Source organism: Brachyspira intermedia PWS/A, assembly GCF_000223215.1.
Lineage (GTDB): Bacteria > Spirochaetota > Brachyspiria > Brachyspirales > Brachyspiraceae > Brachyspira > Brachyspira intermedia.
This window is the reverse complement of record NC_017243.1, coordinates 1,268,770-1,384,112: the sequence shown is the minus strand read 5'-3', so window position 1 is coordinate 1,384,112 and position 115,343 is coordinate 1,268,770. Positions and strand designations below refer to the sequence as shown.

The 115,343-nt window shown below is 26.7% G+C and carries 100 protein-coding genes and 3 pseudogenes (2 of these 103 only partly in view); 42 read left to right on the top strand and 61 right to left on the bottom strand.

Going from position 1 to position 115,343, the window contains the following annotated elements; genetic code table 11:
* Positions 1-813: the 3' portion of an ATP-dependent chaperone ClpB gene (gene clpB, locus BINT_RS06110; protein ID WP_014487679.1), read on the top strand. 1,767 nt of this gene lie to the left of the window's left edge; 813 of the gene's 2,580 nt are visible here — the last part of the coding sequence; its start codon lies off the left edge, out of view; the stop codon is at positions 811-813.
* 95 nt (positions 814-908) lie between these two features.
* Here the strand turns inward: clpB and dnaE are convergent, their stop codons facing one another.
* Positions 909-4,619: a DNA polymerase III subunit alpha gene (gene dnaE, locus BINT_RS06105; protein WP_014487678.1), complete on the bottom strand. Its 3,711-nt coding sequence runs from the start codon at positions 4,617-4,619 to the stop codon at positions 909-911.
* 282 nt (positions 4,620-4,901) lie between these two features.
* Here dnaE and BINT_RS06100 point away from each other — a divergent pair, with 282 nt between their 5' ends.
* The 9 genes and pseudogenes from BINT_RS06100 to BINT_RS06060 all read left to right on the top strand — a co-directional run bounded on the left by BINT_RS06100 (position 4,902) and on the right by BINT_RS06060 (position 16,700).
* Positions 4,902-5,402: a chemotaxis protein CheX gene (locus tag BINT_RS06100; protein ID WP_008726787.1), complete on the top strand. Its 501-nt coding sequence runs from the start codon at positions 4,902-4,904 to the stop codon at positions 5,400-5,402.
* 9 nt (positions 5,403-5,411) lie between these two features.
* Entirely contained in the window at positions 5,412-6,086 is a 675-nt protein-coding gene (locus tag BINT_RS06095) for a peptidoglycan recognition protein family protein (protein WP_014487677.1), read from the top strand.
* A 25-nt stretch (positions 6,087-6,111) separates the two neighbouring features.
* Positions 6,112-7,500 (top strand): hemolysin family protein, encoded by a 1,389-nt coding sequence (locus tag BINT_RS06090; RefSeq protein ID WP_041177299.1) that lies wholly within the window; start codon positions 6,112-6,114, stop codon positions 7,498-7,500.
* A gap of 166 nt (positions 7,501-7,666) precedes the next feature.
* Entirely contained in the window at positions 7,667-8,710 is a 1,044-nt protein-coding gene (locus BINT_RS06085; RefSeq protein WP_014487675.1) for a CapA family protein, read from the top strand.
* Positions 8,711-9,218: 508 nt separating this feature from the next.
* On the top strand, positions 9,219-11,786 hold the full coding sequence (locus BINT_RS06080; RefSeq protein ID WP_014487674.1) for a helicase C-terminal domain-containing protein: 2,568 nt from the start codon (positions 9,219-9,221) through the stop codon (positions 11,784-11,786).
* Between the two features lie 86 nt (positions 11,787-11,872).
* Positions 11,873-13,075, top strand: coding sequence for a hypothetical protein (locus BINT_RS06075; protein ID WP_041177297.1), 1,203 nt, complete (start codon positions 11,873-11,875; stop codon positions 13,073-13,075).
* Positions 13,076-13,106: 31 nt separating this feature from the next.
* A complete protein-coding gene (locus BINT_RS06070; RefSeq protein ID WP_014487672.1) occupies positions 13,107-14,195 on the top strand; it encodes an ankyrin repeat domain-containing protein in 1,089 nt (362 codons plus the stop codon).
* A gap of 120 nt (positions 14,196-14,315) precedes the next feature.
* A pseudogene (locus BINT_RS06065) lies at positions 14,316-15,565 on the top strand (hypothetical protein).
* Positions 15,566-15,596: 31 nt separating this feature from the next.
* Entirely contained in the window at positions 15,597-16,700 is a 1,104-nt protein-coding gene (locus tag BINT_RS06060; protein ID WP_014487670.1) for an ankyrin repeat domain-containing protein, read from the top strand.
* A gap of 14 nt (positions 16,701-16,714) precedes the next feature.
* Here the strand turns inward: BINT_RS06060 and BINT_RS06055 are convergent, their stop codons facing one another.
* Positions 16,715-17,488 carry an NADAR family protein gene (locus BINT_RS06055; RefSeq protein WP_014487669.1) on the bottom strand — a complete coding sequence of 258 codons (774 nt, stop codon included), beginning with the start codon at positions 17,486-17,488 and terminating at the stop codon, positions 16,715-16,717.
* A gap of 79 nt (positions 17,489-17,567) precedes the next feature.
* On the opposite strand from BINT_RS06055, the gene BINT_RS06050 reads away from it, so the two are divergent.
* From BINT_RS06050 to BINT_RS06015, 8 genes are all read left to right on the top strand, one after another.
* Positions 17,568-18,608 (top strand): alcohol dehydrogenase, encoded by a 1,041-nt coding sequence (locus tag BINT_RS06050; protein ID WP_014487668.1) that lies wholly within the window; start codon positions 17,568-17,570, stop codon positions 18,606-18,608.
* Positions 18,609-18,692: 84 nt separating this feature from the next.
* Positions 18,693-19,877: a cyclic nucleotide-binding domain-containing protein gene (locus tag BINT_RS06045; protein ID WP_014487667.1), complete on the top strand. Its 1,185-nt coding sequence runs from the start codon at positions 18,693-18,695 to the stop codon at positions 19,875-19,877.
* Between the two features lie 109 nt (positions 19,878-19,986).
* Entirely contained in the window at positions 19,987-21,153 is a 1,167-nt protein-coding gene (locus BINT_RS06040) for a cyclic nucleotide-binding domain-containing protein (protein WP_014487666.1), read from the top strand.
* A gap of 71 nt (positions 21,154-21,224) precedes the next feature.
* The gene (locus tag BINT_RS06035; RefSeq protein WP_014487665.1) at positions 21,225-22,379 is read left to right on the top strand and encodes a cyclic nucleotide-binding domain-containing protein; all 1,155 of its coding nucleotides are present in this window, start codon (positions 21,225-21,227) and stop codon (positions 22,377-22,379) included.
* 45 nt (positions 22,380-22,424) lie between these two features.
* Entirely contained in the window at positions 22,425-23,582 is a 1,158-nt protein-coding gene (locus tag BINT_RS06030; RefSeq protein WP_014487664.1) for a cyclic nucleotide-binding domain-containing protein, read from the top strand.
* Between the two features lie 67 nt (positions 23,583-23,649).
* The gene (locus BINT_RS06025) at positions 23,650-24,804 is read left to right on the top strand and encodes a cyclic nucleotide-binding domain-containing protein (RefSeq protein ID WP_014487663.1); all 1,155 of its coding nucleotides are present in this window, start codon (positions 23,650-23,652) and stop codon (positions 24,802-24,804) included.
* A 37-nt stretch (positions 24,805-24,841) separates the two neighbouring features.
* Positions 24,842-25,999 (top strand): cyclic nucleotide-binding domain-containing protein, encoded by a 1,158-nt coding sequence (locus BINT_RS06020; RefSeq protein WP_014487662.1) that lies wholly within the window; start codon positions 24,842-24,844, stop codon positions 25,997-25,999.
* 50 nt (positions 26,000-26,049) lie between these two features.
* Positions 26,050-27,252, top strand: coding sequence for a cyclic nucleotide-binding domain-containing protein (locus BINT_RS06015; protein ID WP_014487661.1), 1,203 nt, complete (start codon positions 26,050-26,052; stop codon positions 27,250-27,252).
* Here the strand turns inward: BINT_RS06015 and BINT_RS06010 are convergent.
* Both BINT_RS06010 and BINT_RS06005 read right to left on the bottom strand, forming a co-directional pair.
* A complete protein-coding gene (locus tag BINT_RS06010) occupies positions 27,249-27,971 on the bottom strand; it encodes a TlyA family RNA methyltransferase (protein ID WP_014487660.1) in 723 nt (240 codons plus the stop codon). The two genes, BINT_RS06015 and BINT_RS06010, sit on opposite strands and share 4 nt — an antisense overlap.
* A gap of 11 nt (positions 27,972-27,982) precedes the next feature.
* The gene (locus BINT_RS06005) at positions 27,983-29,494 is read right to left on the bottom strand and encodes a hypothetical protein (protein WP_041177296.1); all 1,512 of its coding nucleotides are present in this window, start codon (positions 29,492-29,494) and stop codon (positions 27,983-27,985) included.
* Positions 29,495-29,691: 197 nt separating this feature from the next.
* On the opposite strand from BINT_RS06005, the gene BINT_RS06000 reads away from it, so the two are divergent.
* Positions 29,692-31,989, top strand: coding sequence for a DUF3536 domain-containing protein (locus tag BINT_RS06000; RefSeq protein WP_014487658.1), 2,298 nt, complete (start codon positions 29,692-29,694; stop codon positions 31,987-31,989).
* Positions 31,990-32,060: 71 nt separating this feature from the next.
* Here the strand turns inward: BINT_RS06000 and BINT_RS05995 are convergent, their stop codons facing one another.
* The 5 genes and pseudogenes from BINT_RS05995 to BINT_RS05975 all read right to left on the bottom strand — a co-directional run bounded on the left by BINT_RS05995 (position 32,061) and on the right by BINT_RS05975 (position 37,891).
* Positions 32,061-32,564: a hypothetical protein gene (locus BINT_RS05995; protein ID WP_014487657.1), complete on the bottom strand. Its 504-nt coding sequence runs from the start codon at positions 32,562-32,564 to the stop codon at positions 32,061-32,063.
* Positions 32,565-32,572: 8 nt separating this feature from the next.
* Positions 32,573-32,998: a SoxR reducing system RseC family protein gene (locus tag BINT_RS05990; protein ID WP_041177592.1), complete on the bottom strand. Its 426-nt coding sequence runs from the start codon at positions 32,996-32,998 to the stop codon at positions 32,573-32,575.
* Between the two features lie 16 nt (positions 32,999-33,014).
* A pseudogene (locus BINT_RS05985) lies at positions 33,015-33,595 on the bottom strand (SAM-dependent methyltransferase).
* Positions 33,596-33,752: 157 nt separating this feature from the next.
* A complete protein-coding gene (locus tag BINT_RS05980) occupies positions 33,753-35,156 on the bottom strand; it encodes a tetratricopeptide repeat protein (protein WP_014487654.1) in 1,404 nt (467 codons plus the stop codon).
* Positions 35,157-35,254: 98 nt separating this feature from the next.
* A complete protein-coding gene (locus tag BINT_RS05975; RefSeq protein ID WP_014487653.1) occupies positions 35,255-37,891 on the bottom strand; it encodes a calcium-translocating P-type ATPase, PMCA-type in 2,637 nt (878 codons plus the stop codon).
* A gap of 589 nt (positions 37,892-38,480) precedes the next feature.
* On the opposite strand from BINT_RS05975, the gene BINT_RS05970 reads away from it, so the two are divergent.
* The 4 genes from BINT_RS05970 (at position 38,481) to BINT_RS05955 (ending at position 41,940) form a co-directional block, all read left to right on the top strand.
* Positions 38,481-39,548 carry a hypothetical protein gene (locus BINT_RS05970; RefSeq protein ID WP_014487652.1) on the top strand — a complete coding sequence of 356 codons (1,068 nt, stop codon included), beginning with the start codon at positions 38,481-38,483 and terminating at the stop codon, positions 39,546-39,548.
* 76 nt (positions 39,549-39,624) lie between these two features.
* Positions 39,625-40,617, top strand: a complete 993-nt coding sequence (locus BINT_RS05965) for a hypothetical protein (protein ID WP_041177295.1) — start codon at positions 39,625-39,627, stop codon at positions 40,615-40,617.
* Between the two features lie 286 nt (positions 40,618-40,903).
* Positions 40,904-41,128 carry a hypothetical protein gene (locus BINT_RS05960; RefSeq protein ID WP_014487650.1) on the top strand — a complete coding sequence of 75 codons (225 nt, stop codon included), beginning with the start codon at positions 40,904-40,906 and terminating at the stop codon, positions 41,126-41,128.
* Between the two features lie 2 nt (positions 41,129-41,130).
* Positions 41,131-41,940, top strand: a complete 810-nt coding sequence (locus BINT_RS05955; protein ID WP_041177294.1) for a pyridoxamine kinase — start codon at positions 41,131-41,133, stop codon at positions 41,938-41,940.
* Positions 41,941-42,326: 386 nt separating this feature from the next.
* Here BINT_RS05955 and BINT_RS05950 read toward each other — a convergent pair whose 3' ends face one another.
* Positions 42,327-44,996 (bottom strand): tetratricopeptide repeat protein, encoded by a 2,670-nt coding sequence (locus BINT_RS05950; RefSeq protein WP_014487648.1) that lies wholly within the window; start codon positions 44,994-44,996, stop codon positions 42,327-42,329.
* 153 nt (positions 44,997-45,149) lie between these two features.
* On the opposite strand from BINT_RS05950, the gene BINT_RS05945 reads away from it, so the two are divergent.
* Positions 45,150-46,232: a glycosyltransferase gene (locus BINT_RS05945; RefSeq protein ID WP_014487647.1), complete on the top strand. Its 1,083-nt coding sequence runs from the start codon at positions 45,150-45,152 to the stop codon at positions 46,230-46,232.
* 53 nt (positions 46,233-46,285) lie between these two features.
* Here BINT_RS05945 and dnaJ read toward each other — a convergent pair whose 3' ends face one another.
* From dnaJ to BINT_RS05870, 16 genes and pseudogenes are all read right to left on the bottom strand, one after another.
* Positions 46,286-47,416 (bottom strand): molecular chaperone DnaJ, encoded by a 1,131-nt coding sequence (gene dnaJ, locus BINT_RS05940; protein ID WP_014487646.1) that lies wholly within the window; start codon positions 47,414-47,416, stop codon positions 46,286-46,288.
* Between the two features lie 89 nt (positions 47,417-47,505).
* Positions 47,506-47,796 carry a DnaJ domain-containing protein gene (locus BINT_RS05935; protein WP_014487645.1) on the bottom strand — a complete coding sequence of 97 codons (291 nt, stop codon included), beginning with the start codon at positions 47,794-47,796 and terminating at the stop codon, positions 47,506-47,508.
* 42 nt (positions 47,797-47,838) lie between these two features.
* The gene (locus BINT_RS05930) at positions 47,839-48,531 is read right to left on the bottom strand and encodes a YoaK family protein (protein WP_014487644.1); all 693 of its coding nucleotides are present in this window, start codon (positions 48,529-48,531) and stop codon (positions 47,839-47,841) included.
* 135 nt (positions 48,532-48,666) lie between these two features.
* Entirely contained in the window at positions 48,667-49,419 is a 753-nt protein-coding gene (locus BINT_RS05925; RefSeq protein ID WP_014487643.1) for an ankyrin repeat domain-containing protein, read from the bottom strand.
* Positions 49,416-49,520 carry an ankyrin repeat domain-containing protein gene (locus BINT_RS15400; RefSeq protein ID WP_367184494.1) on the bottom strand — a complete coding sequence of 35 codons (105 nt, stop codon included), beginning with the start codon at positions 49,518-49,520 and terminating at the stop codon, positions 49,416-49,418. Before BINT_RS15400 ends, BINT_RS05925 begins: the two co-directional genes overlap by 4 nt.
* A gap of 180 nt (positions 49,521-49,700) precedes the next feature.
* Entirely contained in the window at positions 49,701-51,626 is a 1,926-nt protein-coding gene (gene dnaK, locus BINT_RS05920; protein WP_041177293.1) for a molecular chaperone DnaK, read from the bottom strand.
* Positions 51,627-51,718: 92 nt separating this feature from the next.
* The gene (locus BINT_RS05915; RefSeq protein ID WP_014487641.1) at positions 51,719-51,928 is read right to left on the bottom strand and encodes a hypothetical protein; all 210 of its coding nucleotides are present in this window, start codon (positions 51,926-51,928) and stop codon (positions 51,719-51,721) included.
* Between the two features lie 21 nt (positions 51,929-51,949).
* A complete protein-coding gene (locus tag BINT_RS05910; protein ID WP_014487640.1) occupies positions 51,950-52,555 on the bottom strand; it encodes a nucleotide exchange factor GrpE in 606 nt (201 codons plus the stop codon).
* Between the two features lie 568 nt (positions 52,556-53,123).
* Positions 53,124-54,515: a chromosomal replication initiator protein DnaA gene (gene dnaA, locus BINT_RS05905; protein ID WP_014487639.1), complete on the bottom strand. Its 1,392-nt coding sequence runs from the start codon at positions 54,513-54,515 to the stop codon at positions 53,124-53,126.
* Positions 54,516-54,603: 88 nt separating this feature from the next.
* A complete protein-coding gene (locus BINT_RS05900; protein ID WP_014487638.1) occupies positions 54,604-54,981 on the bottom strand; it encodes a YkvA family protein in 378 nt (125 codons plus the stop codon).
* A 58-nt stretch (positions 54,982-55,039) separates the two neighbouring features.
* Entirely contained in the window at positions 55,040-55,357 is a 318-nt protein-coding gene (locus BINT_RS05895) for a hypothetical protein (protein ID WP_014487637.1), read from the bottom strand.
* Positions 55,354-55,644 carry a hypothetical protein gene (locus tag BINT_RS05890; RefSeq protein ID WP_014487636.1) on the bottom strand — a complete coding sequence of 97 codons (291 nt, stop codon included), beginning with the start codon at positions 55,642-55,644 and terminating at the stop codon, positions 55,354-55,356. The genes BINT_RS05895 and BINT_RS05890 overlap by 4 nt, the downstream gene beginning before the upstream one ends.
* 164 nt (positions 55,645-55,808) lie before the next feature.
* Positions 55,809-56,354 (bottom strand): annotated as a pseudogene (locus BINT_RS05885) (GNAT family N-acetyltransferase); the annotation flags it as partial.
* Positions 56,355-56,372: 18 nt separating this feature from the next.
* Positions 56,373-56,909: a methylated-DNA--[protein]-cysteine S-methyltransferase gene (locus BINT_RS05880; RefSeq protein ID WP_014487634.1), complete on the bottom strand. Its 537-nt coding sequence runs from the start codon at positions 56,907-56,909 to the stop codon at positions 56,373-56,375.
* Positions 56,906-57,547, bottom strand: coding sequence for an isochorismatase family protein (locus BINT_RS05875; protein WP_014487633.1), 642 nt, complete (start codon positions 57,545-57,547; stop codon positions 56,906-56,908). The genes BINT_RS05880 and BINT_RS05875 overlap by 4 nt, the downstream gene beginning before the upstream one ends.
* 15 nt (positions 57,548-57,562) lie before the next feature.
* Positions 57,563-58,135, bottom strand: a complete 573-nt coding sequence (locus BINT_RS05870; RefSeq protein ID WP_014487632.1) for an HD domain-containing protein — start codon at positions 58,133-58,135, stop codon at positions 57,563-57,565.
* Between the two features lie 179 nt (positions 58,136-58,314).
* On the opposite strand from BINT_RS05870, the gene BINT_RS05865 reads away from it, so the two are divergent.
* Complete coding sequence (locus tag BINT_RS05865) at positions 58,315-59,595, top strand: ankyrin repeat domain-containing protein (protein WP_014487631.1); 1,281 nt, start codon at positions 58,315-58,317, stop codon at positions 59,593-59,595.
* 10 nt (positions 59,596-59,605) lie between these two features.
* Here the strand turns inward: BINT_RS05865 and BINT_RS14945 are convergent, their stop codons facing one another.
* From BINT_RS14945 to BINT_RS05835, 7 genes are all read right to left on the bottom strand, one after another.
* A complete protein-coding gene (locus BINT_RS14945) occupies positions 59,606-59,980 on the bottom strand; it encodes a DUF3226 domain-containing protein (RefSeq protein ID WP_014487630.1) in 375 nt (124 codons plus the stop codon).
* Positions 59,962-60,243, bottom strand: coding sequence for a DUF3226 domain-containing protein (locus BINT_RS14940; RefSeq protein ID WP_014487629.1), 282 nt, complete (start codon positions 60,241-60,243; stop codon positions 59,962-59,964). The genes BINT_RS14945 and BINT_RS14940 overlap by 19 nt, the downstream gene beginning before the upstream one ends.
* Positions 60,236-61,213, bottom strand: a complete 978-nt coding sequence (locus tag BINT_RS05855; protein WP_014487628.1) for an AAA family ATPase — start codon at positions 61,211-61,213, stop codon at positions 60,236-60,238. Before BINT_RS05855 ends, BINT_RS14940 begins: the two co-directional genes overlap by 8 nt.
* Positions 61,214-61,323: 110 nt before the next feature.
* Entirely contained in the window at positions 61,324-61,836 is a 513-nt protein-coding gene (locus BINT_RS05850; protein WP_014487627.1) for a BspA family leucine-rich repeat surface protein, read from the bottom strand.
* A gap of 6 nt (positions 61,837-61,842) precedes the next feature.
* Positions 61,843-63,069, bottom strand: a complete 1,227-nt coding sequence (locus tag BINT_RS05845) for an HsdM family class I SAM-dependent methyltransferase (protein WP_014487626.1) — start codon at positions 63,067-63,069, stop codon at positions 61,843-61,845.
* 15 nt (positions 63,070-63,084) lie between these two features.
* Positions 63,085-63,795, bottom strand: coding sequence for a hypothetical protein (locus BINT_RS05840; protein ID WP_014487625.1), 711 nt, complete (start codon positions 63,793-63,795; stop codon positions 63,085-63,087).
* A gap of 45 nt (positions 63,796-63,840) precedes the next feature.
* Complete coding sequence (locus tag BINT_RS05835; RefSeq protein WP_014487624.1) at positions 63,841-64,359, bottom strand: GNAT family N-acetyltransferase; 519 nt, start codon at positions 64,357-64,359, stop codon at positions 63,841-63,843.
* Positions 64,360-64,445: 86 nt separating this feature from the next.
* Between BINT_RS05835 and BINT_RS05830 the strand changes: the two genes are divergently transcribed.
* Together BINT_RS05830 and BINT_RS05825 are read left to right on the top strand one after the other, a co-directional pair.
* A complete protein-coding gene (locus BINT_RS05830) occupies positions 64,446-66,263 on the top strand; it encodes a glycoside hydrolase family 10 protein (protein WP_014487622.1) in 1,818 nt (605 codons plus the stop codon).
* A 262-nt stretch (positions 66,264-66,525) separates the two neighbouring features.
* Complete coding sequence (locus tag BINT_RS05825) at positions 66,526-67,197, top strand: hypothetical protein (RefSeq protein WP_014487621.1); 672 nt, start codon at positions 66,526-66,528, stop codon at positions 67,195-67,197.
* 1 nt (position 67,198) lies between these two features.
* Here BINT_RS05825 and BINT_RS05820 read toward each other — a convergent pair whose 3' ends face one another.
* The 8 genes from BINT_RS05820 to BINT_RS05785 all read right to left on the bottom strand — a co-directional run bounded on the left by BINT_RS05820 (position 67,199) and on the right by BINT_RS05785 (position 74,999).
* Entirely contained in the window at positions 67,199-67,666 is a 468-nt protein-coding gene (locus BINT_RS05820) for a hypothetical protein (protein ID WP_014487620.1), read from the bottom strand.
* Between the two features lie 18 nt (positions 67,667-67,684).
* Positions 67,685-69,103, bottom strand: a complete 1,419-nt coding sequence (locus BINT_RS05815) for an ABC transporter permease (protein WP_014487619.1) — start codon at positions 69,101-69,103, stop codon at positions 67,685-67,687.
* Entirely contained in the window at positions 69,103-70,143 is a 1,041-nt protein-coding gene (locus tag BINT_RS05810; protein ID WP_041177292.1) for an ABC transporter permease, read from the bottom strand. The genes BINT_RS05815 and BINT_RS05810 overlap by 1 nt, the downstream gene beginning before the upstream one ends.
* 469 nt (positions 70,144-70,612) lie before the next feature.
* The gene (gene rnhA, locus BINT_RS05805; protein WP_014487617.1) at positions 70,613-71,104 is read right to left on the bottom strand and encodes a ribonuclease HI; all 492 of its coding nucleotides are present in this window, start codon (positions 71,102-71,104) and stop codon (positions 70,613-70,615) included.
* A gap of 35 nt (positions 71,105-71,139) precedes the next feature.
* The gene (locus tag BINT_RS05800) at positions 71,140-72,135 is read right to left on the bottom strand and encodes a DHH family phosphoesterase (RefSeq protein WP_014487616.1); all 996 of its coding nucleotides are present in this window, start codon (positions 72,133-72,135) and stop codon (positions 71,140-71,142) included.
* 34 nt (positions 72,136-72,169) lie between these two features.
* A complete protein-coding gene (gene rbfA / locus BINT_RS05795; protein WP_014487615.1) occupies positions 72,170-72,538 on the bottom strand; it encodes a 30S ribosome-binding factor RbfA in 369 nt (122 codons plus the stop codon).
* Between the two features lie 20 nt (positions 72,539-72,558).
* Positions 72,559-73,038, bottom strand: a complete 480-nt coding sequence (locus BINT_RS05790; protein WP_012670259.1) for a chemotaxis protein CheW — start codon at positions 73,036-73,038, stop codon at positions 72,559-72,561.
* A gap of 125 nt (positions 73,039-73,163) precedes the next feature.
* A complete protein-coding gene (locus BINT_RS05785; RefSeq protein ID WP_049783494.1) occupies positions 73,164-74,999 on the bottom strand; it encodes a hypothetical protein in 1,836 nt (611 codons plus the stop codon).
* A gap of 429 nt (positions 75,000-75,428) precedes the next feature.
* On the opposite strand from BINT_RS05785, the gene lexA reads away from it, so the two are divergent.
* On the top strand, positions 75,429-76,055 hold the full coding sequence (gene lexA, locus BINT_RS05780; RefSeq protein ID WP_014487613.1) for a transcriptional repressor LexA: 627 nt from the start codon (positions 75,429-75,431) through the stop codon (positions 76,053-76,055).
* Between the two features lie 60 nt (positions 76,056-76,115).
* Here the strand turns inward: lexA and BINT_RS05775 are convergent, their stop codons facing one another.
* From BINT_RS05775 to BINT_RS05765, 3 genes are all read right to left on the bottom strand, one after another.
* Positions 76,116-76,613, bottom strand: coding sequence for a YajQ family cyclic di-GMP-binding protein (locus BINT_RS05775; RefSeq protein ID WP_012670174.1), 498 nt, complete (start codon positions 76,611-76,613; stop codon positions 76,116-76,118).
* An 86-nt stretch (positions 76,614-76,699) separates the two neighbouring features.
* Entirely contained in the window at positions 76,700-78,196 is a 1,497-nt protein-coding gene (locus BINT_RS05770; RefSeq protein WP_014487612.1) for a glycogen synthase, read from the bottom strand.
* A gap of 54 nt (positions 78,197-78,250) precedes the next feature.
* On the bottom strand, positions 78,251-78,598 hold the full coding sequence (locus tag BINT_RS05765; RefSeq protein ID WP_014487611.1) for a hypothetical protein: 348 nt from the start codon (positions 78,596-78,598) through the stop codon (positions 78,251-78,253).
* Between the two features lie 130 nt (positions 78,599-78,728).
* Here BINT_RS05765 and BINT_RS05760 point away from each other — a divergent pair, with 130 nt between their 5' ends.
* Entirely contained in the window at positions 78,729-80,114 is a 1,386-nt protein-coding gene (locus BINT_RS05760; protein WP_014487610.1) for a UDP-N-acetylmuramoyl-L-alanyl-D-glutamate--2,6-diaminopimelate ligase, read from the top strand.
* Positions 80,115-80,319: 205 nt separating this feature from the next.
* Here BINT_RS05760 and BINT_RS05755 read toward each other — a convergent pair whose 3' ends face one another.
* From BINT_RS05755 to rplI, 3 genes are read right to left on the bottom strand one after another with little or no spacing between them, the layout of a single operon-like run.
* Positions 80,320-81,126 carry an MlaE family ABC transporter permease gene (locus BINT_RS05755; protein ID WP_014487609.1) on the bottom strand — a complete coding sequence of 269 codons (807 nt, stop codon included), beginning with the start codon at positions 81,124-81,126 and terminating at the stop codon, positions 80,320-80,322.
* Between the two features lie 20 nt (positions 81,127-81,146).
* Entirely contained in the window at positions 81,147-82,547 is a 1,401-nt protein-coding gene (gene dnaB / locus BINT_RS05750) for a replicative DNA helicase (RefSeq protein ID WP_014487608.1), read from the bottom strand.
* 38 nt (positions 82,548-82,585) lie between these two features.
* Positions 82,586-83,101: a 50S ribosomal protein L9 gene (gene rplI, locus BINT_RS05745; RefSeq protein WP_014487607.1), complete on the bottom strand. Its 516-nt coding sequence runs from the start codon at positions 83,099-83,101 to the stop codon at positions 82,586-82,588.
* Positions 83,102-83,308: 207 nt separating this feature from the next.
* Between rplI and BINT_RS05740 the strand changes: the two genes are divergently transcribed.
* On the top strand, positions 83,309-83,827 hold the full coding sequence (locus BINT_RS05740; protein WP_014487606.1) for a flavodoxin family protein: 519 nt from the start codon (positions 83,309-83,311) through the stop codon (positions 83,825-83,827).
* A gap of 68 nt (positions 83,828-83,895) precedes the next feature.
* Here the strand turns inward: BINT_RS05740 and BINT_RS05735 are convergent, their stop codons facing one another.
* Both BINT_RS05735 and BINT_RS05730 read right to left on the bottom strand, forming a co-directional pair.
* Positions 83,896-84,708 (bottom strand): TatD family hydrolase, encoded by an 813-nt coding sequence (locus BINT_RS05735; RefSeq protein WP_014487605.1) that lies wholly within the window; start codon positions 84,706-84,708, stop codon positions 83,896-83,898.
* Positions 84,709-84,739: 31 nt separating this feature from the next.
* Positions 84,740-85,090, bottom strand: coding sequence for a histidine triad nucleotide-binding protein (locus tag BINT_RS05730; protein ID WP_014487604.1), 351 nt, complete (start codon positions 85,088-85,090; stop codon positions 84,740-84,742).
* Between the two features lie 202 nt (positions 85,091-85,292).
* Between BINT_RS05730 and BINT_RS05725 the strand changes: the two genes are divergently transcribed.
* Both BINT_RS05725 and BINT_RS05720 read left to right on the top strand, forming a co-directional pair.
* Positions 85,293-86,099, top strand: coding sequence for a ZIP family metal transporter (locus BINT_RS05725; RefSeq protein ID WP_014487603.1), 807 nt, complete (start codon positions 85,293-85,295; stop codon positions 86,097-86,099).
* 72 nt (positions 86,100-86,171) lie between these two features.
* Positions 86,172-87,104, top strand: a complete 933-nt coding sequence (locus tag BINT_RS05720; RefSeq protein ID WP_014487602.1) for an alpha/beta hydrolase — start codon at positions 86,172-86,174, stop codon at positions 87,102-87,104.
* A gap of 53 nt (positions 87,105-87,157) precedes the next feature.
* Here BINT_RS05720 and BINT_RS05715 read toward each other — a convergent pair whose 3' ends face one another.
* From BINT_RS05715 to BINT_RS05690, 6 genes are all read right to left on the bottom strand, one after another.
* A complete protein-coding gene (locus BINT_RS05715) occupies positions 87,158-87,886 on the bottom strand; it encodes a hypothetical protein (protein ID WP_041177291.1) in 729 nt (242 codons plus the stop codon).
* A 114-nt stretch (positions 87,887-88,000) separates the two neighbouring features.
* Positions 88,001-94,987, bottom strand: coding sequence for a PD40 domain-containing protein (locus tag BINT_RS05710; protein ID WP_200859225.1), 6,987 nt, complete (start codon positions 94,985-94,987; stop codon positions 88,001-88,003).
* 86 nt (positions 94,988-95,073) lie between these two features.
* Positions 95,074-95,406 (bottom strand): STAS domain-containing protein, encoded by a 333-nt coding sequence (locus BINT_RS05705; protein ID WP_014487599.1) that lies wholly within the window; start codon positions 95,404-95,406, stop codon positions 95,074-95,076.
* A gap of 162 nt (positions 95,407-95,568) precedes the next feature.
* Positions 95,569-96,075, bottom strand: a complete 507-nt coding sequence (locus BINT_RS05700) for a hypothetical protein (RefSeq protein ID WP_014487598.1) — start codon at positions 96,073-96,075, stop codon at positions 95,569-95,571.
* Positions 96,056-96,586 (bottom strand): hypothetical protein, encoded by a 531-nt coding sequence (locus BINT_RS05695; protein ID WP_014487597.1) that lies wholly within the window; start codon positions 96,584-96,586, stop codon positions 96,056-96,058. The genes BINT_RS05700 and BINT_RS05695 overlap by 20 nt, the downstream gene beginning before the upstream one ends.
* A gap of 132 nt (positions 96,587-96,718) precedes the next feature.
* On the bottom strand, positions 96,719-97,306 hold the full coding sequence (locus tag BINT_RS05690) for a TetR/AcrR family transcriptional regulator C-terminal domain-containing protein (protein ID WP_014487596.1): 588 nt from the start codon (positions 97,304-97,306) through the stop codon (positions 96,719-96,721).
* Between the two features lie 311 nt (positions 97,307-97,617).
* Here BINT_RS05690 and BINT_RS05685 point away from each other — a divergent pair, with 311 nt between their 5' ends.
* Positions 97,618-100,797, top strand: a complete 3,180-nt coding sequence (locus BINT_RS05685) for an efflux RND transporter permease subunit (protein ID WP_014487595.1) — start codon at positions 97,618-97,620, stop codon at positions 100,795-100,797.
* A gap of 106 nt (positions 100,798-100,903) precedes the next feature.
* Positions 100,904-101,458: a sugar O-acetyltransferase gene (locus BINT_RS05680; RefSeq protein ID WP_014487594.1), complete on the top strand. Its 555-nt coding sequence runs from the start codon at positions 100,904-100,906 to the stop codon at positions 101,456-101,458.
* A gap of 330 nt (positions 101,459-101,788) precedes the next feature.
* On the opposite strand, the gene BINT_RS05675 is transcribed toward BINT_RS05680, so the two are convergent.
* From BINT_RS05675 to BINT_RS05665, 3 genes are all read right to left on the bottom strand, one after another.
* Entirely contained in the window at positions 101,789-103,162 is a 1,374-nt protein-coding gene (locus BINT_RS05675) for an MATE family efflux transporter (protein ID WP_041177290.1), read from the bottom strand.
* A gap of 46 nt (positions 103,163-103,208) precedes the next feature.
* Positions 103,209-103,748, bottom strand: coding sequence for a flavodoxin family protein (locus tag BINT_RS05670; RefSeq protein ID WP_014487592.1), 540 nt, complete (start codon positions 103,746-103,748; stop codon positions 103,209-103,211).
* Positions 103,749-104,549: 801 nt separating this feature from the next.
* Positions 104,550-105,437, bottom strand: coding sequence for a LysR family transcriptional regulator (locus tag BINT_RS05665; protein ID WP_014487591.1), 888 nt, complete (start codon positions 105,435-105,437; stop codon positions 104,550-104,552).
* 152 nt (positions 105,438-105,589) lie between these two features.
* Here BINT_RS05665 and BINT_RS05660 point away from each other — a divergent pair, with 152 nt between their 5' ends.
* The 8 genes from BINT_RS05660 to BINT_RS05625 all read left to right on the top strand — a co-directional run bounded on the left by BINT_RS05660 (position 105,590) and on the right by BINT_RS05625 (position 111,287).
* The gene (locus BINT_RS05660) at positions 105,590-105,916 is read left to right on the top strand and encodes a MerR family transcriptional regulator (RefSeq protein WP_014487590.1); all 327 of its coding nucleotides are present in this window, start codon (positions 105,590-105,592) and stop codon (positions 105,914-105,916) included.
* 108 nt (positions 105,917-106,024) lie between these two features.
* Entirely contained in the window at positions 106,025-106,537 is a 513-nt protein-coding gene (locus BINT_RS05655) for a (R)-mandelonitrile lyase (protein WP_014487589.1), read from the top strand.
* 64 nt (positions 106,538-106,601) lie between these two features.
* Positions 106,602-106,982 (top strand): cyclophilin-like fold protein, encoded by a 381-nt coding sequence (locus tag BINT_RS05650; RefSeq protein ID WP_014487588.1) that lies wholly within the window; start codon positions 106,602-106,604, stop codon positions 106,980-106,982.
* Positions 106,983-107,009: 27 nt separating this feature from the next.
* Complete coding sequence (locus tag BINT_RS05645) at positions 107,010-107,855, top strand: aldo/keto reductase (protein ID WP_014487587.1); 846 nt, start codon at positions 107,010-107,012, stop codon at positions 107,853-107,855.
* 70 nt (positions 107,856-107,925) lie between these two features.
* Positions 107,926-108,720: a carboxymuconolactone decarboxylase family protein gene (locus BINT_RS05640; protein ID WP_014487586.1), complete on the top strand. Its 795-nt coding sequence runs from the start codon at positions 107,926-107,928 to the stop codon at positions 108,718-108,720.
* 141 nt (positions 108,721-108,861) lie between these two features.
* Positions 108,862-109,392, top strand: a complete 531-nt coding sequence (locus tag BINT_RS05635) for a flavodoxin (protein ID WP_014487585.1) — start codon at positions 108,862-108,864, stop codon at positions 109,390-109,392.
* 104 nt (positions 109,393-109,496) lie between these two features.
* Positions 109,497-110,210: a flavodoxin gene (locus tag BINT_RS05630; protein ID WP_014487584.1), complete on the top strand. Its 714-nt coding sequence runs from the start codon at positions 109,497-109,499 to the stop codon at positions 110,208-110,210.
* 408 nt (positions 110,211-110,618) lie between these two features.
* On the top strand, positions 110,619-111,287 hold the full coding sequence (locus tag BINT_RS05625) for a DUF4405 domain-containing protein (RefSeq protein WP_014487583.1): 669 nt from the start codon (positions 110,619-110,621) through the stop codon (positions 111,285-111,287).
* Between the two features lie 396 nt (positions 111,288-111,683).
* Here the strand turns inward: BINT_RS05625 and BINT_RS05620 are convergent, their stop codons facing one another.
* The 3 genes from BINT_RS05620 to BINT_RS05610 form a co-directional block, all read right to left on the bottom strand.
* Positions 111,684-112,760 carry a M24 family metallopeptidase gene (locus BINT_RS05620; protein WP_014487582.1) on the bottom strand — a complete coding sequence of 359 codons (1,077 nt, stop codon included), beginning with the start codon at positions 112,758-112,760 and terminating at the stop codon, positions 111,684-111,686.
* Positions 112,761-113,149: 389 nt separating this feature from the next.
* Positions 113,150-114,040: a DMT family transporter gene (locus tag BINT_RS05615; protein WP_014487581.1), complete on the bottom strand. Its 891-nt coding sequence runs from the start codon at positions 114,038-114,040 to the stop codon at positions 113,150-113,152.
* A gap of 84 nt (positions 114,041-114,124) precedes the next feature.
* A protein-coding gene (locus tag BINT_RS05610) for a hypothetical protein (RefSeq protein WP_014487580.1) crosses the window boundary here: on the bottom strand, positions 114,125-115,343 show its 3' portion. 611 nt of this gene lie beyond the right edge of the window; only the last 1,219 of its 1,830 coding nucleotides appear in the window; the start codon falls outside the window, past its right edge — the gene reads right to left on this strand; the stop codon is at positions 114,125-114,127.

The window sequence follows — 115,343 nt, the reverse complement described above, 5'->3', positions numbered from 1 at the left end:
AGAAGAAACAGAGCAGGACTTTCCGATGAAAATAAACCTCTTGGAAGTTTCTTGTTCATAGGACCTACTGGAGTTGGTAAAACAGAACTTGCTAAAACACTTGCTGATTTCTTATTTAGTGATGAGCATGCTTTAACAAGAATAGATATGAGTGAGTACATGGAGAAATTCTCTGTTACTAGACTTATAGGAGCCCCTCCGGGATATGTAGGTTATGATGAGGGAGGACAATTAACAGAAGCAGTTAGAAGGAGACCTTATTCTGTTATACTATTTGATGAGATAGAAAAAGCTCACCCTGATGTATTTAATGTTTTACTTCAGGTATTAGATGATGGAAGACTTACTGACGGACAAGGAAGAATAGTAGATTTCAAAAATGCTATTATCATAATGACAAGTAATTTAGGTTCTGATCTTATTCTTGAAGCTAATGATACTAATGATATCAAAGAAAAGATTCAGGAACTATTAAAGATGTCATTTAGACCAGAGTTCTTAAACAGAATAGATGAGATAATAACATTTACTAGACTTGACAAAAAATACATTGCTGAGATAGTAAGAAATCAAATAGCAAGAGTTGCTAACAGACTTAAAGACAGAAGAATAACTTTAGATGTAAGCGATGAAGCTATAGACTATATTGCTGATATTGGTTATGATCCTCAGTTTGGAGCAAGACCATTGAAAAGAGCTATACAAAACTTTATAGAAAATCCTCTAGCTAAAGAAATGCTAGCAGGCAAATATTTAGAAGGAGATACTATAAAGGTGAAAAAATCAGGAGATGGTTTAGTATTTGAAAAATAATATTTAATAGACTCAATAATTAATTCAATAAAATAAAGGGCTTACTGAAATTAACAGTAAGCCTTTTGTTATTTTAAATAATTAAATTATTTTTATTAAGCATATTCAATTTCTATTAATGATCTCAATGCACTCTTAGCTTCATTTAAGAATCTAGGATTAGGATCAACTTTATAATCCTCACCTATTTTAAATATTTCCATGCCGCTTTCAGATTTCAATTTTAAGAATATTGTATAATCTCCGGGGTTTGAAGATATAGCATTTTGAAGACATAATAAATCCATATCATCAAATATATTTTTATTCATATATAATGCTAATTGCTTCTTACCGCTGTTAGTATGTTTTACAGCTATACTGTTATTAGGCCTGCTTGTAAATGGTGCATTGGAAACAACATTATCAGATCTTTTAATATCATTCTCTTTATTAGAAGTATTTTTAAATGGAGCATCATTCTTATTTACATGCACCTGTCTATTTTCAGGTGTTGATTCTGAATTATTCTCTCTTTTTATATTATCTCTTTTTACTTCTTTGAGTTTAAGATTCTTATCTTTTAAGAAAGAATCTAATAATTTGATATCAACAATATTATTATATATTTTATCTGAGAATCTATTTTTATCTCTGCGTCCTTTTATTAATATTCCTGTTTGTTCTTCAAGCATATCTTTGTATTTCTCTATCTGACTATTAGCTGTAATATAAAATACATATTCAGTAAATATATCCATAACTTTTAATGTAATCATAGGAGTATTTTTCTTTGTAGTTGTTTCAATAGCTGACATAACAACACAAGGAAGTAAAAACTCATCTTTATCTTTAAGATTATCAATATCCAAAGTATTATGGAAATATTTATAATCAATTTTAGTAATATATCTTGCAAAAGGATGATATCTTAATGAAAAACCTAAAACTTCTCTTTCATTTTCCATTAAAATATTAGAAGCATATTCCACTTGTTTTTCTATTACCAAAGAAGCACTTCCGCTGTCATCTTCAGACATAGAATCAAACAGCATAGTTTGACCGGATAAAGTTTCCTTTTGATAATTAGAAGCATGAGCAAGTATAGCATCAAGTGAACTAAGCAATGCACTTTCAGTATGTCCGAATTCAGAGAAAGCCCCACATTTTATGAGAGTTTCATAAACTTTTCTATTAACTAAATGAACATCAACACGTTTTACAAAATCTTCTAAATTCTTGAATTGTCCATTTTTTTCTCTCTCTTCCTGAATAGCCAAAGCAGCATGAAGACCAACACCTTTAACTGCATGTAAAGCATAAACTATTTTACCATCTTTTTGAGAGAATAAAGCATCACTTTCAAATACGCTTGCTGTAACTATCTCTATATTTTTCTGTTTAATTTCATTAAGATATAAAGCTATTTTATCAGTATCGGCTATAACAGTATTAAGCAAAGCCACATAATATTCCATATGATAATGAGCTTTAATATAAGCTTCCTGATAGGCTATTAATGCATAGCAAACAGAGTGAGATTTATTGAAACCATATTCAGCAAAACCTTTCATTGTATCAAAAAGATAATTTAATAATTCTTCATCATAACCTCTTTCAAGTCCGCCAGTAATAAATTTCTCTCTCATAGAGTTCATTTTCTCTACGATTTTTTTACCCATAGCCTTTCTTAAATCATCAGCTTCTGCAGCAGTAAATCCGCCTATAACTCGGCTTATAGCCATAATCTGCTCTTGATATATTAATACTCCCTGACTTTCTTTAAGTATAGGCTCTAAATCTGGGTGTTTATATACTATTTCTTTTCTTTTATTCTTTCTGTCTGCATAGTCTTTATCCATACCTGAGTTTAAAGGACCAGGACGATACAATGCTACGCTTGATACTAAGTCATCAAAACCTGTAGGCTGAATATTTATAAGCATCTGACGCATACCAGGACTTTCAAACTGGAAAACTCCGCCTGTATCAGCCTTCCTAAATATATCATAAACAGCTTCATCATCTAGCGGAATCTTATCTATATCTATTTCAACACCATATCTATCTTTTATATCTTTTATGGCATCTTTTATGAGTCTTAAGTTCTTAATACCCAAAAAGTCCATTTTTATAAGTCCGGCACTTTCAACATAAGTCATTTCATACTGACAAGCTCTAGTACCTGTCTTAGAATCCTGATAAACCGGTGCTAAATCAGCTATAGGATGAGATGATATAATAACACCAGCAGCATGCAAACCTACATTCCTAACCAAACCGTCAAGTCTTGTAGATATCTCATACATATTTTTTAATTCTCTGTTGCCTTCTATTTCTTTAACTAAAGCAGCACAATCAGGATGATCATATATATCTACAACTCTTTTAACATCATCAGGTATGCTTTTAGCAAGTCTGTCAGCAGTAGCTAAATCTATACCCATAACACGGCAAACATCTCTTATAACAGAACGTCCTCCCAAAGCTCCGAAAGTAGCTATTTGAGAAACATTATCTTTACCGTATTTTTCTTTTACATAATCTATTATAACTTCCCTCTTATCATCTTGGAAGTCAACGTCAATATCAGGCATGCTTTTTCTTTCAGGATTTAAAAATCTTTCAAAAAGCAAATCATAATCAAGAGGATTAACTTTTGTAATTCCAGTAGCAAATGCAACTATTGAACCGGCAGCACTTCCCCTTCCAGGTCCTACTGCAACATCATGATTTCTTGCATAGTTAATGAAGTCCTGAACTACAAGGAAGTATCCTTCAAATCCCATCTTTCCTATAACACCCAATTCCATATCAAGCCTTTCCATAGCTTCTTTTGGTATATCATTATTATAGTATTTATTAAGACCATCTAAGCACATCTTCCTTAATGCTGTGGTTTCTGTTTCACCATTAGGAAGCTCATAATTAGGCATATAATAAGTCTTAGTCATTATATTTAAATCTTTGCATTGCTCTGCTATTTTCACAGTATTTTCAAATGCTTTAGGAAGTTTAGCAAATGACTTCATCATCTCTTCTTCTGTTTTTAGATGGAATTCATTGCTTGGGAATTTATATCTTCTTGGTGAATCTAAAGTGGCTTTAGTTTGTATTGCTAAAAGTATTTCATGAGCTTTAGCATCTTCTTTGGATACATAATGCACATCATTTGTAACTACCAACTCTATATTATGATGATTAGCAAGTTTATATAATGCACTATTTAAAGATTTCTCCTCAGGTATATTATGATCCTGAAGTTCTATATAAAAATCATTTCCAAAAATAGATTTATAATATTCAGCTAATTTTGATGCTTGTTTATAATCTTTTTTTCTTATAGCAATAGGAATCTCTCCGCCCATACATGCTGATAAACAAATAAGACCTTTATTATATTTTTCTATTAATTCATGGTCTACTCTAGGTCTATAATAGAAACCTTCAGTATATCCAAAAGTAACTAATTTACATAGATTATTATAACCTTCTTTATCTTTAGCAAGAAGAATTAAATGCATAGCACTTTTTTCTTCAGAGTTTTCTATCTTTTTATCGAATCTTGTTTTAGGGGCAACATATACTTCACATCCTATAATAGGTATAATACCTTTATCCTTTGCTTCAGAGAAAAATTCCATAGCACCAAACATATTACCATGATCTGTCATAGCTATGCCTGGCATTCCTAATTCTTTAGCTCTGTCTATTAATCCCGGTATAAGTCTTTTAGTTTTATCCTTCTTAGAATATAATGACTTAATACGGGCAGCTCCGTCAAGTATTGAATATTGTGTATGTACATGCAAATGAACAAATGACATAATAAACCCCTATTTGATTCTATTATTCTATATTATTTAAGTTAAATAGCAAGTTAAATTTAAAAAATATATAAATAGTTCTTATTTATTCACTATAAATATTTACGGTACTTAATTTATAAAATTTATATAGACTATGTAAAATATAAACAATTTTTTATTTTTAAATTTGACAATTTCTCTTTTAGTACTATAATTTTAATTAGATTTATTTTTTAATTGAAATAATACTCAATTATGTTATAATTAAAATATAAAAATAAAACTCAAAAGGAAATAAACATGGCTACAACACCTATAAAATTTATGGACGTTAGATTCATCAATCCATTTATTGTATCTCTAGTATCAATATTCAAAGAGATGGCTGGTCTTACAATGGAAAAAGGTACTTTAGTTAAAGGACAAGGCCGTAAACTTTTCTCCGGATATGGTGTTGCTATAGGAATTGTCGGCGATGTTAATGGACAAGTGCTTTATGAATTTCCTGAAAATTTCTCTCAGCTTCTTACTGAAAATCTTACAGATAAAAAACGCGGAGAATATGATTCTGAAGATGATTTTGAAGATATGATGAGAAGTGTTATAAATGAAATGGGAAATACTATAAGCGGTCTTGCAATTACTAAATTAGCTGAAGAAGGTATAAGCTGCGATATCACTCCTCCTATACTTTATTTTGGAAAAGAAATACAAATAATTCCTAAAAATTTACAAACTATAATTATTCCTTTCCAATCATCACTTGGATTTGTCAGCGTTAATATTGCTATGGATGCATAATAATATTAAATGATAAAAAACATTATTTATATATCAATTATAATATCTTTATTATTATCATGTACTAATACTGTAAGCAGCAATGTTATACAAACTAATGATGTGGCAATAAAACCAGATATAAGTGATAAATACAAAATCACTCCTAACGCTCTTAGATTACAATTATTATCTGAATACACACAAACGCATTATGGAAGCAAATTAATATATTTAGATAATCCTCAAATAATAGTTGTTCATTCTACAGAAACTCCTAATCTTAGTATAGCCGTAAATATATTTAAAAACGACACTTTAATAGGAAGACCTGATATAGAAGCAGGCGGGGAAGTAAATGTTGGAACTCATTTCTTAGTTGATTTCGATGGTACTATATATGCTAATACTCCTATTGAATATATAGCAAGACATACTGTAGGATTTAATTATACATCTATAAGTATAGAAAATATAGGATATGCTGATAAATTAACAAAAGAACAGTTAGAAGCCAATGTTAAATTGATAAAATATATAAAAAGTAAATATAAAAGCATAAAATACATAATAGCACATTATGAATATAAAGATAAAACTCTGCCTCATTATTCTCTATATAAAGAACTAAATACAAAATATATAAATCCTGGTAAAAGAGATCCAGGCACTAATTTCATGCAGGAATTAAGAAAAAGAATTTAAATAAAAAATATAAGGCTCATTATTTATGGAAGTACTACTAGTTTATTTATTTGAAATATTTATAATAATTATTCTTATTATGCTCTCAGCATTATTCTCAGGAAGCGAAACTGCATATACTTCTATAGATGATGTTACCTTAATGCGTTTAGTAAGAGAGAAAAAAATAAAAGAGGAAGATAAAAAGTACTGGGAAAAATCAAGTTCTATGATACCTACTCTATTAGTTGGTAATAACATAGTTAATATATCAGCAAGTTCCATTATAACAGTATTTGCTGTGAGGCTTGCTGACATTCTACCCCATGTATCAACAAATGTGATGGTTACAATATCAACTGCTACAATAACAATACTTATTATAATATTTGGAGAGATACTGCCTAAAGTACTTATGAGAGTTAATGCTGAAAAGATGATGCCTTATCTTCTATACTTTATGAAGTTTTGTCATTTTATATTTAAGCCTATAACTTTTTTAATGGACAAAATAACTACTTTTATAATGAATTATTTTGTACCTAAAAGATTAAGAGATGCTGAAAAAAGAAGCGCATTATCTAGTATGGACGATATAACAACAATAATACATCTAGGGCATAAAGAAGGAATAATTAAAGAATATACTCATGAGATGTTAACAGGTGTAATAGATTTCAGAAATAAAACTGTAGAAGAAATTATGACTCCTCGTGTTGATATGGTATGCATAGAAGCTGAAACAGATGTAAATGAAATTATAAAACTTACTGTAGAATCAGGACTTTCAAGATTCCCTGTTTATGAGGAAACAGTTGACCATATAATAGGAATTTTTCATACTAGAGCTTTATTTAAAGAGTATGTTAAAGGCGGCGGAAAAATGAACAAAATAAAAAAGAAAGCTATTGATTATATAATGCTGCCATACTTTGTACCTGAAACTAAGACTATAAGTAGTTTATTTAATGATATGCAGAAGAAAAAACTTCAGATGGTAATTACTATTGATGAATATGGGGGAACTGCCGGACTTGTTACTATGGAAGATATAATAGAAGAGATAATGGGCGACATAGAAGATGAAAGCGATAAAAAAGAAGCTGATGTAATAAGATTCAAAGGAAAAAGAATCATAATAAATGGAAATGCTCCTATAGAAGATGTTAATAAAACTTTAAAATTAGAATTAGAACATGAAGAATATCAAACTATAGCAGGATATGTAATTGATATGCTTGATCATATACCTGAAACAAATGAACGTTTTATACTTAAAGGCTACAGAGTAAGGATAATGAAAGTTGAAGACAGAAGAATAGTTGAAATGGAATTCACGCCTTTAAAATATTCAAGAACAAATGAAAGTGATAATATTGATTTACAAGATACAACTGACTCAGAAAAAAATGATTCAGAAATTTTAAATGAATAAGATAATTAAAATAAATAATTACTAATTAGGAAAATAATTATGATAAAAAAAATAAATCATTGCTTTATCTTTAATATTACTATATTCATGTGCTGATAATAAGCAGGAACAAGAAAAAAAGCCTCAACCACCTCAGAGTCTTAAATTAGTATTCACAGGCGATATAATGACACATCCAACTATTGTAAAGGCTTTTGAAAGCAATGATGTTTTAATAGATTTGAAAGATTATTTTAAAGGAGATATTGTATTTGCAAATTTAGAATTTGTTGTTAATACAAATAAACCGCCAATGCCTTATCCTGAATTTAATGGCTCATTAGATTATTTGCAATACTTCTTTAATTACTTCAATACTTTTTCAATAGCCAATAATCATGCTTATGATCAGGGGGCTCAGGCTGAATCTGAAACTGTAGCAGAACTTCATAGAAATAATAAATTAACTTTAGGAGGTTCAACTAATTCTCCTAGCATAGCACCTATAATAACAAATATTAATAATGTGCCTCTTTTTATATCTGCATATACTATGCTTGATAATGGTCTAAGTCATAAAACAAATAAAAATGATCATTTCTATTTTATGAATTTCTTCCCTAAACAAGAAGATTTAGTAGAAAAAGTAAAATCTGATTTGGCACTTGCCACAAACAATGAAATAAAAATAATATCTCTTCATTTCGGATTAGAATATACAACTGCTCCTGAAGAAAAAACAAAGGAAACTGCAAGAGCTTTGATAGAAAATGGAGTTGACATAATAGTAGGTCATCATCCACATGTACCAAGGCCAGTAGAAATTTATGAAGGAACTAATCATAGCGGAATCATTATATATTCATTAGGAAATTTCATTGCTAATCATAAAGGAAGATATCCGCATCTTGATATAGGTACAGTTGTATCATTAGAAATCAATGAAAACAAAGAGATTAATTTTTCTTATGTACCGACTTATTATGCTTTCTTTAAACAGAATGGTTTTGAAGTGGTAATGAAGCCTATAAAAGAAGATCCTAATATTAATATGCCTACTCTAGCAAGCAATTATGTATACAACACCTATGATACTAATGCTATAAAAAAGGGTTATGAACTTATACATGATTTTTATTCTCCTCTTACAAATGAGAGTGTAAAGACTATGTTTGCTGATAATATAACTAACAGTAGCATTGTATCTAATAATAGTTTAGCTCATAGATAACGCACGGTAAATAAAATTATATTTACTTATTAGATTATAATTCAAAGTAATCATATATAAAAAATTTTGTTCTGCGTGCGTTGTACAAGTTTTAAACCTAAACAAAACTTGGGTGGGTGCTTTTAAATTCTAATATAAATAATAAAAATAAGAAAACATAAATTACAAATTAAATTAACAAGTCTAAAGGGTGGGCAGTGAAAATAAGTTTTAAAGATTTATTTACATACCCCGCCCTTTATATTTTTTATTTTATTTACATATTATAAATTGATTTATATTTAAAGCTTAAATTGTAAAAGCATCCCCACCCTAGAGTTGATTATATATAGAATTCTTTTAACGCACGGTGGACGTATTGATATTTATTATTTAAATTTGAATTTTCAATAAACATATATTAAAAATTTTAGTCTGCGTGCGGTATATTAAATATAAATAATAATTAAATAAACAAAAAATAAATCATTGACAAACATTTCAATATATACTATATTATTGTACTAATATGAATAATAATTATGCAAAAGAAATAGACAATGTATTTTCCATAGATGCAATTAATTATATGAGAAAGGCAATAGTAGATGCTTATGGAAATGAAGTATACTTTGGAATAAATTTTAATGCTTACGGAATATTGGATTATATAGAGGTAATGGCTAGAGGCAATAAAGACTCTGTACCTGCTATAATATCATTGTCATTGGAATTTGATGCCGTTATTCATAATCACCCTTCTGGACAGCTCACACCTTCAAGAGCAGACTTAGCAATAGCAAGTGAACTCGGTAATAACGCAGGGGTAGGTTTTTATATAGTCAATAATGATGTTGATGATTATTATGAAGTTGTAAAGCCTATAAAATCAGAGAATGTAAAAACTATAGATGTTCCTGAAGCTTTATATATGTTTACTGAAAACGGTACTTTAAGCCAATTATTAAAAAAGTACGAATACAGACAGGAACAAACTGAACTTGTTGAGGCTACTATAGAAGCATTTAACAATAATAAACATTTAATATCTGAAGCTGGAACGGGAATAGGAAAATCTTTTGCATATTTAATACCTGCTTTATTATGGTTAAAAGAAAATAAAACTAGAATAGTAATTTCTACTAATACTATAAATCTTCAGGAACAAATTATTTCAAAAGATATACCTTCTATCATAGGAGGAATTGCTCCGAATGTAAAATATGCTTTGGTTAAAGGCAGAAATAATTATGTATGTATCAAAAAAGTTAAAGAAGGTTTAAATGATCATGATAAATTTGATTTTGAAGAACAGATAAATTTCTTTGAGGATATAGACCATTGGCTTAATATAACCAAAGACGGTTCAATAACAGATTTAGGATATAAACCTAAAGGCGAATTATGGGAAATGGTTTGCTGCGATACTGATACTTGCACTCATAGAAAATGCGAATATTTAGAAGATTGTTATTTTTATAAAATGCGTAAGCAATTAAATGCCGCACAATTATTGATAGTTAATCATCATATACTTTGTGCTGATTTATCTCTTTATGCAGAAACAGCAGGAAGATACAGCCTTCTCCCTAGATATACAAAAGTCTTAATTGATGAGGCACATAATTTTGAAAACTCTGCTTCAAGTTATTTCGGAGATGAGGGAAGTAAAAACGGAATATTAAAAGCACTTTTCTATCTTTCAAGAATAAAGAAAAATAAAAGACTTGGAGTGATAGAAAGTATTAATAATATGCTTAATGAAAAACAATCATTAATCGAAAAGCATGAATATGATGAAATACTTGATTTAATAAATAAAGCACATGATTTAACTTCAAGGGTGAGAAATGTTGTTGAAGATAAATCAAAAGAATTCATAACATATTGTCATAAAAATATTCAGACTAAAGAAGGACTAGGTTATAAATTTAGAATAAGTCCTGAACTCGTTATGAGTCAGCATTGGCAGAATGAGGGATTAAAAGCATTAAGAGAGATGGTGCTTTCAATGACCTCTCTTGTTAATGTATGCGATAAATTATATAAAAAGTTTTTTGATATTGCTATTGAAAAAGATTTTGATTATGAAGAAATAGCTCAAATGTCAAATGCTTATTTAGAAAGGCTTAAAAGACAATTAGTTTCATTAAATTCTACAATAGATTACAAAAAAGATGAATATATAAGATGGGTGGAAACAAGACTCACCAAAAAAGGAAATCTCATTCTTAATTGGCATTTAACTCCTGTAACTGTAGCCAAAAATTTAAATGATTTTCTATACTCAAGATTTGATACTGTGGCAATGTACTCTGCTACTTTAACAGTTTCAAAGAGTTTTAATTTCTTTTCTAATAGATTAGGCTTTGATTATATAGAAAAAAATAAAAAAATAGAAATATATTTGGAATCTCCATTCAATTATGAGGATAATGCAAGATTATATATAGCAACAGATATGCCTGATGTAGCTGCAGATACATTTAATGACTTCACTTCAAAAGTATTGCTTCAGGTATGCAATATAACAGGCGGAAGAGCTTTTATACTTTTCACTTCTTTTGCATCGCTTATGAATGTATATGAAAACACATCAGAAAAATTGAAAAGTAAAAATATAAATGCCCTAGCCCAAACAGCTTCAATACATAGACATACTTTACTCGATATGTTCAAATCATCTTCAAACAATGTACTTTACGGAGTAGATTCATTCTGGGAAGGTGTTGATGTTGCAGGAAAGAATTTGGAAGTTGTTATAATACCTAAACTTCCTTTTGCCGTGCCTACTGATCCTATAAGCGAAGGAAGATACAGATATATAGAAGAAAATGGAGGAAATGCATTCTTAGATTATGCTCTTCCTTTCGCTGTTATAAAGTTCAAACAAGGATTCGGACGCCTTATAAGAAGCAAAGATGACAGGGGTGTTGTATTCGTTCTTGATAAGAGGCTTTATACAAAAACTTACGGCTCTCAATTTATTCAATCTCTTCCTAATGCCAAAATTTTAAGAGGAAGTATGGGAGAAATTTTCAATGATATGAATAATTTTTTGACTATTAACTTTATTCTCAATATTAAACAATCATAAACATATAAATACTTTACAATTTATAATTATCAAGTTATAATCCATTTTCAAGTATTTATAAAAAATACCTATAAGGGGTTATAAAAATGTCTAAAAATAATCTAATTAATTCGAGCAGTAAAAAAATAATATATTTTATATTAGTATTTGTGCTAATGCTAATTTCTTCTCTTCCTACGAATATATATATATTATTATTTGATACTACATATGATCTTGAAAAATTAATTTACAATATGATTTTTAATAGTTTTTATTTTCAAGTTTTTTACTTTTTTTGTTATTCATTTTTATTTAGTGTAAACAGCAATTTTGAAAATGTTAATAAAAGAACAATACTAATAACATTTTTATCATTTTTACTTTTATTTTTGCTTAGCATATTTACTTCAGCACCATTAAAAGATTCAATACCTAATATGACTGATTTTTTTATGTCTAATATAATGATTAATAAAAGTATATTATCTTCTATAATGTTTTTTATTATAATACTTTTAGCTGATAATAATTTTAATATAAAAAATAATACATATAATAGTTTTACTAAACTAGGAGATATAATTGTATTTTCTACAATAGCGGCAATTATTGCATTTGTATTTTGGGTATTTATTGCTTTTTTCTATGATAGATTTATTTTTAGAACTAATATAGCAGGTGATTTTGAATCGTTAATTGAAAAACTTCTTTTTATGTCTATTGTATTTGTTTTTTCTATAATACCTTTTATATTATTCTTTGTGCAAAAGAGATTTAAAACTGTTTTATCAATATATATTTCTAGAGGATTATTATTTTTATATTCATTTTTAATATTCGCTTTATTTTTTGCCTTACTATATGAACCTATAAGACCTTTTGACAATACTAAATCTTTTATAATTTATAATGCATTATTAATTTTATCTATTATTACTTTATACTTTATAAGAGCTGACTATAAAGCTGGAGTAATAACAAAAGCAATGTATATAATATTTCCAATACTGGCATTTTTATTTAATATATTGGTATTAGGAGCAAGCATATACAGAGTAATTATTTCTGAAAATAAAATAAATGAAATTTCTATTGCAGTTCTTAATATAATAATAGCCGTTAATCTAGTATATATTATAATACAAAATATAAAGTCCATAATAAAGATATTTAAAAATAATATTAATATAAATGAGGCAGTGATTGGAAATAATAAAATATACAGTTTTATTTATATTTATAGTATCTACTCATTTATTTTTTCTTTTATAGCTCCTATTATAATGGTATTTTTAAAAGATAAATAAAAGTTTAATAATTTAAAGAGGTTTATGAATTATGAAAAAGCTAATATTTATTTTATTTTTATTTAGTATGTACTTATATAGTCAAACTGATAATAAAACTAAAGTTTATGAAAGATTAAGAGAATATGTGTATGAAGGTAATGTTAGAGAAGCTGAAAATATTCTTAAGAAATATAATGGAGATATAAATAATCTTGATTATGAAGATTTTACATTATTATCGATTGCAGTTATGGATAATAATATAGAAATGGCTGAGCTTCTTTTGAAATATAAGGCAGATGTTAATACTGTAGTAAGTGATGGCGATACTGCATTGATACTTGCAGTTGATAATAATAATATGGAAATGGTTAAACTACTTTTAAGTTATGGTGCTGATATTGACTATCAGGGCTTTAGAGGAAGAACGGCATTATTTTCATCTTTAAACAAAGGCGATAATGGTAAAGAAAATATTGAAATGGTAAAACTCTTAATCAAAAATAAAGCTGATGTTAATATAGCTTATGATGGAGATTATGAGAATGAAGAAACACCTTTAATGTATGCTATTATGAAAGGCTATAAAGAAACGGTAAAAATATTAATTGAAAATAAAGCTGATATAAACAGGAGAAATAGAAATAATGCAAATGCTTTGATTTATGCTTATATGTATGGACATGAGGATATAGCAAATATTTTACTTCAAAATGGTTCTGATTCTTTGGATAAAAGTTTGAAAGTTTGTGATCTTAATCAATCAACTTTGCTTAATCTTAATGTTCCATTGATAAATGCTGCACACTATTCTACCAATGAAGTTTTTTTACAAAAGCTGATTGATAGTGGTTCATATAAAGATTATGATTATGATACTGCATTGAGAGAAGCCGCTTCTTATAATAATATTAATGCTGTAAAAGTGCTTATTAAAAATAATGCAGATGTTAATGTTCAAAATAGAGATGGTATGACAGCATTGATGTCGGCTTGTTATAATGGGAATCTAGAAATGACAAAAATGCTTTTAGATGCTGGTGCTGATAAAAGTATAAAAAGAGGTAATTATGATGCATTGTATTATGCCAGAGAATACGGAAAAAATGAAGAAATAATAAAATTACTCACAAAATAGGTATAGTGTTTACAAAAAACATTATATATACCTAAATAAGTATTTACTTTACAATTTCTAATTATAAGTTATAATCCATTTTCAAGTATTTGTAAAAATACCTATAAGGGGTTATGAAAAATGTCTGAAAATAAGCTTATGAATTTGAGCAGTAAAAAAAGATTATATCATATATTAGTATTTACCATAATAATAATAGCTTCTCTTCCTATAAATATACAAATATTATTATATGATATTGATCATAATGCTGACAATTTCTATCCAACAATTATTATTAATAGTTTTTATTATCAAGTATTTTATTTTTTTTGTTATTCATTTTTATTTATTATAGATAGTAATTTAGAAAATATTAATAAAAGAACAATACTAATAACATTTTTGTCATTTTTACTTTTATTTTTGCTTGGCATATTTACTTCAGCACCATTAAAAGATGAAATACCTGTTATGCTTGAATTTTTTAAATCTAATATAATGATTAATAAAAGTATATTATCTTCTATAATCTTTTTATTATAATAGTTTTATCTGATAACAATTTTAATATAAAGAATAATACATATAATAGTTTTACTAAATTAGGAGATATAATACTGTTTTCTGTAGCATCAGAAATTTTATTAGCAATAATATTATTCTTAATTATTAAATTGGTAGAATTGGTAGAATTGCTAGAATTTTTGGCAATTATGGTATTATTATTTTTTGGTTTAATGTTATCTGTTTTTTCTGAAGAACATGGAAATACCTTAGCCTCAAAACTGATTTTGATTTTTATTGTATATTTATCTACTTTAATACCGTTTATATTTTTCTTTGTGCAAAAGAGATTCAAAACTGTTTTATCAATATATATTTCTCGAGGATTATTATTTTTATATTCATTTTTAATATTTGTTTCATTTTTTGCCTTACTATATGAACCTATAAGACCTTTTGACAATACTAAGTCTTTTATAATTTATAATGTATTATTAATTTTATCTATTATTACTTTATACTTTATAAGAGCAGATTATAAAGCTGGAGTAATAACAAAGGCAATGTATATAATATTTCCAATAATAGCATTATTATTTAATATATTAGTATTAGGAGCAAGCATATACAGAGTAATTATTTCTGAAAATAAAATAAATGAAATTTCTATTGCAGTTCTTAATATAATAATAGCTGTTAATTTAGTATATATTATAATACAAAATATAAAGTCTATAATAAAGATATTAAAAAACAATATCAATATAAATGAGGCAGTAATTGGAAATAATAAAATATATAGCTTCATTTATGTTTATGGTATTTACTCATTTATTTTTTCTTTTATAGCTCCTATTGTAATGGTATTTTTAAAAGATAAATAAAAGTTTAATAATTTAAAGAGGTTTATGAATTATGAAAAAGTTAATATTTATTTTATTTTTATTTAGTTTGTACTTATACGCTCAAAATAATGATAATAATAAAAGCAAAGTTTCTGAAAAATTAATAGATTATGTTAATGAAGGTAACGTTAAAGAAGCTGAAAATATTCTTAAAAAATATAATGATTATGTAAACAATCGTAATTATGAGGGATTTACATTGTTATCGCTTGCAGTTATACGTAATAATATAGAAATGGCTGAGCTTCTTTTGAAATATAAAGCAGATGTTAATGCTAATGTAGATCTTGGAGATAGCTTATTAATAGGTGCAGTTGATAATAAAAATATGGAAATGGTTAAACTACTTTTAAGTTATGGTGCTGATATTGATTATCAGGGATTTAGAGGAAGGACAGCATTATTTTCTTCTTTAAACAAAGGCGGTGAGAATAAAGAAAATATTGAAATGGTAAAACTCTTAATAAAAAATAAAGCGGATGTTAATATAGCTTATGATGGAGATTATGGAAATGAAGAAACACCTTTAATGTATGCTGCTATGAAAGGCTATAAAGAAACTGTAAAAATATTAATTGAAAATAAAGCTGATATAAATAAAAGAAATATTTATAATGCAAATGCTTTGATTTATGCTTATATGTATGGACATGAGGATATAGCGACTATTTTACTTCAAAATGGTTCTGATTCTTTAGATAAAAGTTTGAAAGTTTGTAATCTTAATAAAGAAACTTTGCTTAGTTATGATGTTCCATTAATAACTGCTGCACACTATTCTACTAATGAAGTTTTTTTACAAAAGCTTATTGATAATGGTGCAAATGTAAATTATAAAAATTATGATGAAAAAACTGCATTGATAGAAGCAGCTGATTATAATAATATTAATGCTGTAAAAGTGCTTATTAAAAATAATGCTGATGTTAATGTTCAAAATAAGTATGGTATGACAGCATTGATGTGGGCTTGTCGTAAAGGAAATTTAGAAATGACAAAAATGCTTTTAGATGCTGGTGCTGATAAAAGTATAAAAAGAGGTAATTATGATGCATTGTATTATGCCAGAGAATACGGAAAAAATGAAGAAATAATAAAACTTCTTACACAATAATAATACTGATTATTTTAATCTTTATATAAAAATTTACTCCAATCTATCAAATCATAATTTTTGTATACTCTTTTTATTTCATCTCTTGCTTCCATTAAAGCAAAGCCTAATAAATTTTCTCCTTTCCAGCAAAAAGGATTTTCTATATTCTCATCATCATATTTCATTTTTATTCCCCATACTTTATCATAGGGACTTGCCTCAACTAATACTTTGTTTTTTGTACTTAATAAAAAATTTCTTAAATCAGTGTTTTGCGAAAATTTATAATAATTACCTGTAAATACTATTTTGTATTTCATTTTATCCCACAATTCATCATTGAAATTTTTAACTTTTCTTCCAAGTTCTTTTATAGTTTTCGGCTGATTACTATTCAAAATTTCATTAGCAATATCTTTATCATCAAATAATAATGCCTTATTGTACATCATATATTTTTCCATACAATTAAATACTAAATCATTTTCTTTAAAATCTTTAATATACCATTGACTCAATGATGATTTAGTAACTTCTTTTTTATCATTAGTATGACCATAGAAAAATAAAAAGTCAATTTTCTTTCCGGAATTAAAATCTTTTCTAAGTTTTTCTAAAGAATATTTTTGCTCTCCTACCCCATTCATTAAATTATTATCATAAAAGCCTTTAAATACTATAGGCTCTTCAAAAAGTTTCTTATACTCTTCTTTATCATCATTTGAAAGTCTATTAAAATAATTACTGAATACTTTATTATAAGAACTACTATTTACAAACCATATAGGAGGCATTATATTTTGCATAAAAAATCCTTGTAAAAGTTTTGTAAAAGTATATCATTATATTATTTGAATATCAACTATTATAAATTAGGAAATAAATATGAAAGGCTTAGTATATTTAGGAAATAATAAAATAGAATTAAAAGAAATAGAAAATCCAAAAATTATAGATAATAAAGATGTAATAGTAAAAGTTACATTATCTAGCATATGCACAAGTGATTTTCATATAATAAACGGAGCAGTACCAAGAGCAAAAGAAAATATTGTGCTTGGGCATGAATTTGTAGGTGAAATTATAGAAACAGGAAGCGAAGTCAAGAAATTAAAAAAAGGCGATAGAGTATCAGGAAACTGCATCACTTTCTGCGGAGAATGTTATTATTGTAAAAACGGATTTATTAATAATTGTGAAAAAGGCGGTTGGGAAATAGGATGCCATATAAATGGATGTCAGGCAGAATATATAAGAGTACCTTATGCAGATATGTCATTGAATATACTTCCGGAAAATGTAACTTATGATAATGCATTATTTGTAGGTGATATCTTAGCAAGTGGATATTTCGGTGCTGAGCTTTGCGAAATAAAAAATGATGATACTGTTACTGTTATAGGTTCAGGACCTGTGGGGCTTTGTGCTATGATGAGTGCAAAAGTTTTCGGAGCTAAAAAAATAATTGCTATTGATATAAATGAAGATAGACTAAATATTGCAAAAGAAAATAAATTAGCTGACTTTTTCATAAATCCTAATAAAGTTGAAAATATAGAAGAATACATAAAAGATATAAATAAAGGCAGACTTTCTGACGGCACTATAGAAGCAGCAGGCGGAGAAAATACATTTGAATTAGCTTGGAAAATAGCAAGACCTAATTCTGTTGTTGCATTAGTTGCGATGTATGAAAAACCTCAAATTCTTCCGCTTAATATTATGTACGGAAAAAATTTAATATTCAAAACAGGCGGAGTCGATGCTGTTCATAGTGATAGAATTCTTAAATTGATATCTGAAGGTAAATTAAACACTGATTTTCTCATAACTCATCGAGTAAAATTAGATGATATATTAAAAGGTTATGAAATATTTGATAAGAAACAGGATAATTGTATAAAAGTGGCTGTAGAATACAATTAATATTATTTAATAAAAAAGATTTTATTATTGTTATATACAAATTATATAGTATAATATATATTATCAAAATTTAGGGTATTAATTATGATTGACTTTAATGTAGTTGAATTTAAAAAAGATTCCGCAATATTTGTTGCAGGTGAAAATGCAAGAGAAGTATTTTACATAATAAAAGAAGGTACTGTAATAGATAAAAATTATGTTGTAGAAAATACTAATTTTGAATTTACTTCAGGAGATATAATAGGTATTGTCCCTGCTATACTTTTAGAACCTTATTATTCAACTGCAATTGCGGTAACAGATGTACAATTAGTAGAGATACATACCAAAGACATATATAATATAGAAGATATAAAAATAATAGAAAAAATATATAAATATTTAATAAAATTTATGGAAATATGGTTGGGTAAATATTTTTATAAATTATCTGAATCTTTAAATATAGGAAGCTATAAAGAAAATGATGCACTTGAAATAGCAAATATTTATAATGATAATGGATATAAATCAGCTGCGCTTTATATGTACAAAAAAATCATAGAAATGTTCCCTAATGAAGATCATACAGTAATAAACGAAAAAATAAATGAAATAGAAAGCAACTATAAAATAAAACCTCCATTGGAAATAAGTTCTAATTTGCAGGAATATAAAAAAGGTACTTGTATATTTTCAGAATTAGAAAATAATACAGATCTATATGTAATAAGAGATGGAAAAGTTGGAGTGTATAGTGTATTCGATGGAAAAATTATTACTAGAATAATATTTAAAAGCGGAAACATCATAGGTTATAAGCCTATACTTGGAAATAAATTATTACTCACAACATGCATAGTATTAGAAGATACAATATTACAGGTTGTAAACAAAGAAGATTTTTTAAGATTAGCTTCGAACAATACAAAACTTCAATATCATCTTGTAAATATAATGGCAAGAAGAACATACAATACAATAATAAAAAGCTATAGTATAACAATAAAGAACCCTATTGGAAAATTTTATAGTATGGTATATTCATTTGTAAAAACAGAATTATTATTCGATAAGAACATTGATTTTATAGAACTACCTTACACTCTTCATGATATATGTACTATGGTTGGTATAGAAAATATCGATTATATAAAATCAGAAATGAATAAAATTAAAGTAATATTATTCTCAGGCAATGAAAAAATAATAATACCAAATATACAAAATTTCTTCAAAGAGTATGATATGTACAGAAAAAGAAATTCAACTCCTAATATATCTTAATAATTCTAAAACTATTATATTTTTTCATAATAATTATTTGACATAACTGCATTTTATAATATAATATTTGGTCTTGATTTATTCTAGTAAAAAATATAATGGGATCTTTATGGAAAAATATGATACAATTAAATTTAATAAAAATGATATTATTATTAAAGCAGGAGAACAGCCATCAGAATATTTTTATATATTAATGAGCGGTAAAACTATATCATATTATGAATTTCATAAAGAGTATAAACATGAAAGTAAAAAAGGAAGTATATTAGGATTAATATCCGCTATTATAAAAGAACCATATTTTTCAACTATAGAGGCTGTAGAAGATTCAGAACTTCTAAAAATAAAAATTGATAGTATAATCAATATCAAAGATGAAAATCTGCTTACAAAAATATATAATTATCTATACTTTATTTTAGAAACTTGGCTTAGTAAATATTATACTATATTAGCTGTAAATAAAGTAGATTTATATAATAAAGACGATATTGTAACTATGGCAAATATTTATAAGAAGAATGGATATATAGATGCTAGCTACAAATTATGCTCAAAATATGTAGAACTTTTTCCTGAAGATAATGATGTAGTTAAAATTAAAAACTTTATGAAAGATATGGAAAATATAAAATATACTAAAGAAATAGATCATATAGAAAATAATACATACAAATTTCCAAAAGGATATTGTATATATACAGAAATATATTCAAGCGACCATATATATATAATAAAATCAGGTAAAGTTGGAATATATAGCATAGTTAATTCCAAACAGATAATTAGAAATATTTATACAGAGGGATATATAATAAATGGATATAATCCTACACTAGAATATAAACCATTGTTAACGACCGCTATAGTTTTAGAAGACTCTATCATTGATATAATAAATAAAGAACAGTTAATAGAAATGATATATAATGATAAATCATTAAGAATTAATTTTATAAAAATGATATCAATAAAAGTAAATAATGCTGTTTTAAAACTCAAAGCAATAAAGAAAGATGAATTAAATATTAAATTTATAATTATCATATACTCTATGTTAAAAATGCATACTTTATATCATAAAGATGCTATAAAATTAACATTACTTTATAGTATAAAAGATATAAAAAATATGCTTAATATAGATATTGATAATAAAAAAGTTCGTGCAGCATTAAAAAATGTTAAATATATAGAATTAGACAATGATTATAATATTAGAGTAACAAATATAGAAAATTATTGTAAAGAATACAAAAATTATATAATATAACCTTTTATAGTTGACATAATTTTTCTAAGTATTATAATTTTTAAATAAATAATATTAAAGAATATATATTTATGAAAAAATACAGATTAGTTAAATATAAAAAAGGTGATATTATATTAAAAGATTCCCAAATTTCTAAAGACTGTTTTTATATAATTACAAAAGGAAGTATAAGATCCTATAATAATTTTTACAATAATACATATAAAATGGGTAATATCATAGGTTTAATAGCATCTATAGCAAAAGAACCATATTACTCTACTGTGGAAGCTATAGAAGATACTGAATTATGGGAAATAAAAATAGAAAATATAAATAAAATTAATAATAAACACTTAATAAACAAAATATCCAATTATTTATCATTTGTACTAGAAATTTGGCTTAGTAAATATTATAGTCTTATAATAAAAAATAAAATAGATCTATACAATAAAGAAGATATACTTACTATGGCATCAATTTATAAAGATAATGGATTTATAGATGCAAGTTATAAATTATGCTTATCATATATTAATATGTTTGAGAATGATTATAATGTTAATAATATTGATGATGTCAAAAAATTTATGAAAACTTTAATTAAATCAAAAGAACCGGAACATATAGATAATAATTCCTATAAAATGTACAAAGGATATTGTATATATACTGAATTAGAAGCCACTAATCATATTTATTATATAAGGTCTGGAAGAATTGGAATATACAATATAGCAGACTCAAGTTATATTACTAGAACTATATATCCTGCACATTTTGTTATTGATGACTATGCCCCTACACTTGAGTATAAAACTCTATTTACAACTGCTATAGTTTTGGAAGATTCCATTGTAGAAATTCTAACTAAAGAAGAATTAGTAAAAAAACTTCATGATAATGCCGAATTAAGATTTAAAATGATAAAAATGACTTCTATGAAAGTTATAAGTACAATATTAAAGATTAAATCCATAAATAAAACTGAATTAAGAGATAAATTGATAGTATTAATATATGGAATTCTAAAAATAGAAACTTTATTTTCTGAAAAAACATATATAAAACTATACTATAAAATAGAAGATATAAAAAATATGATGCATGATGATATAGATATTAATGATATGCAAAATGCTTTAAAAAATATAGAATATTTAGAATTTGACTGTTTTAATAACATTATAGTTACAGATTCATATAAATATTTTAAAGAATATGAAAGTTATACAAAGTAACTTTAACATAAAAAATAAAAAACTATTAAGATAAATAATATTACTATGGAACAACAATATAACAAAATAACAATAAAAAAATCAACAATAATTTTTAAATATAAAGAACCAGCCAAGGATTATTTTTATATAATACTCAAAGGTAAAGTTACAGCATATAATGTATTTTATCAAAATTATGACATACATTATAAAGAAGGCGATATTATAGGGCTAATATCATCAATAATCAATGAACCTTATTACTCTACAATAGAAAGCAACGAGGATACAGAAGTCTTAAAAATATATGTACAAGATTTAGCCAAAATAGATAATTATAAACTTATAGATAAAATATCAAATTATTTGTCTTCAATATTTGAAACTTGGCTCAGTAAATACTATTCATTAATCACAAACAATAAAGTCAATTTATATAATAAAGAAGATATAGTAACAATGGCAAATATTTATAAAAATAGAGGCTTTACAGATGCAAGCTATAAAATATGTAATGGATGCATAAAATTATTTAAAGATGATATCCATATCAATGAAGCTAAGAAACTAATAATAAATACAAGACCAATAGCAAAACCAACACGTATAGAAGAAAATGTTTACAGTATAAAAAAAGGATATTGTTTATATACAGAAATAGAACCCAGCAGTTACATATATATGATAAGATCCGGAAAAGTAGGTATTTATAGTATAATAGACTCTAAAGCCGTAGTAAGATCAATTTATTCATCTAATTATATCATAAATTATTATAAACCTGTTTTGGACTATAAACCTCTTTTTACAACTGCTATAGTATTGGAAGATTCGGTAATAGAAATTATAGAAAAAGATTTGATGGAAAATATTATAAATAGAGATAATAAATTCATTAATAATTATATAAAAGCCACAGCAGCAAAAATTAATAATACAATATTAAAAATTAAAGCATTATCAGCAAAAGAATTAAATGAAAAATTAATAATACTAATATATTCATTTATCAAAATGGATACTCTATTTGAAAAAAATAAAAATGTAAGATTATACTATTCTATAGACGATATAAAGAATATTTTAAATATAGATACACCAAATAATGAAATATTTCAAATTTTAGAACAATTGAAGCATATGAGAATAGATAAATCAGAAAATATTACAATAAACAATTATGAGAATTTTTTCAGAGAATATGAAAATTACATAATATAATTATTTTTTTGTTGACATAATTATCTTATATAGTATAATGCAGGCATTAATAGTGTTAGATTAGTTTATGTCATATAATATCACAGAAAGATTTGATAAATCTTCAATATTATTTAATAATGGAGAATCTCCAAAAGATTACTTCTATATAATTACTAAAGGCAGAGCTGTATCTTATAATAGTTTTTATGAAAATTATAAAATATCTCTTAAAGAAGGCAGTATAATAGGTTTAATATCTGCTATAATAAAAGAGCCTTACTATGTAACTACTGAGGCTTTAGATGATATAGAAGTATTAAAAATCAATATAAATAATATAGTTCAGATTACAAACAAAGAATTAGTCAGCAGAGTATCTAATTATCTATCTTATATACTTGAAACTTGGCTCAGTAAATATTATAGTTTAGTTATAAAAAATAAGGTAGATTTATATAATAAAGAAGATATATTAATCATGGCTAGTATATACAAAAATAATAATTTCATAGACGCTAGTTATAAAATATGTATTCAATATATAGAATTATGTAAAAATGAATGCAACACAGAAAAAGTAGAACAATTCCTAAAATATCTTAAACCCAAAAAAGAACCAGAACTTATAGAAAAAAATACATATAAGGTGAAAAAAGGATATTGTTTATACACAGAAATAGTTTCCAGCAATCATGTATATATAATAAAATCAGGAAGGGTTGGTATATATAATATTATTAATAAAAAACAAACTGTAAGACTAATATATCCGGAAGGCTATATAATAAATGGATACCCGCCATCTCTAGAATATAAACCTTTACAGACAACTGCAATAGCTATTGAAGATTCAGTAATAGAAATATTAAAAAAAGAAGAACTTATAAGTGCAGCAAATAAAAATGAAGAACTGAGAATTGGTTTAATATTAGTAACTGCTGTAAAAGTAAATAATGTAACATTAAAAATAAAAGCAGTGAAAGAGAAAGAACTAAAAAATAAATTAATTATCATATTATATTCTATCATAAAAATAGAAACTTTATTTAAAAAAGAAAAAATAATAAAATTACCATATAAAATAAAAGATATCATAGATATGATAGATCTGAATAATGATATCAAAGCAATATATGCGGAATTTGAAAATATAAAACATATAGAATTAGACACTTTCAAAAATATTATAGTTAATAATACTGAATCTTTTTTAGAAGAATACGAAAATTATATAAGATAATTATTACAATATAATAAAAAATTAGTTTTATAATAACATGAATAATTACAACACTATTAAATTCCCAAAATCATCTTTTATATATGAGGAAGGCAATTTTCCAAAAGATTCATTTTATATAATAACAAAAGGCAAAGCTAAATGCTATGCAATAAATTCTAATAACTACAATAAAGAATATAATGTTGGACATATTATAGGACTAGTTAATCTGGCAGCATCAGAACCCTATTCTGTTACTATGGAAGCTACAGAAGATGTTGAAGTTTTGGAATTGACACTATCTGATATAAGCAATATTACAAATAACGATTTGATAAAAACAATATATAATTATCTTAATACTACATTAGAAACTTGGCTCTCTCGCTATTATATTATTTTGGTAAAAAATAAAGTTGATTTATATTATAAAGAAAATATTTTCACAATGGCAGAAATATATCTAAAAAATGATTTTCCTGATATAGCTCATAAATTATATGAAAACTACATAGAAACATTAGAAGATAAAAATGATATAGAATATGCTAAAAAAGAATTATTAAAACTTCCTCCAGCCAATAATCCAAGCACATTTACTTCAAATATATTGTTGTATAAAAAAGGAAGCTGTTTATATACAGAATTCAAACCAAGTAATCATTTATATATAATATTATCTGGAAGAATAGGAATATACAATGTCATAAATGGAAAGCTGCTTCTAAAAGATATATATAAAAAAAATTATGTTCTTGACGGATATGAACCAAAATTAGAATATAAGCCTTTATTAACTTCAGCTGTTGCTTTAGAAACTTCTTATATAAAAGTAGTAACTAAAGAAGAATTTATAGAAATGATAATAAAAGATAAGCATCTTAGAAGTTATCATATAAAAATGATGTCAATAAAAGTAATAAATATATTATCTAAAATAAAAGCATTAGAAGAAACAAATACTCTTTCAAAATTATTTATAATAATCTCTGCATTGCTAAAAACAGAAACTTTATTTGAGGAAATAAACACAACTGTATTAAATTATACTATTTATGATATAGAAAACTCTATAAAATTAGATATAAATGATATTCTTAATAATTTAAAAAAAATAAAATCATTAGAAATAATAAATGATAAATATATAAGAATAACAAATATCAATGATTTTTTTAAAGAATATCATGAATATCAAAAAAATACTTATTGACATCCCTTATAAATGTATTAAAATATTTACAAACAATATAGGGATTATTTATGTTAAATTACAACACTATCAAATTTAATAAATCTGCAACAATATTTATAGAAGGTCAGGAACCAAAATACACATTTTATATTATTAAAAAAGGAAGAGTAGTAGTATATAGTTATTTCGCTGATAATTACGCTGTAGAATATAAAGAAGGTGAAATTATAGGGTTATTCAATGCCGTTTTAAATGAACCTTACTTTTCTACAGTAAAAGCATTAGAAGATACAGAAGTAATAGAAATGAATATCAATGAAATAGAAAAAATAGATACTATAAGTCTTATAAATAAAATATATGATTATCTTATGATTAATATAGAAAGATGGCTCAACAGATACTATTACTTTTTGCATAAAGAAAACAATCCATATTATAGCAGACATGGCAAGTCTAAAAATATTGATATTATGGAAATGTGCAAAATATATCTTAATAATGGATTTAATGATGCTGCTTATAAATTATATAAAAAGTATATAGAGCTTAATCCTAATGATGAGGAAAGAAAAGAAGAGCTTAATAATTTATACAAAAATCTCAAACCAATAGAAGAGCCTGAAAATATAGAAGCAAACATATATAAATATAAAAAAGGCTATTGTTTATATACAGAACTTCAAAGTAAAGATAATCTATATATAATAAAATATGGCAAAGTTGGTGTATATAATATATTTGATTCTAAACAAGTTACAAGAAGAGTATTAGCTACCGATGATGTACTTAATGGATATGCTCCTATTTCAAAAAATAATAAATATCTTTCAACTACTGCTATAGTTTTGGAAGATTCTATTGTACAATTAATAAAAAAAGAAGATGCTATGAATTTGGTGCAGTCTGACAGAACTCTTAGACTATATTTTGTAAAAATGATGAGTATGAGAGTATACAGCACAATTTCAAGAATAAGATCTTTTAATGCAAATAAAATAGTAAGTAAATTTGTAATAATAATAGAAGCATTAATAAAAACAGAACTATTATTTAAAAGCATAAACAAAATAAAATTTCAATATAATATAAACGATATTTGTTCTATGATAGGAGTTGAATATAAAGAAAGCATAGACAATGAAATATTAAAAATCAAATCATTAGATATATCAGATGAAGGATATTTAATGGTTAATGATGTAGAAAGTTTCTATAAAGAATATGAAATATATAAGCAGAGAAATACTCATAAGATAGAAACTGATTAAATAACAAAATGAGCTAAATATTCTATATTGCCTTTAGCCCCTTTTATAGGCGAAACTGTTCTATTTACTTCTTTAAACCCTATTTCTACTATTCTTGAAATAGCATTGTTTAATATTTTTTCTCTAAGTGTATCATCTCTTATTATGCCACCTTTAGATACATCACCCCTTTCAGCTTCAAATTGAGGTTTTATCAAAGTTACCCAAAATTCCAAATCATTTAATTCTTTGAATATAATAGGAGCTATTTTTGATATTGATATAAAAGAAACATCACTTACAACTATAGAAGGAATCTCACCATTAAACATTTCTCTTTTTATATCTTTGGCATTAAAATCTTCTATAGATACTACCCTATCATCATTACGAAGTTTATAAACTAGCTGATTATGCCCTACATCAAGAGCATAAACTTTTTTAGCACCATATTTAAGCAGACAATCTGTAAAGCCTCCTGTAGAAGCTCCAATATCTAAACATATTTTATTTTCTACAGATATACCAAACTCTAAAAATGCTTTTTCTAACTTCTCTCCAGCCCTTGATACATATTTTATATTTTGAACAACTTCTATATTGTCAGTATCTTTTATCTTATAAGCCTTAGAAGTTACCTTTACTCCATTAACAAAAACACAACCGGCTAGTATTATATCTTGTGCTTTAGCTCTGCTCTCTGTATAGCCTTCACCATGCACATATTCATCTAATCTCATTTATGAAAGTATTATAATCCAAGAAAAGATTTTATTATAGAAAGAGAATTCTTTTCTTTATCTCTAGTATTCACTTTCAAAAGCATTTGAGTATGATTGCTTTCTAATATATTTGAAGTTAGATAAACTGATTCAAAAGTTTCAGTATATTCATCACCTATACCATATAATGATAAATTAGAATTAAACTCTAAATATAAAGCCATAGTATTATTTTTAGCTATTTCAACTTTATCAGCAGATAATACTGTAGCTGGTTTTTGATCATTAATTATTGAATCTATAACATTAGAATTATCAGAAATATACAATATAGAATCTTTTATATAGCATAAATGACCACCGAGTGTATAAACATCATCAGTAACATCTTCAGCAAATGCCTGCAATATTACTTTAACTGTATCAGTATCAGTTATAGAAGCAGAAATTAGTAAAGCAGGTGATTCATCAGTATCAGCATTCGGATCATCCCAAACAGATACAAATATGTCTCCACCAAAAAGTTCTATAAATTTAGAAGCATCTATTCCATTCTCTTCAAGGGCTTTTAATTCTTCTTTAAAAGGAAGATTTTTCATATCTCCCATAATATTTTTAAGATATCCAGACAATTCTTTACTATTAAATGCTAATGATAAGAATCCATAATTATTTTCACCATTAACAAATGAATATATATTATCAGCTAATTCCTTTTTTAATAATAAACTATCATAAGGATAATTAGGAGTATAACTGTCAAGAAGTACTTGAGCATCTCCATTATTGAAATTTATTTTTGTAGTAATGATAGCATCTTTATATGCTTCTTTAGGTATTCCTTCATAGCTTCTACCGAATAAAAATTTTGCAAAATCAGAATTCTCATCAGCTAATAAAGATAAATTAACCCAAACATAAGAATCATTAGTTTCATTTTCTAAAGCTAAAAACTTTTCATCTTCTAAAGGAGTATTATTAATAAATACATAATTAGCTATATTAGTAATATCTTCTTTATTTAATTCTTCATTATACCAATAATTATCTTTAAGTTTTAAAGTAACAGAAAATATTTCTTTATTCCATGAAATCAAATTATATTCATCTAATGGCAAATATCTATAAGCAGCATTTTCAGCAACAGAAACTAATTTATCTTCCTGACTTGCCATTTTTATCATAAGCTTATCTAATTCAGTAATATCCTTAACATCAAACATCAGTGTCATTTGCTGATAGCCATTGAAAAAAACTATTCTTGAAGTTTTAGAAAAATCTATATAATCATTTAATTTATTAGTCATAACTTCAGCAACAAAAGCATCATCTCTATACTCTAAATATCTGTCAGCATATTGCTGCATGAAAAATCTATTGAAAATATCTTGTAAATTAATTTCTCCTTTTTCTGCCATAGTTCCAGCATTAATAGAAAAAACACTATCTACATTATTGGGTATATATTTTTTATCTACAGCATAAGTAAAAGTGCTTAATGTCAATAAAAATAATAAGATCAAGGATACTACTCTGTTCATTAACTATCTCCTTAAAATGAGTTACAAAAAAGAATATATTTTATATTATATTAGACTATAATTAAAAGTCAAGTATTTATTTACATACAATATTTTGTATAGAAAAAATAATATGATTTCATGTAAAAAAATCTTGCAATAATACACAAAATACTTATAATCATAAAACATCTTACTTCATAATATTAGGATATAATATGAGATACTTGATACTTCATGGTCATTTCTATCAGCCCCCAAGAGAAAATCCATTTTTAGGTGAAATACAAAAGGAAGCGAGTGCAGCACCTGCTCATGACTGGAATGAAAGAATAACGAATGAATGTTATAGTCCTAATGCATATTCAAGAATATTAGACGGATACGGAAGAATAAATGATATGTCTAATAATTATGAATATATGAGTTTTAATTTCGGCCCTACACTTCTTGATTATATAGCAAGAACTAGAGAAGATTTATTGAAAAGAATAATAGAAGCAGATAAAAAAAGTATAGAAAGAGTCGGATACGGAAATGCAATAGCTCAAGTTTACAATCATATAATACTTCCTCTTGCAAAAAAAGAAGATATGAGAGTGCAAATAAAATGGGGCTTATACAATTTTGAAAAATATTTTGGAAGAAAATCAAGCGGAATATGGCTTTCTGAAACAGCAATAAATTTAGATGTAGTTGATGCTTTATATGACTGCGGAGTAAAATTCACTATACTTTCTCCATATCAAGCTCATTATGTTAAAAATATTACAACTACAGATGTTTCAGGTGCAAAAATAGATACTTCAAAACCTTATTGGCTTTACGGACATAATGGAAAAAGAGTTGCAGTATTTTTCTATGATGCTTATGTATCTCAGGCAATAGCTTTTGAACATTTGCTTACTTCATCTGATAAACTTGCAGAAAAAATAAGAAATGCTTATGGAGAAAGAAAACTTGTAAACATAGCTACTGACGGAGAAAGCTACGGACACCATGAGCCTTTTGCTGATATGTGTTTGGCAAGATATTTTAAAGAGAATGTTCATTATGATAATATTACACCAACTAATTATGAACATTATTTGAATATTCATCCGCCTACAGAAGAAGTTATACTTCATAGTGGTACAGGTGGAAGAGGAACTTCTTGGAGCTGCTCTCATGGTGTAGAAAGATGGAGAAGCAACTGCGGATGCGGAGGCTGGGACGGATGCGATTTATCTTGGAGAGGTCCTTTACGTGAAGCATTTGATATATTAAGAAAGATGCAGGATAAATTATTTGCTACTTTCTTAGACTTTACTGATGAAACTAGAAACTCTTTAAGAGAAGAATATGTGCGTGCTATATATAATGATTTAGATGCTAGAGATTTATATGAAATATGCAGCAAATATATATCATTTAAAGAATTTGTATTTTTAATGGAATCTTATAAGTATTCATTATTTTCATATACATCTTGTGGTTGGTTCTTTGAAGATGTATCAAGATTAGAGCCTATAAAAAATATGCAGTATGCAGAGCAGTCTTTCCATTATGCTAGATTATTGGTAAAAGATAAAAATGTAGACTTTGTTGATAAGGCTCAAGAAGAATTTTTAAAAACGTTAGAAAAATCTATAAGTAATAAACCAGAACATCATAGTGCTAGATATTTCTATGAAAAAGAAGCGAAAGTTGATGTATTTGCGAAACTTTATGTTATTAACTATTTTATATTTAATCTTATAGCAAGCGAATACAGAGATGTAAATATAAATATTTTTAAACATGAAATAAAATCAACTAAAATAGAAAAAAATATTATAGAAGGTATATTAATAGACAATATAGCTGCAGATATATATTTCAGAGTTAATACATCAAGCGAAAATCATGAATTTAAAAATCAGATACAAATATCAGAAAATTATGATGATTTAGATAAATGCACTGTGTATACAATGTATTTAAAAGATTTAAATTCTGATATAAGAGATAAATTAGCAGATAGTTTATTTGAAACTGATATAAAAAAGTTAGATCATTTAATGCATGAAATATATCCTGAGTACAGAAAACTTTTCACATACTTTAATTTGAATAGCATTACTCCTGATTATGACTATAGAAGAATAATGGGTGCTATGGCTTCACCTATACTTAGAGAAAAAATTACTGAAAGAGGAAGAGATGCTTACGATGAAGTATCTGAAAATTTAAAAGATGCAAGAAATGCAGGTATATTTATATCAAACAGCGGAATATCAAGCTTAATTGGAGATAATATTAAAAATGCTTTAAATACATTATATGAAACAGGAAATACAGAAACAATATACGATGTACTTAAAGATGTTAAATTTTTATCAAATAATGATATGCCTATAGACAGAAATACATTTGAAAATATTTTCTATAAAATAATACTCAAATATAAAAATACTGATATCAAATTCAATGATGATGAAAAAGCATCATTCAAAGAATTAGGATATTGGCTCAATTTCAATATGGATAATATATAATAGTATTTATTATAAAAAAAGCTGATAACTTTATTGATTAAGTTATCAGCTTTTTTATATATACATTATTTTTAATTATTTGTATTTACTGCATTTAATTCATTAGTATTAATATTATTAGTATTCATTTCATTAGTGTTTCTCATTATTAAACTACCATTTAGCAAACTTAATATCACTGTAAATGAATTGTTAGTATTACACTCTACATTTATTCTTATAACTCTTCCATTTTCAGATGAATTTTTTGCTAGCTCTATCTTTCCGTCAGGCTGTTTTCCAAAATAATAATTTGTTGTAATATAATATCCTTCATTTTTCCATAGATAATTTGCATACTTAACACTATAGCTAAGTACATCATCAACATCATAAAAATTCAATATCTTTATATCACCTTCTTCTATGTCATCTACTTTAGGATGTACTTTCAATCCTGTAACCTTATTAACAGATGATACAGCATCATTACCTATTGTATATAATTCCTCATAAGGTCTATCTTTAGAAATTAACAAATATGTTATTATAGATGCTACAACGATAGTTATTATAGTTGGTATTATTTTTTTCATACAAAGCCTTATTTTTCATTAAAATTTTCTATAACTTGATTCTTACAAATTATGTTCGCTATTATTTTATTATCCTTTTTTAATTTTATTAATCCCAAAATAACATAAATAAAAAATACAATAAAAGCAAATATAGGTCCCAAATTATTCTCTATATTTGATAATTTAGATATGTACTCTCCAATAAAATATCCTGCTATAAGACAAATCAAAGGTATTACATAAACAAAAAAGTTAGTACCCTTTTTTAGTTCTTCAACTTCTATAACAACACTGTCTCCTTTGTTAGCATTAATTTTATTGAATGCTCTAAGAACAACAGGTTTACCAGAATTACATATAGTACAGCCATCACAGCTTGCACTTCTTTGCAATTCAACTTTAGCTACATTATTATCATATGTTTCCAATACTAAAGCAAATTCTCTTTTCATTATTATCCCCTTTATATTATCGTAACTTTTTAAAGTTTTTGCAAAATAAAAATATTTCTCTGCTTTCATCTCTTGAACTTTTAGGTTTAAACACATTCACAGAATCAAAGTGTTCAGATAATTCTTTTTTAAAATCCTGCAAATCTTTACCATCAAAAACTTTTATAAAAAATTTCCGTTCTCCTTTAATACATCTTTAGCTAAATTAAATATAGCTCTACATAAAGCAATAGAACGAAAATGATTAGTTTCTCTGTCTGATGTAGTGTTAGGCATAGCATCGCTTACTACAACATCAAATAAAGTATTATTGAATGTTGTAATATCCATCTCCTTTATATCACCCAATATAAAAGTAAATCTTTGATGAGCAAATGAATTAGGAAGTATATCAACTCCTACAACTGAACCGCTTTTCAATATTTTATTAAGCATATACTGACTGAAAGATCCAGGAGAACATCCTACATCAAGAACAGTATCTGATGCCTTTATAAATTTAAATTTATTTTGAGCTTCTTCTAATTTGAATACACTTCTAGCTTTATAATTTTCTTCTTTTGCCTTTTTAAAATAAAAATCCTGTACCTTTTTCATTTAGCTATTAATTATCCCATAAACAATTTTTATATCATTTTGAATTAATTTTAAATAAAAATCAACCATTAAAATATAACATTTAAAATAAAAACAGCAATAGAATAAATATCATCTATCGCTGTTTATATCTATAACCAAGTAAAATATATTGTATTTATAATATCCAATTAAGTTTTTCTTCTGTTCTAGTTACACCTACAGGTAAATTTGTAAGCTGTGCTTTATCAAGTAAGTTTTCTAATCTCTTTATTCCTACAATATCGATTCTTGACATAGCAGCATATCTTATAGCATCAGGGCTAACCATAGCACAAGTTATAAGCATAGTATTAGCAATATTAGCATTCACTGCATAATCATATAAATGTACAAGCTCATCATTAAATATAGGGCTATAAGAAGTTCTGAAATAAACTATCTTTTTAGGAGAATGAGGGCTATTAGTTTCTTTAGCAAAAACTATTAAATATTTTTTATCAGTTATCTTAGAAGAATACGGAATAAGCCCTATACTTGAAACAACTTTTAAAGCCATATCAATAAAAGCATCTCCTTCCAATCTGAAAAACTTTTTAATATTTTCACTATATCTAGAATCTTTATAATTGTTAAGTTTTTCATTAGCATCCTTATAATTAGGATCTATTACTATTATACTTTCTAATATTTCCATAGATTTATTGATATTTCCTACTATATCATAACATTCTGAAAGAGTATAAAGTATAGCTAAATTTAATTCCTTATCATAACTATCATAACTTATAGCCTTTTCTAATGTTTTTATAGCAGATTCAATATTTTCTAATTTTATATAGCAAAGTCCCATCTCATATAAAGACTTAACAGAATATTCTTTATCTTTATAAGAATTAGCATAATATCTTATAGCTGTTTTATAATCTTCTCTTCCTCTATAGGCTCTTCCTAGATTATAATTTAACAAAGGATCATCTGGAAACTTTTTATATATATTATTCATACCAGATATAGCATCATTGAAATTACCCATGTTAACAAAACAAAAAGCTTTATATTTTAAAGCCTCTGAATTATTAGGCTGTACATCTAATGCTTCATCGAAATATTTTATAGCTGTTTCATATTGTCTATTTTCATAGTATATTATACCTATCTCTAATGCCACCACAAGTTTATAATCATCTATCTTAAAAAGTGTAAGATACTGTGCTAATGCTTCAGCTTTTTTATCGATTTTATTTAAAGATCTAGCTAATGCCAAAATAGTTTCAGGATTCTTATAACCATCATCTATAGCATGTCTATATTCTACTATTGCAAATGAATACTCTTCTAAATTAGCATAACAATCACCTATCATGGCATGTATTTCTGCCCTTTTTGTACCAGGTTTATCCTTAGCTAAAATCTCTTTAAGTTTTATTAAGGCTACATCATGTTTTCCTTCGCTAATAAGTTTATTCACCTTATCAATATCAGATATTTTATCTAATGATTTACCAAACAAAAATTTTTTTACTATAAGCAAAAGTGTAATGAATACACATACAAATACTATAATAGCAATATTATCCATATCTTATATCTACTCTATACTTTAAATTTATACTATATATAAATTCGGAATTATTATATATTATTTTAAAAAATAATTCCAATTTTATTATAAAAATTTTATCTCTTTACAATTCTAGCAAATATTTTAAAAATTTCAGCAGCTAAAATAACAATAAATGAAACCCCTACAATTTTTAACCATGTATTTGCACTTAGAGGTACAGTATTGAAGAATCCTCCAGCATATTGAGTTGCTAATATCTGCAATATAAAAGTAACTCCCATACTTAAAAGCATTAATTTATTATTCAAAAAGTACTTAAATACACTATCAAATCCTAATTCTCTACTATTAAATGAATTAAATATCTGGAACATTACAAACATAGCAAATAATACTGTAGATTTTTCTGCATCAGCAACCTTAAGTATATTTAATTTACTTTGAAGCATAAATAATACTATCATAACAGTAGCAGAAAATACTATTTTAAATATCATTTTTTTAGTTACAATGCTTGCATTTCTTTTAGTAGGCATTCTTTTCATTAAATTGTCTCTAATAGGTTCAAGTCCTAAAGCAATAGCAGGAGGTCCGTCCATAATAATGTTTATCCATAACAACTGTATTGCAGAAAATGGAGATTTCAAACCTGTTAATGTAGAAATAAGAACAACGACAACAGAAGCCAAATTAACAGTAAGCTGGAACTGTATAAATCTTTGGAAATTGTCATATATACCGCGTCCCCATTGAACAGCTTTTACTATAGTAGCAAATGAGTCATCAAGAAGAACTATATCGCTAGCTTCTTTTGATACTTCAGTACCTGTTATACCCATAGCAACACCAACATCGGCATTCTTAATAGCAGGAGCATCATTAATACCGTCACCTGTAACAGCAACAACATTACCCATTTCTTTTATAGCATTAACAACACGCATTTTTACTGTAGGAGTACTTCTTGCTATAACCGATATCTTACTTAAATTCTGCTTTAATGTGTTATCGTCCATAGCATCAATGTCTTTTGCTTCAAGAACAATGCTGTTTTCATTAAGTATTTTTAACTCTCTTGCAATCGCAGTAGCAGTTACAATATTATCGCCTGTAAGCATTTTTATGTTTATTCCTGCACTTCTGCATTGATCAACAGCATCATAAACTTCTTTTCTTACTGGGTCTGATATAGCAACAAAACCGTCATATATCATATCGCTTTCAAGTTTTTCTCTAACATTTTCTACACTGTCATCAACAACTTTATGAGCAAATGCTATTACTCTTTTAGCTTCATTTTGGAATTGTTCTATAGCTTTTTCAATTCCTTTTTTCTCATCATCGCTGATACTGCACATAGCCATTATTTTTTCTGGGCTTCCTTTAGTAAATACTATAGTTTCATTTTCAACTTTAGCAACTGTAGTCATATTTTTAGTATCTGATGAGAAAGGATATTCATATATAATTTTTGATTTTTCTCTTATTTCTTTATAATTAAATCCTGATTTACTAGCCGCAACAAGTAATGCACATTCTGTAGGATTACCTAAAAACTTAGCAATACCGTCTTTATAATCAACATCAGCAGTAGAGTTTATAGCGAAGTTTTTTATAATCTTTTCATTCTTAATATTTTCAGGTTCTATGTATTCACCATTAGCAAATAATTTATTTAATGTCATCTTGTTTTCTGTAAGAGTACCTGTTTTATCTGAACAAATAACATTAACACTTCCTATAGTTTCACAAGCGACCATCTTCTTTACTAATGCATTTTGTCTAGCCATTTTTATAATATTAATAGACAAAGAAACAGCAACTATTGTAGGAAGTCCCTCTGGAACTGAAGCCACAATCAACACTATACTTGTAATAAATGCCTCTGAAATAGTATCAAAACTAGCATTACCTGTTCTTATAAAATTAACAACCTGTATAATAAATACTATTACAGCAGCAGTTATACCGAACATAGCTATTCTTTTACCTAATTGAGCAAGTTTTTCTTGTAAAGGTGTAGAAGTCTTTTTAGTTTTTGATAACTCTCTAGCTATTTTACCAAACTCAGTCGCATCTCCTACAGAAGTAACAATCATTTTACCATTACCTGTAGTGACAAATGAACCTGAATAAGCCATATTTATTCTTTCAGCTACAGGAGTTTTTGTATCAGATAATAATGCTTCTGAATCTTTTTCTACTGGTTCACTTTCTCCTGTTAAAGCAGATTCATCAATATTTAAAGATACACTCTCAAGAAGTCTTCCGTCAGCTGGAAGTTTATTTCCTGTTTCTATAAAAGCTATATCACCTACTAACAAATCTTTTTGATTAATTATTTCTATATTACCATCTCTTATAACTTTTACTCTAATATCTTCATTAATACTATTTAAAGCCTCAAATGCTTTTGCACTTTTGCCTTCCATAACTATAGTAATAGTAATAGATAAACTTATAGCTAAAAATATACCTAGGCATTCTAAAAAGTCTGCATGCCCCCCATTAAAGTATGCAACAGTATTTACACCTATAGCTATAATACCGGCAAATATAAGCATAAGTATCATAGGTTCTTTCAATGATTCTAATATTTTCTGAATCAAAGTGGCACCTTTTTCTTTTGTGAAACTGTTGGCTCCGTATTTTTCTAAACTTTTCTTTCTGCCGTCTTCTGTTAAACCTACTTTAGGATCAACATTCAGGGTCTTTAGAATATCATCTTTACTTCCTAAAAAACTGTCCATAAAAACTACCTCTCATTTAATTAATTATTGTTATAAAAAGAAAAAATGCATAAAAAAAGACTCATGCATAAATAAACCATTAAAGATATTAAACTAATCCTTAAAGCTTTATTTATACTTGAGTCTCATTAATTAAGGCTTGCCAAACTCTACTATTTAAGAGCTGCGATGTTGACTTTGCCGCGTAAAATACGCCAATTACTCCCTCATGAGTATTTGATTATGTATGAAAGTATTATAACAAATAAAAAAATAATGTCAATATATTGTAAAGAAAAAATATATTTTATAATATTTTTTACATTATAACATTTAATATACAAAATCTAAAAAATAGATAAACTTACCAATACACCTATTATAGTTCATAAAAAATGAATATTAAATATTGACTTTTAATATACTTATTATATCATTTTACATAGATTATAGTAAGGTAAATTATATTTATGATAATATTGCTATACATCAATAATATTTATTTTCTTAAAAGATTCGTAAAAATAATATTTAAATACTATATAAACTCATTTTATATTTTCAATAATTTTTGTTAGGAGAAAATTATGTATAAAAAATTTTATTAACAATGTTTATATCTTTATTAATATTAAACTGCTCAGCCACAATAACAAATCCAAGCCCTAAAAAAGAAACTGAAATTGGAGACGGAAGTTTTATAGACCCAACACCTACTCCAGATCCAGAACCAAAACCTGATCCAAAGCCTGAAGAAGTTATAATAACAGATCAGGCACAAATAGCAGAATATATAAAAAATCATAATGGAGTTTATTACTCTAGATATGAAGATGATAGCCTTGGGGTAAGATATATAATAGATGCGGATAAAATATATAATGGATATGGTACAGAAGTTATATCAACAATGAAGACTCTATTAGGAAATAAACTTCAAATATATATAGAAGGAAAAAAAAGTGGATCAAGTGCTAATTTAGGATATGAGATGAATGATGAAATGTATACTTTCAATTTTGGAAGCGACGGAAATATTTATCTTTTTGCTAATGCCATATTCCACAGAGAAAATTATCAAAAACCAACTACTGGATATGAAACAAAAATTGGAGAACCTATACAAGAATTGATAACTTATTCAGGAAACTATTATTATTATGATTATGATGACACTAAAAAATATTATATACTTATAGATCAAATCGGACAAACATATATAGATGAAAATCTAAAAATAAATTATTCAAAAACTGAATTAAGCAATAATGTATTAATAATATCATACACAAAAACAGGCGGTACTTCAATAAGAGAAGAATTACATTTTTATGATAAAGAAGGAAATAAAGACTATAAATTAATATTCGGCAATACTTGGATTAATAATCAATTACAGTATGAAACTTTAATTAAACACAATTTATTCAGTACATATAATGGTGTATATAAATCAGCAGATGGTACTACAACTTTGACAGTAACAACTACAGATGCTCAAATAACTGGAGTTAGATATAGTTATGCCCCTGTAGTAACTGGAAATACTTTAACTATATATCAATATTCTTCAAAAGAAGGTACAAAAGAACATAAATTTGTGTTTAGTGATGATAAAATGAAAGCCACTTATACTAAACCAGATGGAACAACTGTTGAATTAAATAAGCAGCAATAAATAATAAAAATATTGACTTTTTTATTTTACTAGAATATTATTACATAAATTGTATTTATATAATTTAGGAGAAAAAATGATTAAAAAATTTTTCTTAATTGCTTCGATCATTATATTTGCTATAAGTTGTTCAAATAATAGTGCTAATAAAGAACAAGCAATAACAAATCCTTCTGAAATTTCTAATTTCCTAAAACAATATAATGGAAGATATTATCATGAACATGAATTTACAAATGGAAGTTATACACATGTTGTTTTTAGAGTAGAAAATGGAAATATGTATATAGGAGAAGATGAAGATCCAGTAACTAATTTATCTCTATTAAATAATTCCTTAGAGCTTAATGTAAATGGAAATACTCAATTAAGTAATACATATAATCAAATATATTCAATACTTGAAGTTAATTTTTTTGATGATCATATAAAATTTAGCGGTAAAAATATTTTTGATAAAGAAGATTTTAATATACCAGATGAAGATTATATAGTAATAAAACAATTTAAAGATTTAGGAATATATGCTGGTAATTACTATATACCAACTCTTGATGATAAAGGTAATATTAAAACAAAAAATTATACTATTTTAATAGATAAATCTGGAAATATATACGGTTATAAGGGAATGACAAATGTTGGAATGACTTTTACATTAGAAGGTAATGTTTTAAAATCAGAACATAATAACAATGGTGATAAAATTATAATGTCTTATAAATTAGAACAAGATAGGATAGTTTATCAAATAAATTTCATATATGGAAGCGAATATTCATATGAATTAATGAAATCAGATTTATTCAGTCCTTATATTGGAACATATTCTGCAGACAATATTACTTTACAGGTAAATGAAAACAATGCTAGCATTAACACCGCAACAACAGGAAATTATCATTCTTCTATAATAAATGGAAATAATTTAGTTATATCAGAAATATTATTTGAAAATGATACAGATCCTATAGAAATAAAAGAGCATAAAATAGTATTCAGTGATGATAAGACTAAAGTTACTTATACTAAACCAGATGGAACTACTGTAGAATTAACTAAACAATAAAATAATTTGTTAATATTGAAATACAATCCTATTCATATTAATTTATGAATAGGATTTTTTATGATAAAAATAAATAAATTAGTAATATTAAATTAAATATATTATAACACCTATAATAAATAACATAAAAAACATAATACTGTAACATTAAAACGATTAATTTTTATTACAAAACTATAATTAAATATATTCACAATACTTTATGAACGAGCTTTTTTCGTAAAATTTATTTGAAAAAAAAATTATTATATGATATTATATAAAAATATATCATTTGGAGCAATAAATGAGAAGAGGTAAAAAGAATCCATTTCAAAAAGAAGTTGAAAGAAAATTCGGAACTAGCGGATTTGAACTTAATTCTTTTTTATCCGGCGGTAAAAAAATGAAAGTTACTAAGGAAGAAATTGAAGATAGATATGATATAACTCTTGAACAATTTGCATACTTTGCACAAATATCCGGATATAAAGTTCTTGCTGATAGTAAAGCTCTCATTATATTTAAATGATTATGAATAATAATTTCAATGTACTTCTTCTAAATGATTTATGTTCTTATGGTAAGGCATCTTTAACGGTTAATATACCTGTATTATCGCACTTCGGTATAAAAGTTTCGCCTCTAGTTAGTGTTATACTTTCAAATCACACTGCTTTTGAATCTTTTTGTGCTTTCGATTTGACAGAGCAATTAGAAAAAATTGTAGAGGAACTAAAAATAAGAAAGCCTACTTTTGATGCTTTTTATGTAGGATGGATAGCATCTGGTAAACAGCCTTCTATTGTTGTAGATATAATAAAGCACTTTAATATTGGTACAGTCTTGATAGACCCTATACTTGGAGATAATGGAAAATTATATCCTTCTATGTCTGATGAACATGTTAATGCTATGAAAGAATTAATAAAATATGCAAATATAGCAACTCCTAATATCACAGAATTAGCTATACTATTAGGAAAAGATCCTGCAATAAAATACAATGAAGAAGAAGTAAAAGAAATGGCTAGGAAACTTTCTGAAATGGGACCTAAAACAGTAATAGTTACAAGTGTTTCAAAAGATGAAAATATAGGATGCTTGTGCTATAAAGATAACAATATAATAACAAGCTATTATCCTAAAATTAATATAAGCATACCTGGTACAGGAGATGCTTTTGGTTCTTCTTTGTTGGGATATATATTAAAAGGTGATAGCATAGAAACTGCTCTAAAAAAATCTACAAAGTTTATATACGATTGTGTTGAAACATCTATAAAAGATAATGATGACAGAGTTTACGGAATAGCTATAGAAAAAAGACTTAATTTACTTTAAGTATAAAAATATACTAATATACCCCACCCTTTAGGCTTTCTATTTATACCTGCAGTTTCTGCTTTATATTTCTTTTTAACTATCACTGTTATTCTAGCTGCCCACCCAATGTTTTTTTAAATTTATTGATATCATCACCGCACGGTGAACAAAATTATAAATATAAACTAAGTAATAATTATAATATAAATTATAAATAATGATTCGTTCAACGTGCGTAGTGTATAACAAAAAATATAATTAAAATTTGGGCGGGCATGCTTTTATAAATTAAGTAAAAAAATTAATGAAAACTTTTATTTTTAGTAACAAATAAAAAAGCATAAAGGGCGGGATTTAAAAATTGCACTTTATGCTTTGTTAGTTTTTATTATAATGAATTGTAATTATTCTATTAATTTATTCTGTATATAATTAATTTCTTTTAATATTATATTTCTAGCTTCTAAATCTCTACCCCATACAGCTTTACTTAATGCAGTTTGATAATTATTCAAAGCCTCTTTAAGTAAATTTTTTGTATTACCATCTATATACCTTTCAGCTCTGAACTTATAAATATCTCCTAAAAGTTTATAACCGCTGTAATCATCAGGAACTAATGCCAAATAATTTAAAGCATATGTTTCAGAGTTTGTATCATTTTTTAAATTATTAAGATAAACTAAAGCAGCCCTATAATTAGCAGCAGCATAATTTTTCTTCATTTTGATTATACTCTCATAATCAAACAATGCATCTTTAGTATTGCCCATAAGTTCTTTTATATACGCTCTTTGATAAAGATAATTAATATTATTAGCATCAAATGATAAAGCATTATTAATTATATTCAAAGCTTCAGTATAATTTCCAATTTTGGTATAAATTTTTGAAGCAGCATAAAGCTTATCAGGATTATTTGCATTTTCAGTAATTAACTTTTTAAGTTCTTCAGAAGAAGGATTATAATTTTTTATATTAACAGCACTTTCAGATACATATATAGGATTAACGTTTAGATATTTTAAAGCTCTGTTATAAGATAAAAGCGAATACTCATATAAATAAGCTCTATTATATGCCCTTCCTAATAATAAATCCTTTCCACCATTAACATTAATATAATCTGTAATTCCATTAATTATATTAAATCCTTCTATATTGTATTCATATATATATGCTTCAGCAAGTTTTATTCTATTATCTATATATGCAGGAGAAATTCTCAAAACTTCTTTCATAGTAGAAGATAAACTCACATAAGCACTTATATTATCATAATCACCAATAGAACTTAAATAAGAATCTATATACATTTCATTTTGAACCGCAACCGCATCATAATTGCTTCTATTTCTCCTAACTGCTAAAGCGGCAGTCTTGGTTGCTTCTTCATATCTTTTATTCTTATACCAATATGCTGCATAGAGACCATAAGTTGTTGACTCAATTTGTTTTATATATGCAACATCATAATTTTTATTTCTTAAATCAGATATATAAGCTAAAGCCTCATCAAATTGATTAAATTTAATAAATTCAAATACTCTATCAGTTACTAAATTCAAATGTAATTTTAATTCCTCTTCCCAATATTCAGTAGCTCTTATATCTATAGCATCTCTCTCTTTTTGATAAGCTGATGTATCATTGTTTGAAGCTCTAATACCTAATAACTTTCTAAGTAAAAATACATTATTCACACTTATTGTATTAGCATTAAAATTTTCTTTCAATATGTTTATAGCTTCATCTATAGAACCTAAATTATTATAAGCATCAGCAATATACCCTATTCTAAGCTGTTCCTCATTTCCTTCAAATTTATATTTTGAAAGAAGCTGCATTATATCAACATAATACTTTTTCTGCTTTAGCAACTCTGCTTTATCTAATATTTTATTATACTCAATATTATTTAATAAACTATTTGCAATATCTTTATAAGATTCTACAGATTTTAATAATTCAGAAGCCTCATCATATCTTTTTTGTCTTATTAAACTCTTACTATAATCAATCTTATTTTCATCAGAAATATTATACAAATTTAGAATTTGAGAGATTATTCTATCCGGATAATAACTATAGCCTAAATCATAAAGCATAGATGCAAATGTTTCATATAATCTAGGTTTATTATATGTATATTCTAAACCTCTTTCTATTATTTTTATAGCTTCTGTTTCATTTTTCTCATATAAATATATTTGAGCTAATATAGCATAAGCCTCATCAAAATCTTTTACAGATGAAATAAGTTTTAACAATATACTTTTTGCATTATTATAATCTTCTAAAGCAAAATATGTTTTAGCCAAAGCAACTGTTATTTCAGGATAATCTTTAGAATATGAAGAAATATTATTTAATATATTCATAGCATTTGTATAATTTTGAGATGAAAAACTTCTATCCCAAGCATATATTTCTTTTTTTACTACAGTATTACTTATTTTTGTTTGAATTCTAATTTTATCTTCATTATTAGAATATCTCACCTTTCTGTAATTATCTATAGCATTATCATATTGATTATTTAAATAACTTATATCTCCAAATCCTTCATTAGCATAAGAACTATTCTCTTTTACACAGGCATTAAAGTAATAATCGGCACTTTTAACATCCCCGTTTTTTAAAGCAGAATTACCAGCTAAAAAAAGCCAATAAGGATTATTAGTTGTTTTATAGGCTGTGATACATGATCTTAAAGTTTCTTCATATTCGTTAATAGCATCAAAAAACTCATAAGTCAACCTATAAACTGTATCATAATCTTTTTCTTCTATATAAAGGGATAAAAGCTTTTTTAAATCTAAAGAAGCATAATAAAGATCTGCCCTTCTATAATATGAAAGCCCTCTAAGATAATATATTTCATAGTAATTATTATAATTAGTTTCTAAAGAATTGCATAAATCAATTGCCTCAAAAAAATTGCCATCTTGCATAAGTTTTTTTACTTTATCCAATTCTTTATTTAAATCATATTGAGTATTTTCAGATAAAGCAGTTTTATTAGTATTAGCATTTATACTCTCTAAAGTTATATTAGCATTTCTATCACTCATTGGAGTATGATATTGTAAAATATCTCTAGAATATGCCGAAATATATATAGAAAAATTATAAATAAAATTTTATTTAATTTCATAACAAGTCCTTATTTATCATTTCAAATATCGGAAAGGGATTTGGTATATTTTAATTATGACGGATAAAAAATGAAAGAAATTATTGTACTAATATCTAATGCCAGCAATATAAAAGATAAATCTAATCAATTTATGCTTAATATGGTAGAACATTTTTATAAATCATCTATAAGAATAACAGTATTTTCAAAATCATTTCCAAAAAACTTTCCAGCTTATATTGCAAGGAAACATTTATCTTTATTATTTTTCAAAAAGTCAGCAAAAGATATAGCAAATATCGCTGAAAATGCTGATGCCATCATAGCTATAGATTTCCCTATGAATATAATAGCATCTATGGCTAAAAATATTTTGATAAAAAAAAGAGTTAATAAATTGCCTGTAATAGTATGGTATACTTTAAATTTCCAAAATCATTTATATTTTCAGGAGAAAAAAGACAGTAAAACAAAATTAATAGATAAAAGACTTATGAAATTGGATTATGAGCATACTGATAATATTGATATAATAATATGCGGAAGTAAAAAAACAAAAGATAGACTATTATATTTACATAAAGATATAAAAAATATAGAGATAATACAGCCTTATTTTTCTCCTTATATATTTATTAATAATAATGCTAAAAAAGAAAAAGATAAATCAATAATAATCTTCTATAATAAAGAAGATAGTATTTTCAAATGTACAGCAGCTTATGCACAGTATTTGAAAGAAAGCGATGATATATACAAATTAAAAATAATAGGATATGACAAAGAATTAAAAGAAAATATTCATAAATTAGCTATAGAACAATATGTAGAATTCATAGATGAAGATGATAATACTCAAATAGGAAAAGAAATAGAAACCGCAAATTGCATGATAATACATAATATAAAAGATTCTTTCTACACTCAGTTAATAGCTGCTTGGCATTATAAAACATTGCCTATAATAGATGCTAAAAGTTCATCTGCAGAAATAGCTTCTGATGATAAAAATGCATTAATATACGATTCTAAAAATCCAATATCAATAATATCAAAAATTAAAAAGATGACCGAAAATAAAAAATCATATGAATTATTTATGTCATCAATAGAAGAAATGCAAAACACAGATGAAATATTACAATTAATATCTAATTTTAATCATAATTAAAAATAAAAAAGGAGGATAATTTCCCCCTTTTTGTAATTATTTTAATTATTAATTTACCAATTAGTTTTATTAGGTTTTCTTAAAGTAGGTTCATCATTAGAAGGCATAACCTTTTTAAGCTCATTAAATAATCTTTTTTCTTCAGCAGATAATTTAGATGAAACATCTATATTAACTACAACAAATAAATCACCTCTTCCGGATCTGTTTATATGAGTAGCACCGCTTCCTTTTAATTTAAATATTTGTCCGCTATTAGTTCCAGCTGGAATTTTTATTTTAACTTTCTTTTTATCTAAAGTTTGTATATAAATATCAGCACCTAATGCTGCCTGTGCAATATTGATGCCAACTTCTGTTATTAAATCTATACCATCTCTCACGAAATAAGGATGCGGACTAACATGTATATACAAATATAAATCTCCTGCTATTCCTCCGCCTATAGCCTCACCTTCTCCGCTTACTCTAAGCTGAGTATTATCATCTATACCTTTAGGAATATTAACAGAAATAGTTTTAGTTTTCTTAACAGTGCCGCTTCCTTTACAGTTTTTACAAGGAGTTGTTACTATAGAACCGCTTCCATTACATCTGCTGCATGTTCTTCTTACACTGAAGAATCCCTGAGCCATTCTAACTTCTCCGCTTCCTCCGCAAGTAGGACAAGTTTGTGTTTTTGTGCCGGGTTCCGCCCCTGTACCATGACAAACATCGCAAGTATCATTTTTATCTAATTTGATTTCCATTTTCTTTCCGAAAACAGCATCTTCTAAAGATAAAGTAACATCATGTCTTATATCATTACCGCGTCTTTGAGATCTTGAACCTCTTCCTGAAAATCCGCCTCCAAAAAATGAACTGAATATGTCATCTAAATCACCAAATCCGCCGCCGCCACCGAACATTGATGAGAAGTCAAAACCGCCTCTGCCATAAGCATCAGCAAAATCACTATGAACACCTTGAAAACCAAATTGATCGTATTGTGCTCTTTTTTTCTCATCAGATAATATTTCATAGGCCTCTGTAGCCTCTTTAAATTTATCTTCAGCTTCTTTATTTCCGGGATTTCTATCCGGGTGATACTGCATAGCCAATTTTCTATATGCTTTTTTTATTTCATCATTAGTAGCAGTTTTTGCCACTCCTAATACTTCGTAATAATCTCTTTTTTCTGCCATTTATCATATCCTCTTAATAAAATTATCTATTTAAATTTAATTTATCTATAATTACATAATTAAACGATAAATAAGTATTCTAAAACAAATTATTTCTTTCTTCTTCCAAGAAGTAAACCCACTCCCAATCCAGCAATTGCTAAACCGCCAACAACATATTTATTGCTGGCTAAATAACTAATATTATATTCCATACGCTTTTCTTTATCTGATAAAATTTCATAAGCTTCATTTATATCTACAAACATATTATGGGCATTTTCATCACCGGGGGTTCTATCCGGATGATATTTCATAGCCAATTCTCTATAAGATTTTTTTATTTTTTCATTGCTTGCAAATATATTAACATCAAGTATTTTATAATAATCTTTATCCATAATAAATATCCTTTAAAATTATATAAAAAAATATCAATACATTTATTTTTCAAAAAACATTAAACTTTCAACTACTAATAATAAACCTGAAGCAACCCATATAGCTCTAATTCCAATCATATTAGTAAATAAAGTTCCTAAAAAAGCTCCTAAAGCAAAAGAACATAATATCGTAATATACATTAAACTTTTTTTTAATCCTGTTTTATCTTTATCAAATAAAAATTTAAATAAGTTCTCAGAAGCAGATCTCAAATTACCAGTACACATATTAGTAACATAAGAAAGTCCTTCTACTTTATTAAATGTTATCATAAATATTGCTGACATAAATGATATACTTCCTACAATTATCGTATCTGAAAATGTTTCAGGAAGTATTCCAACTATAAACATCAATATAGAATTTATTAAAATGATAACATATTCAAATTCAATTATCTTTCTTTTATTCAAAATTTTCTTTATATACAAAGCAAAAAAAATTCCAACAACAAAAATTACAATAGATATAAAATAATGCAGAGTATCTTTGAATTGTTTTCTCACCAAACCCATAGCAAAAAATATTATATTACCAGTTTGAGCATAAGCAAAAACTCCTCCCCTAGTAATATAAGTATAGGCATCAACAAAACCGCCAACCATAGTAAGTATAGAAGCTATATATATAGTTTCGGTTGTATGAATGGATTCATTTTTTCTTTTAATAAAAGCTATAATTTTATTTTTCACTTATCTGCCTTATTTTTATTGCCAAATATTATAACACAAAAAATATTTTTAAATAAGTTACAATTTAATAATTTTTTTATATATATAAATTTTATGATACTACTTTTTCAAAGAACAAAAATTTTAAATATATTTTTATTTAGCACCATTAGCTTTTAACAATTCTACAATTTCTGTGTTTCCTTCCTTTAAAGCATAACTTAAAACTGTATATCTTTTATCATATCCATATTCTTCATTTATATCTGCCCCAGAATCTATTAACAACTTAACTATTTTTATATGACAATTTTTTGAGGCATACCATAAAGCACTGCTATATTTTACTACATCGCTTCCTTTTTCTATTAAATATTTTACTACTTCAAAATGTCCATTTTCTGAAGCATATACTAAAGCAGTATCTCCGTCCCTATTTTCATTATTAATATCTGCACCTTTATCAATTAAATACTTAACAATTTCCAAATAACCATTATTTGCTGCATACATTAAAGCAGTTTGATATCCATTGTCTTTTATATCAATTTTAGCTCCATTATCAATTAAACATTTAACTACATTATAATGCCCATTTTGTGATGCATTCATTAAAGCTGTTTCGCCTCTTTCATCTTGAATATCAACATCTGCTCCCTGTTCTATTAAATATTTCACTATTTTTTCATGTCCGTTCATAGAAGCCATAATCAAAGCATCAGTATTTTCAGCATTATGCTCTATCAAATATTTAACAATTTCAAAATAACCAAATCCTGAAGCTGTATTTAAAGGAGTATTACCATATCTGTTTTTTATATTGATATCAGCACCTTTTGATACCAATAATTTTACTCTTTCAAAATCATTCTTTTTAATAACTTCTATTAACTCAACATCTTTTTTCATACTGCTCCATTAGCTTTCAAAAATTCAGCTACTTCTAAATGCCCTTTTTCTGAAGCCCACATCAAAGCTGTTCTATCATAATTATTATCTTTAACATTTATATCAGCACCTTTTCTATTAAGGCTTTTAATGTTTCTAAATCATTATTTTTAGAGGCTTCTAATAATTCAATCATTTTATATACTTCATAAAAAATATAGGCGGCTGAAAATCAAACCTTAAAAATTAACTTCCAACCGCCCATTAGACTTTATATATTCAACTTTTACTTTTTATCTATATTATTTTTTGTCATTATCATCAACAACTTCATAATCAGCATCAACTACACCATCATCTTTTCTGCCTGAATCTTGGCTGTTATTTTGCTGTGCTTGCTGTCCAGCATCAGGCTGTGCTTGCTGCTGTGCTCCTGCTTGTTTATAAAGTGCCTCTGAAGCTTTGCTCCATGCTGCTTGTAAATCGTCTGTAGCTCTTTTAATGCTGTCTGTATTATTAGAATCTACTGCTGATTTCAATGCACTCATTTTTGATTCAATTTCAGACTTATCTGATGGCTGTAATTTATCGCCGTTTTCTTTCAATAATTTTTCTGTCTGATAAATCATATGGTCAGCATTGTTTTTAGCTTCAACTTCCTCTTTTTTCTTCTTATCTTCTTCAGCATGTTTTTCAGCGTCCTGAACCATTTTGTTTATTTCATCTTCACTTAATCCGCTTGAAGAAGCTATTGTTATTTTCTGCTCTTTACCAGTACCTAAATCTTTAGCTGTAACATGTACGATACCGTTAGCGTCAATATCAAATGAAACTTCGATTTGTGGTACGCCTCTTGGTGCAGGTGGTATTCCTACCAAGTCAAATCTTCCAAGCTCTCTGTTGTCATTAGCCATTTTTCTTTCACCTTGTAATACTCTAATAGTTACAGATGATTGATTGTCTGCTGCTGTAGAGAATACTTGTTTTTTGTTTGTAGGTATAGTAGTGTTTCTGTTGATTAAAACAGTCATTACTGAACCTTCTGTTTCAATACCAAGTGAAAGCGGAGTAACGTCAAGAAGAAGAACGTCTTTAACATCACCTTTAATGATACCGCCCTGTACTGCAGCACCCATTGCTACTGCTTCGTCTGGGTTTACGCTTTTATTTGGTTCTTTTCCAAATATGTTTTTTACTGTTTCCTGTACTAAAGGTACTCTTGTAGAACCTCCAACAAGTATAACTTCATCTATATCGCTAGTAGAAAGTCCTGCATCTTTCAATGCTTTTTCACATGGGATGCGAGTTTTTTCTACTAAATCTCTTACTAAATCCTCAAATTTTGCTCTTGATAAAGATACATTCAAGTGTTTAGGACCTGATGCATCTGCTGTCAAGTATGGCAAGTTAATATCAGTTTGTAATGAACTTGAAACTTCTTTTTTAGCTTTTTCAGCAGCTTCTTTTAATCTCTGTAAAGCCATTTTATCATTATTCAAGTCAACGCCTGTATCTTTCTTAAACTCATCTATTAACCAATCGATAATAGCTTGGTCGAAGTCATCACCGCCCAAGTGAGTATCACCGTTTGTACTTTTTACTTCAAATACACCATCAGCTAATTCAAGTATAGATATATCGAAAGTACCGCCTCCCAAGTCATAAACTGCGATTTTTTCATCTTTCTTTTTCTCCATACCATAAGCTAAAGCTGCAGCAGTAGGCTCGTTTATTATTCTTAATACATTAAGTCCAGCAATACGGCCAGCATCTTTAGTAGATTGTCTTTGGCTGTCATTAAAGTATGCAGGTACTGTAATGATTGCATCTGTTACAGTTTCACCTAAATATTCTTCTGCTGTTTGTTTCATCTTTTGAAGTATTCTTGCACTTATTTCTTGTGGAGTGAAGTTTCCTTCTAAAGTTTTAATTTTTACTTTTCCGCCGTCTTCTATAACAGTATAAGGCATTCTTGAACGCTCTTCTGTTACTTCAGCATAAGTATTACCCATAAATCTTTTAATAGAGAAGATTGTATTTTCAGGGTTAGTTACCATTTGGTTTTTAGCAGGCTGTCCTACTAATACTTCGCCTTTATTTGTAAATGCTACTACAGAAGGAGTTGTTCTATTTCCTTCAGCATTTGTTATTACTACAGGTTTACCACCTTCCATTACTGATACACATGAATTTGTTGTTCCTAAATCTATTCCAATTATTTTACTCATAATAAATTTCTCCTTTTATTCAATATTACTAAATCTTTTAATATTAAAATTAATATTTAATGTAATGAAAATTATTTATATATTATTTGTTATTAGTCCTTCGTCAGAACACTAACAACATATTCAGTATGACCATTACCTAAATGTGAAGTAGTAAGGTCAACATTGATTACTTCTTTGTCTTTAATATGATTATTTATTGCATCACTTAAATCCTGAAGAACTCTGTTTATATGCTGTATGCTTTCTTTTTTGTCTGCTTTTGGCTCGTAATAAGCTCTAAAAAGTTGAATATGTGCCATAAAATCTCCTAATTAATTTATTTATTCTTTAGCAGCAGCCGGCTTTCCAACCACTACTTTAGCTGTTCTCAAAAGTTCATCATTCAATTTATAACCTTTAGCATAAACTTCAACAACCTTTTCCTTATCTATATCAGGAACTTCTATCATAGTTAATGCTTCATGTACATTAGGATCAAATTCCTCACCTAAAGACTCTATTTCAGTAACTCCATTGTCATGCATAAAGTCTATAAATTGCTTATGTATTAATTCTATGCCTTTATAATATTCACTGCCCTGAACATTAGAATCTTGCTCGCCTGCTTTCAATGCTCTTTCAAAATTATCCATAAAAGTCAAAAGAGATAATAATAACCCTTTATTTGCTCTTTTTATGCTGTCAGTTTTTTCTTTAGCAGTTCTTTTTCTTATATTTTCTGCCTCTGCCATAGCATACATATATTTATTTTTCATATCAGCAGATTCATTTTCTAATTCTTCTATTCTTTTTTTCAAAGCAGTTATTTCATCTTCCTCATTATTATTTTCAGCATTCTCTTCTAATTGCTCATTATTTTCAACAGCCTCTGCTTCTGTGTTTGCTTCCTCTTTCTCTTCACTATTTTCTTTTATTTCTTCTTCCATTTATTCTCCTTTTAATTAACTGTTATTTTATGACTTTTAATATTCTCAACTTTACACTACTAATATATGCAATAAACGTGCCAATAATTAAAGTCTTCTATATTATTTTCTAATTATTTAATAAATATAAAAAATTAAAATAATATATTTAATAAAAAACAACAAGTTAATACACTACATATCAAACATATTAATACTGAAAAACCGCTAATAATACACTAATATATTATGATATATTATCTAGTATAATACAAAAACATACTAAAATATATATGTAATTTTTAATTATATGCAAATATACAAATACATAATATTAAATGTATCATTTTTATACAGTAAAAATATTCAATTATGTATTATTTTTATACATATCAATATAATAAAAGTATTATGATGATAATTTTGAACAGTTAAAAAAGAATTTAGGTTAAAAAAGTATCACCCTGGATAAAAGACATCAGGGTGATAAGGAGGTTTATGAAAAATTGTATTAATTTAACAATACTATTAAATTATATATAAAATCGTATAAAAGTCAATCGTTTTTTTACAGATTATTTGAATAATTTTATGATATTCCGGCCATTATATCATTGATTTCTGAATATAAATGAGAACCTGTTTTTAATTCATCTTTTACTTTATCTCTAGCATGTATTACAGAAGCATGATCTCTGTTAAAATCAAGTCCTATTTCTGTAACAGATTTTTTAGAATATTCGCATGCTAAATATATAGCAACATGCCTAGCTTTAGATATAAATTTAGTTCTATCCTTGCTTTCAAAAGATGATATTTCTACACCATAATAATCTGCCACTATCTTTTTTATCTCTTTTATAGTAGCATTCTTTAATTTAGGCTTATTTGTGAAATAATCTTTAAATATATCAAGTTTTTCGCATTGCTCTATATCAGGAGTTATTTTCATTAAATCCCTAACCGATAAATATGCCCTTATTGCACCTTCAATCTTTCTAACATCTGTTGTAATGTTTTCAGCCATATATTTCATAACTTCTTCATCTATACTTGTATGTAAATCAAATAGTTTTCTTTCTATTATAGCTAGTCTAGTTTCATATTGAGGAGGTTCTATCGAAAGAATAAGGCTCTTTTCAAATCTATTTTTTAATCTTGCTTCTATGTTTCTTAACTCTTTAGGAGGCTTATCACTTACGAATACCATCTGTTTTGAAGCATTATCCAAAGCCTGAAATATTTCAAATAGCTCTTTAGATGTTTCCTGAGCACTTTCAAGAAGCTGTAAATCATCTAATAAAAGCATATCTAAAGATTTATATCTTTTCTTGAAAATTTCTGGTTTTTTATTCTGAAGTCCTGATACATATTCATCTCTGAAACCGCTTCCGTCTATATAAAGAACCTTAGCATTAGGATTGCTTTGCATATAACTATTGCCTATAGCCTGAAGTAAATGCGTCTTTCCTATACCTACACTTCCATATATATAAAGTGGGTTATATTCTTTACCGGGATTAGATGATACATATTTAGCTGCTTCAAATACATATCTATTATTATTTCCTTGTATAAAATTATCAAATCTGAAATAATCATTTAAATTACTTTTACCATAAGCATTTTCTTTTTTGGAAACATCTAATACATTTTTATTAGAAGTATTTTCAATATTATTAGAATTATCAACTGATTCTTCAATTTCTTCTACGTTTAAATATTTATCAACAAGTTCAGCATCTACTTTAACATCTAAATCTATATCATGTCCTAATTTATCTTCAAAAAAATCTTTTATTCTTCCTAAAAAATCTTTTTTTATATGTGCTGCAGTAAAATCTCCTGAACATACTATATCTGCTTTATTTTCATCATCGGCTACAATAACGCTGCCTTTGAGTAAAGCAACACCTGCAAATTCATCATCTTCACTTATAATATCTAAAAATTCATTCCAATATTTATTTATCTCTTCCATCTTTCTATCTTTAAAATATATTCTAGCTATCTTATAATCGGAATTTATAATTTTTAGTTAACATAGAAAATTACAGCATATATAATCATTAATTATATGAAACTTTAAAAACTAATACTATAAGAAGTACTAATATCAGTATAAATATGATAGTTAATATTAATGAAACCCATTTTATATATTTAATGATCTTATATATAGATGTATCTTTATCTAAAACAGTATTTTGAATGCCATGCAAAGCTGATACTATTAAAAACATAGCATCTTCACCCCAACCGGCAATAGGTATAACATCTGGGATAAAATCAACAGGGGAAATTGTATATATCAAAGCGAGTATAAATGGAATCCAAGAAAGTATAGAATTTAAAGATTTATTTTTATAAGGTTCATCATTATTGACTATTTCCGGCTCAAATACCTTTTCTTCTTTATTATTATAATTATTTTCATTATTAGACATGTGTTCTCCTAAAACTTAATTTTAATAAATAAAGCATTTTACTATTGATCTGTTAATATTATAAAGCAGGAGAATGATATCCTTTATAATTACCATTAGGATGACGCATACATTTTGATGAAGTTAATTGTTTTATAGTTTTATATTGATTACCGCAGTATTTACATGTATATTCATCTTTTTCAGTGCCTTCATAAAGTTTATGCTTACCTTTATAATTTCCTTCAGGATAACGCATACAATTTTGAGAAGTTAATAATTTCACAGAACTAAATTTATTACCGCAATATTCACAATAAAAATTTTCCTGAACTTTAGGTCTTAAGCTTGCAGTAAAACAAAAGAATATTAAAGTTATTATATATAATGTTCTCATTTTTTATCACCTGAAATTAAATCTTTATATTTAGAGTCTTTAAATTCTATATAAGGTTTGGAACTAAGCATGTGAATTGCTGTTATAAGAGAATAGCTAACCCAAGCCTTTTTTTCTGTAGGTTTAGATGATGAAGATTCATTTTTTTTAAGAAGCTCATTTAAAGATTCTGCTATATCATCAATATGCTCTTCAAAAAAATCCTCGCATTCATCGCATGTATCCATAGTAGCCTGCCCTTGTATTTCTTCTACATTTTTTCCGCACCAAACACATTTTACAGACATTTATACACCTCTTATAATTTATTTTTCGCCGTATATTATACAGATAATATTTAATTTGTAAAGATTGTAAGTATATAATTTTATATATTTTTATGCGAATTTATAGAAACTAATAAACATAATTCTACAGTTTCAAATGATTTTTTTAATGAGAATAACTATTTTTATAATTCATCATTTATTATAGTCATATGAACATGATCTTCCCATTTACCATTAATTTTTAAATATTTTTTGGCAAGTCCCTCATATTCAAAGCCAAGTCTTTTAGCCAATTCCAAAGAAGGTTTATTATGAGGCATTATATTTGCTTCTACTCTATGTAGTTTAAGTTCTTTAAATACTATTATTATAGCTGCTTTAAGTGCTTCTGTCATATAGCCTTTATGTTGTTCAAATTCATCTAATTTATAACCAACTGTAGTTGATAAAAAAACACCTTTATAAATATTGCTGAAATTAACCATTCCTATGATCTTTCTTTTATCTTCTATTTTGTATATCCAAAATTTAAGCATTCTTTCTAATTTTATTTCCTCAATTTCTCTTTTAATAATATCTTTATGAGTATTAACATTATAAAATACATCTGGCCTTTTGGGATCAAAATCTTTAAAAAAATCTTTATTTCTTCTGTAAAAATCAACTATCTCAGAAGCCATATTGACATTCGGCTGAACTAAAAAAAGCCTGTTTGTTTTATAAGTTTTTTAATCATATAAAATAACCTACTTCATTATAATTTTAGAATTAACTATATCAAAACCTTCATGCTTGAGTAAATACTCTTTTTTATCAAGTCCGCCTGCATAACCTGTTAACTTTTTATTCACTCCTACAACCCTATGGCAAGGTATTATAATAGCTATTTTGTTTTTTCCCTCAGCTGTGCCTACCGCTCTTGATATGCTCCCTTTTTTATCTGAAATATTTCTTGCTATGTCAGAATAGGTAACAACTTTTCCAAAAGGTATTTTTGAAGTTTCCATCCAAACATTATATTGAAAATCTGTACCATATACAGCTAAAGGAATAGAAAATTTTTTTAAACTATTTGAAAAATAATCGTCTAATTCTTTTTTAGCTTTCTTTATTATAGAAGGTTCTTCATCATATAACGATATTTTAATGTTTGTTAAGTTAAATTCTAATGATGTAATATATTGAAAGGTTTCATCTGCTTTTAGTATTAAATCACCAATATGGCTTTTATAAATATAGGCTTTATTGAAATTACTCTTTTTTTCAAGCCTAATAATTTTCACAATCTAACCTTTTTAAGATTAATAAGAGGACAAGAAGTATATAAACCCTCAATAGATTCAGGATTAACTGCAGCAGAAGCATACTCAAGCACATTTACACTTACTAAATATTCAGCATCTATAGAAGCAACATATTCAGCAGTATCTCTTGCTGTAAAAAACACACAGTAATCAAGAGCAACACCTACAAAATCAAGCACCAAAGTTTCTTTATTTTCTCTAGCAGCATCTATAAACTCTTTATGCATATAAGAAAACCCAGAGTTTCCCTCATCATCAGGATCAACTCCCTTTTGAACATATATATAATCTCTTTTCTTTCTAAGTCCATCAACTATAGCTGAACCATAAGTTCTTGCAACACAATGACGAGGCCATAGAGTAAGAATCTCCTCATCGCCTGTATCTTGATCTATAACTTTTATTTTTGAAAAAGGCTCTTTTTCATGAGTTGAAGCAAAAGATATATGATTGGAAGGATGCCAATCCTGAGTTGCAATTATTGCATCATACTCACCATTTTTTATAAGATCATTTATAACAGGTACTAATTTAGTAGCACCTTTAACAGCCATAGGGCCGCCTTCCATATAATCATTTTGCATATCTACTATTGTAAGTATCTTTATTTTACTCATAACCCAAGTCCGTATTTAGGAAATTTTCTTAAGCCCTATACTCTCTTGTACAGGAATAAGAGCTTCTATAGTTTCTTTTATAAGTTCATCTATATTGATTCCCAACATTTCAGCACCTTTATTTATAACTGTTCTGTCTACTTTAGCTGCAAATGCTTTATCTTTAAGTTTCTTCTTAACAGATTTTACTTCCATATCATCTAAACTCTTTGAAGGTCTAACCAAAGCACATGCTGTAATAAAACCTGAAAGTTCATCAACCGCATATAGAGTTTTTTCCATATTGCTTAAAGGTTCAATATCTGTACATAATCCGTAACCATGACTTTGAATGGCTCTTATAAAACTGTCAGGAAGTCCTTCTGCCTCAAGTATTTCTTTCACTTTAATACAATGCTCATCAGGATATTTTTCATAATCCATATCATGCAAAAGTCCTACCATACCCCATTCGTCTTCATCTTCGCCGTTTTTCTTGGCAAAATATCTCATCACTGCTTCCACGGATAATGCATGCTTAAATAATGAATGCTCATCATTATATTTTTTGAATAATTCAACAGCTTTATCTCTTTCTATGCTGGCCATTTAAAAACCTCCAAATATTATCATAAGTATATACTATATTTTTCTATTTTTCAATATTTTATTCTTATATTTATATAATATTTTAATAACAAAAAAGTTATAATAAAAATTAATATAAAAACGATGATTATAATGTATTAGTATACATAATATTAACTTAATAATAAAATGGAAATAATATGAAAAAACTCATAATAATAACATTATTTATAAATATTATTAGTCTATATGCATTGACAGAAAATGAAAATAAAATGATTAATGCTGTAAAAACAGGAGATATTAGAACAATACAAACTCTATTATCTCAAAATGTAAATCCAAATATTAAAGATGAAAGAGGATATTCTCTTATACATATAGCGGCAGAAAATAATCAGACAGTTGCTATAAATGTACTTAAAAATTCACCATATACAGATTTAAATATACTTTTGGATAATAATACAAAAATAACAAATAACAATCAGTATATAGACGGCTCATACTATTCAGCTATGGACATTGCCACTATAAATAAAAACTTTGAAAGTGTGAAATTATTGATAGATTCCGGAGCCAATATTAATTTCCAAATGAAAGAGAAACCAAGAAGTGAGTTTCTAGCTTCAGAATATGCTAATCCTCAAATATTAGAACTTTATCTTAATAAAAATATATACTTGCTTATGAATAGCGAAGATGTTATATCATTAATAAAATCTGCAAGCATTGGAAATAATGTAGAAAACATAAACTATTTAGTAAAAAATTTAGGAATAGATGTTGATACTAAAGATACTAATACTATGCTTCATTATGCTGTAGGACATGGTTCCATAGAGGCTGCAGACGAACTTATAAAATTAGGTGCCGATATAGACAATACAAATGCCAATTTTAAAACATCTTTACACTATATTATAGAAAATAATTCTAATAGATTAACTGAAAGTGTTAATTTACTATTATCAAAAAAAGCAAATCCTAATATAAAAGATAAAAATGGAAATACTGCTTTGCATTTAGCTGTGATGAATGCTCATAAATCAAAAAAGGAATATATAGAAGTTATAAATGCTTTAATAAAAAATAACGCCAATTTAAATATATTAAATGATAAAAATCAATTAGCTTTAAATATAGCTGTAATTAATAATGATACAGAAATATCTAATATTTTAATAAATGCTAAATCAGAATTAAATAATATGTATAATGGATCCGCTCCTATACATACAGCAGTAAAAAATAATAATATAGCTATAACTGATAGTCTATTATCAAATGGTGTTGATGTTGATATAAAAGACAGTAAAGGATACAGTCCATTAGCTATAGCCGTAGAAAATAATAATTTAGAGATGTGTAGAAAACTCATAAGAAATAATGCTGCAGTAGACAGTAAAGCAATAGATATAGCAAAGAAAATGAACAATAAAGAAATAAAAAAATTATTAGGACTTGAATATATAAATTAATTTTATTATTTTACATTAATAATTTTAAAAATTCTTTTAAATCATTTAAAATATTATTATCTAAATCCCATATATCTTTTTTCATAGCAGACTCAAAACTGCAGTATTTACTAGATTGTTTCTGTTCATATTTATTGCAGGTATCAAATCTAATATAATTATTTATATAGAACTTATCAAAATCTTTATCGCTTATATCTTTATTATGGACTTTTAAACATTCTCTCCAACTCTCTAAACAGTCAGCAAAAACAGAGTCAGATTTTTTTATTGATTTTAATACTGTTTCTAATTCACCATATCCATTTACATTCATAATATAACATGCAAAATCAACATCAAGTTTAGAAGATTTTTCTAATTTATTTATTGATGTAAATTCCACATCATCACATACTTTTTTAAAGCTTTATTTATAAACTCAATTCTTTTATCTATACCTTCTTTGTCAGCATCTACAATAATCCCTATTCTATCGTATTTATCCAATCTTATTTCTTCAAGTTTTTTATCAAGGTTGTTTATGCCTTCTAAACATTCAAATTCACAAATACATTGAACATTTATATTTACGCAATTATAGTATTCTATCAATCTTTCTATAAAGGATTTATCATTCTTGCTTTCAACTATTATTAAATTATTCACCTCTAAACTCTCCATTATTGAGAAGTGCATATTCTAACTGCTCATTATCCCTATCTTTTATATTAATAAGACCTGTTTTTTGATTTCTATAAAACTCTAAATATAAACCATCATTATCTTTATTTTCTTTATTAAAAGCCTCTATACATTCCTTTGAATGAGTAGCAGCAAATACCTGACAATTAGCTTCATTAGATATTTCAAAAATTAATTTCCATAATTTAGGATAATTTGTATAATGTATGCCATTTTCTATTTCATCAATAAATAAATATCCGTCCTTACTAGACCATATAGCACAAATTATAGCAATATATCTGTTTATACCCTCACCGAATGAAGATAATAAAACAGGCTTTTCTCTGTATTTTAATTTTAATTTCAATGTTACTTTATTATTGTTAAAAATTTGTCTAATACCAATAATATTTTCATCAAATATTTTTAATGAATTATCAATATAATCTTCTTTGCCTAAATTGGTTAACTGACCATACAAGGATGCAATATATTCTTCATCAGCTTTAAAAGAATGTATAAAATGATAATCATCTTTAATTATAATTTTATCATTACAAAAATCGTATATATCCAATTCAAATTCACTATAACCAACAATTAAATTAAAATAAGGAGTAGTAATCATTCTGTTTTCTTTTGAAGGATCTTTTATATATATTATTTTTACATTTTTGTTATTAGTTTTAATATTGATAACATTTTCATCATTATAAAAAAAATCTATATCAATATCATCATTTTGTCTGCTTTTAATCATTTGTCTTATATTAGTATGAAGCTTTAAAGCATCTTCTGAATACACTGAAAGATTAACTCCTTCCATAAAAGAAGTTTTTCCTACATTATTCTGTCCGCCTATTAAATTGACTCTTTTAAAACCATCAAATTCTAATTTTTTAAAGCATTTAAAATTTTCAAAAGATATATTTTTAACAAAATGATTTTCCATTACTGCCTCTTAATATTTTAAGAATATTATTTTAATCATATACTAATTATTATATTTTTACAATAAAACAAAATCTTTAATATCATCATAATAAACATTTTCCAGCTTTTTTATGAAATCTTTATTTTTTTGTAATTTACTTTATCATTTTTTAATTCTCTATAAAGCTCTTTTATATCAAGAGTTTCTAACATTAACTGAAGTTTCTTTTTATAATTTCTGCTTTTACATTTATTATAAAATTTTAAAACAGTTTTTGTATGTTTAAAAGAATCAGCATTTTCAAAAATATCTTCAAAATATTTAAGATTATCAATATTCCAAGAAGTTAAATCACAGTTAAAATATTTTGTATTACTAAACATCTCACTCATATCAATAACTTTATGTACATTCCATTTACTTAAATCGGCATTGAAATATTCAGCATTTTTAAACATGCATTTCATATCAGTTACATTAGATACATTCCAATTTTCTATGCCGTCAAAATTCTTTCTTTTACTATTTTCAAATAAATATGACATATCAATTATATCGCTTGTATCTATATCAGAAAGATTTATATTTTCATCTTTAATATAATCCAATAATCCGAATTTATATTTAGGCTTGTATTTCATTAGAATTTATACCTTATCAATAATCTTCTTTATAGGAAGAAGCCTTTCTAATTCTGTCTTTGATACCTGAGTGTTTCCTGTTATAAGACTTAGCACCTTTATATTATCTTTATCATTTAAGGCATTATAAATATATTCCAAACTATAATCTTTATTATAATTACTTAAAGGATATATAACATTTACATGATTCTCACATACGAACTCTTTTTCTTTTACTATTGCTGATTTTATATTTATATTTTTATGAGAACCTGTTACCCTATTAACAGCTATAACATTATTCTTTATAATAAATTCTTTTGGAATATTTCTTATATATTGTAGTTTTCTTTTATTTGGTATAAGTATTTTCCCATCAACTATATTAGATGAATATATCAGAGGTATAGAATTATTTTTATCATCAGTAAGATTTTCTTTATATTTATTCCAAGCAATGCTTCCTGTTTTTACCTCATAACCTATTTCTTTTAAGCTTATAGTATCTTTATACGCTTTATTTAAAAATGTTTTATCCTCTGTAAATATTGTAATATCATTTTTTGAGAATATATATTTTTTATTTTTATGATTATTAGTTTTTTTGAGTATTAATAGCATAACCTTTTGATTGGCCATATAAAAATTATCAGAGCCGTCTACAATATGCAAATATTCAACACTACTTATGTTCATTATATATTCTCTTAATTTACTAAAAAAAGCACCATTATTCATAGAAGGAGGCACTACATAAGCTAAATATCCATCGTCTTCTAAAAGCTCCAAACCTAATTTTATAAATATAGAAAATATGTTAACTCTTCCGCTTATTATATCATTATGCTTTTTCTTTAATTCTTTATCAGGCTTGAACTCAAAATATGGAGGATTACCTATAACATAATCATATTTAATAGATTGTTTAGTATCAAGCTTCAAAGTATCCAAACATTTTATATCTGCATTATTTATTAGTTTTTTGGATATAGCAACTAAACTCTCGTCAATATCAAATCCGTATAGTATAGGACTTTTAAAATATTCATTACAAGATAGAAGAAACTCTCCGCTTCCGCATGCAGGATCAAGTATTTTTACATTATCTTTTTTTTCTGAAATAGATACTAATTCTTTTAATAGCAAATCTCTTATAGTTTTAGGAGTGAAGTACTGCCCTAATCTTTTTCTTTTTTCTATATCCGTATTTTTAAGATAATCAAAACTTTCTTTCGTGTACTCTTCTTGCATATATCTCTCTTAACTTTACAAACTATTACAAAACTCTATAACATTATTTTCGCATTTTATTCTATCTTCATGTAGAAAATAATCTATTTTTGCATTCTCATTTATAGTTTTATTCTGCTCATAAGCACGCCTAACATAAACATTAAATCCCCTATCAAATTTATATGCAAATAAATTATTCCTGCTTTCTTTTTTCATTTTATTTTTAAAATTATCTTCAAGTTTTTTTATCTCTTCAAAGAATTTTATTAATTCATTACGTTCATTCATAGGAAGCACATCATCTCCTATAAAGAAAGTAACATCTCCCCTGCCGTAAGAGCCAAATATATAAATAGCATTTGATTTAGGTAAATTACTATTCCACATAGGGCTAGAAGATTTATTACTGCTGTATTTTATTTCTATAGCTATAATTTTTTTAGCTGTAAAGATTAGAAAGTCTGGAAAATTCTGACTGCCATAAGGCTGACATATAAAACAGTTCTCCATACTCTTATCTTCTAAAGCATAAACATTATCAATAACTTTATCAGAGCTTTTATCTAAAATATCATTTTTTATAGAAGAAAGTATATTTTTAATTTCTTTATCAGAAGACATTCTCCTATTAAATCCATGACGTTTTAAAGAGGCTTCGAATCTGTCCTCAAATTCATCACCCTCTTTACTTTTAAGCCATTCTTTTTTATTTTTTCGTATATCTATAAAAATATCACTAAGCATTTTTTTAATATAATTATAAATTAAAATATTGTCAAGTATTATACTTCATACTAATTGTTTCCACAACCAAATATCAGGCTTACCTTTACCATTGGCATCGGGAAAAATGCCTGCAATTTTATATCCGTTTTTCTGATAAAATTCATAAGGATGATTATTAATATTTTTTATATTATTCAATATATATGACATATCAGTATTATTAAAATCAAATTGATGCAAATTAGTTCTAAAATCTTCATCATCTGAACCCAGCATTATATTAAGTACATTTTTTGATTTAGCCTCTCTTTCAATCTCATTTAATAGCTTAGAACCTATACCCATATTTCTATATTCAGATTTTATTATTAAAGGATGAAGTTCACATGTTATATTTGAGTACATCTCTAAAAGTCCTGTATATCCTATCAATATATTATTTTCTATATATCCCAAAGAAATAAAAGACTTATTAATCAATTCAATTGTATCGTATGAACTATAAAAACTATTAAATGCTTCTGTCATCATCATTGATATATCTTTAGCATATTTAATATTTTCTTTAATATTTATAAACATAATCAAAAGCCTTTTTCATATATTGACTGTTATTATCATTAAATATATAATCTCTAAAACATTTATCAATAATAAAAATAAAAATTATGAATAAAATCATTGTAATAATATCTTTAATCATACTATTAGCAACATCTTGTCAAACTTTGAATATCATTATACCGAATGATGTAAGAAAAATACTTGCTAAAAATATTGATGAAGATAGAAGTCAAAATCCTCTTTATAGAGAGTTCAGGGCAGCTTGGATATCATCAGTAGTGAATATAGACTGGCCTTTGAAAGGAGGAAGCGAATCCGAACAGAAAAAACTCATTATAAAACATTTAGATACATTATATGAAAATAATTTCAATGCTTTATTTATTCAAGTGAAGCCAGATGCAGGAGTAATATTCAAATCAGAAATAAATCCTGCTACAAGATATTTTTTAGGTTCTGCATCAAGCGATGAAAAAGATGATTACCCTTTTGAAACAGATATGCTTGAATTTATAATAGAAGAAGCTCATAAAAGAAATTTAGAAGTTCATGCTTGGTTTAATCCTTACCGCATGTCTTTAACTTATGATAAAACTAAAAGCTATGAAGAACAATTTTCAAAAAAGAATTTTATTCATACTTATGTTTCTAATAATCTTGAGCCTATATATTGGTATGATAACAGACTTTATTTAGATCCGGGCGAACCTATAAGTGCAAAATATATAACAGATTCAGTTATAGAAGTTCTTGAAAATTATGATGTAGACGGCATACATTTTGATGATTATTTTTATCAGAATGCTGCAAGAGGAAAAACTTATAAAGATTGGCCTGATGAAGTAAGTGCTGAAAAATATGGTGCTAAAAGAGGATACGATATTACAAATAAATCTGATGATGATTATGGAATGAATGGGCTTTATGCTTGGAGAAGAGATAATATCAACAGGCTTGTAAGCGATTTATACAGAGAAATAAAATCAAGAAAACCTTATGTAAAATGGACTATTTCACCTGCCGGAGTTTGGAGAAATAAAGATAAATTGGCAGAATATCCAGGAAGTAAATATGGAAGCGAAACAAGATCATATAATCCTAATTTTGATGCTTTACATGCTGATGTTCTTTTATGGATGCTTAATGGAGAAAAAACAACTACCTTAAATAATGCCACAAGGAAAGACGGATTAAATAGAATGTATATCGATGCTATAATACCTCAAGTATATTGGACTTCAGAACATAAAACAGCCCCTTTTGATAAAATAGTAAAATGGTGGGTTGATGAGGCAAAAAAATCAAATAATGGAAAACTTGCCGACATATATATAGGACATGCTCTATACAGAATGGGAAGTGCTACAAATATAGAACCTTGGCATGATATTGATTTGATGTCAAGACAAATAAATTATATAAGAGATGTAGGTAAAGGATATATTAAAGGATCTGCCTTCTTCACAATGCATAATATGTATAGAAAAGACAGAGATACAGGAAATTTCGGAAATGATGCTATTGAATATGTAAGAGAAAATAATTATATATTCAAGGCAATAGTACCAACAATGAACACTATGAAAGATATAAGTAAAGCTCCTTTAAAATTAGAAAATCCAAGTATTAAAAAAGTTTTCGGAGGAATTGAAATAACATTTACAGACCCTAATGAATATAAGCTGGATAAATACGGACATCCTCTACCTTCATATTCTTCATACTATGCTATATACAGAGAAACTATAGGAGAATCCGGAATAGAATTAATAGATAAAATAAGAAGAACCGATTTTAATACGAATGCAAAAGTAATATATAAAGATAAAAGGGTAAATTCAAAACAAACTTACATATATTATGTTACAGCTTTAGACAGAATACATAATGAAAGCGCATACCTTACTATAATAAATGATTGACAAATATATACCTAAACAATTATATTTTGTAAATTTTTTTATTCAACTTTTTCCCGCCGCAAAAAGTTGCAAAAAGTGCAATTAAAAATTAGTACCAAATCATACTAGTTTTTGTTTTATATGTAATATAAATTATTAATTTTGTACAATAATAAGTAATCAGCCGCACGTATAGAAGACATTCATTAAGGATAAGTGATACCAGCTCGCGGTTGACAAACTTAAAAATTTTCAGTATAATCTAATAAATATAATTAATAATATGATATTAGAAAATTTATACTATACTGATTATTATAAAAATCATTGGAATAAATACTCAATATTATTCTCAGATAAATACTTTGAAAGTGAAAATAAAACTATATTAAATGATGATTATTATATCATACATAAAAAATATTCAGGATACATTCATCAAAAAGATATTATAGGATATGAAAGAAGTTTGTACACTAATCATGATAATAAACTTATTTATAATTACAGAAGCGATGATGCCAGAATGTTTAAAATAATAAATCATAATAACAATGAATATTTTGTTTTTAATAGAGATTTATCAGGCTTTTCTATAATAGATTTAAATAAAACCAATAAAGAATTCAATTTTTATCATAATAAACCAATAAATAAAAATGGAATCATTGTTTTTATGGACGCTGAGTATTGTAATAATAAAATTCTTTTTTATATATTTTATTTATCTAAAGCAGAGAACGGAGCATTTAAAAGGGTATTCAATTATTTATTATATGACTTTTCTAATGGAATTAATAGCAGTCAAAATTATGTTAACTTTATAGATGTAAGAAAATCAGTATTAGATTTATACGATTATGAATTATATTTCACTTATAAAGCATATTTTGATAATAACAGCATAATAGCAGAAGATTTATCTAACGGAAAAAAATTTAATATAAATTTATAAATTAATTCAAAGCCTTATTTCTCATCAATATTAAAGCTAAATCATCAATTCCATTTTTTTCATCACTGTATAATGAATAATATATTCCATTAACATTCCAATAGGCTATATATTCTTTTTTATCATTTGTTTGTATTGTTATTTCAATATTTGTTTCTTCATCAATATTTTTTCTTTCTTCTTTGAAATTATCAAAAAATGAAAGTAAATCATTTAAATTCTTTGAAGCTCTATAATAATAGCTAATATTATTATAATCAAAATTAGATTCTGCAATAGTTTTATTAACGATAGCATATTTGACATTCATAGCATGTTCAGGAGCAGGCACACAGTATCCTAAAACAGCAAAAGATTTTGTAGAGTCCACCGGTACAATATCAAACTTTTCATTATTATTTTTATTATCAGAACATGATATAAATAATAATATACTAAAAATTAAAGACAAAGATTTTATAATATGCATAGTTATCCTCAAAATAAATCATCTGCTTCTAAGTTTAGGGTGAAGTATCTTATCCAAAGCGAAACCTAAAAATGCAAATGACATGCCTAAAATAGCAATTAAAATTCCAGGAGGTATTATCCACCACCAAAGACCTGAAAGCACAGCAGAACCTTTCATAGCATCATGCAAAATCTGTCCCCAAGTAACTATAGATGCATCTCCGAGTCCAAGCAATGATAAAGAAGATTCATAAACTATAGCAGAAGGTACAGCCAAAGCCATAGAGGCAAATGAAAAAGGTAAAAGTAAAGGAGCTAAATGATTGAATATTATTCTAAAATGTCCTGCCCCAATAGTACGAGCTGCCTCAATATAAGTTTCCTCTTTAAGCTGCATAGCCATAGAACGAACCGTCATAACTGAACCAGTCCAAGAGAAAAATATCATCATTGTTATCATAGTCCATATACTAGGCTTGAATATTGCACTCATAACTATCATCACAGGAAGTACAGGTATGCCTATAAATATTTGATATATAAACTGCATAGTATTATCAACAAATCCACCAAAATATGCTGACACTATTCCATACATTACGCCTATTATAACGGATATAAAACTTGTAGCTATACCAATAAATAATGCCCATTTAAGTCCTGATACTAAACCTGAAAATATATCTCTTTTCATATTATCAGTACCCATTATACCGGACATAGAGCCTACCAATACCATATAAGGATCTTCAAAGCTGGCATTATCTTCTGAAAATTTACCGCTCACTTCAAATTTATAAATACCTTTCAATGCTTGAAAATTTTTAGCCATATCATCTTTTTTGGTATTAAAAAGTATTTTCATAGGATTAGTTGTGAGAGTATCAATCTGTCTTGCTAATATTCTAGGAACTGACTCTCTGTAAAACCTGAATATTCTATTTTTTGAATCATTGAATGATGATATTCTCAAATCTCCGTTTATATTATGTAAACTATCAGAAAGAGTAATTACTGCCCCGTCTGGTCTTGTTACATTCCATATTAATCCTGTAGAGCCATTAACATTAGCATGAAAAATTAAATCCACTGGAGCTTTATCAAATTTATAATTATATTCAAATACTGCTTTATAATTTAATTCACCATCAATATAATTAGTTTCAACACTTATAGGATTTATATCTGTTGTGATAGCTGATTTTTCTTTCTGAAAAAAATTAAGCCACTCAGGAGCAGCTGAAGCGGGATTATCCTGCCAGTAAGTTATATCTCTCCATCTTTTTGGTGCTTCTTTATAAGTCAAAAGCAAAGGCTCTAATAATGATACCATAATAGCCAAAACAAGTATGCATAAACCTACAACACCTGTTTTATCTTTTTTAAACTCATCAAAAAATTCTATTAAAGGAGCAAGTTTTTTCTTAATATTATTTTTATTAATATTATTCTCCATTACATCTTGCCTCCAACTTTTATTCTAGGATCTAAAAATCCATAAGATATATCAAGAATCACCAATCCTAATTGATAAAGTGCTGTAGTTATGGCTAAATTACCCATTAATACTGGTATATCATTTTGCTGAACTGATATCCAATAAAGATTTCCTAAACCGGGCCAAGAAAATATACCTTCAAATATTATAGAACCTGCAATAGAACCAAGAAGTCCCAATAAAGTGATAGTAACTATTGGCGGTGCTGAACTTCTTAAAGTATGTCCAAGTAAAACTGACTTCTCTGATATTCCTCTTGCAGTTGCTGCCATAATATAATCTTCCTGCAATGTTGACAGTACTATATTTCTTACAACGAATGAAAGTCCCCAAAAACCTATTAATGTTAATGTAAGCAAAGGCAAAGACATATGCCATAACATATCTAAATAATACATTATGCCTGTAGGTGTTGGTATTGAATGCACTCCTCCAGATGGAAATAATTTAAACTTATAAACAAAAATCATTATGAGTATCATTGAAAGCCACCAAGTAGGCATACCGTAAACGATCATAGTTATAATGCTTGTACTTCTATCAAATAATCCTCCCGCCTTTCTTGCCTTTATAAGTCCTATTATTAAACCTATCATCATTTGTATAACTGATGCAGTTGTGAAAAGTATTATAGAACGAGGAAGTGCCTCTCCTATTATTTTTATAACATCTCTGTTGCCGTTTGAATCCATCATAATAGAAGATTTTCCGAATTGGAAAGTTATTGTATTGATGCCTCTTATAAATATTCTCTCGCCTATGCTTCTATTAAGCCAATATATATCATAATAATATGCCCTTCTCTCTTTTATAAAATTCTCAACATCTTCGGTACGCATATTACTAAGTCCTCTAACTTCAGCATTTATATTTTCTTCAATTTGTGCCTTGAGAGTTTTTTCACTAACGGTATTAAATATAGCAGAAGACATAAACATCAATATTATAAACATGATTATGCCTTTCAAAATTCTTTTAATAACAAAATAAGTAAACATAATATAATCCTTTTAAGCATTATACTAAAAATAATAAAAATTGTAAAGTATTATTATGTTAATTTAATTATGTTAATTATTTCAAATTTAAAATCCTACGCACGGTGAGTTTATTAAAAATATTAATTAAATTGCATTTCAAAAAACTGCATCTATAATAAAAACAATATTAATCGTGCGTTAATGAATTTTTTAAACTTAACAAAAACTTGGGCGGGTGCTGGAATTTCTTATTAAACAAAAAATATAAATAAAATATAATTGCAAAATTAATCTATAAAAAATAAAGGGCGGGGTATGTAATTAAGTTTTAAAACTTTATTTCAATCCCCACCCTATTTTCTTATTAACTTATATTGAATTTTTTAATTATTATTTTTTTATTGCTTACTTAGAAAATATAATACCCACCCTAGATTTTTTAAATTGAGAGCCTACTTACCGCTCTAAAATACATGATATTTATATATCAGCAATACTCAGTCTTTTCATTAAATGAAGCAGACTTACCTTTTTCAGTATGCTCATCCATAAGAATATTAACTATTTCATCAGCACGATTATTTTCTTTATTAGTGGAATGCCCTTTTACTTTGATGAACTCTATATTATGTTTTTTAGAAAGTTCTATTAATTTTAACCAATATTCTTTATTTTCAACAGGCTTCTTATCGCTTTTTACCCAATTATTTTTCTGCCAAGAATATATCCATTTAGTCATGCCATTAACTAAATATGCACTGTCACTATGAAGCTTAATATTATGTGAATGCTTTAATCTCTCAAGTGCTTTAATAGCTGCTTTCATTTCCATTCTGTTATTTGTGGTATTATCCTCGCTTTCCCCTATCTCAAGACGAAGATTATGCCTTTCACTTATAAGTATTGCAGCCCATGCACCAAGCCCGGGATTTCCTCTGCATCCGCCGTCTGTGTATATAATGATATTGTCTTTTGTCATGAATTTTTCTTATGTTTATTTGATATTATAAAAAATTATGAAGCTAATAAATTAATCAATTTATCATTTATTTCTTTTATTAAATTTTCTCTAGTATAATCTTTTTTGTATACTGTAAAACCTGATGCCTTAGGATGTCCGCCGCCGCCAAAAGTTTCAGCAACCTCTCTAATATTTTTAGGACATCTGCTCCTCATACTCACTCTAAAACTATCTTCATTTTCATGAATAATAAAACCTATCAATACATCATCCATCTGTATAAGAGTATCTGAAGCACTAACAGCAAGCTCTTTCATATTAGTTCCGCAAATAGTGTCTCCCAAACATAGATATCCTATTTTATTTTTATCATCTATCACCATACTTCTATATATTTCCATTAAAGCAGCAACATCATTTTTAGTATATCTTTTTCTAACAACATTTCCAAGATTTTCCTGTATGATTCCAACTTTCATTAATTGAGAACCATAAAGTAAAGTTCTATCTGTTGTATTGCTGAATATAAAACTTCCTGTATCAGTACAAATACCGCAGTAAAGAAGTGTTGCTATATTAGAATCAAACTTTTCTAAATAATCCTGAAATATATCAACTATTATCTCACAAGTAGCACCTGCAGTAGTGTCATCATAAAACATAGTAACACCTTTAATATTTCTAACCTTATGATGATCTATAAATATTACTTCATTGTAGTCATTTAATATTTCAGAAATCCAGCCAATTCTATCTATATCACCTGAATCTAAAACAACCAAAACATCTTTCTTAGGTAAAGTATTTTCATTAACTTCAAAAATCACTTTATCAACAAAAAGAAGATTCTGTAAATCTCTTTGCATTTTATCAGTATTTACAACCTGAGCATTTTTACCAAGTATATTTTTAATGATTAAAGATAAAGCAAGCCCTGAACATATACAATCGCAATCAGGATTTCTATGCCCTGTAATAGTAACATTATCAGCCTTTGAAAGTCTGTCTATTATTTCTTTTTTTGATACATTTAATTTATTATTTTCCATAGATTGTTTATCTTTAATTTATTATATTATAAAATTAATTTTCTTCAGGAATTTCTTCCGGTATATCTAAATTTTTTATATCAGTTAAAACTTTATTAGTTTCTATTAGATTTTTATCATAATGAAATGTCAAATTAGGAACATACCTAATAGTAAGCTGTTTTTTTAGATAAGAAAATATAACACCCTTAGCACTATTAAGTCCATTAAGAACTTCATTTTGCTTATCTTCATGCAGGCATACAAAATATACTTTAGCATTCTTTAAATCTTTGGCAGTATCTACTTTAGTGATAGTTACAAGATTATTTTTTATTCTAGGATCTTCTATCTCTCTCATAATAATCATAGAGAGAGTCTGCTTTATATTTTCATTAACTCTAAGTATTCTATGTGAGGACATAACAGTATTTACTTAATTATTTATTTTACTATAGAATTATTAACAGCATTAGTTAAATCATCAAGCTCATCTTTAATGAATACTTTATCTATATCAACTAAAATAATCATCTGTTCATTAGCTTTAACTAATCCCATTATATATCTGCTGTCTATTCCAACATGCATGTCTATATCTTCTTGAATATTTTCATTATTTATAGTAAGAACGTCTGATACAGAGTCAACAACCAAACCATATTTTTTATCGCCTATTGCTACAACTACAATTACGCAGTTTTCAGGATTCATAGGTTCATCGAAATGGAATCTTGCTCTTAAATCTATAACAAGAATTATAGTACCTCTCAAATTAATAATACCTTTCAAATAATCCGGACAATTCGGAATTGGAGAAGGCTGCATAAAGTTTAATATTTCCTGAACTTTTAATATATCGATTCCGTATAATTCATTATTTATTTTAAATACAAGTATTTGATTTGATATGGCACTGCTCATGTTATCTCCTTTAAATCATATTAAGAATTATAATATATAATGTACATAAGTCAAGTAATTTTATTATTGTTTTTATTCATTTTATATCATATTTAATAAAAATACAATATTTTTAAAAATTAATATTAAAGCTCAAAAGTATAATGCGTAACAGCCTCATCAGGACGGAAATAATCATTACCCTTGTCTTTAATTATCTTTAACATATCCGCCATTACTTTATAGTATAAGAAATAATAATCATACTTTTTGAACTCCGACATAGGAGAGTTTAAAAGCAAATTATAATATTTCTCGGAAAGATTCAATGCCGTTTCATATTGAGTATTTAATTTAAACTGTCTGTCATAATCAACTAAACGCACTATTTTGTTATTGAAAGTAAATAAATCAGCTCCACCGCTCTCCCAGCCTATAGAAGAAGCTAATTCATTATTAGGCACAACATTAACCCAGTCAGATTCTTGTGCTTTATCTGGTGGAACTGAAGATACTTGTAATTGATAATAACCAGACTTTTTAACATGCTCTTCTGTAACTGTGAAATTAGTTTCAAATCTGTCTACCGTCTCCATAATTTTTTTTATTGGCGGCATAGGATAAGTGCTGTTAAAAGTTCTGTAATATTTGCCGTTTAATTCAGTGTATGAAGGCTCGAAAGGTGTACCGTCCTGCATTTCATAACCAAGCATTTGATTAGTTGCATTAATTATATCATCTGAAAATTTATCATATCCAAGTGATATATCTGCTGGTGTAGGTTTATATTTATCAATAATATCATAAGGTTCCTCTTTCCAATTTATACCATCCTCTGTTGTGTATAGCCCAGATTTATAGCTATAAGGATATGGAATCCATAATTGCCATCTATCACTATAGCTAAATTTACCACCACTCCGAATATATACATATAATTTATTTTTATCATACCATATATTATAATGATCTGAATATAATCCATTTCTTATATGATTTGTAACCCAATTTTTAGCATCAGACATATCTTTTCCCCATTCTATTGTATAATATTCATCTGTACACAAAATAAAATCTCCCTCACTAGGATCTCTATAAAATGTAAGAAGTTTATCATAAACATTAAAAACAGTTCTAAATACAAATATTTTACCTTTAAAATAAATTATATGATTTCTAGTAGCATTTCCGCATCTTCCTTGAAAGTTAGGGTTATTAAAATCAACTTTTGGAAAATCAAATACATTTGATGAAGAAACTTTATTCCAATTTAGTAAATCTGATGAACTCCTGTTACTGTAATAAATTATAAGTTTTTCTATATAAGCAAATTTCTCGTAATCCATTTTTGTTTTATTTGAAGTAATAACATCATAATGATCAGAAATATTATTAGGTACATCATCAGGAATTTTATATTCCCAGTTTGTTGCCCAGCCTTGAGACTCTGCTTTTATGGGTATGTTTACTTCTGTATCAGTAATAACGAGTTTCTTTGAATTTAGATTAGTCCAATACTCTGTTTGTTCTAAATCTCCTGAATTAATGCTGTGTATTTTTGTTATTGTTTTTCCGTCTTTCTCTATTCTTAATACTGCACCTTTATTTAATTGTCTAAGAATTTTTGTTTCTGGGTTATATTCATATTCATTTGTAGCTAAAACATACCAGTCATTTTTGAATTTAAATCTTCTTCCATATCCGCCGAATACCGTACCGTTTTGAACTACTTCAGGTTTTACCTCAATTGGCTTTTCTTCAATATCTCCTTCGTCTGGAGGGTCTGGCACTGGTGTTGGGTCTGGGTAGTCTGGTATTTCAGGCTTTTCATCGTCTATTATTGGAAATTTTGTTGGAGGCGGTATATTGTTCGGCCCTAATAGATTTACTTTTTTACAGGACATTATCAGCACTATTATAAAAATTAATAAAAGAAGTAAAAAATAAAATTTCTTATTTTTGTTAATAAAATTCTTTTTCATAATATAACCCTCAAGTATTATTATACAATTTTTTATTATTGCTATCAATAAATTTTATTAAAATTTTATATTTATTAATCTTATTTACATTCTTAATGTTATAGAATATTTTGAATAAAATTAGGCAAATTTTTTTTGATATTTTATAAGAAACCGATTTTATATTATTGGCTTGGCTTGGCTTGGCTTGGCTTGGCTTGGCTTGGCTTGGCTTGGCTTGGCTTGTGATAGCTAAGCGAGAATGAAAAAATAACAAATCAAACATAGTTTCATTTTATACCATAAATAATTATTTTCAAGTTATTATATAATATTAATTAAGAAAAAATAATTTTTATTAATTAATATTATTTTTTATAATAAATCTTGACATCATATTTTTGTATAGTATAATAACAAATACGGTATGTTAATATAAAGAGGTATAATATGACTGAATTGACAGATAAACAAAGAGATATTTTTAATTTTCTGCAAAAATTCACTAATGAAAACGGCTATCCTCCTACTGTTAAAGAAATCATGGTTCATTTTAATTTCGCTTCTCCTACTGCAGTAACAACTCATTTGACAGCATTGGAAAAAAAAGGATATGTAAAAAAAACAGGTAAAAGAGCAAGAGGCAGTGTACCTATAGACACTTCAGGAAAAGGTAATCATAATATGATAAAAATACCTCTTCTAGCTAATGAAGTTAAAGCAGGTCTTTTAATGGATGTTGCAGATGAAACTGTAGAAGAAACTTATTCGCTTCCTAAATCTATAGCACAAGATGAGAGTAATTTCCTTATGAAAGTAATTGGGGATTCTATGATAAATGCCCATATAAAAGAAGGTGATATGGTTTTGGTTCACCCTTCAAATGAAGCTGATAATGGTGATATTGTAGTTGCTAAAATAGATGACAACGGAAATGAAGAAATAACTATTAAAAGATTTTTCAGAGAAAAAGATTGTATTAAATTAGTATCTGAAAATAATAATTATCCTCCTATAGAAAAAGAAAGCGTATCTATAGTAGGTAAAGTAATAGGCTTAATAAGATTAAAAATATGATTGATGATAATAAAAAAGGGGGCTTTTGAAAGCTCCCTTTAATTTTGCATTTTATAAATATTATCTGTAATTTGTGAACTGTAAAGGTATAGGATAATCCTTTCCCTTAATCATAGTAATAACAGCCTGCAAATCATCTTTTTTAGCACCTGATACTCTGATTTGTTCATCTTGTATGCTAGCCTGAACTTTCAATTTCATATCTTTAATATCTTTAACTATTTGTTTAGCTAAATCTTTATCTATACCATGAACTATTTCATTAATTTCTCTTATAGCATCTCCGGCAGCTTTTTCTTTTTTCTTTTCTCTTAAGCACTTTTGATTTAAGCCTCTTTTAATGAATTTCTGAAATAAAATATCTCTAACCTGATTAAGAACGAAATCTGCAGGTGCTAATATAGTTATTGTTTTTTCACCTTTATTTAGCTCAATTTGTATATTCTGTCCTTTGAAATCGAATCTATTATCTATTTCTTTAACAGCAACATTAACGCAGTCATCTATAACCTGCATATCAACCTCAGAAACTATATCAAAACTTGGATCTTTTGCCATATTTAAACTCCTTTAAAAATATAATATTTATAACTCTGATACAGAATTATATTAATTCAAATAATAATATTTATATAAAAGCAATATTACTTTTCGGTATTTAATAATTTTTTATAAAGTTTAGTATATTCCAAAACGGTTTTATGAAGAGAATAATCTTTACTCATAGCATTAAATATGAGTTTATCCCAAACATCTTTTTTATTATAATATAAATCGAAAGCTAAGTCCATAGTATCAACGAAACTTTTTACAGAATATTCATTGAAAGTAAAACCTGTAGCCTTATTAACACTTTTATTTCCGCTGTAATTGATAACCGTATCTTTAAGTCCGCCTACTGCATGAACTATAGGAATGCTTCCGTATTTCATACTATATATTTGATTAAGTCCGCAAGGCTCAAAACGGCTAGGCATTAAATAAATGTCGCTTCCTGCTGTTAATCTATGTGCTAATGATTCATCAAATGTAAATAATATTTTTATATTTTTAGCTCTGCCGGCTCTTTTAGTAAATTCATTTTCAAAATCTTTGAAATAATTATTCTTACTGAAAAGAAAAATAAAGTTAGCATCATAAGTAGAAATTTCAAAAAAAGCAGAATATATTAAATCAAGTCCTTTCTGCGGATCAAATCTTGATATCATAGTTACAAGAGGATAATTTTTATTTGCAAAGCCTAATTCTTTATATAATGCATTTCTTATAAGTTTTTTCTTTTCTACAGAATTAATATCATAATTATTTTTTATAAGTTTATCAGTTGCCGGATTCCAAGCTTCATAATGAATGCCGTTAAGCACTCCGTATAATTTTTGAGATATTCCTTCAAGAAGACTATTCATTCCGCATCCGAATTCTTCTCCCTGTATCTCCTTAGCGTAAGAAGGACTAACTGTTGTAACTATATCTGAAAGTATGATACCAGCTTTAATAAAACTTACATTTCCATAAAACTCTAATCTGCTATGAACAAAAAATTTCCAAGATACATTAAGAAGCGTATATATATCGGAAGAAAAATTACCTTGATAAGCTAAATTATGAATAGTAAACATTACTTTTAATTTTTTCAAAGCCTCTTCATCATTATAAACTTCTTTTATATAAAGAGCTATCAAAGCAGTTTGCCAATCATGAATATGAACTATATCCAATTTAAAATTTTCTTCCTTATACAAATGTATTATTAATTTAATAACAGCTTTTGAAAATAATATAAATCTGCTTGCATTATCAGGATAGTCAATACCATTTTCAGAATATAATCCGTTTCTTTTAAAGAAATTATCCTGCTTTATAAAATAAATATTTACATTATTATTTTCAGGATGCTTTATTCTAGCTGCTTCTACTTTTATTTTTTCTTTTCCATGCTCTATTTCAAATTCAGCTATAATATCCTTTTTGCTTATTAATTTATAATTTTGTTTGTATAAAGGTATGACTAAAGATGCATTAATCTTAGAAGAACCCAATCTAATAGAAGATAATTCCAAAGGCAAACTTCCGGCAATATCTCCCAAACCTCCTGTTTTAGAAAATGGATATGCTTCGCTGGATACCATAAATATATTCATAAATTACTTCCATAAATATTTTTTAGTATAGTTATAACCTTTTAGGTTGAAAAATCAATTTACTGGTACTCCTATTTTTCCTGCTGGTACACCAAAAGCTATTAATAATATGTATTTATCATTATCTTTAGGTACCTTATAAATTATAGTATAAGTTTTGTTATTGGATGGATTTAACTCAGAAAATTGTCCTTTTAATTCTTTATTAAGTTTTCCTATATTATTAGCTATTTCACTGCTTAACTCAATGACATAAAACTCATATGAAGAGTATTTATTTATAGCAACAGTACATGCATGCTCATCTTTATATGGAGCAACCATCCATTGTTCTTCTGCTGAATATAATAAATTGGTCATAGCTGATATTAAAAATACCAATAAAAATACATACTTTTTCATATATTATACTCCATACCATTTTTTATAATTTTATTATATTTAATAATAAAGTCAAGAAAATTATATTAATTGATTTTATAATTTTTTATTTTTATTGTTTATAAATATAAGATAAATTTAGGATTAAATTATGAAAAAATTCAATACACTTATAAAAAACTATAAAGTTTCAAAAGAAAGTCAATTAACAAAAGAATGCTTAAACACAGAAATAAAAGGTATAGCATATAATTCAAGATTAATAAAGAAAAATTATTTATTCGTTGCTATAAAAGGACTTAAAGATGACGGACATAAATATATAGAAAGTGCAATAAATAATAAAGCAAGCATTATAATATATGATAATACTGCAGATAAAGAGTTCATAAAACAATTACAAGATAATCATAAAGATGTGCATTTTGTTGCTGTAAAAAATCCTAGAGAATGTCTTGCATATATTTCAGCAAAGTTCTTTGATGAGCCTACCAAAAAAATAAATACAATAGGCATAACAGGAACTAATGGAAAAACTACCACAACATATCTATTAAAATCTGTACTTGAAGCTAATAAAAATAAAACAACTTTAATAGGCACTATCAAAAATATGATAGGAAAAACAGAAATAAAAACTAATCTCACCACTCCTGAATCTATTGATTTAGAAAGTATATTTGATAAGTCATTAAAAAAAGGTGTATCTCATATAGTTATGGAATCATCATCTCAGGCACTTGCTATGAACAGATGCGATTATTTAAATTATGATACCGCAATCTTTACTAATATAACAGAGGATCATCTTGATTATCATGGAGATATGCAAACTTATCTTAAAGCAAAATTAAAATTATTTTCACTATTAAAAGAAAGTAGCAAAAAGAAAAAATTAGCAATAGTAAATATAGATACTGATAACTTTAAACAAATATCTAATCATATAAAAAAATTAGGAATAAAAATGGTTACTTATGGAATCAATGAAAAAGCTGATTATTATGGAAAAGTTATTTCATTGAATTCTAAAAATACAGAATATGAATTCTATGCTAAAGGTAAATTTATATCAAAAGTAAAATTATCAATGCTTGGAAGATTCAATATTTTAAACTCGCTTTCAATTTTAGCTTATGTTTGCGAGAATAAATTGAATATAGAAAAGTCAATAAAAGCTATGAGAAAAGTACAAGTAGCTGGAAGATTTGAAATAGTAACCAAAGAAAAACATCCATTTATAGTAGCAGTTGATTATTCACATACGCCTGACAGCTTAGAAAATATTTTAGTAGAAGCTAAAAAATTAAATCCAAACAGAGTTATAGCAGTATTCGGATGCGGAGGAGATAGAGATAGAAAAAAACGTCCTATAATGGCAGAAATAGCTGAAAAATATTCTGATATAGCAATACTCACAACTGATAATCAAAGAACTGAAGATATTAATCAGATAATGAGCGATATTGAAAAAGGATTCAAAAATAATAATTATAAAAAATTATTGATAGAAAAGAAGCTATATTTGAAGCAGTAAAAGAAGCTAAAGAAAATGATATAATTATAATAGCCGGAAAAGGTCATGAAACCTATCAAATATTCCCTGATAAAACAATACATTTCGATGACAGAGAAGAAGCAAGAGAAGCTTTAAAAAAGTACTACCCTAATATTTAAAAAAATATGAGCAGACAATAATTCAATTTCATATTGCCTGCTCATTTTATGTATATGAATTATAATTACATTCCAAACATACCAAGTATAGAAACAAGTATATAGTCAGTTATAAGTATTATCATAAAGCTATAAACAACGCTTATAGTAGTAGCCTTACCTACTCCCTCAGCACCGCCTGAAGTTCTAAAACCATAAAAACAAGATATAATCATAACTTCAGCACCGAATATTGTAGACTTTATTAAACTTCCTATAAAGTCCCCCATACTTATTACAGAAATTGCCCTGTCAAAATAATGCATAGGATCGCTATGTAAAACGAATACAGTAACAATAGCACCTCCTAAAACACCTATAACATCCGCAGAAACTGTAAGCATAGGAAGTGATATAACAGCAGCCCAGAAACGAGGGACAGCAACATACTCTATAGGATTAGTATATAAAGTTTTTAAAGCATCCAACTGTTCACTTACCTGCATAGTACCAATCTCAGCAGTAACAGAACTTCCAACCCTTCCGGCAAATATCAAGGCAAGAAGCATAGGAGATAACTCTTTAACCATAGCTTTACCAACCATAGAACCTACAAATTGGGATATACCTTTCAATACACTGTCAAGAACTACAGCTATCTGCAATGACATAACCATTCCTGTACAAAGCACGGTAACTGCAGCAACAATAAATGAATCAACACCCATTCTTATTATCTGTTCTTTTAAAAGTTTAAAAGAGAATGTTGGTCTGAATGTGTATTTAAACACCTCCATAATAAGAGCTGCAAATTCTCCCAAAGTTGCCAAAAAACCTACTACTTTATTTTTTACACCCTTTCGTAATTCTATTTTCATATCAAACAATTCCATAATAAAATTGCTCCTTATAATTAAGACTCGCTGCTATTATAAATATTTTCAAATCTTGTTTGATCTGCTATAAAGTGAAGCGGTATGCCATCATGTATAGCACCATTTCTATGTTTTGCAAGTATAACTTCAACTTGATTAGTTTTTTCATCTATTACTTCATCATCTTTGCCTTCTTTATTAGGCTTTTGTCTATGCAAAAACATAACTATGTCAGCATCTTGCTCTATAGAACCTGACTCCCTTAAATCTGAAAGTCTCGGTTTATCCTGTCTTTGTTCAACGGCTCTTGATAACTGTGCCAAAGATATAACAGGTACATTAAGCTCTTTTGCTAATGCTTTAAGCCCTCTTGAAATATCAGCTATTTCCTGCTCTCTTGTACCATTTCTTCTAGCATTAGAACCGGAATGAATTAACTGCAAATAATCAACAACAATTAATTTTAAATCTATTTCCTTGCCTGTTGTTTTACTCATTTCAGCAAATTTATATTTCATTTGCCTAGCCTTTCCCCTTATTTCCATAATAGTTAATTGGCTTGAGTCATCTATCAATAAATTTGCCTGAGATAGGCTATTAAAAGTTTGTCCGAGTTTAGTCCATTCCTGTTTCTCTAAATCTCCGGATCTTATCCTAGATAAACTTATTCTAGCCTTACTTGCAATCAATCTTTCTACAAGCTGCATTCTGCTCATTTCAAGAGAAAAGAAACCAATACCGAAGTTAGAAGTTTCTATATTTGTAATGACATGTTCTATTATATTTAAAGAAAAACTAGTCTTACCCACCGAAGGTCTTGCAGCCAATATTATTAAATCTGATGGCTGAAAACCATGTGTAACCTTGTCAAGTGCTATAAAACCAGAAGGTACTCCTGTAACAGTACCTTTATGTTTTTTTCTGCTTTCTATTGTAGTTAAAGCTTCATAAAGTAAATCTCTTATATGAATAAAATCATTATCAAGTCTTCTTTGAGTAACTTCAAATATTTTCTTCTCAGCAAAATCAGCAATATCTTTAGTTTCAGCATCTTTTGCCTCATAAGCTGATTTTTGTATATCCTGAGAAACAGTTATCAAATCTCTTAATAATGATTTTTCTGCAATAATTTCAGCATAATATTTTGCATTCTGATGAAAAGGGGTTCCATCTATAATACGAATCAAATATGCTTCATCATTTTGAATGATTTTTTCAAATAAACCATTTTCTTTAAGATATCTCAAAGTTGTTTCTGCATTTATCGCTATTCCTCTATTATGCATTTCTAAAATGCTTTCATAGAGCATACGATTTCTTTCACTGTAAAAATCAGTAGATTTTATTTTGGATATAGCGACAGATACAGCCTGAGAATTTTGAAGCATGGCACCCAATAGAGACTCTTCAGCCTCTATTGAGCAGGGTGTATTATTCATTAAATATTATGCCTATTAATTGGATATTAGCTTTTTACTTAAGCTTCTGCAGATGCTGTTTCAACTGCTGCATTATTTTCTTCTTTAACTTCTTCTGCAGCTGGATTTTCATCTACATTTACAACTTTAATTTTGATATTAGCATTAACGCTATGGTATAATTTGATTTCAACTTCAAAGTCACCTAGTTCTTTTATATGTTTTTCCATATGAACATCGCGTTTGTTTATATCAATTTCTTTTTCTTTCAAAGCATCAACTATAGTTTGTTGGCTTACTGAACCATATAATTTGCCGTTTTCAGCAACTTTCATAGGTATAACAACAGTAATGTCTACAATTTTACCTTTTAATATTTCTGCTTCCATTTTTCTTTTAGCTCTTTTCTTTTCTAAGCTTTTTTGCATTTGAGCTAAAGTTCTTAAATTAGCAGCATTTTTTACTACTGCTATATTTCTTGGAATAAGGTAATTTCTTGCATAGCCGTCTTTTACTTTACATATATCACCTTCATAACCTAATGATATAAAATCTTTTTTTAAGATAACTTCCATTTGCCTTCTCCTTGATTTACTCTATTAAATAATAATATAATAAATTTCACTTTATAATTTCCATATTATAACATATTTTACATACAATAGCAAGTATCAAAAAATAGTCAATATAAAAAATAAATAAAATACTACTATACAGTATATTGCTAAACTTTTAAAAAATGTTATAATAAATTAGAATAATCTAACAAAAGGAGTTAAAAAATGAAATATTCTATTGTTTATACAAGTAAAAGCGGAAATACTGAAAAATTGGCTTTGGCTATAAAAGAAGCTGCTAATGGAGAATGTCTTCAATGTGTAAAGCCTGATGCAGTGGACAATGCTAAAGTTAATGATTCAGATATAGTATTCGTTGGTGCTGGAAGCTATAAAGGTACTTGCGATGAAGCTGCTGGAAAATTTATGCAGACATTAAAAAATAAAAAAGTATTCTTATTTATGACTGTTGGTTATGGTGATAATCAGGCTTATTATGATAAAATGCTTAATCCTGCTAAAACTTTCTTGGATGCTTCAAATAATTTAATTGGCACTTATGCTTGTCAGGGTCAATGGATAGACGGACAAAAGAAAAATTTAGAGAACATGCTTGAAAAAGCTGCAAGCGAAGATGAGAAAAAAGTTGTTCAAGCTAAATTAGCAAATTATGATAATGCTATGGGACACCCTAATGCTGATGATTTAAACAAATTAAAAGAAGTTGTTAAATCTATTAATTAAAGATAATATTAATTAAAAATAAGCTCTCGATAATAGTTTTTACATTATTGAGAGCTTTTTTATATCAATCATATTCTATTCAAATCAATAGGCAATTCTAAAACTCTTACAGCATTTTCTAAAGCAGTTCTCATAATATCCTCGCTGCTTTCTCCCCTAACCTCTGCCAGTACTTCTACTGTATAAGGAATAAAAGATGGTTCATTTGCTCTGCCTCTAACCTTTTGAGGAGTAAGATAAGGAGCATCAGTTTCTATTGTGAACATATCTTTAGGTACATATTTTACAGCATCTCTTATAAAATCATTTTTCATATATGTTGAAGATCCTGAAAAAGATAATATATATCCCAAATCCAAAGCATTTTTTGCATCTTCTACATTTCCGCTAAAGCAATGAAATATTCCTCTTTTTGGCAAATCTGCATCTCTAAGAACTTTAAAAGTATCTTTGAAAGCATCTCTGCTATGAATCAATATAGGCAAATCAACATTTTTTGCTGCCTCGCATAAAGCTCTAAAAAATGCTTTTTGTTCATTTTTATTATCTTCATTATGATAATAATCGAGTCCTATTTCTCCTACAGCATATATTGATTTATTTCTTTTCTCTAATGTTTTTTTATTTAAATTTTTTATTTTTAATTCAAAAGCTTTTAAAGTGTCTTCATCATTTTCATTGGCATAATCAGGATAATAACCCATACTAAAGAATACACCTTCAGCATCGGATAATATAAACATACGTTCGTCTATATCATCTGGGTGAACTCCTATATCCACAAAATAAAATATTCCTGCCTTATTAGCACGCTCTAAAACTTCTTCTAATTCTTTGCTTTTTTTAGATATATATGTAAGATGGCAATGACTGTCTATCATTATGTTAACTCCAATTATAATCTATTTTTTATTATTCCTCTAAATTATCGCCTGAAAGTATATGGAAATGAACATGGAATACTGTCTGACCTGCTCCGGCACCGCAATTATTCATTATTCTAAAAGATTCCAAACCTTGTTCTTTAGCAACTTCTTTTATAGTTTCAAGAACCTTATTCATTATAAACTCATCTGTTTCCAATATATTTTTAACATGAGGCTTAGGTACAACAAGTAAATGTACTTTTGCTTTAGGATTTAAATCTTTAAATACCACGCAGTATTCATTTTCTTTTATAAACTGTGAAGGAATTTCTCCTTTTATAATTTTACAAAATATACAATCTTTATCAAAATATTTATCTTCATTATAATTACTCATAATAATTCTCCTAATAATCAAAATATAATTTATAATTAAAAAACTGTTACAATATAAATATAATAAATTAAAATGAAAAATTAATCTATATTATAATAAAAAAATAAATCATATTATTAGTAATTATTATCAATAAGTATTGAAATTAATTTTCATAATATATATAATAATTTCATAAAAAATAAAAACAAAAGGTATAAAAATGATAGAAAATTATTCACCTGTATCGTTGGCATTATTCGGAGGCGGTATAACTTTTGCATTTACTGCATTAGGCTCAGCACTTGTATTTTTCTTTATGTCAGAAATAAAACCTAAATTATTAGCAACTATGTATGGATTTGCAGCAGGAGTTATGACTGCAGCTAGTTTCTGGTCATTGCTTGCACCTTCAATAGAATTATCAGAAAATACTAATCTTCCTAATTGGTTAATACCAGTAGCAGGATTTTTATTAGGGGCATTTTTTATATGGGTATTGGATAAAGTAATGCCTCATATGCATATAGTAAATGGTCATGAAGAAACAGAAGGTACTAAAGTTCAATTATCAAAAAGCATACTATTATTCTTAGCTATAACTTTACATAATATACCTGAAGGTTTAGCAGTAGGCGTAACATTCGGAGCTTTTTCTGTTGGGGACAGCGGAGTAACATTCAATGCTGCATTAGCTTTAGCACTTGGTATAGGTTTACAGAATTTCCCTGAAGGTGCTGCAGTTTCTCTTCCTCTCAAAACAACAGGGGTATCAAAATTAAAATCTTTTTCACTCGGTGCAATATCAGGAATAGTAGAACCTATTGCTGCCGTTATAGGTGCTTTGGCTGTTACAAAACTCACAATCATACTTCCAATAGCTTTGGCTTTTTCTGCTGGTGCTATGATGTATGTTGTTATAGAAGAACTTGTGCCTGAAGCTGTTGCAGAAGAACATAATCATTTTGGTGTATTCGGCTTTATATTCGGATTCGCTATAATGATGGTTTTAGATGTGGCTTTAGGTTGATAAATACCATATTGCAAAGTTAATAAAAAAATATAATATATATTGCATTGATTTATCAATTAAGGATATTTAATGCAATATATATTATATATAATACTTTCTATAATAATTTTATTATTAATAATACTAACAATAATTTCAAATCACTTCGTTAATAAACTTCTAATAAAAACAAATAAAAAACTATTTGAAAGAAAAGAAAGCAATAAGGAAGAAAGCGAAGAAAAAAAACGAATCAAAGAAGAGAGAAGAAAATGGTTTGAAAGCTCTCAAAAAGATGTCTACACTATTTCAAGCGATAATTTAAAATTGCATGCTCATCTTATAAATAATAACAGCAATGTATATGTTATAATAGTTCACCCTTATGAAGCAAGAGGCTCATATATGAAATATTTTATAGAAAAATTTTATAATATGGGATTTAATGTATTAGCAATAGATTTGAGAACTCATGGAGAAAGCGAAGGAAAAATATATTCTTTAGGATATTTAGAGAGATTGGATGTTTTAGCTTGGATAAAATATATAAATGATAATTATAATGATAGCCAAATAATTCTTTATGGAATTTCTATGGGAGCAAATGCTGTCATGATGTGCTGTAATGAAGATAACACTAATAATGTAAAGGCAATAATAGAAGATGCTGGTTTTACAAATGCATATGAACAATTAAAAAGAAGATTAGACATGGCATATAAATTTTCTTTTCTTCCAATAGTTGAAGCAACATCATTAATGTCAAAAATAAGATTAGGTTTTTCATTTAAAAATATTGATGTAAAAAAAAGAGTAGCAATGTCAAAAATACCTATTCTTTTTATACATGGCGATAAAGATGAACTTGTAGATTATAATATGGTTAATAAACTTTATGATGCTTGTTCATCTGAAAAAGAAAAACTCATTATAAAAGACGGTCATCATATATCTGCTGTTTTCAGTAATGAAGATTTATATTGGAATACAATAAAAAATTTCATTGGTAAATATATTAGTTAAATAAAAAAGCAGGATAATAAATACCCTGCTTAAAAAACTACTTAGAATATATATTAATTGTCTACAAAGTAGAAGCTGAATTGTCCGCCTATATCAACAGCACCATAATCATTTTTATTGAATCTTGAGTCATTAACTCTTCCTGGTCCGAAATCATACCCAACATAAAGTCCTAATCCTAAAGCTGTTTCATCACTAAAGAAGAATAAATAATCCAATGTTAATTTAAGATAAGGAATTACTGACATTTGATATTTATTTTTAATATCATTTAAAGTATAATAAGCATTAGAAGTTTCAAATTGATTATATGTAGCATTATAATTTTTTGTAGATTCTCCTCCAGCCAATGGAATTTTCACTCCTGCCCCTATTCCTATAAAGAAGTTATATATATTAAATTTAGGAAGTATGCCTATATTTAACGTGTCAAAATAATAAGTTGTTTTTACATTTTGATATTGACCTGTAGTACCTGCTGCTTTGCTTTCATTAAAGGCATAAACATCTCTATGATAAGCTAAATCCAATGCTATAGAGAAACCCATATAATTATCAAAACCATTGTATATACCAGGAGTTATTCCAATACCCCATTCAAAAGCAGCATCAGTAGTTAATTTACCATCGCTGCTATTAACTCCTAATTTATGTTCCTGATAACTTTGTGAAATGGATGCTCCTAATGGTATATATATCCCTATACCGCCATTAAAATCTGCGAAAACAGTGCTGAATTGCATTATAAAAATACTAATAATTGCGATAAGTATCTTTTTCATAAACACTCCTTTATTAATTAATTATAATAATATTATAATACATTGTAAATAAAATGTCAAGAAAAAGTAAATAATTTTTACTAAAAAAGATAAATATCGCTAATAAAGTAAAATTTATTTATCAACATAATTCTTAGGTATACCAGGAAGTATATAATCAAATAAAGCATAATTGGCCATATATAAAGTATCCCTGTCATTTGGATTTATAGCATTAACAGGAACTCTATATGTCTTTATATATCTGTATGAATCAATTATACCTTTATCAAAATTATTATATAAGTACTTCATCACAGTATAATAATCACCTGAAGCATTAGTTGTGTATGTAAATAAAAGTTTAGTATCATTTCTAGCTTTTAAATATCTGTTTATATCATTATTTCTAGCTGGAGATAAGAAAATATCCATATCATCATAAGGCTTATTTCTATTTGTATCTATTCCTATATAATGCATTAAAGGTATTTTTCCATTAGCATTATCAAATGATTTTACAGCCAAACTTTCTAATGAAGTATAAAAGTTAGTTTCAGTATTAAGTTTTATAGAAGGCTTACCAACATCTAAAATAGATAAAGGAGAATACTGGAACTCTCTTATTTTTATAACATCATTATTCTGGAATGCCTCCAAATATGCAAAAGGAACAGTAAATAAATTAGCAGCAGAACCTGTTATATATATAGTCTTCACTCTTTCAGCATCTTTAATTATATCAGATGAAAGCATAGCACTTTGAATAGATTTTAATGAATTTCTTCTATCCCTTGGTTTTGCTACATTTGTAAAGCTATTTAAATATGTATTGAGTTTATCCCTATCTATCAATACGGCTTTTTTAACTTCGCTGTCGCCTATAACATAACTATAAGCTGCATATTTATTATCCTCATAAGCATAGAATATAAACATAGTATTAGTATTTTCATTAGAGAATATTTCATAAGCATCTTTTATATTATTATCAAAATTACTTTCAGGAACTCTTATTTTATTTAATAATCCATATATATAAGCTGAATTAGTTTTGTATAATGAATAGAATCTATTAGCAAAATCTGCTACTGTTTCAGTTTCAAATATATATTGATTTCCATAAATATAATTCATAGTAGTGAATATATCATTTTCATTAGTTGCATCTTTATTCATTATAGTATTTGCAACAGTTAATACCTCATTTGTATTTTGCATTCTATTCAAGAAATTAGTTACTGTATCAATAGGAGTATTAGCATATATTAAGTCATAAAGAACGGCAACTTCTAAAATTTTATCTTTATTCTCTCCGTCTACCCTATTTGCAATATAATTTAAATATCTTACAGACTCTTTAGGATCATCTTTAGCTTTTAAGAATCTTGATAAAGTTCTAGGTGTAAAGTATTCATCTATTAAATCATAATTATTATTAGTATACAAATACATAAAATGCAATGCTCTGTTAGCACCTTTAACTGCCCCTTCTTCTCCCATTCTTCTATAAACAGGAAGCATTGCTTTTATAAATCTGTAAGCATTAGAATCGCTTATATTAGTATATGAACTCGCAAAGAATTTATAACCTTCTTCAGAGAATAAATAAGCTGTATTTGTATCTCTAACCTCATATCTGTCTTCAACAATTCTAGCATAATTAAGCATCTTTTCATTATCGCTTTGAGAATAAGCAATAACATTTGACATCATTGTCATACTTGGAGATGCACTTGCAGAATAAGAATTATAAAGTCTAGTTTTAAATTCATAAGCTGCATTTGATAATGAAGATACATTGTAGTCAGGCTTTCCATATACAGTAAACATATTATTATCATAGCCTTTCATGCTAACTTCTAATGAATTAGATGATAATTTTCTGAAATAATTAGTATAGAACATTACTCTAGAATCTTTTCCGCCTTTTCCTACAACTAAAGCTATATTATTTATATTTCTTATAACTCTTCTATTATTTGTAAATGTTTCATTATCGCAATAAACTATATATAAATTCTTTTTCATTATATTAGATATATCGGAAGCAGAAGCCCCTGTTATATCTGTAACTAATGGAACATAAGAATTAGTAATGATATCTTTTAACTCTATAAATCTGAAATTGCCTCTTCTTCTCCTGTTTGTAGAAACTGTATTAGTAGAAGTCATATTTGTAGACATATCATTTGAAGACATACTATTAGTTTCTTCAGGATTATAAGAAACATTCATATATAAATTATTATTTAATTCATTATCATTTTGCAAATTATTATAACTATAAACATTATTAGTAGCATTAGTATTGCTTGCCATAGTCATACTATTATTTATTTCTTTTTGAGCATTTCTAGTAGTTCTAAAGAATGCTATTAATTTACTATCTATATAAGCAGTTTTTGCAGGAAGCATATATTCTGTTGAATCGTACAATTCTCTTACAAAAATATTTTTATTGCTTATAACAATAGGTCTGAATCCTATATGAGTAACATAGTTTTTAGTTTTAGGCATAGCATTAGTCTGCATATAGAATTTAGTTTTTCCATTTTCTCTAATAAATCTATATCCTAAATAAGTATCCCAAATAAGAGTTTCATCTTTACGCATAGATTTATCAATATCTTCAGGTTTAACATCGCATATAACTATAGGCTCTATAGGAGTATTAGAGAATTTTTCTATTGCCTCTTTTTCAAATTTAGATATTTCTTTAAGCATAGCAGCTTCCATCTTACTGTCATAAGGAGTAGCTACAGAATTTAAATACATTTGATATGAGTATAAAGCTTTTTCATAAAGTTTATAATATTCTCTAAGATAATAATTATTCTCACCCAAAGTATAAAGTCTTCTATCTAAAAATTTCCTTCGCATATCAATAGCATCAAACATAGCAAGTATATTGATACTAGCATCAGGATAACTGTCTTGTAAAAACTCTATAACTTTATATTTAGCCTGTCTTAATATAAAGTTATTATCTTCTACAAATGTTATCATAAATACACTTTCTCTTAATCTCTTTAATATTCTAAATACATACTGCACAGGATAATCCAAACTATCAGGATATCTATTTCTATATTTAGAGCTGAAATCAATCAAGGTAGTAAGTATTGCAATTTCTTCAACAGCAAATGCAGAAGTCTGTGCTTTTGAGAATGCTGACATATATTCTCTTGCCGCTTCCTCTATATATCCTGCCAATTCATAAGCTTTGGCTAAATTATATCTTATAATAATTTCTGTTTTTAAATCCACTGGAAAATTAGAATTAGATGACAAAATATATTTATATCTATCTATAGCATCCTTAAGCATAGATAATCTTTGTACATTAACATCATGATCTCTCATATCTGTAGGATCATCAGATTGTTTTTTCCTATAATTAACACTATTATCAGCTGTAAGTTTGAATGCCATTATATAATTGAAAGCTGCTATATGAGAATATAATAATAATCTATCCTTTGTACTTACAACATTATTTGTAGATAATATTTGAAGTGTTTTAGTGGTATTAAATAATTCTATAAAGAATTCTCTTTTAATAGAAGTTAAATCATTTTCTGATAAATATCTTAAATATAAAGATGATAAACTTAAATAGTTTTTAGCATCATTTTCAGCATTCTGATACTGCAGACTAGGATTATTTTCTAAAGTTTTTTTATCTAAAGTTTTCTGATATTCTTCTATAGATGTTTTGAAAGACATAATAGAATTTGACTGATCTCCCTGTCTGTAATAAAGATATCCTTCATTATTATAATATGTAGCAAGCATTAAAGGCTGAATAGATTTTTTAGGCTTATCCTGAATAATATAATTACGGTATGAAGATAAAGCCTCTCTAGCTTCAGAATATCTTCCCATTTTCTCATACAATTCCTGATATATAGAATAAAGCATCTGCTGTTTATCTACGTTTAAAGGTTCTCCAGGGATATATCCTCCAAATGAAGCAAGTCCCAAATTCACCACATTAATATTAGCACCATATAAAGTTATACTAACATAATTCGGAGTATAAACAGAAGAATCCAAACTATCTATTTGAGCCTTTACACTATCACAATAAGCCAAAGCATTATTGTAATCTTCTAATTTTAAATAACATGCAGCAAGTAAAAGCTGATTAAGTTCATTTTTATTAACATCATCTTTAGTAAGTTTATCCCTTTCTAGTAAAGAGTCTATAGCCTTTTCATAATCTTCTTGCTCTATAGCAGCAACTGAAGTATATCCAACTATTTTATATACACTTTCCTTATCACCTAATTTTTCAAATAAAGCACGAGCTTTCTCATATTCTCTATAAGCTCCTTTTATATCATTATTCATCCATAAAGAATAACCATAAAAGAAATGATACCAAGCCTTACTTTTATCTGAGCCAGCCTGATTTAGAAGACTCTCAGCTTCTTTATATTCATTAACTGCATCTGAATATCTTCCATTTATCAAATAAGAATTAGCAAGCATTATAGATACAACATTAGGTTTAGTTCTTACTTTACTTTTAGCCATTATTAATGAATCTATAATTTCTGAATCCAAATTTTGTGTTTGGAATGCAAGCATATTATAGCCCATATATTGACCATTGGTAATTGCATTATCTTTATAAGCCGGCACTAACTCTATTACACTTTTAGATATTTTTTCATCTTGAAGAACCTGCATTCTTAAAGCCTGAGCAAATGTCAGCATCTCAGCCTTTTTTACATAATAATTTTCTTCATCTGGATATAAGAATATGGCAAAATTAATATATGAAGTAGCTTTCTCAACTATAGTATCAAAAGCCTTATTTAAATACAAATAAAATCCATCTTCTCTTTTTTTCTCACTTACAACATAACGTTCAGGACTATACTGTTTTGATACAGCTATACCATAATATCTATTAGCCAAATAATAATAAGCATTTGCAAGTTCTGCATGTGCTTCATGAGAAGAGTATCTAGTTGATAAAATATTTCTCTCTCTCTCAAATATAGTTTCTTCAAGAGATTCTATTGTACTATAAGCTCTAAGTCCGCTCTCTATAACTCTTGATGATGCTGAAGTATCATTAGGGTTATATTTCAAAGTTTCATTATAATTATCATAAGCAGCTGCATATTTACCTTCATTATATGCTTTATCTGCTAGAGATTTATAATAATCAGCTAATGTATCTTTACAATACTGAGCCTCATAAGTAGAATCAAAATTCTTTCCTCCTGAACTTAATGCTTCTTTAAATAAAGCATAAGCACCATCATCTTTTTGTGCCATAAGTACCTTAGCATTAGCATAATATCCTAAGGCAAGCATTATATCATTTTTAGATTCAACATAGGGTTTGAATAAATTCGTAGCATCATCAAAATTTCTTGAAAGTATAAGTCCGTCTAAATATATAAGTCTTGTAGCTACAGCTAAAGGAGCATAAGGGTGAGCATTTTCTATTATAGTATCATAAGAAATTTTTGAATCTTTTATAAAATCTTTTGCAATCTCTAATCTGTCTGAAAATAATAAATCTTTTCTCTTATAAGGATTATTATAAATATCATCATCATCAGGATATATATATCCGCTATCTTCAACTGAATGAGCATATAATTTAGCTATAAGCAAATATAAATCTTTATTAATATTTAAATTAAGAATTTCGCTAAGTATTGCAAATGTATCTTCATTATTTTTATTAACTTTATATTTTTCATTGGCTGATATATATCCTGACCAAGCTATTAAATTTGTCATTTCTAAATCATTATTAGTTAAAAAATATTCATTTGTGTAAGATTCTATATCAAACCAATTATTATTAGTATCAAAATTTTCATCTATTTTTGATGTCAAAAATCCAGGAAATGTATCTGGATATTCTGATATTAGTACTTTTTTAGTATTATTATATTCCTTAATATTATTATTAGTATATGATGATATCATCATATTAAAATATGCTTTAGCAACATTATTCTGATCTTCAGAAAAAGGAAAATATTCAGCAAACCTATCTATAACATCAACTTTTCTGTTATATGGAAGTTCCACAAAACTATTATACATAGTTGAAGAATTATCATCTTTTATAAAATATTCTTTAGTAGACCCCATTGTAACTATACTTGTACCATCTTCGCTTACAACATAAGCTCCTACTAAAGCCGAAGGATAAGCAACATTAAAAGTAGTTAATTGAGTATCTTCTGATAAAACATAATATTGATGAGTTGCTAAAGAATATGACATTAAACGTCTTTTATCATAATAAGTTAAATTTCCGTCTTTATCAGAATCTTTTTCTATTTCAAAGAAAATAATTGTATCATCATTATAAAATGTAGGATTAAATTTAAATGTTTCTGTATCTGTAAGTATAGTTAAATTAGTTTGAGAATTAGTGTCTGAATTTAAATCTAATAAAACTAATTGAGAATATCTTTCACCTACTTTAGAAGTAATAAAAGCTATTTTTGTATCATCGAAAGAAAATGCAGGAGAACTAGCTTCAATATCTGATAATTTCTGAACATCTTTACCATTAGGCTTAACAGTAAAAAGTTTTTTAACTCCGCCATCCCTGTCTGAAATAAAAGCTATAGAATTACCTTTATGAGAAACAACCGGATCAGTATCATAACCCTTATAATCAGTAAGTCTTACAATACTCTGCTCTAAATTTTCTAAATTATTTTTAGAAGTTCTTATACCAAGGTTATAAAGCTTAAATAAATAAATATCTCCAAAAGCATCATCTCTAGTTGAAGAGAATACTATATATTTTGATTTATCATCAACAGAAACAGATGTATCTATTCCAGGACTTCTAGTCAATCTATAAGTTTCTAGAGTATATGAATCTACTGCAAAAACATCTGTATTTCCGGCATTTTCTCTTGAATAATAAATCCAAGTACCTTCTCTATCAATTACAGCATCCAATGCCGGATTTACTTCACCAGATGTTAAAGAATACCTTTTATATTCCTTTAAAAAAGGTCTGCTTTCAAATGCATAATCAGTATTTTTTTGACTTGATGCACAAGCAAACAAAATAAAAGAAAATAAAATTAATATTTTAAATTTTATATAACACTTTAATCTCATACTCTTCCAATTATAATAATTTATTACAAAACTAAAACATATGTAAAGTATTATACAAAAAAAACAAATAAAATCAATCTAAAATATTAGAATGACTCTACTGCCTCATCGACACTTTCATATACTTCAAATAAATCTTCCAACTCTACAGTTTTTAATATCTTTTTGATTATATCAGGAACACAAGCTAATACCAATCTTCCATTTTTATCTTTAATTTTTCTCATTATAGAAATAAATACTCTTATACCGCTAGAACTTAAATATTCAATACCTGATAATTCTAATATTAAATTAATAGAACCTGATTCTACTAATTGCTCTAATTCAGCTTCAATAGATACTGATAAATTAACATCTAATTTACCAACTAAACTTACAACTTTTACTTTACCTTTATCTTCTATATTTAAACTCATATATTTCTCCTTGAAAATAATAATTGATTTTGTAAGTATAACAAATAAAAAAAATATTCAATATACTTATTTATATAACAATATATTGATAAAATTGTAATATTTATTTTTTAAAAATTGACTCTTATGATAAAATTCCTATCATAGCTTTTTTTTCCCAATTTATATCTGATGATTGAGGACAAGGAAATGTACTCCATTTAACGTTTTTTTGGCGATCCAATTTTCTTTATCTTCAAAAACTCCGTTAAATTTCATCCATTTATTAAGTTTGGTATAATAGGAAGGTTTATAAGCATAAGTATAGTATAATTTATTGTTTTCAACTATATAACCTTCCATAAATGTTACTTTTATAGAAGGATATCCGGAAAAAACAAGCATAAATTTATTTAAATAATCTGTATTGCTGTAAACTGCCATATTCTCATGTTTTGCCTGAATAAAATTTAATCTCTTTTTTTTATTTATGATAAGATCACCATTTTCTTTGAATAGATAATCTCTATCAGCTTCCTTTACAATTCTATTTTTTACCAATTTTATCCAAGCATTATCATAAGAAATAACGGTTTTATTAGTTATAAAAATAAAACCGTTAAAACTAATAATATAACTAATATAATAGAAATATACGACATTATATTTTTTAATATAACTCTCCTGCATACTCACCTTCAGCCCAGTTAACATCTTCCGGCTGAGGTACAGGATAAGAACTCCAATCTGCATCTGAATTTGCTACCCATCTTTCATTTGTAAAAGTAGAATTAGCTTTTTTCCAAGAATCTAATTTACCTTGATAGCTTTTTATATATTTTGAATATCTCATTATTTTTCCACCTTCTATAGAATAACCTTCAACCAAATTAAGACCTAAAGCTGGAGCATTATCATAAAACATAGATATAGGCACCTGATGATTATAATATGCATGAGTATCTGATCTAGCTCCTATAAATTTATAAATTTTAACTAAATGAAGCGGATTATTACCTGAAACTAATTCTAAATCCCCTCCTGGTCTGCCTTCATATAAAGCTCCTCTCATATCTATTGTCTTTCTAAATATAAAACTAGACCAATTTTTAGAATAATCACTGTCTTTTGTTATATTTTGTGCATTTAAAAAATTAAATGAAAAAACAAATAACAATATAAACAAAATTATTTTCTTCATAATTTTCTCCTATTTTTCTGTCATATATAAATCAAATAAAAAATATAAATGTAAAATATACTTTTCCGTATTATTATCGGAATAATACCCTATTTATGCAAACAATAAAAAAATTAATTATAAAAAATAAAATTATTCAGAAAAAACTCTCTGCATAATAATATCTGATATATAAGATGCTAATTCTTCTACGGATATAAAACAATCATTAACTATCCAATCTGTAAGCACTGATATGAATGCCCCAGAATAAAAGCTCACCATAACCCTTATTACATTATCTTTATTTGGACGTATAGTCTTAAAATCTTTTATACCTTCTATTACATAAGAAGCTAAATATTCTCTCAAAATGCTTGTAACACTTCCATCTTTATTATTTTGAAATATTATTTTTAAATATTTTCTATTCAAATAGAAATATTGTAATATTCTTTCCATTATATCAACATGTGAATCTTTTAATTTATTTTCTATTTTATATCTTTTCAAGTCCTCTAAAAATTTTGCCTCATATTCATCCAATTTTGATTTCAATAATTCATATTTATCATTATAATAAGTATAAAAAGTACTTCTATGCATATTAGCCTTTGCACATATATCAATTACCCTTATATCTTCAAAAGGCTTTTCTTCTAATAAAAGACCTAGAGAGTCTTCAAGCAACTTTTTAGTTTTTTTTACTCTGGCATTATTTTTATTTGAACTACTTTTCATATAAAATGTCCTAGATTTTGATAAATAAAAAATATTAATAGACTTGTGTATATTATATTATAATATCATAAAATGTAAACAATTTATATTTTATAATTATAAATATTTTAATAAAAAAGATAAATTAATTTCATAATAAACAACAATATAATATTTATGTCTAAAAAAATAGTCCTATTTTCTACTATTTGTAAAATAATCTGATTATGAATATTATTTGAGCTATAATTTTTTTAATTAAAAATATACATTCATAACAAAATTTGCTATACTATATAATGTATAATACTATAACATGGAATCGTAACATAATGAAAAATTTAATATACTTTTTTGCTAATAATAGAATGCTTGTAAATATAATAATATTCGTTTCTATTATGATAGGTCTATATTCATACTATAACATAGATAAAGAATCATTCCCTTCTACAGATTTGGAATTAATGATTTTGCAGGTTGTTTATCCCGGAGCTTCTCCATTAGATGTAGAACAAAATGCTGTTATACAAATAGAAGACCAATTAAGGACTATATCAGGAATAGATGAATTTACTTCTATAATAACAGAAAATGCGGCTATTATATTCGTGCAGTTAGATATGGAAATAGATACAAGCAAAGCTAAAGATGAAATATTTAGAAAGATGCAAAGTGTACCAGATATGGCTCCGGAAGTTCAAACTATAGAAATAACAGATATAAACCCAAAATTAACTCCAATATACAATATAGGTGTGCATTTCAAAAAAGGATATAACGGAGATGAAAAAGTTTTATATGATTTCAGTAAGGAATTAGAAAGACAATTAAAATATGTTGACGGTGTTGCTGATATAAGGGTTCAAGGAAGAACTGATCCGGAAATAAAAATTTTAGCTGATCCTAAAAAACTTCAGGAATATTATATTTCTCTCACTGACATAGTAAATTCACTTTCTGCAAGAAACATAAGGGCTACAAGCGGTGATTTAAAAAAGCCTATCTATATGGATTTAGAAGAAAATGAAGAAGAAAAAACAATAGTTACAATGGGACAATTTGAAAATCCTACAGAGGCTACTAATGTGGTTGTACGATCTACTTTCAATGGTCAGAGAGTAAGAATACAGGATTTGGCAAAGGTAGACAGCGGTTTCGTTGAAAAATCTATATATGTAAGAATAAACAGCGTTGAAGGATATTCATTAAGCATATTAAAAAAAGAAAATGCTGATATAGTAAAAACTACAGAAAATATAAATGCATTCCTTAAAAATAATCAAAATTTAATACCTGAAAATATTGAAGTTACAACTATGGGAGAAACTTCAAGAATGGTATTAGCTCTTACAAATGTTGCAACAAGCAATTTAATATTTGGTTTTATCATAATATTAGTGGTTCTTTTAATATTCTTAGATTTCAAAAGTGCATTATTTACAAGCATAGGAATGATAGTTGTAATATTTATCACTTTTTCATATATACATTTCTCTGATTTAACATTCAATATAATATCCCTTGCCGGAATAATTACAGTTATAGGAATGGTTGTTGATAATAGTATTGTAGTGTGTGAAAATATATATGACTTCCAAAAGGTTGGTAAGACAGGACTTGAAGGTACAGTAGAGGCCGTAAAAGATGTGGTTAGCCCTATAATGGTTGCTACTATGACTACCGTTGTTGCTTTTATGCCTATGCTTCTTACTAAAGATGTTGTAGGAAAATTGATTGCTCCTTTTCCTAAAGTTGTTGTAGTTGCTCTTATTGCCAGTTTATTTCAGGCTATATTCCTGCTTCCTAATAATTTACAGGATAAAACTAAAAAGAATTCCAAATTAAATTTTTTAAGAAAAATAAAAAATCCATTAGATTTTGATAAAGAAAAATTATTCAATGCTATGAAGAATCCTTTTAATAAGGCTTTGAAAATATTATTAAAATTCAGATATCTTGTAGTTTTATTCTTTATAATACTTTTAATATTTTCATTCTTTCTAGCAAAAGATAGTCTTAAAAAATTTATACTTATATATGATACAAGCTCAGACAGTATAATGATAAATATTGACTCAGGAATAGGAAACTCTATTAAAAATACTATGAAATATGTTGAGCAAATAGAAAATGCAATATACAAATCTGTTGATCCTAAAGATTTAATCGCAGTAAATAGTGTTGTAGGAAAACAGGTTAATCAAAACATAGTTGATATTTCAGAGGAATCTGCCAATCTTGCCGGAATTACAGTTTATCTTATACCTTCTACAGAAAGAAAAAAAACAGCCTATGACATAATGGACGATATAAATGCAGAATTAGAAAAAACAAGTTTAAGACAGGAACTCGATGCTTTAATGGTGTCAGTTAAACTACCAATGGATCCGGGAAAAGCAGTTGATATAAAAATCGTAGGTAATGATATTAATCAAACTAGAAAAGTAAGAGATGAAGTGAAAGCATATTTACTTAGTTTAAACGGAGTTATAAATTATTATGATGATGACAAAATAGGAAAAGATGAATTAAGAGTATTATTTGATTATGATGAAATAGCTCAATTAGGTATGAATGTTGCTAATGTTGCAAATGAACTTAGAACAGCATACAGCGGAACAGTTGCTACATCAATACAGGAACTTGATTATAAATTAGATTTTAGAGTACAGTTAAACAGAGATTATATATATGATACTAATGTACTTAATAATCTTGTTATACCAAATACTTATAATAGACTTCTTTATTTGAAAAATGTTGCTAAAATAGTTGAAACTAATGGAGTATCTGCAATAAGGCATTATAACGGACAGAGATGTATAACAATCAATGCCGATTTAGTTCAGGGACAAAATACATCTATACAGGTAATGTTTGCCATACAAAATAAATTTAAAGATATAAGCCAAAGATATCCGGGTGTTATAATAGGATTCGGAGGAGAAGCAGATCAGACAGTAGGAGCTTTAGACGGGCTTACAGTTACATTATTTATAGCAATAGTTTTGATATATTTAATATTATTATTACAATTCAAAAAATTCGCTCAGCCTTTGATGATAATGTTCTTAATACCATTTACATTAACAGGCGTATTCATAGCATTTTATGTTCATGGAATGCCTATGTCATTTATAGGTTTTATAGGTATAGTGGGATTATGCGGTGTACTTGTAAATGACGGTATTATAATGATAGACTTAATAAACAAAATAATAGAATCCGGTAAAACAAATCCTGATGCTTTGGATAATCCTAAAAAGTTTGCTTTTGATTCTATAGTAGAAGGTGCTACTCAAAGACTTTTACCTATATTCTTAACTACAGTAACTACAGTCGGCGGATTAATGCCTACAGTTTATGGTATAGGAGGAGATGCTGATTTAATAGTGCCTATAGTTATGAGTTTAGCATACGGACTTATATTCTCAACATTAATAACTTTGATATTTTTACCTTGTGTATTCATGATAGCGGTTGATTTGAAACTTATAAAGTTAAAATAATTTGTAAGGCTTACAAAATATATTTAATTAAAAATATTTCATATTGACCTTAGAGTTAACTCCAATGTTATAATTACAAATATAAAAATTAAGGAGAATACTGTTTATGAATATAAAAGAATTTTTAAAAGATTATAGTTCAGGCAAATCAATAGATATGTTTTCTGAAGAGTTTATAAATATAGCAAATAAAATGCAGGAAACAGAAAAATTATTATGGCAATATAATAATACATTTCAAAGCTATAAAAATAATAAAGACATCTTAAATAAAATTTTTGAAGCGAATATTGATGAATCTGTAATTATAATGCCTAATTTTCATGTTGATATAGGAAATATAGAATTTGGAAAAAATATATTTATAAATAAGAACTGCACTATAATGGACATAGGCGGAGTGATTATAGAAGATAATGTACAGATAGCACATAATGTTAGTATAATAACTCCTAATCATGATTTTAATAATAGAAATATACTTATACCAAAAAGAATTGTAATAAATAAAAATGTATGGATTGGTACAGGTGCTATTATACTTCCGGGCGTTACTATAGGAGAAAATTCAATAGTTGCTGCCGGTGCTGTTGTAAATAAAGATGTTGAAAGTAATACTATAGTAGGGGGTAATCCCGCTAAAGTGATAAAACGTTTATAAATTATATTCGTTTCAAAACTAATTGATAAATTAGTTTTATATAAAAAATATAGTAATAACTTATTTTTTATAATAAATGTTTTACGTACTGTATTACTTATCTATAGAATGCAGTCTTTTTGGTTCTTTGTGTCATACCTAAAGGCACTTCCTTCGGTCGCAAAAGAACTGGGGGTGTGGAGGCTAGTCCCCACAATTATAAATAAAATTAGTTTTGAAACAAGTCTATTGTTTTAGCTTTAATTAATAATAAAAAAATTGGTATGTTCTTTATTAAAGCATACCAATTTTATTTTCTTTTATTTATTACATATCATTTAATAACTATCATTAACTATATTGAAACTTTATCCATTTACCGCTTAAATATCTAAATGTAAATATTATAGCCTTAACTATCCAATCAACAAACATAGCTATCCAAGTACCAACCATCCCCATTTTGAAATATAATGCGAATACATAAGCCAACACTATCCTGCATAGCACCATTGAAACAGAAGCTACTATCATAGGAAACTTAGCATCTCCTGAAGCTCTAAATACCACAGGCAAAGAATAACCTAAAGGCCATATAATCATCATAATAGCATGATACCATGATAATTTATAAGTATATCCTGTAGCTTCTGCTGATAAATGATATATATTAAGTATTATAGGCAAAATGGCAAGCATAATAGCACTAGTTATAGTTTGAGATACATAAATAATAGCTATGATTTTTTTAGTATAATATTTGGTTTGATTATAATCATTAGCACCTACGCATTGAGATATAATAGTTGTAAGTCCTAAGCCTATAGCCATACCGGGAAGAACCTCCAAACTAGCTATAAGTGTAGATACAGAATTTGCAGCTATTGAAGCTGTTCCGAATGTAGATATTAAACTCAATATAAGAAGTCTGCCTAAATAAAACATTCCATTTTCTATACCATAAGGAATGCCTACTGATAATATTCTTTTTATTGTGTTTAAATCCATTTTATACATTATTTTATTTTTTATATATATAAGATTATTTTTATTAAGCCCCAAAATTATAATTATTAAAGCTGAACCTATTCTGCTAATTAGTGTAGATATTGCAGCCCCTGCTATACCCATTTTGAATACATAAATTAAAAGAGCATTACCTATAACATTTAATATATTCATAGATATCATAATTTTCATTGATATTTTTGAATTACCTATAGTTCTAAACATTGAAGCTCCGCCATTATAAATAGCTAAAAATGGTATTGAAGCTGCCACTATCAGCATATAAGTATTTGCTTCATTTCTAACTTCATCGGTAATGCTTCCAAACAATGCAGAAAATATAGCATCTTTGAATAAATATATAATTAATGTTATAAATACAGAAAATAATAATAAAAATCTTATAAGCTGATTAATAGAGTCATCTGCCTTTTCTATATTATTAGCTCCTATATGCTGACCGCTTGCAACTGCCCCTCCTGTAGCAACAGCTGCAAATATACTTATAAGAAATGCTATAACAAAGTCTACTAAGAATACAGCAGATACGGCAGACTCCCCTACACTAGCAACCATTATAGAATCTATAAGTCCCACTAAATATTCTAAAAATACTTCTATAATAAGCGGAACAAATAATTTTATAAGATATTTATTAGAAAACATATAATTGGTTTTTATATTATTATTAAAGTCCGAATAACTTATATCACTCACTTTCCAACCCTCAAAAAATTAATTTAATTATTCTTTAATAAAATAATCAAACATTCAATCCCATATTATATGCTTCCTTCATAAACTCTTTATCGTTAATCTCTCCTTTATTCCAAACGCTATGTGCTAATATAAATCCTTTCTCTCTCACATCTTCCAAACAATCTAAAAAGCCTCTGAATCCGTCAATAGTTCTAAGCATTTCATCTTTATTTTCTGTAGCAGCAGTTGCAATAAAATAAAAATCTTTGTTCTTAATCTCTAAATATTTAGTAACGCATCTATCTATAAATGTTTTCATTTGAGCATTCATTGTATAGAAGTATACAGGTGTAGCCATTACTATTACATCAGCTTCAAGCATTTTATCCAATATATCTTTCATATCATCTTTTTGTACGCAAGGCTTATTATTTTTATAGCAAGTTCCGCAGTCTTCGCAATAACCAATATTCTTATCTTTTAAAAATATTTTTTCAGCATTATGTCCTGCTTCTTTTGCACCTTTTAAAAATTCATCGCATAATGTATCTGAATTACCGCCTCTTCTTGGACTAGATGATATTATCAATACTTTTTTACTCATTTTTTATAACACCTCATATTTATTAATTTTGAAAGTATTATAGCATTAGAGTGCACTCCAATGTCAAATGATTTTATAGAGTTTTTTATAAAAATGAATAAATTTTATATAAAAATTTAGATTATAAAAATATATAATTAGCTATTAACATTCAAGATAATAATAATACAATTCGTTAATATATACCTAAACAACTATATTTTATCAATTTTTATATTTTATAAATGTATTATCAACTTTTTTGTCGCTCACGCTCTGCGGACTTCGTCAAAGTTTTTATCCTTCGGATACGCTATGCGAAAAACGCAACTGCTAGAACTTTATATTAAAAACATTCCTATTAAATATAGGATATACCCTAAAAATGCAGTCTTTCGCGAAGCGTATCCGAGCCTGTCGAGGATATAAGCTTCTTTTGGCCACAAAAAGAACTGTGGGTGTTGCGTAAGTACGCAAAGCGGTGGGGCAAAGCCACCACAAACAATAAAATTAAAAATCTAAATTTTGACAAAGTTAAAAATTTTTAGTATATACCTAAACAACTATATTTTGTCAATTTTGATTTATTTATAAATCTAATTTTAATTTATTAATAATATAAAATATAAATTAATATTAACAAAATATGTTTCAGAAGTAATATAAACTATCTTTTTTGTGTAATAATAAGTAATCAGTCGCACGTATAGCGGACGTTTGATAAGAGTAAGCAATACCGTGCGGAAAGCCACTATGGAGAATAGTTGACAAACTTAAAAATTTTTAGTATATATAAATAATATTACTACAAGATACATGTTTTTATAATTTATTTTTTAGTTCTTCTAAAAATATTTTTGAAGCTTCTGAAAATACTTGATTCTTCTTCCAAACCACTCTCAATTCTATTTCTAATCTTGGATTTAGTTTTATAAAGCATAAATCGCTTGTATTGGTTGTATTAACTAATTTATCTATAGTTAAAGCATATCCTATACCATCTTCTACCATTAAAGCAGCATTGTAAATCAAATTATAACTTAATATAATATTCAATTTATCAAAATCATTTCCTATCCATTCACTAAATTTTGAAGTCTGTATTTTATTATTAAAAAATATTTTAGGACACATTATAGGTATATCAAATAAATCATTTTTTTCTATGAATTTATTTTTAGATAAATGAGAATCTTTCCTCATCAATAATCCATAAACCTCTTTATAAGGAATATCTATATAATCATATTTAGATGAATCTATATTTCCTATAAGCACCCCAAAATCTAAAAGTCCCTTATCAAGTTTTTCTGTAATTTCTGAATATGCACCGCTATGAATATGGTATATTATATTAGGATGAGACTCTCTAAGAGATTTTATCACATCTGCAATCAATTTCATATAGTAAGTTTCAGCACTTCCTATATAAATATCTCCAGCTATAACATCATCAGAAGATTTAAACTCCATTCTGGTTTTTTCTATCATATCAATAATTTCTTCTGCTCTCTTTTTGAGCAAAACACCATCTGAAGTAAGTTTTATACTATAATTGCTTCTTATAAATAATTTCTTTCCAATTTCTTTCTCTAAATTACTTATTTGTCTTGAAAGATTAGGCTGTGTTAAATTAAGAGAATTTGCTGCTTTTGTAATACTTCCTTCTCTGGCAGCAGTTAAAAAATATGTTAAAGACTTTATATCCATTTTTAATACCAATCAATTTTTATTTTATAATATCATATTCAGGATTATATAGCAATACCTTTTTAGTATAACTAATTATAAGATATAAGTATTTGATATATTTTAATAATAACTTAAAATTACCGCATAAGATAAAGAAAAAGGAGAATATTATGACTATATCAGAAGTAAGCGAATTAACAGGTTTATCAAAAGACACTTTAAGATATTATGAAAAAATAGGAATAATACCTGAAATAAGCAGAAACAAAAGCGGTATTAGAATTTACAATGATTATAATTTGCAATGCATAAAATTCTCAAAGTCAATGCGTGATCTAGGTATATCATTAGATTCAATAATTAAATATATAAAATTATACAAAAAAGGAAAAAACACCTTAAACGAAAGAAGATCAATACTAATAAATGAAAGAGATATTATGCAAAGACATATTAATGAAATGAAAATGAAATTAGAAATATTAAATAAAAATTAGAGGAAAAAGATTTCTTTAATTAAAAAAATATTTTCATATTGACACTGGAGTTAACTTCAATGATACAATCATAAAACAATTTGTTAGTACATACAAAAAGGAGAAAAAATGAAAAATATTTTATTAATTTTATTTGTTTTGATTACAGCAATATCATGCAATTCAAATAATACCAACAATACTGCTTATAAATATAATGCAGCACCTACAAACACGGTTTTAATTAAGAATGGAGAGGGACAAAAATCAAAAGGTTCATCTGATTATTTTACAGGCGATGTTGAAGTTGAGACTATAACTTCTCCAAATGAAACTTCAAAGTTTTCTGTAGCTTATGTTACATTTCAGGCAGGAGCAAGAAGTGCATGGCATACTCACCCATGCGGACAGCATTTAATAGTTATTGAAGGTATAGGACTTACTCAGGAAGAAGGAAAGCCTATACAAGAGTTCAGAGCTGGTGATACTTTATATTGTCCTTCCAACATAAAGCATTGGCATGGTGCTTCTTATGATTCACCTATGAAACATATTGCCATAACAGGAGATTCTAACGGCAACAATGTTACTTGGATGGAACATGTTACTGATGAAGAATATTACAGCTATACAAATCAATGATAAAGGATTTTAAGTTTATGAAAAAATTATTATAACTTTTATACTATTTATAGGATTATTCACTATGAATGCATTTACTCAAACTACAAGAATAAAATTAACTTTTGGCAGCAATGAAATCTATGCAGTAATTACAAATTCAAAAGCAGGAAATGATTTTTTATCATTACTTCCTTTAAGTGTTAAAGCAGAAGATTTCAATAACACAGAAAAAATATTTTATTTAGATAAAAAACTAAATATAGAAAATGAACCAGATGGAATAAATCCTAAAGCTGGAGATATAACTTATTATGCTCCTTGGGGCAACATTGCTATATTTTATAAAAATTTCAGATATTCAAATAATTTAATTTATTTAGGAAAATTTGAAAATGCATCAGATATATCAAAACTTTCAAACATGAAAGGAGATTTTAATATAGGTATTGAAAAAGCAAATTGATATTTTATTTAATAATTTGGAGATACTATGAATACTATAAAATTAAATAATAACGTTGAAATGCCTATTCTAGGATTTGGAGTATACAGAGTAGAAGATTATGAGGAATGCAAAAAAGCATGTCTTTATGCCATTGAAGCAGGATACAGACATATAGACACAGCATCAATATATCTTAATGAAAAAGCTGTTGGAGATGCCATAAAAGAAAGCGGAATCAACAGAAAAGAAATGTTTATCACCACTAAATTATGGATACAGGATGCAGATTATGATAAGGCAAAGAAAGCATTTCAAATATCTATGGAAAAATTAGGATTGGATTATTTAGATTTATACTTAATTCATATGCCTTTTGGTAATTATTATGCAGCTTGGAAGGCAATGGAGGAATTGTATGAAGCCGGATATATAAAAGCCATAGGATGCTGCAATTTCTATAAAGATAGATTAATAGATTTTGTAGCACATAGTAAAATAACACCTGCAATTAATCAAATAGAAACTCATCCATTTTTTCAAAGATGGGAAGATCAGGATTTAATGAAAGAATATAATATAACATTAGAATCTTGGGGACCTTTAGCAGAAGGAAAAAATAATATTTTCAATAATGAAATATTAAAAACTATAGGCAAAAAATACAATAAAACTGTAGCCCAAGTTATTTTAAGATGGCTAACACAAAGAAATATACCTATCATTCCAAAGAGTGTAAATAAAGAGAGAATAATAGAAAACTCTAAAATATTCGATTTCACATTAGATGATAATGACATGAATATTATAAAAACTTTGGATAATAATAAAAACATAATATTTCTTAATGATGATGCTGAGTTTATAAAGCAATTATTAAAATTAAAATATTAAAAAATTAATAAGAATTAAGGAGGTTATTAATGAAAAAACATTAAAAATCATTTTATCTTTATCTATCCTAGTGATAGTATTTTCATGCATAGCAAATTCACAAAGTAAAGGAGAAAGTTTAACTATGACAGAAAAAGCAAAAAACAAATATAATGAATTACTCAAAAGAGAAGCATCTATAACAAAAACTAATGATGCAGATTTAGAAAGTATATTTAATAATTTCTTATATGGAGAAGTTTATAATCATGGCACATTAGAACCTAAATTAAGAGAGCTTGTAACATTAGTTTCTTTAACTGCCTCACAAGGTACGGATATGATAAAAGATCATGTGGAAATAGCTTTGAATGTTGGAGCTAGCCCTATAGAGATAAAAGAAGCATTGTATCAATGTTCGCCTTATGTTGGATTTCCTAGAGTATTTGCTGCATTAGAAAAAGCAAATGAAGTATTTAAAGAAAAAAATATTTCGCTTCCTATAGAATCTCAATCAACAGTTACAGAACAAACTAGATTCGATAAAGGATTGGAAACTCAGGTAAGCATATTTGGAGATGCAATACATGCTGCTCATTCAAATGCTGCCCCTAATCAGAAACATATACAGAATTTCTTATCAGCTAATTGTTTCGGAGATTTCTATACAAGAACAGGTTTGGATTTGAAAACTAGAGAGCTTTTAACATTCATAATGCTTATTTCATTAGGAGGAGCAGAACCTCAGGCAACAGCACATGCTAATGCTAATATATCAATGGGCAATACTAAAGATATGATGCTTGAAGCGGTAACTCAATGTCTTCCTTTTATAGGATATCCAAGAACATTGAATGCAATAACAATAATTAACAATCTAAAATAATTAAGATTATAAAACAACATTAATTATACTCTATCATAATAAAAATTAAAAATACAAGATAGGTGTATATTTAAAAAAATAAAACTTTAAGAATAATAAAATAGGAGGATCAAAAATGAAAAAATAATTAAAACAATATTAATGTCATTGCTTATTTCAAGCACATTATTAATAGGAGGTTTAAACGCTCAAAGTTCTAAAACATTAATCGTATATTTTTCTTGGGGCGGAAACACTAGAACAGCTGCCAATATGATAAAAAATCTTACTCAGGCAGATATATTTGAAGTAAAAACCGTTGAAGCATATCCAAGTTCTTATAATGATACTGTAAATCAGGCAAGAAAAGAACAAAATGATGATTTTTTACCAAAATTGAGTGCTAATATAAATAATTTAGCTAACTATGACACTATAATATTATGTTACCCTAATTGGTGGGGTACTATTCCGCAGGCAGTAAAACAATTATTATTAACTCATGATTTTAGCGGTAAAAAAATTGCTCCTTTATGCACTCATGGAGGAAGCAGAATGGGAAGAAGCGTTACTGATATAACTTCATTATGTCCTAATTCAACTATACTAGAAGGTTTGAGTATATCTGGAGGAAGCGTTAATAGTTCAGAAAATAATATAAAAACATGGCTTCAAAATATTAATATACTATAAGATTTTTATTTACTGTCATTGATTGATTATTAATTAATTGATGACAGTACAAATTAATTAATAATTTTGACTAATTTTATAAAATAATATTTAAAGGAGATTTTATGAAGAACTTAATCTTTATACTTTTATCAATAATTATATTATCATCATGCAGTAATGAAAATAATCCTGACAAAATAATAAAAACAGATTACATAGTTTCTAATATAGAAAATTCAGAAATTGAAAATAATAAAACAGAAAATATAAATTACACTCAAAGCGGTTCAAAAATATTAATAGCATATTTCACTTGGTCAGATAACACAGTAGTAGAAAATCCAGCCTCTATTGATGTAGACGCTGAAACTTCTGCAAGCGTACTTTCTCCGGGCAATGCTGAATTAATAGCTACTTGGATACAGGAAGAAACAGGAGGAGATTTATTCAGCATAAAAACACAAAATAAATATTCAAGCGATTATGATGAATGTTTGAACCAGGCTAGAAAAGAAAGGGATAATAATGAAAGACCGGCACTAACTGATAAAGTTAATAATATAGATGATTATGATGTAATATTTTTAGGCTTTCCAAATTGGTGGTATACATGTCCTATGGCAGTATTTACATTTGTTGAAAGCTATGATTTATCAGGGAAAACTATAATACCATTTTGTACGCATGGAACAGGAGGACTTTCAAGAACAATAAGAGATTTAAAAAAATTACTTCCAGACAACTGCAAAGTATTAGATCCTATAGGAGTATACAGACCAGAAGTAAAAAATTCAAAAAGTAAAGTTTTGGATTGGGTGAGAAAATTAGATTATTAAAATTAAATAGTATGTTTTTGAAAAGTAAATTAATAAATATTTTATAGTCTTTTTAGCTATACTGAAAATTTTTAAGTTTATCAAACAAACAATTTTTAATTTAGTTATTTGTGGGGACTAGCCCCACCGCTCTGCGTGCTTACGCAAGCCCCCACTTATTTTGCTGACACAGGCAAAGCCCGCCTACGGCGAGAACCAAAAATGCTGCATTTTTTACTAAATTTTAATGTATTAAACTACTTTTAATACATTAAAATATAAGGCTATAGTATATGCGTTTTTTGCAACTTTTTTGTGAGACAAAAAAGTTGATAACATTACTATAATCCACAGGAGTTTGGCAAATATAGTTCTTTAGGTATATGCTAAAATTAATCAATTATACTATATAAAAAGGAGAACTTATTTATGAAGAAAATAATTAAAATAATAGTAGATATAATAATGACTTTGCTTTTTTTCATTTTAATGGCATATCATTTTACAGGCGATGCTATACATGAATATTTAGGTTTCTCACTTTTTATATTTTTCATACTTCATCATATACTAAATTTTAATTGGTATAAAAACTTGCCAAAAGGAAAATACAATTTTAACAGAGCATTAAATACATTTATTAATACTATGCTTTTTATATGTATGGCAGGACTAATGATAAGCGGTATACTATTTTCTCAAAGGGTATTAGGTTTTCTTAATATTCACAATAGCGGAATGTTCACAAGACACCTACATATGATTTCAAACTCTTGGGGATTTATATTTATGTCTGCACATTTAGGAATGCATTGGGGTATGTTTATAAATATGAGCAAAAAATTTATAAATATAAAAAAGCAAATATCTATAACAATAGCTTCATTAATAGCCTTATATGGTATTATTTCATTTATTAAAAGAGGCTTGTATAATAAAATGTTTTTACTTGTGGAGTTTGCTTTCTTTAATTATGAAGAGCCTGTAATATTTTTCTTTATGGATTATGTATCTATAATGGGCTTATTTATATTTATATCATATTATTTGCAGGCTTTCAATAATAGAAAATCTAATCTTAAAATATCTAGTAAATGACTATATATCTTCATATAAACTTATATATACCTAAACAACTATATTTTGTCAAAAATTCTTTTCTTAGTTTTATTATTTGTGGGGACTAGCCCCCACACCCCCAGTTCTTTTGTTGGCACAAAGAACCAAAAAGCCTGCATTTATTGTCTAAATTTAGGTTATGTAATATATTTAATAAATATATATTTAATATAAAGTTCTAGTAATTGCGTTTTTTGCAACTTTTTTGTGCGGCAAAAAAGTTGATAATACATTTGCAAAATATAAAAATTGACAAAATGTAGTTGTTTAGGTATATACTAGATTTTTATTTATAAAATATACTAAATTAGCTAATAACTTATTTAATAAATTATCAGCTAATTTTTCATTAAAACAATTATACATTTTCATTATTTATTTTATTATCATTTCTTTTGTAAAGCTATTTAAATTTTTATGTCCGTCTTTAGTTACAAGTATCAAATCTTCTATTCTCACACCTGTATTTTTATCAGCACAATAAATACCTGGCTCTATTGAAAATATCATACCCTCTTTTAATAATGCATGATGAACGGAACTAACATCTCCATATTCATGAACATCCATACCTATACAATGCCCTGTTCTATGAGTAAAATATTCACCGTATCCATTTTCTGTTATATAAGAACGTGCTTCATTATCTATATCTGAAAATTTTAATCCTTCTTTTACTTTATCAATGGCTCTTTCATTAGCAGTTTTTACTGTATTGTATATTTTTTTAGCCTCATCACTAGGATCTCCGAAAAATATAGTTCTAGTCATATCTGAACAATATCCGTCATGCATACAACCCATATCTATAACTAAACAGCCATTATCACCTATTACAGTATTGCCTGTAGAATAATGAGGATTGGCAGCATTTTCTGCAAAAGCTATTATAGGAGTAAATGAAAATCCTCCGTCTGCTCCGTTTCTTTTATATATAAGTTTTAATTCCTCTAAAGCATCAAGCTCCTTCATACCTACTCTTACAAAATCAATAATATCTTTCATACTTTTATCATTGATTTTTGAAGCTTTAATCATCTTCTTTATTTCTTCTTCATCCTTTTGCATTCTCACATAATCTATACATGAAGAGGCATTTATATATTTTTTTGCTATGTCTAATTCCATCATCTCAAGTAAAAAATTAGAAGTCATAACTTTATCTATACCAATATTTTTATCTTTATGTACAAATTTAGATAATTTTTTCACCGCACTTTCTGTATCTGAATAATATAAAATATCTATATCTTTATTATTTAATGGGAAAAGCTGATTATTAATAAGATGAACTTCATTATCCTGATTGATATAAAGTCCTAAAAATCTTTCTCCTGAATGTATATTAATATTTGTAAGATAATATATAGACATTCTGTCTGTTATAACAAATTGATAAATATCTTTTTCTTTCATAGAGTTAATAACTCTGTTTAATCTATTAGTATTCATAAAAAATAATTCCTTTTATAAAAATCAAAAAATTATTAATATATATTATATAATGCAATGTATTATTTGTATATATACCTAAACAACTACGTTTTGTCAAAAATTATTTTTTTATTTTTATTATTAGTTGGAAGTAGTCCCCACACCCCCACTTCTTTTGCGACCGAAGGAAGTACCTGTGGTATTGCAACAAAGAAGCTATATCCTCGATAGGCTCAGATACGCTTCGCGAAAGGCTATATTTTAGCTTAAATTTAATTAATTATATTACATGTAATACAATTTTAGTATGATTTAATACTAATTTCATACTTGCACTTTTTGGTTCTTTTTGCGGCGGGAAAAAGAACAACATAAAAATTGACAAACTATAGTTGTTTTGGTATAAACTATTTATTTTTTTCAGGCAAACTAAGCAAAGTTAAAGCAGTCAATGTGAGTAATACGCCTATAACAGAAAGCACAGTAGGTATTTCATGATAAAAGAATATTCCGAAAAACATTGCAGCTATAGGTTCGCCTGAAGCCAATATAGAAGCCTTTCCAGCATCCATATGTCCTAAAGCTATAGTAAAAAATGCATAAGGAAATACTGATGTACAAAGAGAATGAAAAAGCATAAAAACCAACATACCAGAACCATTTTCTACTACAACATTTGAAAGTGCTTTCCAATCGGTAAAAGGCAATGATATTATGGCTATGCTTATTAATGCATATAAAGTAACAGTTAATGTATTATAGTTTTTTATTATAGCAAGTTTAGAAAATATACTATAAAGTCCATAGAAAAATGCTCCTAAAAAACCTATAAATATACCGAAATATGTCCAATGCATAGTTTCATTAGTTTCAAGTACTCCGCTTGCAAAGAAACAGCCAAGCAATGCTAATATCATACAAATAACTTTTTTTACAGTGATTTTCTCTTTAAAAAATATATTAGCAAATATCAAAACAAATATAGGAGATAAACTCAAAAGTACCGCAGATAAAGATAATGATAATTGCTTTACTGCCTCATTATAACAAATATTAAGCCCTAATATTCCAAGTATGCCAGCTGAAACGAATATCCATAAATCTTTTAATTTTATTTTTATTAAAGATCTGTCATATAAAAACACACATATAAAAAATATTATGCTTGCTACGATAACTCTTGAAGAAACAACAGTAAAACTATTAATATTCAATTCCATAAGTCTTCTTATAAATATTCCGCCTCCGCCCCAAAATATACCGGATAATATAGGAAGAATAGGTATAAACTTTTTCATAATGAAATAAGACTCCATAAAATAATAATTAAAAATTTGAATCAGTATTATATATTAAAAATAATTTTTTTTAATAGTGAATTTCTAAATATTTTTTATATTGAACTGCTTTTTTATTAATTCCTGATGTTCTAAAGATGTATAACCTAAAAGCTCAAAAAATAATTTACTTGGAAAAACTGAATATTGAATATATTTATGATAAGGACGAACCAATTTATAATATTTTTCATCTAATAATTTTGAACGTCCTAATGTTAATAAAAATACTCCTACATATTCTCCAACTAATTTTTCTTTATAATCATAATCATCTTTGAAATCATTTACTTTTATTAATGTTTCATCTAAATAATTAAATATTTCATCTTTATAGTTTTCTATACTTTTAGTTAGGCAATTCGCTATCGAAGATAAAAGAATACTATTATTTTCATTTAATATCTTTTTATCATCAAAACTGCTATATATATTCAAAGTATTTACTATTACTTCCCTATTAATAATATTTTTTATAGGAGCATATATTTCAAATAATAATTTCATTGTATCTATATTATTATTAATAATTATATCTGTAATAGTTTCTTCATCTTTTTTAATCAATGATTCTTCTATAATATACCATAAAGGTTTTGAGTCAATTATTTGGCATAGAATTTTATTTTTTATATAATCATCATCTATAAGTCTTTTTGCAGATTCGGTATTTAAAGGCATATTAATGGTTTCTAGTTCATAACTTCCAAATAAATTAGGAGCATTATCAACAATTTTTCTTAATACTCTTTTTTGTATATCATTCAACTCTGGATTTATTAATTCTTCTTTTTTTTCTTTATGTGGAAAAACTCTTGTAACGGCTTCTATCAATATATCATCATAACTTTTTTCATCACTATTAATATTACCTGTAACATTACTTTTTGTTTTAATTCCTTCAGTGTTTAATAATGTTTCAATATCAGCTGAATAAGCCCAAGCATATTTTGCTATATTAGAAAAATTATCGTCCCATACCCAATCAACACCTGCACAATTATTTTCAGTTATATATAAAAGTAAATTAGAAATATCTTTATTAAAAATACCAGTATAAGCTAAACAAATTGCTGCAGAGCCTCTTACCAAAAGAGATTCACTACTATTCATAATATTATAAACTTCTTCAATATGTTTATTAACTTTTAATTTTTTTATGTCATTGATATCACTAATATTTGGATATTCTTTATAATAGTTTTTATTAGAAATTTTATAATTATGCTGTGCAGCTGTAAAACCTTGTACTAATAAAGTTGAA

Bases quoted from the DNA above. Each gene is read 5' to 3' on its own strand.
- BINT_RS06050 (WP_014487668.1), top strand. From the start codon at position 17,568: ATGAAAGGCTTAGTATATTTAGGAAATAATAAAATAGAATTAAAAGAA.
- BINT_RS05925 (WP_014487643.1), bottom strand. From the start codon at position 49,419: ATGAAAAAAGATGTTGAGTTAATAGAAGTTATTAAAAAGAATGATTTT.
- BINT_RS05740 (WP_014487606.1), top strand. From the start codon at position 83,309: ATGAAATATTCTATTGTTTATACAAGTAAAAGCGGAAATACTGAAAAA.
- BINT_RS05710 (WP_200859225.1), bottom strand. From the start codon at position 94,987: ATGAGATTAAAGTGTTATATAAAATTTAAAATATTAATTTTATTTTCT.
- dnaE (WP_014487678.1), bottom strand. From the start codon at position 4,619: ATGTCATTTGTTCATTTGCATGTACATACACAATATTCAATACTTGAC.
- BINT_RS05785 (WP_049783494.1), bottom strand. From the start codon at position 74,999: ATGAAAAAGAATTTTATTAACAAAAATAAGAAATTTTATTTTTTACTT.
- BINT_RS06020 (WP_014487662.1), top strand. From the start codon at position 24,842: ATGAATAATTACAACACTATTAAATTCCCAAAATCATCTTTTATATAT.
- BINT_RS05960 (WP_014487650.1), top strand. From the start codon at position 40,904: ATGAGAAGAGGTAAAAAGAATCCATTTCAAAAAGAAGTTGAAAGAAAA.
- BINT_RS05690 (WP_014487596.1), bottom strand. From the start codon at position 97,306: ATGAAAAGTAGTTCAAATAAAAATAATGCCAGAGTAAAAAAAACTAAA.
- BINT_RS05720 (WP_014487602.1), top strand. From the start codon at position 86,172: ATGCAATATATATTATATATAATACTTTCTATAATAATTTTATTATTA.
- BINT_RS05865 (WP_014487631.1), top strand. From the start codon at position 58,315: ATGAAAAAACTCATAATAATAACATTATTTATAAATATTATTAGTCTA.
- BINT_RS06070 (WP_014487672.1), top strand. From the start codon at position 13,107: ATGAAAAAGCTAATATTTATTTTATTTTTATTTAGTATGTACTTATAT.
- BINT_RS06055 (WP_014487669.1), bottom strand. From the start codon at position 17,488: ATGCAAAATATAATGCCTCCTATATGGTTTGTAAATAGTAGTTCTTAT.
- BINT_RS05715 (WP_041177291.1), bottom strand. From the start codon at position 87,886: ATGAAAAAGATACTTATCGCAATTATTAGTATTTTTATAATGCAATTC.
- BINT_RS06095 (WP_014487677.1), top strand. From the start codon at position 5,412: ATGATAAAAAACATTATTTATATATCAATTATAATATCTTTATTATTA.
- BINT_RS06000 (WP_014487658.1), top strand. From the start codon at position 29,692: ATGAGATACTTGATACTTCATGGTCATTTCTATCAGCCCCCAAGAGAA.
- BINT_RS05850 (WP_014487627.1), bottom strand. From the start codon at position 61,836: ATGAAATACAAGCCTAAATATAAATTCGGATTATTGGATTATATTAAA.
- BINT_RS05955 (WP_041177294.1), top strand. From the start codon at position 41,131: ATGAATAATAATTTCAATGTACTTCTTCTAAATGATTTATGTTCTTAT.
- BINT_RS06035 (WP_014487665.1), top strand. From the start codon at position 21,225: ATGAAAAAATACAGATTAGTTAAATATAAAAAAGGTGATATTATATTA.
- dnaK (WP_041177293.1), bottom strand. From the start codon at position 51,626: ATGAGTAAAATAATTGGAATAGATTTAGGAACAACAAATTCATGTGTA.
- BINT_RS05620 (WP_014487582.1), bottom strand. From the start codon at position 112,760: ATGAATACTAATAGATTAAACAGAGTTATTAACTCTATGAAAGAAAAA.
- BINT_RS05820 (WP_014487620.1), bottom strand. From the start codon at position 67,666: ATGCATATTATAAAATCTTTGTCTTTAATTTTTAGTATATTATTATTT.
- BINT_RS05700 (WP_014487598.1), bottom strand. From the start codon at position 96,075: ATGCAGGAGAGTTATATTAAAAAATATAATGTCGTATATTTCTATTAT.
- BINT_RS06085 (WP_014487675.1), top strand. From the start codon at position 7,667: ATGACACATCCAACTATTGTAAAGGCTTTTGAAAGCAATGATGTTTTA.
- BINT_RS06090 (WP_041177299.1), top strand. From the start codon at position 6,112: ATGGAAGTACTACTAGTTTATTTATTTGAAATATTTATAATAATTATT.
- BINT_RS05665 (WP_014487591.1), bottom strand. From the start codon at position 105,437: ATGGATATAAAGTCTTTAACATATTTTTTAACTGCTGCCAGAGAAGGA.
- BINT_RS05615 (WP_014487581.1), bottom strand. From the start codon at position 114,040: ATGAAAAAGTTTATACCTATTCTTCCTATATTATCCGGTATATTTTGG.
- BINT_RS05980 (WP_014487654.1), bottom strand. From the start codon at position 35,156: ATGGATAATATTGCTATTATAGTATTTGTATGTGTATTCATTACACTT.
- rplI (WP_014487607.1), bottom strand. From the start codon at position 83,101: ATGGAAGTTATCTTAAAAAAAGATTTTATATCATTAGGTTATGAAGGT.
- BINT_RS05815 (WP_014487619.1), bottom strand. From the start codon at position 69,103: ATGGAGAATAATATTAATAAAAATAATATTAAGAAAAAACTTGCTCCT.
- BINT_RS05995 (WP_014487657.1), bottom strand. From the start codon at position 32,564: ATGAAAAAAATAATACCAACTATAATAACTATCGTTGTAGCATCTATA.
- BINT_RS05725 (WP_014487603.1), top strand. From the start codon at position 85,293: ATGATAGAAAATTATTCACCTGTATCGTTGGCATTATTCGGAGGCGGT.
- BINT_RS06040 (WP_014487666.1), top strand. From the start codon at position 19,987: ATGGAAAAATATGATACAATTAAATTTAATAAAAATGATATTATTATT.
- BINT_RS05945 (WP_014487647.1), top strand. From the start codon at position 45,150: ATGAAAGAAATTATTGTACTAATATCTAATGCCAGCAATATAAAAGAT.
- rbfA (WP_014487615.1), bottom strand. From the start codon at position 72,538: ATGTCCTCACATAGAATACTTAGAGTTAATGAAAATATAAAGCAGACT.
- dnaA (WP_014487639.1), bottom strand. From the start codon at position 54,515: ATGGAAGAGATAAATAAATATTGGAATGAATTTTTAGATATTATAAGT.
- BINT_RS05655 (WP_014487589.1), top strand. From the start codon at position 106,025: ATGAAAAATATTTTATTAATTTTATTTGTTTTGATTACAGCAATATCA.
- BINT_RS05970 (WP_014487652.1), top strand. From the start codon at position 38,481: ATGTTTATATCTTTATTAATATTAAACTGCTCAGCCACAATAACAAAT.
- BINT_RS05630 (WP_014487584.1), top strand. From the start codon at position 109,497: ATGAAGAACTTAATCTTTATACTTTTATCAATAATTATATTATCATCA.
- BINT_RS05950 (WP_014487648.1), bottom strand. From the start codon at position 44,996: ATGAGTGATAGAAATGCTAATATAACTTTAGAGAGTATAAATGCTAAT.
- BINT_RS05870 (WP_014487632.1), bottom strand. From the start codon at position 58,135: ATGGCCAGCATAGAAAGAGATAAAGCTGTTGAATTATTCAAAAAATAT.
- BINT_RS06010 (WP_014487660.1), bottom strand. From the start codon at position 27,971: ATGAGATTAGATGAATATGTGCATGGTGAAGGCTATACAGAGAGCAGA.
- BINT_RS05705 (WP_014487599.1), bottom strand. From the start codon at position 95,406: ATGAGTTTAAATATAGAAGATAAAGGTAAAGTAAAAGTTGTAAGTTTA.
- BINT_RS06080 (WP_014487674.1), top strand. From the start codon at position 9,219: ATGAATAATAATTATGCAAAAGAAATAGACAATGTATTTTCCATAGAT.
- BINT_RS05890 (WP_014487636.1), bottom strand. From the start codon at position 55,644: ATGTCTGTAAAATGTGTTTGGTGCGGAAAAAATGTAGAAGAAATACAA.
- BINT_RS06025 (WP_014487663.1), top strand. From the start codon at position 23,650: ATGTCATATAATATCACAGAAAGATTTGATAAATCTTCAATATTATTT.
- BINT_RS05695 (WP_014487597.1), bottom strand. From the start codon at position 96,586: ATGAAGAAAATAATTTTGTTTATATTGTTATTTGTTTTTTCATTTAAT.
- BINT_RS06100 (WP_008726787.1), top strand. From the start codon at position 4,902: ATGGCTACAACACCTATAAAATTTATGGACGTTAGATTCATCAATCCA.
- BINT_RS05790 (WP_012670259.1), bottom strand. From the start codon at position 73,038: ATGAGCAGTGCCATATCAAATCAAATACTTGTATTTAAAATAAATAAT.
- BINT_RS05915 (WP_014487641.1), bottom strand. From the start codon at position 51,928: ATGGCACATATTCAACTTTTTAGAGCTTATTACGAGCCAAAAGCAGAC.
- BINT_RS05965 (WP_041177295.1), top strand. From the start codon at position 39,625: ATGATTAAAAAATTTTTCTTAATTGCTTCGATCATTATATTTGCTATA.
- BINT_RS05910 (WP_014487640.1), bottom strand. From the start codon at position 52,555: ATGGAAGAAGAAATAAAAGAAAATAGTGAAGAGAAAGAGGAAGCAAAC.
- BINT_RS06030 (WP_014487664.1), top strand. From the start codon at position 22,425: ATGGAACAACAATATAACAAAATAACAATAAAAAAATCAACAATAATT.
- BINT_RS05900 (WP_014487638.1), bottom strand. From the start codon at position 54,981: ATGTCTAATAATGAAAATAATTATAATAATAAAGAAGAAAAGGTATTT.
- BINT_RS06015 (WP_014487661.1), top strand. From the start codon at position 26,050: ATGTTAAATTACAACACTATCAAATTTAATAAATCTGCAACAATATTT.
- BINT_RS05830 (WP_014487622.1), top strand. From the start codon at position 64,446: ATGAATAAAATCATTGTAATAATATCTTTAATCATACTATTAGCAACA.
- BINT_RS05810 (WP_041177292.1), bottom strand. From the start codon at position 70,143: ATGTTTACTTATTTTGTTATTAAAAGAATTTTGAAAGGCATAATCATG.
- BINT_RS05975 (WP_014487653.1), bottom strand. From the start codon at position 37,891: ATGGACAGTTTTTTAGGAAGTAAAGATGATATTCTAAAGACCCTGAAT.
- BINT_RS05680 (WP_014487594.1), top strand. From the start codon at position 100,904: ATGAATATAAAAGAATTTTTAAAAGATTATAGTTCAGGCAAATCAATA.
- BINT_RS06045 (WP_014487667.1), top strand. From the start codon at position 18,693: ATGATTGACTTTAATGTAGTTGAATTTAAAAAAGATTCCGCAATATTT.
- BINT_RS05990 (WP_041177592.1), bottom strand. From the start codon at position 32,998: ATGAAAAGAGAATTTGCTTTAGTATTGGAAACATATGATAATAATGTA.
- BINT_RS05935 (WP_014487645.1), bottom strand. From the start codon at position 47,796: ATGGATAAAGATTATTATAAAATACTTGATGTTAATATATTTGCAAGC.
- rnhA (WP_014487617.1), bottom strand. From the start codon at position 71,104: ATGACAAAAGACAATATCATTATATACACAGACGGCGGATGCAGAGGA.
- BINT_RS05775 (WP_012670174.1), bottom strand. From the start codon at position 76,613: ATGGCAAAAGATCCAAGTTTTGATATAGTTTCTGAGGTTGATATGCAG.
- lexA (WP_014487613.1), top strand. From the start codon at position 75,429: ATGACTGAATTGACAGATAAACAAAGAGATATTTTTAATTTTCTGCAA.
- BINT_RS05660 (WP_014487590.1), top strand. From the start codon at position 105,590: ATGACTATATCAGAAGTAAGCGAATTAACAGGTTTATCAAAAGACACT.
- BINT_RS05845 (WP_014487626.1), bottom strand. From the start codon at position 63,069: ATGCAAGAAGAGTACACGAAAGAAAGTTTTGATTATCTTAAAAATACG.
- BINT_RS06060 (WP_014487670.1), top strand. From the start codon at position 15,597: ATGAAAAAGTTAATATTTATTTTATTTTTATTTAGTTTGTACTTATAC.
- BINT_RS05800 (WP_014487616.1), bottom strand. From the start codon at position 72,135: ATGGAAAATAATAAATTAAATGTATCAAAAAAAGAAATAATAGACAGA.
- BINT_RS05855 (WP_014487628.1), bottom strand. From the start codon at position 61,213: ATGGAAAATCATTTTGTTAAAAATATATCTTTTGAAAATTTTAAATGC.
- BINT_RS05650 (WP_014487588.1), top strand. From the start codon at position 106,602: ATGAATGCATTTACTCAAACTACAAGAATAAAATTAACTTTTGGCAGC.
- BINT_RS05730 (WP_014487604.1), bottom strand. From the start codon at position 85,090: ATGAGTAATTATAATGAAGATAAATATTTTGATAAAGATTGTATATTT.
- BINT_RS05895 (WP_014487637.1), bottom strand. From the start codon at position 55,357: ATGAGAACATTATATATAATAACTTTAATATTCTTTTGTTTTACTGCA.
- dnaB (WP_014487608.1), bottom strand. From the start codon at position 82,547: ATGAATAATACACCCTGCTCAATAGAGGCTGAAGAGTCTCTATTGGGT.
- BINT_RS05835 (WP_014487624.1), bottom strand. From the start codon at position 64,359: ATGTTTATAAATATTAAAGAAAATATTAAATATGCTAAAGATATATCA.
- BINT_RS05735 (WP_014487605.1), bottom strand. From the start codon at position 84,708: ATGATAGACAGTCATTGCCATCTTACATATATATCTAAAAAAAGCAAA.
- BINT_RS05670 (WP_014487592.1), bottom strand. From the start codon at position 103,748: ATGAGTAAAAAAGTATTGATAATATCATCTAGTCCAAGAAGAGGCGGT.
- BINT_RS06005 (WP_041177296.1), bottom strand. From the start codon at position 29,494: ATGAACAGAGTAGTATCCTTGATCTTATTATTTTTATTGACATTAAGC.
- BINT_RS05635 (WP_014487585.1), top strand. From the start codon at position 108,862: ATGTCATTGCTTATTTCAAGCACATTATTAATAGGAGGTTTAAACGCT.
- BINT_RS05685 (WP_014487595.1), top strand. From the start codon at position 97,618: ATGAAAAATTTAATATACTTTTTTGCTAATAATAGAATGCTTGTAAAT.
- BINT_RS05875 (WP_014487633.1), bottom strand. From the start codon at position 57,547: ATGAGTAAAATAAAGATACTTACAATAGTAGATATGCAAAATGATTAT.
- BINT_RS05770 (WP_014487612.1), bottom strand. From the start codon at position 78,196: ATGAATATATTTATGGTATCCAGCGAAGCATATCCATTTTCTAAAACA.
- BINT_RS05625 (WP_014487583.1), top strand. From the start codon at position 110,619: ATGAAGAAAATAATTAAAATAATAGTAGATATAATAATGACTTTGCTT.
- BINT_RS05840 (WP_014487625.1), bottom strand. From the start codon at position 63,795: ATGCTTAGTGATATTTTTATAGATATACGAAAAAATAAAAAAGAATGG.
- BINT_RS05645 (WP_014487587.1), top strand. From the start codon at position 107,010: ATGAATACTATAAAATTAAATAATAACGTTGAAATGCCTATTCTAGGA.
- dnaJ (WP_014487646.1), bottom strand. From the start codon at position 47,416: ATGGCAGAAAAAAGAGATTATTACGAAGTATTAGGAGTGGCAAAAACT.
- BINT_RS05760 (WP_014487610.1), top strand. From the start codon at position 78,729: ATGAAAAAATTCAATACACTTATAAAAAACTATAAAGTTTCAAAAGAA.
- BINT_RS06075 (WP_041177297.1), top strand. From the start codon at position 11,873: ATGTCTAAAAATAATCTAATTAATTCGAGCAGTAAAAAAATAATATAT.
- BINT_RS05825 (WP_014487621.1), top strand. From the start codon at position 66,526: ATGATATTAGAAAATTTATACTATACTGATTATTATAAAAATCATTGG.
- BINT_RS05755 (WP_014487609.1), bottom strand. From the start codon at position 81,126: ATGGAATTGTTTGATATGAAAATAGAATTACGAAAGGGTGTAAAAAAT.
- BINT_RS05765 (WP_014487611.1), bottom strand. From the start codon at position 78,598: ATGAAAAAGTATGTATTTTTATTGGTATTTTTAATATCAGCTATGACC.